At 65.2% G+C, this 108,351-nt stretch carries 96 protein-coding genes; 37 read left to right on the top strand and 59 right to left on the bottom strand.

Going from position 1 to position 108,351, the window contains the following annotated elements:
* Positions 1-276 precede the first annotated feature (276 nt).
* The 7 genes from AC1DT6_RS19580 to AC1DT6_RS19550 form a co-directional block, all read right to left on the bottom strand.
* Entirely contained in the window at positions 277-543 is a 267-nt protein-coding gene (locus AC1DT6_RS19580) for a hypothetical protein (RefSeq protein WP_441634296.1), read from the bottom strand.
* A 97-nt stretch (positions 544-640) separates the two neighbouring features.
* Positions 641-1,087, bottom strand: a complete 447-nt coding sequence (fur, locus tag AC1DT6_RS19575; RefSeq protein ID WP_276286337.1) for a ferric iron uptake transcriptional regulator — start codon at positions 1,085-1,087, stop codon at positions 641-643.
* Between the two features lie 664 nt (positions 1,088-1,751).
* Positions 1,752-3,308 (bottom strand): methyl-accepting chemotaxis protein, encoded by a 1,557-nt coding sequence (locus AC1DT6_RS19570; RefSeq protein ID WP_477114818.1) that lies wholly within the window; start codon positions 3,306-3,308, stop codon positions 1,752-1,754.
* A gap of 219 nt (positions 3,309-3,527) precedes the next feature.
* Positions 3,528-4,346: a c-type cytochrome gene (locus AC1DT6_RS19565; RefSeq protein ID WP_477101792.1), complete on the bottom strand. Its 819-nt coding sequence runs from the start codon at positions 4,344-4,346 to the stop codon at positions 3,528-3,530.
* Positions 4,347-4,494: 148 nt separating this feature from the next.
* Complete coding sequence (locus tag AC1DT6_RS19560; RefSeq protein ID WP_441634241.1) at positions 4,495-4,926, bottom strand: DUF6691 family protein; 432 nt, start codon at positions 4,924-4,926, stop codon at positions 4,495-4,497.
* A 1-nt stretch (position 4,927) separates the two neighbouring features.
* Positions 4,928-5,362 carry a YeeE/YedE family protein gene (locus tag AC1DT6_RS19555; protein ID WP_441634243.1) on the bottom strand — a complete coding sequence of 145 codons (435 nt, stop codon included), beginning with the start codon at positions 5,360-5,362 and terminating at the stop codon, positions 4,928-4,930.
* Positions 5,363-5,370: 8 nt separating this feature from the next.
* On the bottom strand, positions 5,371-5,694 hold the full coding sequence (locus AC1DT6_RS19550; RefSeq protein ID WP_441634245.1) for a metalloregulator ArsR/SmtB family transcription factor: 324 nt from the start codon (positions 5,692-5,694) through the stop codon (positions 5,371-5,373).
* 284 nt (positions 5,695-5,978) lie between these two features.
* Here AC1DT6_RS19550 and AC1DT6_RS19545 point away from each other — a divergent pair, with 284 nt between their 5' ends.
* The 5 genes from AC1DT6_RS19545 to AC1DT6_RS19525 all read left to right on the top strand — a co-directional run bounded on the left by AC1DT6_RS19545 (position 5,979) and on the right by AC1DT6_RS19525 (position 10,881).
* Complete coding sequence (locus tag AC1DT6_RS19545; protein ID WP_045236487.1) at positions 5,979-6,614, top strand: PepSY-associated TM helix domain-containing protein; 636 nt, start codon at positions 5,979-5,981, stop codon at positions 6,612-6,614.
* A 73-nt stretch (positions 6,615-6,687) separates the two neighbouring features.
* Positions 6,688-7,212, top strand: coding sequence for a DUF2271 domain-containing protein (locus AC1DT6_RS19540; protein ID WP_441634248.1), 525 nt, complete (start codon positions 6,688-6,690; stop codon positions 7,210-7,212).
* A 26-nt stretch (positions 7,213-7,238) separates the two neighbouring features.
* Positions 7,239-8,063, top strand: coding sequence for a DUF4198 domain-containing protein (locus tag AC1DT6_RS19535; RefSeq protein WP_441634250.1), 825 nt, complete (start codon positions 7,239-7,241; stop codon positions 8,061-8,063).
* A gap of 122 nt (positions 8,064-8,185) precedes the next feature.
* Positions 8,186-9,193 carry an FAD:protein FMN transferase gene (locus tag AC1DT6_RS19530; RefSeq protein ID WP_441634252.1) on the top strand — a complete coding sequence of 336 codons (1,008 nt, stop codon included), beginning with the start codon at positions 8,186-8,188 and terminating at the stop codon, positions 9,191-9,193.
* A 125-nt stretch (positions 9,194-9,318) separates the two neighbouring features.
* On the top strand, positions 9,319-10,881 hold the full coding sequence (locus tag AC1DT6_RS19525; RefSeq protein ID WP_441634298.1) for a sulfite reductase subunit alpha: 1,563 nt from the start codon (positions 9,319-9,321) through the stop codon (positions 10,879-10,881).
* Positions 10,882-10,917: 36 nt separating this feature from the next.
* On the opposite strand, the gene AC1DT6_RS19520 is transcribed toward AC1DT6_RS19525, so the two are convergent.
* From AC1DT6_RS19520 to AC1DT6_RS19495, 6 genes are all read right to left on the bottom strand, one after another.
* Positions 10,918-13,023, bottom strand: a complete 2,106-nt coding sequence (locus AC1DT6_RS19520) for an acetate--CoA ligase family protein (RefSeq protein WP_477114817.1) — start codon at positions 13,021-13,023, stop codon at positions 10,918-10,920.
* Positions 13,024-13,120: 97 nt separating this feature from the next.
* A complete protein-coding gene (locus tag AC1DT6_RS19515; RefSeq protein WP_441634256.1) occupies positions 13,121-13,480 on the bottom strand; it encodes a Zn-ribbon domain-containing OB-fold protein in 360 nt (119 codons plus the stop codon).
* Positions 13,481-13,628: 148 nt separating this feature from the next.
* Positions 13,629-14,771 (bottom strand): thiolase family protein, encoded by a 1,143-nt coding sequence (locus AC1DT6_RS19510; protein WP_477101794.1) that lies wholly within the window; start codon positions 14,769-14,771, stop codon positions 13,629-13,631.
* Positions 14,772-14,813: 42 nt separating this feature from the next.
* Positions 14,814-16,064, bottom strand: a complete 1,251-nt coding sequence (locus AC1DT6_RS19505) for an ABC transporter substrate-binding protein (protein ID WP_441634260.1) — start codon at positions 16,062-16,064, stop codon at positions 14,814-14,816.
* Between the two features lie 99 nt (positions 16,065-16,163).
* Positions 16,164-17,219, bottom strand: a complete 1,056-nt coding sequence (locus AC1DT6_RS19500; protein ID WP_441634262.1) for a cyclase family protein — start codon at positions 17,217-17,219, stop codon at positions 16,164-16,166.
* A gap of 3 nt (positions 17,220-17,222) precedes the next feature.
* Positions 17,223-18,086, bottom strand: coding sequence for an IclR family transcriptional regulator (locus AC1DT6_RS19495; protein ID WP_441634264.1), 864 nt, complete (start codon positions 18,084-18,086; stop codon positions 17,223-17,225).
* Positions 18,087-18,384: 298 nt separating this feature from the next.
* Here AC1DT6_RS19495 and AC1DT6_RS19490 point away from each other — a divergent pair, with 298 nt between their 5' ends.
* On the top strand, positions 18,385-20,829 hold the full coding sequence (locus AC1DT6_RS19490; RefSeq protein ID WP_477111142.1) for a penicillin acylase family protein: 2,445 nt from the start codon (positions 18,385-18,387) through the stop codon (positions 20,827-20,829).
* A gap of 40 nt (positions 20,830-20,869) precedes the next feature.
* Here the strand turns inward: AC1DT6_RS19490 and AC1DT6_RS19485 are convergent, their stop codons facing one another.
* On the bottom strand, positions 20,870-21,271 hold the full coding sequence (locus tag AC1DT6_RS19485; RefSeq protein ID WP_441634270.1) for a type II toxin-antitoxin system VapC family toxin: 402 nt from the start codon (positions 21,269-21,271) through the stop codon (positions 20,870-20,872).
* Positions 21,271-21,513 (bottom strand): antitoxin, encoded by a 243-nt coding sequence (locus AC1DT6_RS19480; RefSeq protein WP_441634272.1) that lies wholly within the window; start codon positions 21,511-21,513, stop codon positions 21,271-21,273. The genes AC1DT6_RS19485 and AC1DT6_RS19480 overlap by 1 nt, the downstream gene beginning before the upstream one ends.
* Positions 21,514-21,919: 406 nt before the next feature.
* On the opposite strand from AC1DT6_RS19480, the gene AC1DT6_RS19475 reads away from it, so the two are divergent.
* Positions 21,920-22,420, top strand: coding sequence for a GNAT family N-acetyltransferase (locus tag AC1DT6_RS19475; protein WP_441634274.1), 501 nt, complete (start codon positions 21,920-21,922; stop codon positions 22,418-22,420).
* Here the strand turns inward: AC1DT6_RS19475 and trhA are convergent.
* From trhA to AC1DT6_RS19420, 11 genes are all read right to left on the bottom strand, one after another.
* On the bottom strand, positions 22,417-23,034 hold the full coding sequence (gene trhA / locus AC1DT6_RS19470; RefSeq protein ID WP_441634276.1) for a PAQR family membrane homeostasis protein TrhA: 618 nt from the start codon (positions 23,032-23,034) through the stop codon (positions 22,417-22,419). The genes AC1DT6_RS19475 and trhA overlap by 4 nt on opposite strands.
* A 136-nt stretch (positions 23,035-23,170) precedes the next feature.
* Complete coding sequence (icmH, locus tag AC1DT6_RS19465; RefSeq protein WP_441634278.1) at positions 23,171-24,151, bottom strand: type IVB secretion system protein IcmH/DotU; 981 nt, start codon at positions 24,149-24,151, stop codon at positions 23,171-23,173.
* Between the two features lies 1 nt (position 24,152).
* Positions 24,153-24,434 carry a PAAR domain-containing protein gene (locus tag AC1DT6_RS19460; RefSeq protein WP_441634280.1) on the bottom strand — a complete coding sequence of 94 codons (282 nt, stop codon included), beginning with the start codon at positions 24,432-24,434 and terminating at the stop codon, positions 24,153-24,155.
* A gap of 70 nt (positions 24,435-24,504) precedes the next feature.
* Positions 24,505-26,352 (bottom strand): phospholipase effector Tle1 domain-containing protein, encoded by a 1,848-nt coding sequence (locus AC1DT6_RS19455; protein WP_441634282.1) that lies wholly within the window; start codon positions 26,350-26,352, stop codon positions 24,505-24,507.
* 96 nt (positions 26,353-26,448) lie between these two features.
* On the bottom strand, positions 26,449-26,922 hold the full coding sequence (locus AC1DT6_RS19450) for a phospholipase effector Tle1 domain-containing protein (RefSeq protein WP_441634284.1): 474 nt from the start codon (positions 26,920-26,922) through the stop codon (positions 26,449-26,451).
* On the bottom strand, positions 26,919-27,854 hold the full coding sequence (locus AC1DT6_RS19445) for a DUF3304 domain-containing protein (protein ID WP_477114816.1): 936 nt from the start codon (positions 27,852-27,854) through the stop codon (positions 26,919-26,921). The genes AC1DT6_RS19450 and AC1DT6_RS19445 overlap by 4 nt, the downstream gene beginning before the upstream one ends.
* A complete protein-coding gene (locus AC1DT6_RS19440; protein ID WP_441634288.1) occupies positions 27,851-28,795 on the bottom strand; it encodes a DUF3304 domain-containing protein in 945 nt (314 codons plus the stop codon). Before AC1DT6_RS19440 ends, AC1DT6_RS19445 begins: the two co-directional genes overlap by 4 nt.
* Positions 28,792-29,538 carry a DUF3304 domain-containing protein gene (locus tag AC1DT6_RS19435; RefSeq protein ID WP_441634290.1) on the bottom strand — a complete coding sequence of 249 codons (747 nt, stop codon included), beginning with the start codon at positions 29,536-29,538 and terminating at the stop codon, positions 28,792-28,794. The genes AC1DT6_RS19440 and AC1DT6_RS19435 overlap by 4 nt, the downstream gene beginning before the upstream one ends.
* A gap of 73 nt (positions 29,539-29,611) precedes the next feature.
* Entirely contained in the window at positions 29,612-30,076 is a 465-nt protein-coding gene (yiaA, locus tag AC1DT6_RS19430) for an inner membrane protein YiaA (RefSeq protein ID WP_416051639.1), read from the bottom strand.
* Positions 30,077-30,251: 175 nt separating this feature from the next.
* Entirely contained in the window at positions 30,252-31,148 is an 897-nt protein-coding gene (locus tag AC1DT6_RS19425) for a DUF4123 domain-containing protein (protein ID WP_477111143.1), read from the bottom strand.
* Between the two features lie 16 nt (positions 31,149-31,164).
* The gene (locus AC1DT6_RS19420; RefSeq protein ID WP_477111144.1) at positions 31,165-33,648 is read right to left on the bottom strand and encodes a type VI secretion system Vgr family protein; all 2,484 of its coding nucleotides are present in this window, start codon (positions 33,646-33,648) and stop codon (positions 31,165-31,167) included.
* 1,170 nt (positions 33,649-34,818) lie between these two features.
* Between AC1DT6_RS19420 and AC1DT6_RS19415 the strand changes: the two genes are divergently transcribed.
* From AC1DT6_RS19415 to AC1DT6_RS19405, 3 genes are read left to right on the top strand one after another with little or no spacing between them, the layout of a single operon-like run.
* Entirely contained in the window at positions 34,819-35,649 is an 831-nt protein-coding gene (locus AC1DT6_RS19415; RefSeq protein ID WP_441634381.1) for an ABC transporter substrate-binding protein, read from the top strand.
* A gap of 40 nt (positions 35,650-35,689) precedes the next feature.
* Positions 35,690-36,430 (top strand): amino acid ABC transporter permease, encoded by a 741-nt coding sequence (locus tag AC1DT6_RS19410; protein WP_441634379.1) that lies wholly within the window; start codon positions 35,690-35,692, stop codon positions 36,428-36,430.
* Entirely contained in the window at positions 36,423-37,241 is an 819-nt protein-coding gene (locus AC1DT6_RS19405; RefSeq protein ID WP_441634377.1) for an amino acid ABC transporter permease, read from the top strand. The genes AC1DT6_RS19410 and AC1DT6_RS19405 overlap by 8 nt, the downstream gene beginning before the upstream one ends.
* On the opposite strand, the gene AC1DT6_RS19400 is transcribed toward AC1DT6_RS19405, so the two are convergent.
* Together AC1DT6_RS19400 and AC1DT6_RS19395 are read right to left on the bottom strand one after the other, a co-directional pair.
* Positions 37,150-38,820: an amidohydrolase gene (locus AC1DT6_RS19400; protein WP_441634375.1), complete on the bottom strand. Its 1,671-nt coding sequence runs from the start codon at positions 38,818-38,820 to the stop codon at positions 37,150-37,152. The two genes, AC1DT6_RS19405 and AC1DT6_RS19400, sit on opposite strands and share 92 nt — an antisense overlap.
* Before the next feature lie 82 nt (positions 38,821-38,902).
* Positions 38,903-40,435: an amino acid permease gene (locus AC1DT6_RS19395; RefSeq protein WP_441634374.1), complete on the bottom strand. Its 1,533-nt coding sequence runs from the start codon at positions 40,433-40,435 to the stop codon at positions 38,903-38,905.
* Positions 40,436-40,690: 255 nt separating this feature from the next.
* Here AC1DT6_RS19395 and AC1DT6_RS19390 point away from each other — a divergent pair, with 255 nt between their 5' ends.
* The 3 genes from AC1DT6_RS19390 (at position 40,691) to AC1DT6_RS19380 (ending at position 44,114) form a co-directional block, all read left to right on the top strand.
* On the top strand, positions 40,691-41,581 hold the full coding sequence (locus AC1DT6_RS19390; protein ID WP_441634372.1) for a mechanosensitive ion channel family protein: 891 nt from the start codon (positions 40,691-40,693) through the stop codon (positions 41,579-41,581).
* Positions 41,582-41,725: 144 nt separating this feature from the next.
* Entirely contained in the window at positions 41,726-42,811 is a 1,086-nt protein-coding gene (locus tag AC1DT6_RS19385) for a Zn-dependent alcohol dehydrogenase (protein WP_441634370.1), read from the top strand.
* A gap of 955 nt (positions 42,812-43,766) precedes the next feature.
* A complete protein-coding gene (locus AC1DT6_RS19380) occupies positions 43,767-44,114 on the top strand; it encodes a hypothetical protein (RefSeq protein ID WP_441634368.1) in 348 nt (115 codons plus the stop codon).
* A gap of 167 nt (positions 44,115-44,281) precedes the next feature.
* Here the strand turns inward: AC1DT6_RS19380 and AC1DT6_RS19375 are convergent, their stop codons facing one another.
* The 12 genes from AC1DT6_RS19375 to AC1DT6_RS19320 all read right to left on the bottom strand — a co-directional run bounded on the left by AC1DT6_RS19375 (position 44,282) and on the right by AC1DT6_RS19320 (position 60,352).
* Positions 44,282-44,869, bottom strand: a complete 588-nt coding sequence (locus tag AC1DT6_RS19375; protein ID WP_441634366.1) for a DMP19 family protein — start codon at positions 44,867-44,869, stop codon at positions 44,282-44,284.
* Between the two features lie 176 nt (positions 44,870-45,045).
* On the bottom strand, positions 45,046-47,157 hold the full coding sequence (locus tag AC1DT6_RS19370) for a two-partner secretion domain-containing protein (protein WP_477114815.1): 2,112 nt from the start codon (positions 47,155-47,157) through the stop codon (positions 45,046-45,048).
* A 157-nt stretch (positions 47,158-47,314) separates the two neighbouring features.
* Positions 47,315-49,000 carry a ShlB/FhaC/HecB family hemolysin secretion/activation protein gene (locus AC1DT6_RS19365; protein WP_441634362.1) on the bottom strand — a complete coding sequence of 562 codons (1,686 nt, stop codon included), beginning with the start codon at positions 48,998-49,000 and terminating at the stop codon, positions 47,315-47,317.
* A gap of 427 nt (positions 49,001-49,427) precedes the next feature.
* Positions 49,428-49,793 carry a hypothetical protein gene (locus AC1DT6_RS19360; protein ID WP_441634360.1) on the bottom strand — a complete coding sequence of 122 codons (366 nt, stop codon included), beginning with the start codon at positions 49,791-49,793 and terminating at the stop codon, positions 49,428-49,430.
* A gap of 87 nt (positions 49,794-49,880) precedes the next feature.
* On the bottom strand, positions 49,881-50,912 hold the full coding sequence (locus AC1DT6_RS19355; protein WP_441634358.1) for a fimbrial protein: 1,032 nt from the start codon (positions 50,910-50,912) through the stop codon (positions 49,881-49,883).
* An 84-nt stretch (positions 50,913-50,996) separates the two neighbouring features.
* Entirely contained in the window at positions 50,997-52,109 is a 1,113-nt protein-coding gene (locus tag AC1DT6_RS19350) for a fimbrial protein (RefSeq protein WP_441634356.1), read from the bottom strand.
* An 82-nt stretch (positions 52,110-52,191) separates the two neighbouring features.
* Positions 52,192-52,791 (bottom strand): fimbrial protein, encoded by a 600-nt coding sequence (locus AC1DT6_RS19345; protein ID WP_441634354.1) that lies wholly within the window; start codon positions 52,789-52,791, stop codon positions 52,192-52,194.
* Between the two features lie 733 nt (positions 52,792-53,524).
* Positions 53,525-56,140, bottom strand: a complete 2,616-nt coding sequence (locus AC1DT6_RS19340; RefSeq protein WP_477111146.1) for a fimbria/pilus outer membrane usher protein — start codon at positions 56,138-56,140, stop codon at positions 53,525-53,527.
* A 180-nt stretch (positions 56,141-56,320) separates the two neighbouring features.
* Entirely contained in the window at positions 56,321-57,097 is a 777-nt protein-coding gene (locus tag AC1DT6_RS19335; protein ID WP_441634350.1) for a fimbria/pilus periplasmic chaperone, read from the bottom strand.
* Between the two features lie 112 nt (positions 57,098-57,209).
* Positions 57,210-57,761 (bottom strand): fimbrial protein, encoded by a 552-nt coding sequence (locus AC1DT6_RS19330; RefSeq protein ID WP_441634348.1) that lies wholly within the window; start codon positions 57,759-57,761, stop codon positions 57,210-57,212.
* A gap of 229 nt (positions 57,762-57,990) precedes the next feature.
* Positions 57,991-58,641: a response regulator gene (locus AC1DT6_RS19325; RefSeq protein ID WP_441634346.1), complete on the bottom strand. Its 651-nt coding sequence runs from the start codon at positions 58,639-58,641 to the stop codon at positions 57,991-57,993.
* A gap of 523 nt (positions 58,642-59,164) precedes the next feature.
* Positions 59,165-60,352 (bottom strand): EAL domain-containing response regulator, encoded by a 1,188-nt coding sequence (locus AC1DT6_RS19320; protein ID WP_441634344.1) that lies wholly within the window; start codon positions 60,350-60,352, stop codon positions 59,165-59,167.
* A gap of 427 nt (positions 60,353-60,779) precedes the next feature.
* Between AC1DT6_RS19320 and AC1DT6_RS19315 the strand changes: the two genes are divergently transcribed.
* Positions 60,780-61,445 (top strand): response regulator, encoded by a 666-nt coding sequence (locus tag AC1DT6_RS19315; protein WP_441634383.1) that lies wholly within the window; start codon positions 60,780-60,782, stop codon positions 61,443-61,445.
* Between the two features lie 31 nt (positions 61,446-61,476).
* Positions 61,477-64,518, top strand: a complete 3,042-nt coding sequence (locus AC1DT6_RS19310; protein ID WP_441634342.1) for an ATP-binding protein — start codon at positions 61,477-61,479, stop codon at positions 64,516-64,518.
* Positions 64,519-64,699: 181 nt separating this feature from the next.
* Here AC1DT6_RS19310 and AC1DT6_RS19305 read toward each other — a convergent pair whose 3' ends face one another.
* The 3 genes from AC1DT6_RS19305 to AC1DT6_RS19295 all read right to left on the bottom strand — a co-directional run bounded on the left by AC1DT6_RS19305 (position 64,700) and on the right by AC1DT6_RS19295 (position 67,478).
* Entirely contained in the window at positions 64,700-65,272 is a 573-nt protein-coding gene (locus AC1DT6_RS19305; protein ID WP_441634340.1) for a hypothetical protein, read from the bottom strand.
* 92 nt (positions 65,273-65,364) lie between these two features.
* Positions 65,365-66,759, bottom strand: coding sequence for a carotenoid oxygenase family protein (locus AC1DT6_RS19300; protein ID WP_441634338.1), 1,395 nt, complete (start codon positions 66,757-66,759; stop codon positions 65,365-65,367).
* Positions 66,760-66,851: 92 nt separating this feature from the next.
* Complete coding sequence (locus AC1DT6_RS19295; RefSeq protein WP_477101815.1) at positions 66,852-67,478, bottom strand: TetR/AcrR family transcriptional regulator; 627 nt, start codon at positions 67,476-67,478, stop codon at positions 66,852-66,854.
* A gap of 224 nt (positions 67,479-67,702) precedes the next feature.
* Here AC1DT6_RS19295 and AC1DT6_RS19290 point away from each other — a divergent pair, with 224 nt between their 5' ends.
* Positions 67,703-68,632 (top strand): LysR family transcriptional regulator, encoded by a 930-nt coding sequence (locus AC1DT6_RS19290; RefSeq protein WP_045236505.1) that lies wholly within the window; start codon positions 67,703-67,705, stop codon positions 68,630-68,632.
* 52 nt (positions 68,633-68,684) lie between these two features.
* Here the strand turns inward: AC1DT6_RS19290 and AC1DT6_RS19285 are convergent, their stop codons facing one another.
* Together AC1DT6_RS19285 and AC1DT6_RS19280 are read right to left on the bottom strand one after the other, a co-directional pair.
* Positions 68,685-69,194, bottom strand: coding sequence for a DUF6630 family protein (locus AC1DT6_RS19285; RefSeq protein WP_441637367.1), 510 nt, complete (start codon positions 69,192-69,194; stop codon positions 68,685-68,687).
* 85 nt (positions 69,195-69,279) lie between these two features.
* Positions 69,280-69,969, bottom strand: a complete 690-nt coding sequence (locus AC1DT6_RS19280; protein WP_441637365.1) for an ArsR/SmtB family transcription factor — start codon at positions 69,967-69,969, stop codon at positions 69,280-69,282.
* A gap of 91 nt (positions 69,970-70,060) precedes the next feature.
* Between AC1DT6_RS19280 and AC1DT6_RS19275 the strand changes: the two genes are divergently transcribed.
* The 4 genes from AC1DT6_RS19275 (at position 70,061) to AC1DT6_RS19260 (ending at position 73,661) form a co-directional block, all read left to right on the top strand.
* Complete coding sequence (locus AC1DT6_RS19275; protein ID WP_441637363.1) at positions 70,061-71,218, top strand: cytochrome P450 family protein; 1,158 nt, start codon at positions 70,061-70,063, stop codon at positions 71,216-71,218.
* Positions 71,219-71,271: 53 nt separating this feature from the next.
* Positions 71,272-71,646 carry an antibiotic biosynthesis monooxygenase family protein gene (locus tag AC1DT6_RS19270; RefSeq protein WP_441637361.1) on the top strand — a complete coding sequence of 125 codons (375 nt, stop codon included), beginning with the start codon at positions 71,272-71,274 and terminating at the stop codon, positions 71,644-71,646.
* 7 nt (positions 71,647-71,653) lie between these two features.
* A complete protein-coding gene (locus AC1DT6_RS19265; protein ID WP_441637359.1) occupies positions 71,654-72,409 on the top strand; it encodes a sulfite exporter TauE/SafE family protein in 756 nt (251 codons plus the stop codon).
* 142 nt (positions 72,410-72,551) lie between these two features.
* Complete coding sequence (locus AC1DT6_RS19260) at positions 72,552-73,661, top strand: extracellular catalytic domain type 1 short-chain-length polyhydroxyalkanoate depolymerase (RefSeq protein WP_441637357.1); 1,110 nt, start codon at positions 72,552-72,554, stop codon at positions 73,659-73,661.
* Here the strand turns inward: AC1DT6_RS19260 and AC1DT6_RS19255 are convergent.
* Entirely contained in the window at positions 73,658-74,035 is a 378-nt protein-coding gene (locus tag AC1DT6_RS19255) for a 2Fe-2S iron-sulfur cluster-binding protein (RefSeq protein ID WP_441637355.1), read from the bottom strand. The genes AC1DT6_RS19260 and AC1DT6_RS19255 overlap by 4 nt on opposite strands.
* The gene (locus AC1DT6_RS19250) at positions 74,032-74,643 is read right to left on the bottom strand and encodes an IMPACT family protein (protein WP_477101874.1); all 612 of its coding nucleotides are present in this window, start codon (positions 74,641-74,643) and stop codon (positions 74,032-74,034) included. Before AC1DT6_RS19250 ends, AC1DT6_RS19255 begins: the two co-directional genes overlap by 4 nt.
* 322 nt (positions 74,644-74,965) lie before the next feature.
* Between AC1DT6_RS19250 and AC1DT6_RS19245 the strand changes: the two genes are divergently transcribed.
* Complete coding sequence (locus AC1DT6_RS19245) at positions 74,966-76,987, top strand: PhoX family protein (RefSeq protein WP_441637451.1); 2,022 nt, start codon at positions 74,966-74,968, stop codon at positions 76,985-76,987.
* Between the two features lie 277 nt (positions 76,988-77,264).
* A complete protein-coding gene (locus AC1DT6_RS19240) occupies positions 77,265-77,882 on the top strand; it encodes a DUF938 domain-containing protein (RefSeq protein WP_441637449.1) in 618 nt (205 codons plus the stop codon).
* A 411-nt stretch (positions 77,883-78,293) separates the two neighbouring features.
* On the opposite strand, the gene AC1DT6_RS19235 is transcribed toward AC1DT6_RS19240, so the two are convergent.
* From AC1DT6_RS19235 to AC1DT6_RS19220, 4 genes are all read right to left on the bottom strand, one after another.
* Positions 78,294-78,824 (bottom strand): fumarate hydratase, encoded by a 531-nt coding sequence (locus AC1DT6_RS19235; RefSeq protein ID WP_441637447.1) that lies wholly within the window; start codon positions 78,822-78,824, stop codon positions 78,294-78,296.
* Positions 78,825-78,994: 170 nt separating this feature from the next.
* Positions 78,995-79,588 (bottom strand): DUF1439 domain-containing protein, encoded by a 594-nt coding sequence (locus AC1DT6_RS19230; protein WP_441637445.1) that lies wholly within the window; start codon positions 79,586-79,588, stop codon positions 78,995-78,997.
* 120 nt (positions 79,589-79,708) lie between these two features.
* Entirely contained in the window at positions 79,709-79,912 is a 204-nt protein-coding gene (locus AC1DT6_RS19225) for a SlyX family protein (RefSeq protein ID WP_045236516.1), read from the bottom strand.
* 1,300 nt (positions 79,913-81,212) lie between these two features.
* A complete protein-coding gene (locus AC1DT6_RS19220) occupies positions 81,213-82,646 on the bottom strand; it encodes an aminotransferase-like domain-containing protein (protein WP_477101875.1) in 1,434 nt (477 codons plus the stop codon).
* Between the two features lie 308 nt (positions 82,647-82,954).
* Between AC1DT6_RS19220 and AC1DT6_RS19215 the strand changes: the two genes are divergently transcribed.
* The 6 genes from AC1DT6_RS19215 (at position 82,955) to AC1DT6_RS19190 (ending at position 88,431) form a co-directional block, all read left to right on the top strand.
* Positions 82,955-84,601, top strand: coding sequence for a cbb3-type cytochrome c oxidase subunit I (locus tag AC1DT6_RS19215; protein ID WP_441637443.1), 1,647 nt, complete (start codon positions 82,955-82,957; stop codon positions 84,599-84,601).
* 2 nt (positions 84,602-84,603) lie between these two features.
* Positions 84,604-85,344, top strand: a complete 741-nt coding sequence (locus tag AC1DT6_RS19210) for a cbb3-type cytochrome c oxidase subunit II (protein ID WP_441637441.1) — start codon at positions 84,604-84,606, stop codon at positions 85,342-85,344.
* Complete coding sequence (locus tag AC1DT6_RS19205; protein ID WP_441637439.1) at positions 85,341-85,943, top strand: c-type cytochrome; 603 nt, start codon at positions 85,341-85,343, stop codon at positions 85,941-85,943. The genes AC1DT6_RS19210 and AC1DT6_RS19205 overlap by 4 nt, the downstream gene beginning before the upstream one ends.
* Entirely contained in the window at positions 85,940-86,575 is a 636-nt protein-coding gene (locus tag AC1DT6_RS19200) for an SCO family protein (protein ID WP_477111148.1), read from the top strand. Before AC1DT6_RS19205 ends, AC1DT6_RS19200 begins: the two co-directional genes overlap by 4 nt.
* Positions 86,572-87,150: a hypothetical protein gene (locus AC1DT6_RS19195; RefSeq protein ID WP_477114814.1), complete on the top strand. Its 579-nt coding sequence runs from the start codon at positions 86,572-86,574 to the stop codon at positions 87,148-87,150. The genes AC1DT6_RS19200 and AC1DT6_RS19195 overlap by 4 nt, the downstream gene beginning before the upstream one ends.
* A 402-nt stretch (positions 87,151-87,552) precedes the next feature.
* Complete coding sequence (locus AC1DT6_RS19190; RefSeq protein ID WP_441637228.1) at positions 87,553-88,431, top strand: DMT family transporter; 879 nt, start codon at positions 87,553-87,555, stop codon at positions 88,429-88,431.
* A gap of 77 nt (positions 88,432-88,508) precedes the next feature.
* Here AC1DT6_RS19190 and AC1DT6_RS19185 read toward each other — a convergent pair whose 3' ends face one another.
* The 3 genes from AC1DT6_RS19185 to AC1DT6_RS19175 all read right to left on the bottom strand — a co-directional run bounded on the left by AC1DT6_RS19185 (position 88,509) and on the right by AC1DT6_RS19175 (position 91,118).
* A complete protein-coding gene (locus AC1DT6_RS19185; RefSeq protein ID WP_441637226.1) occupies positions 88,509-89,159 on the bottom strand; it encodes an HAD domain-containing protein in 651 nt (216 codons plus the stop codon).
* 222 nt (positions 89,160-89,381) lie between these two features.
* Positions 89,382-90,002 (bottom strand): N-acetyltransferase, encoded by a 621-nt coding sequence (locus AC1DT6_RS19180; RefSeq protein WP_441637224.1) that lies wholly within the window; start codon positions 90,000-90,002, stop codon positions 89,382-89,384.
* A gap of 243 nt (positions 90,003-90,245) precedes the next feature.
* Positions 90,246-91,118, bottom strand: coding sequence for a hypothetical protein (locus tag AC1DT6_RS19175; protein ID WP_441637222.1), 873 nt, complete (start codon positions 91,116-91,118; stop codon positions 90,246-90,248).
* Positions 91,119-91,736: 618 nt separating this feature from the next.
* Between AC1DT6_RS19175 and AC1DT6_RS19170 the strand changes: the two genes are divergently transcribed.
* Complete coding sequence (locus AC1DT6_RS19170) at positions 91,737-92,222, top strand: GFA family protein (protein WP_441637221.1); 486 nt, start codon at positions 91,737-91,739, stop codon at positions 92,220-92,222.
* 23 nt (positions 92,223-92,245) lie between these two features.
* On the opposite strand, the gene AC1DT6_RS19165 is transcribed toward AC1DT6_RS19170, so the two are convergent.
* The gene (locus AC1DT6_RS19165) at positions 92,246-93,010 is read right to left on the bottom strand and encodes a sulfite exporter TauE/SafE family protein (protein ID WP_441637219.1); all 765 of its coding nucleotides are present in this window, start codon (positions 93,008-93,010) and stop codon (positions 92,246-92,248) included.
* A gap of 509 nt (positions 93,011-93,519) precedes the next feature.
* Between AC1DT6_RS19165 and AC1DT6_RS19160 the strand changes: the two genes are divergently transcribed.
* The 3 genes from AC1DT6_RS19160 to AC1DT6_RS19150 all read left to right on the top strand — a co-directional run bounded on the left by AC1DT6_RS19160 (position 93,520) and on the right by AC1DT6_RS19150 (position 99,191).
* Positions 93,520-94,782 carry a TolC family protein gene (locus AC1DT6_RS19160; protein WP_477114820.1) on the top strand — a complete coding sequence of 421 codons (1,263 nt, stop codon included), beginning with the start codon at positions 93,520-93,522 and terminating at the stop codon, positions 94,780-94,782.
* Positions 94,783-94,843: 61 nt separating this feature from the next.
* Positions 94,844-96,055 (top strand): efflux RND transporter periplasmic adaptor subunit, encoded by a 1,212-nt coding sequence (locus tag AC1DT6_RS19155; protein ID WP_441630954.1) that lies wholly within the window; start codon positions 94,844-94,846, stop codon positions 96,053-96,055.
* Between the two features lie 13 nt (positions 96,056-96,068).
* Complete coding sequence (locus AC1DT6_RS19150) at positions 96,069-99,191, top strand: efflux RND transporter permease subunit (RefSeq protein WP_035870375.1); 3,123 nt, start codon at positions 96,069-96,071, stop codon at positions 99,189-99,191.
* Positions 99,192-99,391: 200 nt separating this feature from the next.
* Here the strand turns inward: AC1DT6_RS19150 and AC1DT6_RS19145 are convergent, their stop codons facing one another.
* Genes AC1DT6_RS19145 through AC1DT6_RS19135 form a run of 3 tightly spaced genes read right to left on the bottom strand, consistent with a single transcriptional unit; the run spans position 99,392 to position 101,014 of the window.
* Positions 99,392-100,165: a DNA alkylation repair protein gene (locus tag AC1DT6_RS19145; RefSeq protein ID WP_441630896.1), complete on the bottom strand. Its 774-nt coding sequence runs from the start codon at positions 100,163-100,165 to the stop codon at positions 99,392-99,394.
* Positions 100,162-100,677 carry a MarR family winged helix-turn-helix transcriptional regulator gene (locus AC1DT6_RS19140; RefSeq protein ID WP_441630898.1) on the bottom strand — a complete coding sequence of 172 codons (516 nt, stop codon included), beginning with the start codon at positions 100,675-100,677 and terminating at the stop codon, positions 100,162-100,164. The genes AC1DT6_RS19145 and AC1DT6_RS19140 overlap by 4 nt, the downstream gene beginning before the upstream one ends.
* Positions 100,678-100,705: 28 nt before the next feature.
* Complete coding sequence (locus tag AC1DT6_RS19135) at positions 100,706-101,014, bottom strand: FUSC family protein (RefSeq protein ID WP_441630899.1); 309 nt, start codon at positions 101,012-101,014, stop codon at positions 100,706-100,708.
* Between the two features lies 1 nt (position 101,015).
* Here AC1DT6_RS19135 and AC1DT6_RS19130 point away from each other — a divergent pair, with 1 nt between their 5' ends.
* Positions 101,016-101,489 (top strand): MarR family winged helix-turn-helix transcriptional regulator, encoded by a 474-nt coding sequence (locus AC1DT6_RS19130; RefSeq protein WP_441630901.1) that lies wholly within the window; start codon positions 101,016-101,018, stop codon positions 101,487-101,489.
* A 45-nt stretch (positions 101,490-101,534) separates the two neighbouring features.
* Here AC1DT6_RS19130 and AC1DT6_RS19125 read toward each other — a convergent pair whose 3' ends face one another.
* Positions 101,535-102,320, bottom strand: a complete 786-nt coding sequence (locus AC1DT6_RS19125) for an AraC family transcriptional regulator (RefSeq protein WP_441630903.1) — start codon at positions 102,318-102,320, stop codon at positions 101,535-101,537.
* Between the two features lie 154 nt (positions 102,321-102,474).
* Between AC1DT6_RS19125 and AC1DT6_RS19120 the strand changes: the two genes are divergently transcribed.
* The 4 genes from AC1DT6_RS19120 (at position 102,475) to AC1DT6_RS19105 (ending at position 108,099) form a co-directional block, all read left to right on the top strand.
* Entirely contained in the window at positions 102,475-103,965 is a 1,491-nt protein-coding gene (locus AC1DT6_RS19120) for an SLC13 family permease (RefSeq protein WP_441630905.1), read from the top strand.
* A gap of 535 nt (positions 103,966-104,500) precedes the next feature.
* Entirely contained in the window at positions 104,501-105,493 is a 993-nt protein-coding gene (locus AC1DT6_RS19115; RefSeq protein ID WP_477114819.1) for a DUF535 family protein, read from the top strand.
* Between the two features lie 187 nt (positions 105,494-105,680).
* A complete protein-coding gene (locus AC1DT6_RS19110; protein WP_441630907.1) occupies positions 105,681-106,460 on the top strand; it encodes a GntR family transcriptional regulator in 780 nt (259 codons plus the stop codon).
* Positions 106,461-106,560: 100 nt separating this feature from the next.
* Positions 106,561-108,099, top strand: coding sequence for an acetolactate synthase large subunit (locus tag AC1DT6_RS19105; RefSeq protein WP_441630958.1), 1,539 nt, complete (start codon positions 106,561-106,563; stop codon positions 108,097-108,099).
* Positions 108,100-108,351 lie beyond the last annotated feature (252 nt).

Below are 108,351 nucleotides of genomic sequence, written 5' to 3'. Positions count from 1 at the left end.
CACTATCGACCGGTTCAGCGGCGGCATCATCTGCTCAACCACCCATTCCCGATGCTCGGTTGCATATCGTGTCATCACCTATTCGCACACCGCCCTCCATTTTGCTTCACTAAGGAAACGGAGGCGACAAGTATCCTGACATGGAGGGCAAGACAAAAAAGTAGGTCGCCGCCCCGCAGGGGTGGTGAAACTGCCTTTGACTTTGAGCCTTTGAAGTTGATTTTGACGTCATGCAGCCGAAGTCGAAGTCGAAATCGAAGCCGAACCAAAAAAACATCAAACCAGCCCCAACGCCCCGATCCCCTCAACATTAAACCTCTCCCTGACCATCACCACCACCCGCCGCGCCAGCGGCAAACTCCTGACGGCTTCCTCCTCGCTCCGCCCGGGAAAGTCCACTTCCGCGCTCCAGTTGCACCCGGTATGGTCAGGCCGGTGCAAGCACACCGCGTGCAACTGGCAACCTTGGCATCCAGGCTGCTCCCGCAGGCAGTCGTTAAGCAAGCGTTTGAGTTCGGGCAGTGGTTTGGTCTGGCGATCCATCATGGACTCCGGTTGCTCGCCGGCGCTCACAGCAGACTGGGCGGGGCCGGGCGGGGCCGAGGTTCCGGGGGCGGAAGCAGGGGAACCGATGGCCGTATCAGTTGATCGCCTTGTCGGCCCGGCATCCCGGGCAAAGGCCGTATAGCACCAGCATGTGTTCACGCAGCACAAAGGAATTGGCGGTGGCCACTTCACGCTGGCGGGCTTCGATGGCTTCGTCCCGAAACTCTTCCACGCGCCCGCAGGCTACGCAGATGAGGTGGTCGTGATGACCGCCCTCATTGAGCTCGAATACCGCATGATCGGCTTCGAAGCTGTGGCGTAGCAGGATATTGGCTTGCACGAGTTGGTTAAGCACGCGGTAGATCGTCGACAAGCCTGCATCGACTTCCTGCGCCAGCAGGATGCGGTAGACGTCTTCGGCACTGAGATGCCGGCGCGGGCTGGCGCGGAAGACTTCAAGCACGCGAACGCGCGGTGATGTTGCCTTGAGTCCGGCGCGCTTGAGGTCAATGGGTTCGATACTGTCGGGAGGCATCAGCATACTGCGGCTTCGCGCCCGGAACGGACGCATCTATCGGAAAGGAAGGTGCTCCGGCGCGGCCGCGCCGCCTCGCGCTTTGCGCTGACGTACGCCATTGCGTGCCGTAAGAGTGCGGCGGGCGGCTTCCCGGCAGGAAGGCCACCCGCGGCTGCAAGCCGTGCTGGCACGGCTCGCGGAATAAAAAAATGGCTTGGCTTGTCAGCCGAAGAGGCGATCGGGAAAGCGGGGTCTGGTTGCTTTCCCGATCCTCCGGTGACTGGCTACTGCCAAACGCTCCGCGGTACGGAGCGGTCCCCACAAAAGACGGTGATGGATGCCGCGTTGCGACACCACAAAATTTCGGTTGCCGCGGACTTGCCGCCGGCCTTGCTCGTATCCTTCTTGTCTCGCGCCGGGGAGCGTTTTGCTTGCCCCGCGTCAGACAGTGAACCTATGGTAAATGGGAATTAATCTCATTACAAGGAAAATTTTCATCTTGTTTCGAAAGCAGGCGGGGCGCGGCAGGGTGAGCCCTGGCTGGGCGCGGGAGCCAAAAAATCGTGCACCGGGCAGCGGGAAAGTCCCCGGCGCACGAGAAGCGCGCGATAACGCATGCGCGGCTAGCGGCGCCGGGCTTGCTGGCTCCTGGCGCCGCTATCTACTGCCTTGTGACGGCCCGCGGGCCTCAGGCGCCTGCGAGCCGGAACGCGCCAACTGCGCGGTGCAACGCATCGGCCTGGTCTTCAAGCGAGGCCGCCGCGGCCGCCGCCTGCTCCACCAGCGCGGCGTTCTGCTGCGCCATCTGGTCCATCTGCGTGACAGCCTGGTTGACCTGCTCGATGCCGCCGGTCTGCTCTTCGGTGGCGGCCCGCATTTCGCCCATCAGGTCGGTAACGCGTTTGACGGCTTCCACGATCTCGTCCATGGCCTGGCCCGCGGTTTCCACCAGTGCCGAGCCATCGTCCACCCGCTGCGCGGAGTTGCCGATCAAGGCCTTGATCTCCTTGGCGGCGGTGGCGCTGCGCTGGGCCAGGCTGCGCACCTCGCCGGCCACCACCGCGAAGCCGCGGCCCTGGTCGCCGGCCCGGGCGGCTTCCACCGCGGCGTTGAGCGCGAGGATATTGGTCTGGAACGCGATGCCTTCGATCACGCCGATGATGTCGACGACCTTGCCCGAGGCCGTCTTGATTTCGCCCATGGTGTTGACCACCTTGCTCACGATGGCGCCGCCGCGCACCGCGATCTCCGAGGCGCCCTCGRCCAGCCGGCTGGCCTGGCGCGCGTTATCCGCGCTCTGGCGCACGGTGCCGGTGAGTTGCTCCATGCTGGCCGCGGTCTGCTCCAGCGACGCCGCCTGTTCCTCGCTGCGGCGCGAGAGGTCGGCGTTGCCGGTGGCGATCTCCCTTGCCGCCCCGGCGATGGAATCGGCCGAGCCGCGGATGCTGCCGATCGCGCCGGTCAGCCGGGTTTGCATTTGCTGCATGGCGAACAACACGCTCTGCTGGTCGCCAGGGGCGGTGTGCACTTCGCTGGCCAGGTCGCCTTCCGCGATACGCGCCGCGATGCGCGAAGTCAGCGCAGGCTCTCCGCCAAGCTGTTTCTGCAGGCCGCTGGCAATGCGCAGCACCACCACGGTCATGAGCGTGCCGATCCCCAGCAGCAGGGCGAGGGATTTGAACAGCGCTTGGCGGAATGCCGCATTGATATCGTCCAGGTAGACGCCGGCGATGAAATTCCAGTCCCACGGCTTGAAGTTCGCCACGTAGCTCAGCTTGGGCTGCGGCGCCTCGGCGCCGGGTTTGGCCCACAGGTAGTGCACATAGCCGCGTCCCACGCTCTTGCCGATCGCGGCGATTTCCCGGAACAGGTAGGTCCCGTTCGGATCCTTGGTGTCCTCCATGTTCTTGCCGTTCATTTCGGGCTTGAATGGATGCATCACCACGACCGCGTCGGAGCGCATTAGCGTGAAGTAGCCGTCTTCGCCAAAGCGCATGGCGCGCACGCGCTCCATGGCCTGCTGCCGGGCTTCCTCCATCGGCATCTTGCCGCCGCGCGCCAGCGCCTCGTACGACTGCACGACGGACAGCGCGGTATCCGTGACGTGGGCCAGGTCGAGTTTCCTCTCTTCGAGCCGCAACTCGCGCATCTGCCAGGCATCCCACAGCGTCAGCCCGAGCAGGCAGACCCAGCTCAGGAGCAATGGCAACAGTAATTTCTTCCTCAGGCTCAGGCGTTCCAGCATCTTTTCTCCCCGGTTCTTAGATATGGATTGACTCCACTCCTCCGCGATAACGGCGCACCGGAAGGCAAACTTGACGCTATGGCGCTAGGGGATTTCCTCAGGTGTGGAAAGGGATTCAGGGCGATCGGATGTCTCACGTGCGCGTCGCCGCACAATCCCTTTCACGTCGTGGATATTCGCGCACTTGACCCGGTTGGACGGGCCAATTGCCTGGCGCGTTTAGCGGGCGTCCTTCGGCCGGTCGCCCTTGGGCCAGTCCTTTGCCCTGCCCGCATAATCTGGACGCGGCTGCTGGGTGAAGTAGGCCGCGACATCCACGGCATCCTGCGCCGATAGCGTTCCGCCCTGGCCGAGCGGCATATTGTGTTTGACGAAGGCGGCTGCCGTGTACATGCGTGCCATGCCGGCCCCGACATTGAACGAGTCCTTGCCCCAGACTGGCGGGAAAATGTAGCCGCCTTGCGGGTTCCTGGTACCTTGGCCTTCCGCCCCATGGCAGGAGGCACATTGCGCTGCGTACACCGCCTTGCCATGCACACGGTCCGGCACCAGCGAGGTATCCATTTTTTCGAATCCTCTGCCAGTCACGTTCGTGCCAGTCGGGACGCCGGTGGAGAGCCACTTCATGTAGGACAGGATGGCATTCATCTCAGCCGAGTCGAATGGAAGCGGCTTGCCATTCATCGAGCGCTGGAAGCAGTCGTTAATGCGTTCCTGAAGGGAGTTGACCTTGGCGCTGCGGGACCGGTATTCCGGAAAGACGCCGGTGAGGCCCACCCAGGGCGACGCATAGGCCGTTGTCCCGGCATTGAGGTGACAGCTTGAGCAATTCAGGCCATTGCCGACATTGCGGGGAAGTTGTTTATGGGTGTCCGTCAGCAACACCTTGCCGCGCTTGATGGCATCGCCCATCGGTCCCTTGGGAATCGATGCTTCATCAGGCACGGGCATGGCCACGGTCGCCGGCTGCGAAAGTGCTGGCGCGCTGACTGCCGCCAGCAAGGCCATGGCCGCAATGCCAAGTTTGATGGTGTTCACGAGTGTCTCCTCCGGGAAGGGTGTGCCGACGGGTTTGTGTTTGTATTTTTGTGGATCTGCACTTGGCGTGCTCTCCATCTGTTCATGACTTGCCTAGTGTTGTCATCAACAAGCCCAGGTGGCTCCAGGCTGCAGCGAGCCCCGGGGCCTAAGCCCGTTGCATGTCCGATTTCATTCGCTCAACCACCTCGAAGACGACCATGCCGGCCACCATGGCGACAACAAAGCCCACGGCCTTCGGATAGCCCGCACCCATTGCAACCAGCGCGGGACCCGGGCAGAAGCCCGCCAGGCCCCAGCCGATGCCGAACGCGGTGCTGCCCAGGACAAGCCTCGGCGTTATCCCGGTGCTGGCCGGGAGTTGGACCGGCAGTCCCAGCAACGAGCGCTTGCGGCGCTTGGCAATGAAAAAAGCGAGCGAGCCGAGGACTATCGCTCCGGCCATCACAAAGGCCAGGGAGGGGTCCCAGCGTCCCGCCAGGTCGAGGAAGCCCAGCACCTTGGCCGGATTGGCCATGCCGGAAACCATCAGGCCGATGCCGAAGAGCAGGCCGGCCAGCAATGCAGTGACGGCGCTCATGTCAGCCTCCAATCATGTGTCGTCCCACCAGGACGGTCAGGAAGCCCGCCGCCATGAAGGTCATGGTCGCGACCAGCGAACGCATGGACCCGCGCGAGATACCGCACACGCCATGGCCGCTCGTGCAGCCGCTTGCGTAGCGGGTGCCGATGCCGACCAGGAAGCCGGCGACCAGGATTTCGCCCCAGCTGGCCTGAATGTCGGGAGTCGCCGGCTTGCCAAGCAGGCTGGCGAGGACAGGAGTCCCGACCAACCCGGCGAGGAAGGCCACGCGCCACGCCATGTCATTGCGCGGCGAGCTGAGCAGACCCCCGACGATGCCGCTGATGCCCGCAATCCGGCCGTTGAACAGGACGAGCACGGCAGCAGCCGCGCCGATGATGAGCCCTCCGGCCAGCGATAAGGCAGGCGTGAAATTACCCAGGTCAATCAACATACCGCCTCCTACTTGGTGTTGGCGCAAAACTGCTCATACAGCACAGCCATGACGGCAAGCGCCTCCTGGCTGGCAATGGAATAGAAGATGCTCTTCCCCTCGCGGCGCGTTGTCACCAGACCGCTTTCGCGTAGCACGGCGAGCTGCTGGGAAAGCGTCGGTTGCCGGATGCCGAGCTGTTCTTCCAACTCGCCGACGGACAACTCGCCCCGGGACAACTGGCACATGAGCAGCAGGCGGTCTTGATTGGCGAGCACCTTGAGCAGCGCGCAGGCTTGCGCGGCAGCGGCTTGCATGGTGCCAAGGTCAATGGCGGGATGGTTCTCGCTCATGGTCTGCCATCAATTTCAATGTTGATATTATATTGATAAATATAATGTTTGTGAATAGAGTGTGTGGCGTCCAAACGTGCAGGCGACCACCACACCATCGCAGGCGCCTGTAATGGAACGTAACCACCTGCCATGCGTCACGTCATTGCGGTTTCAAATGAGAACCATTATCCTTTCGCCTATTTGCTTAAGCCGCCACCCGAGACCGGGGAACATGGCGGCTGAGGCAGGCTGACAAGTGTGGCGCCAGGAAAAAACAGGCTGCCGGGCGCCGGAAAATCGACATGACCGAAACATCGCTGGGGGCAGGCCAGCAGCAGCGGGCCTTCTGGCTCAAGCACCTGCATCAGTGGCACTGGATCAGCTCGGCGCTTTGCCTGATCGGCATGCTGCTGTTTGCTGTCACCGGCTTTACGTTGAATCACGCCGGCCAGATAGAGGCTCGCCCGCAAGTGGTCACTCGCACTGCGACCGCGCCGGCCAGCCTGACGGCTGCCTTGCGCCAGGCCCGGCATGCCGACAAGGGTCCGGTGCCCGCGGCGCTCGGCGACTGGCTCACGCGGGAATTCGATATCGACGCAGGCGGCCGCGAGGCCGAGTGGTCGGGCGATGAGATTTACGTCGCGCTGCCCCGGCCGGGTGGCGACGCCTGGGTCAGCCTGGCGCTGGACAGCGGCGAGGTGCAGTACGAGAAGACCACGCGCGGCTGGATCTCCTACCTGAACGACCTGCACAAGGGCCGCAACACCGGCCGCGCCTGGAGTCTGTTCCTGGACGTGTTCGCCGCGGCCTGCCTGATCTTCAGCATCACCGGGCTGTTCCTGCTCAAGCTGCACGCCGGTGGCCGCATGGCAACCTGGCCGCTGGTCGGGCTGGGCCTGGTGGTGCCGCTGCTGCTGGCCCTGCTGTACATCCACTGAGCGGCACCGCCAGCGAGCCGTGCCTCTAACGATCGCTTTCACAGTTTCACAGTTCACAGACGAGGACCCGTTTATGCGCCGATTGCTTACCGTCACCCTTACCGGCATGGCCGCGGTTCCGTTCGCCGGCCCGGCCGTGGCGGCCGAAATGAACGTCAAGGTAGAGATTCCGCGGCTGAACGTGGCGGAGTACCACCGGCCCTACGTCTCGATGTGGATCGAGCGGGCCGACCAGAGCCCGGCCGCCACGCTGGCGGTCTGGTACGACGTCAAGCACAAGGATGGCGAAGGCACCAAGTGGCTCAAGGACATGCGCCAGTGGTGGCGCAAGGCCGGGCGCGATATGCAGATGCCCGCCGATGGCATCTCCGGCGCCACGCGCGCAGCCGGGGAGCACACGCTCACTTTCACCGATGCCAAGGCACCGCTGGGCAAGCTGCCCGCTGGCGACTACCAGCTCGTGGTGGAAGCCGCCCGCGAGGTCGGTGGTCGCGAACTGCTGCGCGTGCCCTTTGCATGGCCGCCGAAGGCCGCCGCCTCGGCCAAGGCAAAAGGCGAGCATGAACTCGGTGGCGTTTCGGTCGACCTGAAGCCCTGAGCCCCCCATTCCCTAGGAGCATGACGATGAAGACTTTCGCCACCAAACTGCCCGTCCGGGCCGCCGTGCTGGCTCTCGCCGCGCTGATGCCGCTGGCCGCTCACGCACACCGCCAGTGGCTGTTGCCGTCGGCCACCGTGCTCTCGGGCAGCGACCCGTGGGTGACGGTCGACGCAGCCGTGTCGAACGACCTGTTCTACTTCGAACACGTCCCGCTGCGCCTGGACAACCTCGCCGTGACCGCGCCGGACGGCGCCGCGGCGAAAGTCGAGAACGCCAGCACGGGCCGCTACCGCAGCACCTTCGACGTGCACCTGACCCAGCCGGGCACCTACAAGGTAGCCATGGTCAGCCACGGCCTGTTCGCCAGCTACAAGGTGGATGGCCAGGCCAAGCGCTGGCGCGGTTCGGCGGAAGCCTTCGCCAGGGAGGTGCCGGCCGGCGCGCAGGACCTGCAGGTGACGCAGGCCGACAGCCGCCTGGAAGCCTTCGTCACGGCGGGCAAGCCGACCGCCAAGGTGCTGCAGACTACGGGCCGCGGGCTGGAACTGGCGCCGGTGACGCACCCGAACGACCTGGTCGCGGGCGATGCCGCCAGCTTCCGCCTGCTGCTCGACGGCAAGCCCGCCGGCAACGTCAAGGTGGCGGTGGTGCCGGGCGGCATCCGCTATCGCGACCAGTTGCAGGAGATGTCGTTCACCACCGACGCCGACGGCAAGTTCAGCGTCAAGTGGCCGGCGCCGGGCATGTACTGGATGGAAGCCGAGGTCCGCGACGACAAGGTCGCGGTCAAGGAAGCCAAGACACGCCGCGCCAGCTACGCGGCCACGGTCGAGGTGCTGCCGCAGTAATCGCTGTCGACAGCAGGCCGCCAGCCGGACCTTCGTCCGGCTGGCGGCGCAAGCCCCGGGCCGCCGGTGCGCTTTTTGTGTTCCCGTAGTTTCGCTTTCATCGTCTTTCCAGGTTCACCCGCATGCAGCGTGTCCTCGTTCCCCTTTCGCTTGGCGCCGCCCCGCCCACGCCCGATGCGGCGGCGCGCGTTTGCCGGCGGCAGGGCGAGACCATGGGCACCACATGGTCGGTAGCATGGGCCGCGCCGCCTGGCGCCATCGGCGAAGACGCGCTCGACGCCGGCATCCGTGCCGTGCTGGCCGGCGTGATCGCGCAGATGAGCAACTGGGACGAAACCTCGGACCTCAGCCGCTTCAACCGCGCCGCGGCGGGCGACTGGCAGGTGCTGCCGGCCGACTGCTTTAACGTGCTGCAAGCCGCGCTGCAAGTCGCGCGCGATAGCGGCGGTGCCTACGATCCCAGCGCGGGGCCGCTGGTGGACCTTTGGGGCTTCGGCCCGGCGCCTCGGCGCAGCGAAGCGCCGGCGCTGGCCGAGATCGAACAGGCGCACGCGCTGTGCGGGTGGCAGCGTATCGCGTTCGACGAGGCCGGCTGCCGCGTGCGGCAGCCGGGCGGCCTCCGGCTGGATTTCTGCGCCATCGCCAAGGGCTTCGGGGTGGACGCCGTGTCGCGCTACCTGACCGGGCAGGGCATCGGCAGCCACCTGGTCGAGATTGGCGGCGAGTTGCGCGGCCGCGGCGTCAAGCCCGACGGGCTGCCGTGGTGGGTGGCGCTGGAAACGCCGCCCGGCGGCGGCGCGGCAGGCCACGAGACGCTGGTCGCGCTGCATGGCCTGTCGGTCGCCACCTCGGGCGACTACCGCCGCTACTTCGACAGCGAAGGGCGCCGCTACGCCCACACGCTGGACCCGCGCACCGGGTATCCGGCCAGCCATGCGCTAGCCTCGGTCACGGTGCTGCACCCGCAATGCATGCTGGCCGATGCGTTCTCCACCGCGCTGACCGTGCTGGGGCCGGAGGCCGGCATGGTGTTCGCGCGCCGCCATGCGCTGGCCGCGCGCTTCCTGATCCGCCATAGCGGTGGCTTCGACGAACGCCTGTCACCGGCTTTCGAGGCCATGCTGTCATGAGTCCGCCGGATACCGCTGCCTCGCTACCGGCCGAAGCGCCCGCCGCGCAGAGCGCGCGCACGCAGAACCACGTCAGCCGCGCCGAGCGGCACATGCGCGCCATCCGCATCGCAACCGCGCTCGGCATGCTGGCAGGCCTCGCCGGTCTGGCCCTCGCCTTCTTCGCGCCGACCCGCGCGGGCATGGCCGCCGGCGTGGTCATCGCCTACGCCGGGTTCTGCGCGGCCGTGATCGCCCGGCATCGCCGCCGGCACGCGCGCGCCGGTCTGCTGGCGCAAGCCAGGGATGGTGCCACGCTGGTGGCCTACGCCAGCCAGAGCGGGTTTGCCGGGCGGCTTGCGCTGCAGACCGCGCAGGCGCTGCAGGATGCCGGCGTGCCCGCGCAGTTGCTGTCCTTCGCCGAGCTGGACGCCGGCCGGCTTGGCAACTGCCGCCAGGCCCTGTTCGTGGTCAGCACCACCGGTGAGGGCGATGCGCCCGACAGCGCGTCGGGCTTCGCGCGCCGGCTGACGGCGGCGGCCGGCCCCGGCGGCCTGCGCGAACTGCGCTACGGCATTCTCGCGCTCGGCGACCGCAGCTATGCCCATTTCTGTGCCTTTGGCCACACGCTGTCGGCATGGCTGCAGCGGCAGCACGCGCAAGCGCTCTTCGACATGGTGGAGGTCGACAACGGCGACGCCGGCGCGCTGCGCCACTGGCAGAACCACCTCAGCGCACTCAGTGGCGGCGCGGAGATCGCCGACTGGGAAAAGCCACGCTACGCCGAATGGCTGCTGCACGAGCGCCGCCTGCTCAACCCGGGCAGCCCCGGCTCGCCGGCCTTCCACCTGGCGCTGGTGCCGCCGGCGGGCGAGGCGCCGTCATGGCAAGCCGGCGACATCGCCGAGATCGGCCCCTGCCACGCGCCGGCCGAAGTGGAACGCATGCTGGCAAGGCTGTCGCTGGACGGCGCCACGCCGGTGCGCTGCGACGGTGTGTCGGCCACGCTGGCGCAAGCGCTGGCCACGCGCATCGTCCTGCCCGAGCCGCATCTTGCCGCACTTGCCGGGGTGACGCCGCAGCGGCTGGTGGATACGTTGCCGCTGCTGCCGCACCGCGAGTATTCGATTGCCTCGATCCCGCAGGACGGGCGGCTGGAACTGCTGGTGCGCCAGCAGCGCCATGACGATGGCCGCCTCGGGCTGGCCTCCGGCTGGCTGACCGCGCATGCGCAGCCGGGCGCCGGCATTGCGCTGCGTATCCGCACCAACCGCGGCTTTCATCCGCCCGCCGACGGCCGTCCGCTGATCCTGATCGGCAATGGCACCGGCCTGGCTGGCCTGCGCGCGCATCTCAAGGCGCGCGCAGCGGCTGGCCATCATCGCAACTGGCTGCTGTTCGGCGAGCGCACCGCGCAGCACGACGCGTTCCACCGCGATGAACTTGCCGCATGGCAGGCCGAAGGGGTCTTGCAGCGGATGGATCTGGTGTTCTCGCGCGACGGCGGTGCCCTGCATTACGTGCAGGACGCGGTGCGCGCGTTGGCCGGCGCAGTGCGGGATTGGGTCGGGGCGGGCGCGGCCATCTACGTTTGCGGCAGCCTGCAGGGCATGGCGGGCGGCGTCAACGAGGCGCTCGCCGAGGTGCTGGGCGAAGAGGCGCTGCTGCAACTGGGGGAGCAAGGGCGCTACCGGCGCGACGTTTACTGAAGGCGGATCGGGCCACGGCAGCGCCATGCCGGCCTGTCAGGCGGTGTCCGCCGTCACCTCCATCAGCGCATCCACCACCACCGCCCCGCCCGCGCTCACCATCACCGGGTTGAGATCGACCGAGCGGATCGCGCCGTTCGCCTCATGCATCAGGTTGCCCACGCGTACCGCGATCCGGCACAGCGCGGCCACGTCCACGGCAGGTTCGCCGCGCACGCCCGCCAGCAGCGGCGCGATGCGCAAGCCGGCCACGGCGCGCTCCACCGCGGCTTCGGTGCAGGGTGCCAGCAGTACCGCCGTGTCGCGCAGCACCTCCACGTATTTGCCCCCGTCGCCCACCAGCACCACCGGCCCGAATACCGGGTCCCAGTGCGCGCCCACCATGCATTCGCGCTGGCCGCGCTCCATGCGCGCCACGACCACGCCTTCGCAAGCCGCGCCGAGCGTTTCCAGGATGCCGGTCTGCGCGAGATAGGCATGCGCCACCGCGTGCTCGTCATTGCAGTTCAGCGCCACCAGGCCATGTTCGCTCTTGTGCGGCACCTGTGGGGAGCTAGCCTTGACGGCCACCGGCCCCTGCAGCGCGCGCCACGCCGCGACGGCCTCGTCCACGCTGTGGCACAGCTGGTGCGCCACCACCGGGAAGCCGGCCGACGCCAGCCGCGCGAGGCTCGCCGCCTCGCTCAGCGTGTGGCCGGCAACACGCGATACGGCCCCCGCAGCCGGCGGCTGGCGCGCCTGCAACAGCGTGTCTTCCGTGGCGATGTCGCGCAGCCGCTGCTGGTGCGTGACCAGTTGCGCGAAGGCCGCCAGCGCCTCGGCCCCGCTCGTGTACACGGGCACGTTGACGGCGCGGAAGGCGGCCGCCACCGGGGCCTGCCATGCCGCGACGGCAATCGGCTTGCCGGCGCTGTCGGCAAAGCTGGCGGCATCGCGGGCGAAGCGCGGCAGGTCGTAGCCCATCCCGGCCACAGGGATATCGAGCAGCAGCAGGTCGGCCGAGGGGTCCGCCGCCACCACGGGGAGCACGTCGCCAAACAGTCCGCTGTTGGTCAGCAGGGCAGCGGTGACGTCGACCGGATTGGCGGTGGACGCGAACCCCGGCAGCCGCGCGCCCAGCGCCGCCTGCGTGGCCTGCGCCAGCGGTGCCAGCGACAGGCCGAGCGGCTCGGCGGCATCGGCGGCCATGACGCAGCTCGCGCCGGAATTGCTCACCACCACCAGCCCCCGCCCGCTGGCCTGCCAGCCGCGCAGGTACAGCGGCGCGCAGCGCACCAGCGCGTGCGCGTCGTCCACGCGCCAGATGCCGTGCCGCGCCAGGAATGCCCCCACCGCGCGGTCCTCGTTGGCGATGGCGCCGGTATGCGATGCCGCCGCGCGCTGCCCCGCGCTGGAGCGGCCTGCCTTGACCGCCACGATGGGCACGCCGCGCCGGCGCGCCRCCGCGGCGGCTTCGGCCAGCACCGCGGGGTCGGTCAGGCCTTCCAGGTAGAGCAGGACCAGCCGCACATCGGGATCGTGCGCCACGGCCAGCGCCAGTTCGCTCACCGTGATGTCGGCCTCGTTGCCGGTGGCGTGCATATGCCGCACGCCGATGCCTTGTCCGCGCAGCAGGCCGTAGACCATGGCGCCGACGCCGCCGCTCTGGCTCAACACGGCCACCGGGCCATCCTGCGGCGGCACTTCGATAAACATGGTGGAGAAGCTGGCAATGGTGCCGGTGCCGAAGTTGGCCAGGCCCTGGCTGTTCGGCCCCACCAGGCGCAGTCCGGCAGCCGCCGCGACGCGCACCATTTCGTCCTGCTGGCGGCGGCCCTCCTCGCCGGCTTCGCCGAAGCCCGAGGCAATCACGATGGCGGCGGCCACACCAAGGCGAGCGCAATCGCGCACCGCGGATACCGCCGCATCGCCGCTCACTACGACGATGGCCAGTTCGGGCACCTCGGGCAGCGCATCGAGCGAGGCAAAGGCCTGCAGTCCCTGGATGGTGTCGCGCTGCGGGTTCACCGGGTAGAGCTTGCCGGCGTAGCCATGCTCGCGCATGTAGTGGATGGGACGGCCGCCGATCTTGTGGATATGGTCGGAAGCGCCGATCACCGCGATCGAGCGCGGTGCCAGCAAGGCTTGCAAGGTCTGGTTCATGATGATGCGATCCAAAAGCTAAGGCCGGGCGGCGCCGGCAGCACGGCGGCAAGCGCGATCGTGCCCGCCAGCAGGGCGGCTACGTCATGCGATGCGGCTACTCGCGCCGGAAGCGCAGCAGCGTGCGTTCGCCGTGGCGCATGAAGGCGGCCCGCACGCGCTCGCCGATGGTCACGCCAGGCTCGGCATGGGCCATGACGCGCGGGCCTTCGTCGAGTGTGGCCAGCACCAGTGTGTAAGGCGCCAGCGCGCGGAATTCTTCAGTAGGGGCGCGTGAGACTTCGGTGACGGAATGGATGGTGGCGCCGCCGCCCGCATCGCGCCAGGCCAGCCGCGTGCTGCCGCAGGCGCGGCACGCGTGGCGCTGCAGCGGCTGCCACGCGCCGCAATCCTCGCACGCCTGGTAACGCACGAGGCCGGCGTCCAGGCCTGCCTGGTAGGGATGGTCTGTGCTCATGACAATGTCCTTGGCGAGTGCACCAAATGCAGCGCTGGTTCGTTCCCCTCTCCCGCTTGCGGGAGAGGGGGCGGGGGAGAGGGCGGGCGTGCGCAAGAGCAAAGATGCTCACTGCCAGCGAGCCAGGCATCAGGCATTGCATGCGCTCTCATCCCGCCTCCAGCACCAGGCTCACATGCGACGAGAGCACGCCCCCGTCCGCGTGAAACAGCGCGCGTTTGCGCGCCGGCACCTGTCGCGCGCCCGCCTTCCCCGCAAGCTGCCGCATGGCTTCCGCCAGATGCATCAGCCCGCCCGCGACGCCCGAATGTCCGAACGCCAGCAAGCCGCCATGCGTGTTGAGCGGCAGCGCGCCATCGCGGCCGAAATCTCCCGCCGCCAGCCGCGCCGGGGACGCACCGCGCCCGGCCACGCCAAGTTCCTCCAGCAGCATCGCCAGCGTGATGGTGAATGAGTCGTAGATCGCCAGGTAATCGATCTGCGCCACCGTGTTGCCGGCTTCCGCCAGCGCGCGCCGCGCGGCATCGGCCGCGCCCGTGGCCAGCACGCTTTCCAGCGCGCACAGGTGCTGGTGGCGATGCGCCTGGCCCGCGCCGGTCACGCGCACCGGGGTGCCGCTGCCCGGCCCGGCGGACACCACCAGCGCCACCGCGCCATCGGAGATCGGGCAGCAGTCCGACAGCCGCAGCGGCGTGGCGATGGGCCTGGCGGCGCGCGCGGCGTCCAGCGTCATGGGCTCGCGCAGGTGGGCGTCGGGATGGCTCGCGGCGTGCTCGCGCATCAGCACCGCGAAGCCGCTGAGCGCGTCGGCGTGCATGCCGGTCTCGGCAAGATAGCGCGAAGCCAGCAAGGCGTAGTACGCCGGCACGGAGGCGCCATTTGGCACTTCCATCTCCGGCTCGCCGACCTGTGCCAGCGTCTGGATCGACTGGTCGCGGCTCTGGCCGGAGAGCCGGTTCTCGCCGGCCACCACCAGCACATGGCGGCAGCGGCCCGCACCCACCAGCTCGCGCGCCAGCATCGCCATGACGCCGCCGGTCGCGCCGCCCGAGGCCACGCCATGCGCGTAAGCGGGATCGAGCGACGCGTACTCGCAAAAGCGCGTGGCCAGCATCAGGTGGGGCAGGGTGGTGGCGTAGCCGCACAGCACGCCGTCGATATCGGTGCGGGCCAGGCCCGCATCGGCCAGCGCGGCGTCGGTGGCGGCCGCCATCAGCGTCAGCGGCGTGCTGCCCTCGATACGGCCAAAGCGCGTATTGCCCGCGCCGCGCAGGTAGGCTGCGTGTTGCATGATGCCTCGCTCAGTGCTTCATGATTTCGACGCTTCAGGATTTCAACGTTTCAGCAGCGGGCACTGGGACTTGGACACCGGCATGAAGGCCTGGTCGCCCGGCACCGTGGCCAGCAGCTTGTAGTAGTCCCACGGGTACTTCGACTCCGCCGGCGTCTTGACCTCGAACAGGTACATGTCGTGGATCATGCGGCCGTCTTCGCGGATGCGGCCGTTCCTGGCGAAGAAATCGTTGATCGGCATGGCCTTCATCTGCTTCATCACCGCTACGGTCTCGTCGGTGCCCGCGGCCTGGATCGCCTTGAGGTAATGCATCACCGATGAGTAAGTCCCGGCCTGGCTCATGTTCGGCATCTTCTTCAGCTTCTCGAAGTACCGGCGCGACCATGCGCGCGTGGCGTCGTTCATGTCCCAGTAGAAGCCTTCGGTGAGCAGCAGCCCGGACGCGGTCTTCAGGCCGATGGCGTGGATGTCGTTGATGTACAGCAGCAGCCCCGCCATGCGCTGGTTGCCGCCCTTGGTCAGGCCGAATTCGCTGGCCGCCTTGATGGCGTTGACGGCGTCGCCGCCGGCGTTGGCCAGGCCCACCACCTGCGCCTTGCTGGACTGCGCTTGCAGCAGGTAGGAGGCGAAATCGCTGGCGCCGATGGGATGGCGCGCCGCGCCCAGCACCTTGCCGCCGGTTTCGTTGATCACCGCCGTGGCCGATTCCTGCAGCGTGTGGCCGAAGGCGTAGTCCGCGGTCAGGAAGAACCAGGTCTTGCCGCCGCGCTGCACCACTGCGCGCGCGGTGGAGTTGGCGAGCGCGTAGGTGTCGTACGCGTAGTGCACCGAGATCGGCGTGCACAGGTCGTTGGTAATGCGCTCGGTACCGGGGCCGGAGAACACCACGATGCGGTTCTTCTGCTTGGCGACTTCCAGCACCGCCAGCGCGGGAGCGGAGGCGGCGACGTCGAGGATGGCGTCGACGTGGCCCGTATCGAACCACTCGCGCGCCTTGCTGGCGGCGATGTCGGCCTTGTTCTGGTGATCGGCCACCACCAGCTCGATCTTCTTGCCCAGCACCTTGCCGCCGAAGTCGTCGATGGCCATCTGCGCGGCGGCGGCGCTGCCGCGCCCGGTGACGTCGGCGTACAGGCCGCTCATGTCGAGGATCAGCCCGATCTTGACCTCGTCATCGGAAATGCCGGCCTTGGCGGCTTGCGCGCTGGCCTGCCCGGCGCCGCACAGCAGCGCGGCCGCAATGGTCAGTGCGCCCAATGGACGGCGCAGCAGCGAATGGCTTCGTTTCATGGTGATCTCCTCCAGCGCGGCCTCTCGGGCCTGCTTCTTTATGGTGCTTCGGCGAAACAGCGGGGAACGGCACGGCGCCGTCGGCGCCGGCTTGTCTAGCTAGACCGTGGCGATCGGCGTGGCAGGCGAGCCCACCGCGCCCGGCAGCCGCAGCGGCGGCGCCGTCAGCATGAAACGCGAGCGCTGGTTGGCGCGCAGCCACTGCGCCAGTTCCTTCATGTACCAAAGCTCGCCCAGCGGCAGGCCGAGCTTGAACAGGCAGTGGTGGTGCAGCGGCAGCAGCGGGTGGTTGGGCTGGTCCGCCGGCGCGGGCCGCGCGGGGTAGCGCTCCACCGCGTAGTTGTCGGCAATCAGCGCGGCGATGCCGGAGTCTGTGATCCAGTTCAGCAGGCGGTCGTCGCGGCCGTCCAGCGCGCAGCAGCTGTGATGCAGCACGGTTTCATCCGGCTCGCGCTGCATCGACAGCACCACTTCGGCAAAGCCGGTACGCAGCAACAGCATGTCGCCCGTCTCCACCTCGATGCGGTCGGCCTCCAGCGCGCGCATCAGGTCGTCGTAGCCGACGTTGCGGAAATCCTGGCCGAAGGCATGGGCCAGGTCGACCAGCACGCCGCGCCCCTGCATGCCCTTTACGGCGAAGTTCTCGATGCCGAGCGCGCGCGCCTCGCTATGGTCGTGGCCGCACGCGTGGGCGGCGAAGTGGTCGTCCTCAGCGTAGTCCACCGGGCCCACGATATGCTCGTTGGCGCGATAGCCGTTGTAGTAGACGCGCTCCGGCCGCCCGTCGCCGTCGGCGTCGAACAGCGCGCCCACGTGGGCCAGGGAGTCCCATTGCGTGGAGTACTGCAGCGACAGCAGCACCTGGTCGTCGCTGATCACGTCGGTGGCGGTGGGGTCCACCTTGGCCAGCGGGAAGTTCACATACGGGATGTCGTCGCGGAACGTGGGGCGCAGCACCGGCGGATGGCGACGCGGGTTGAGCTTGTTGCCGCCGGGATAGTCCAGCGGCAGCGACAGGCAGAACGACAGCCCGGCCTGAATCTCGCGCGCGCCCTTGCGGACCTGCTCGGGGCCGATCAGGTTGACGCGGCCAAGYTGGTCGTCGGGGCCGAAATCGCCCCAGTTGGAACCCTGCGGTCGTTGCTTCCAGCGCATGCTCTATGTCTCCGGTTGTAGGTCGGTAATCGCGGTGGATGTTCGTGGCGTCTTCCGCGCGGGCGATGTCCTTGCCATCGCGCCGCCGCGGCGCCGTGCCGCCGTCGAATTGGGTGCCGGCGGCGTCCAGGCCGCGCAGACGGTCTCGGCCTCGCGCCGCAGCGCGCGTGCCAGCGCGGGCTCGCGCTCGCTGATGCGTTCGTTGAGCGCGGCGATGCTGATGGCGCCGAGCGGATAGCCGTCGGGGTCCGGCAGCGCGATGGCGATCCCGCCCATGCGCTCCACCACCACATCCAGCAGCACCGCATAGCCCCGCGTGCGGGTGGCCTCCACCTCGCGCAGCAGCAGCGCCGCGTTGATGCGCGGGTAGCGCTTGAGCGCGGGCGCGATGCATTGCAAGGTGGCCTCCACCTCGGCATCGGGCAGCGCCGCCAGCAGCGCCAGGCTGCCCGCGCCGACGCCGAGCGGTCGCCGGCTGCCCACGTCCAGATAGTTGGCCCGGATGGGAAAGGTACCGGGGCGCAGTTCCAGGCAGACGGATTCCCAGCCGCTCGGTACCGACAGCATCGCGGTGTCCTCGAAGGCGTGGGCAAGGCGGATCAGCGCGGGCCGCACGCTGGCGCGCGGGTCGATGCGGCGCACGCTGGCCGCGCGTAGCGCCAGCCATTCGGGGCCCAGCGAGAAAGCCTTGGTGTCGGCGTCGCGGGCGATAAAGCCTTCCGCGGCCAGCGTGTCCAGCAGGCGCAGCGCCGAGGCCTTGTCGACGCCCGCGGCGACGGCGAGGTCGGTCAGGCGCGTATTGCGCGCATCCGACAGCGCGCGCAGCAGCCTGCAGGCCTTCTGTAGGGAGGTGGTCGGAACCGTCACGCGCGCGCACTCCGGATAGACAGGTTTCGTTGAATGAAACCGGTTATGGGGTTATAGGCTCCTATTTGCGGTCCGTCATTTTGCAGTGCATCAAAGTTTTGCCGGCTGAAATTCCCTGCAACGCGCGCCGGACGGGCTTTGGCGGCCGCCGGGGACGCCCGCGCCTGGCGCGCTTCCGGCAAAAAAGCGCCGTCCGATCAGGCTGGCCCATGCGTCTTCCGCTATCCTTGGCGCGATTCGCCGTGCCGGCCCCGGCGCGGCTTCGATAATGCGATCCCCAAGTCCCAAAGGAGACATCATGGTTTGCCGAGCCCGCCGCCTTGCCGCCCTGCTCGTCCTGAGCACCGCGGCAACCGCCGCCCAGGCCGCACCGCCCGCCGCTTCCGAGGCCCCCGCCACCGAAACCTTTAAGGTGGCTGGCCTGGAAAAGCCCGCCAGCATCCTGGTCGACCGCTGGGGCGTGCCGCACATCTACGCCAATACGCTGTACGACGCCTTCTATGTGCAGGGCTTCATGGCCGCGCGCGACCGCCTGTGGCAGATCGACCTTTGGCGCAAGCGTGGCCTGGGCGAGATGGCCAGGGACTTCGGGCCGGCCTATGTGGAAGGCGACCGCATGGCGCGCGCCGTGCTGTTCCGCGGCGACATGTACCGCGAATGGCTGGCCTATGGCTCGGACGCCAAGCGCGTGGCCGAGGCCTTCGTGGCGGGGGTGAACGCCTACGTGGCCCAGACGGAGAGCAAGCCGGAACTGCTGCCGCCCGAGTTTCGCCTGCTGAACTACAAGCCGGCGCGCTGGCGCGCCGAAGATATCGTGCGCATCCGCCATCACGGGCTCACGCTCAATGCCATGGGCGAGGTCAATCGCGCGCAGGTCTACTGCCAGGTCAAGCCCGATGCCGCCCGCACCGACTGGGTGCAGCGCGAACTGGATCCACCGGTCCAGCCCAAGCTGCCGGACGGCCTGGATCCCTGCGCGCTGCCCGCGGCCGAACTGCGCCGCGCCTACGAGCTGGCCACCGCCGCGCCGCGCTTCCCGAAGGAATGGTGGCCCTCCGCCCAGGCGGACGGCATCGCGCACGAAGCGCTCTATGCCACGCTCGACGTCAACAGCGACACGGCGCGCAGCCTCGGCTCCAACAACTGGGTCATCGCCGGTTCGCGCACCAGCACCGGCCGCCCGATCCTGGCCAACGACCCGCACCGGGCGCATGGCGCGCCCAGCCTGCGCTATATCAGCCACCTGAACGCGCCGGGGATGTCGGTGATCGGCGCCGGCGAGCCCTTCCTGCCGGGCATTTCGATCGGGCACAACGGCATCATCGGGTTCGGCCTGACGCGCTTCTATATGGATCAGGAAGATCTCTACGTCTACGAGACCAACCCGGCGCAGGCGCACGAATACAAGTATCGCGGCCGCTGGGAACCGATGGAAACGGTGACCGAGGAGATCGCCGTCAAGGGCGAGCCGGTGCCGCGCAAGGTCAGCATCGACTTCACGCGCCATGGCCCGGTGCTGGTTGCCGACGCCAAGGGCAACCGCGCCTACGCGCTGCGCGCGGCGTGGCTGGACCTGGGCATGGCGCCATACTTCGGCTCGATGGACTATATGCGCGCCCAGAACTGGGACCAGTTCCGCGCCGCCATGAACCGCTGGGGCGCGCCCGGCGAGAATCAGGTCTATGCCGACCGTGACGGCAATATCGGCTGGATTCCCGGCGGGCTGACCGTGATCCGGCCCAACTGGGACGGCCTTACGCCGGTACCGGGCGACGGCCGCTACGAGTGGTCGGGCTATCGCAACATGGACGAACTGCCCTGGGCCTACAACCCGGCCGCCGGCTTCGTGGTGACCGCCAACGAGAACAACATCCCGCCGAACCACCCCGCCGCCAGGATGGGCGTGGGCTACGAATGGAGCGACACCGCTCGCGCGCGCCGCCTGAAGAGCCTGGTCGCGGGCAACCCGCACTCGTCGGTGGCCGACAGCATGGCCTGGCAGAACGACACCACCTCGCTGCCGGCGCTGCGCGCGGTGGCGTTGCTGGCCAGTGTGCGCACCGACGATCCGCAGGCGCGGCGCGCCCTGGACCTGCTGCGCGGCTGGGATGGCAACGAGCGCGCCGACAGCGCGCAGGCGGCGCTGTTCGAAGTGTGGTTCAGCAAATACCTGCGTCCGGCCGTAGTGCGCGCGGCGTTATCGGCCGAAGGCGCCAGGCTCGCGGGTTACGGCGACGCCAGCCGCGTGCTGGCGGTACTGGAGAAGCCCGAGCCATGGATGCCGCCGGAGCGCCGCAACGAAGTCATTGTCGCTTCGCTCAAGAGCGCCATGGCGGAGGTGGAGCGCAAGCTCGGACCGGACCCCAAGGCCTGGCAATGGGGCAAGCTGCATACGGCGGTGTTCAGTCATCCGCTGGATCCGATCCTGGACGGCGCGGCACGGCAGCGATATGACGTGAATGCCGGACCGATTGGAGGCTCCGCGTTTACGCCGATGAATACCAGCTACCGGAACAATGACTACCAGCTTACCGCGGGTGCGTCGTTTCGCATGGTGCTGGATGTGGGCAACTGGGATGCTTCGCGGGCGATCAATGCGCCGGGGCAGTCCGGGAATCCGGCCAGCCCGCACTACCGGGATCTTGCGCCGCTATGGGCGAGGGGCGAGTATTTTCCGCTGCTCTATACACGCAAGGCGGTGGAGAAGGAAAGCCGGGAGAGGGTGGAACTGGTGCCGCAGTGAGGGATTGGACGATCGGGGATTGCTTGGCGGTGCTTTCCGTTCAGGCGATCCAGTTCTCGAACCGTAGACCACCGATGCGAGAAAACTCCCCGGTATTGTCCGTCACCAGCACCGCGTCCAATGCCATCGCGTGCGCCGCGATCAGCATGTCATTGGCGCCGATCAATTGGCCTCGGCGCTCCAAGTCGGAGCGCAGTTGACCATAGTGCCGGTCAGCGTCGCTATCAAGCGGCAGAACCCGCAGGCCGCCCAGGGCTTGGTCGACGCGCTGAGCCAATGCTGCGGAGCCCTTCTTGGCCACGCCGAAGCGCAGTTCCGCCGCCACGATGATTGACGTGCACAACGAATCGGGATCGACCACACCGATGCGGGCGGCAGAGGCCCCACGGGTGTTGCGGATAGCATCGGAAATGATGTTAGTGTCGAGCAGATACACTGGCATCACAAGTCCACGGCTTCGGCGGGCAAATTGTCGATGTCCGGCCAGCCTTCCTCCAAGGGTGCCCATTGCGCTAGCAAAGCGCGCAGCGGTGACGTCAGCACGGGTTCGATCACTAGTTTGGTCCCCTCCTTGCGCAAGATGGCCTCGTCTCCCGGCAGTTCGAATTCGCGCGGGATACGGATGGCCTGGTTGCGGCCATTGCGGAATAGCCGGACATGCCGGCTTTCGGTATTGGTAGTCACGATTACTCTCCTGGCATATGCCAAAGCATATGCCGCTTTCAATCGCAACGCAAGCGCCGGCACTGCCCGCGAAAGCAGTCATCGGCAAGGAAGCGGAGTGGAGAAAGAGGCGCTTGAAAGCAGCTATCGATGGGACTTAGTCGCCATGGCATGGCTGTGGGGCGCACCCTATAAAATTCGCCCACCTCTCCGTCGCGCCGTCCGCTGACACCTGGCGATACAGTGCCTCCAGCCGATCCTTCGGTTGAACCAAGTTCAGCTGGTCTAGTTAAATGAAAGGACCTGTCAGCCGACGAGGCGCCCATACGGTCAGGTACACCTTCACGGTTCGCTTCGCATCGCGCCGGGGTGCTTCCGGCCTTTTTGGGCGGGAAATACGGCTACACCGAGTCGATTATTTACCACCATGGATACGTTGATCATTCGCCGGGCCGATATCAAGGACGCTGCCGCAATCAGCGCGCTGGCAACGAGCGTTGCACACTACTTCACCATCAAGGCGTCGGGGGAGGGTGCGGAATCATTCCTTGCCAGCCTCTCGCCAGACTCGATCGCGGGCTATGTCTGCAGTCCGCGCTTCGATTATCAGGTTGCCTTTCGTGGCCAGCAGCTGGCTGGTGTCATTGCCATGCGAGACGGTAGCCACCTCTTCCACCTGTTCGTCGCGCCGCATATGCATCGGACAGGCGTTGCCGCGCAACTCTGGGGGGTGGCCAGCCGTACGGCGATGGCGTCTGGCGGGGTTCGCGAATTCACCGTGAATTCGAGCCCGTTCGCTACGGTTGTGTATGAACGTTTCGGCTTCCGGTCCGCCGGCCCCCGCGCGCAGACAAAGGGCATCGCCTATGTGCCCATGCGCCTGGCCGTGGAGGAGACAGGAAGCACACCCGGACCCGGCAAGCCCTAGCCCACGTACCAGAGGATGCTGACGAACTGGCAGGCGCTGCCGGCCAGCACGAACAGGTGCCAGATGCCGTGAAAATGCCGCACCTTCTCGTCGAACAGGAAGAACACGATGCCGGCCGTATAGAGCACGCCGCCTGCCACCAGCCAGTACAGGCCGGCGGCCGGCAACGCAGCCACCAGCGGGCCGAAGGCGAACAGCACCAGCCAGCCCATCAGGACATAGATCAGCAGCGAGAACACGCGCGTGCGGTGGCCGATCCATAGTTCCTGCGCGATGCCGATGACGGCCAGCCCCCAGTTCACCCCGAACAGCGTCCAGCCCCAGGGCCCGCGCAGCGTGACCAGCGCGAAGGGCGTATAGCTCCCCGCGATCAGAAGGTAGATGGCGCAGTAGTCGAGCCGGCGCAGGATGTCTTTCGGGCGGCCGCGCAGGCTGTGGTAGAGGGTGGAGATGGTGTAGAGGAAGACGAGCGTGGTGCCGTAGACGACCGAGCTGACGACCTTCCACGCGTCATGGTAAAGGGCAGAGGTGGTGATCAGGACGGCGGTGCCGGCGGCGGCCAGGACGGCGCCCGCCAAATGGCTGTAGCCGTTGAAACGTTCTCCACGGTACATGTTGTTCATTCTCCTGTAGTGGTCGCTGGTTGGGGCGATTGCAGGGGGCTTTGTTGCGGTGTGTTATCGGGGTATTTTTGCATGGATTTCGAGGGGGCGTGGCATCCATTCATCACGGGCGCGCCCACACTTTCCATTACCGTACCGGCCCCGCCTCACCGGGCGCGGCGGGCGGCGGCTCGGATTCGGGGTCGGATTCGATTGGGGGGCGCATCTCCCCAATCGCAAGAATCGCCTGTCTGACCTCCTCTGTCCGGACGGATAGCTGGTAGGCAAAGCAGACGTAAATGACCAGCAAGATCAGACTGTAGGTGAGAGCCGCCATCCACACGGGGATATGCCATAACGGCTTCATCTTGCCAGCCGGCTCGCCCCGCCAATGCGGGGATAGTTCTTTTGGCACTGGCGGGCGGCCAGCCTGCACCAGCCTATAGAGGCGTTGGCGGATGTGTTCGTGGTTGCGACGACCATCGCTGTCGACGCGGTAACGCCCCATGAAACCGAGGCTCATGACCTGAAAAATCAGTTCAAGCAGATCGCGATTGCCGTCGGGATCCTTGACAAGCCGGCCAACCAGCTGGAAGACCTTTGTGCCGCCATCCCGGTCTCCATGAAACCGGACGGACAATGCGTTTTGCGACCAGGCGCCCAGGCCCTGTGCCGTGTCGCCACCCCATTTCGTATCGTGAACCGCCTCATCCAGCGCCGTACAGAGGCAATAGCTGGCACCGACGACATGCGCGGGCGGGATATTTGCCTGGAAGCACAACGCCTCGAAGGCCCCTATCTCTTGCTCGAGCTGCGCCCGAAACAAGTCGATCTTGCCACGCTGGCTGAAGCTGATGATGCCCAGTGGAATATTTGCCAAGAAAAGCATGAGTGGGTCAGCGGCCGTCAGCAGCGGATTCCGCGTTTTTTTCATCTCGGCCAACCGCTTCGCCAGTACCTCCTCCGGCACCGGTCCAAGTGTCGGTAGCGGCTCGGTGCCCCCCTCGACCGCGACTGCCGCGGTCGCCTCGGATTTCGTCTTCGCGACAGGCTTCACCCGTGCCCGGGTCTTTTGCCGCGGCACCCTTTGAGAGCGCGAATGATTTTCCGCTTTTGCCGAAGCGCCCATGTCAGCCCCCGACAAAGCTGCCGGTACTGCCGATCAGCGTGCAGCCACATTCGGAGCGGTGCCCATGCAGAGCAATCGGCCGGCCATCCAGCATATGGGAATCGTCACCCTCGATGATCGGATTGACGCCGTGCAGCCGCCCGTCCGGATACCGCATCGGACAGTCGACCAGATCGCCTTTGCGGGCAATCGGCTGACCGTCGATCCTATCGCTTGGCGAGCCGGTGATCACTCGGCCACCATGCGAGGTTTTGTCGCCGACCACGATAATGGATTGGGGCATTGCAGTCTCCTCAAGTGGAAATTGAATGAAATGGAAAGGCATGGAAAGTGAGGGGACGCGGGCAGCGCCATCACAGGCGGGGCCATGGCGGCCCCTTGGGGATCATGTCGTCAAGCAACGACTTCCCACGTGACTTGGTGGCGTCCAGCATGGCATCCGCGGCGCGGCCTGCTGCCTCGGCCGCCGTATCGAGCGCCGCCTTCCTGGCCAACTGGACCGCCGCCTTGCTGACGCCGATCATGGCATCGAAGGTGCTGAGCTTGGTCATGCCGAGGTGCCGCACACGTGTGTTGTCGCCAATATAGAGCGTACGTGCCCAACCATAGCCGCCCAGCGAGTACTCGTGGAAGTGCGGGACTCGGAACCACGCCCGGCTGTCATGGATAAAATCGTCGAACAGGGCAATGGCTGCCCGCTCCTGAACGGCGAAACGATCGACGGCTGCCGGCGAGGTCCATTTGCGCAGGTAGTCGATCATTTCATCGGCGGGCCGGACCAGCACGTCGTCCCCCGCATTGAAGGGCCGCACCGCGGCGGTCGACACCATCAGATCGCGCTGGACCAGCGTGACCACCTCCGAGTCGGGGTTCTTGTCCCGCCGCACGCAGAGCAGGCTGCCCGCGTTGCCGATAGGCCCAGCGAGAACGCGGCCCACGATGCCGCGCAGGGTGCCGAAGACATCGCCAGGCATGGGCGGACGCCTGACAAAATGCGTCTGCACACCCAGTGCCTCACGCTGATCCGGGTGAAGAAAGCCCAACAGCAGCCGAAACTCCTCCGCGGCTTCACGCAGGTCGCGCTGGTCATTGGCAACGATTTCATCCGCGCCCTCGCCGGGACGCGCGTCTTCCGGCTTCTTGCCCGCGATCTTGGCATACAGCTCCTCCTTGCGGCGCTGGATCTCCGCCTTCTTCGCTGCAATGCTGGCTCTCAGCAGGGCGTCTTCCTTCAGCAATGCCTGGCGCTGCGCCGCGGTGCCGCCGCCGCCGATTCCCATCGATGCGGCCCGGCTGCCAAGCTGTCTGGATTGCCGTTCTAGCGCCTCCAGCTCGGCCCGCATCCGTTGCGTCGCCGGGTCATTGGCCTGCTCGGCTTCGATCCTCGACTCGATCTGATGCGGCGTCAGTTTGCCTTCGCGGCTCTCGCAGGCTCTGTAGAACGGCTGAAAACAGACGTACTCACCGGAGCCAATGCGCGCCCGCAGCGTCCGCCACATCAGGTTCTGGCGCAGGCCGAGGTCCATGGCCTCTTCCACGCTCGCCACTTGTGGCAGCCTGTCGCGCCAGGCGTTGAAGGCCTGGATGACGGGAAGGGCGATTGCGAAGTCGTCCACGCGCCCTGGCGGATTCCGAATATCTGTTTCCAGAAGCAAAGGCACCCCCGCCTTGAGTGCCTCGATGTACATATCGTGCAGCGGAATCTTACCGAGCTTGTGCGCATCGCTCACCAGCGACTTGCCCTGGTCTCCGGGAGGATAGCTGCCACCCACGTCCGAGTGCACACCGGGATAGGGCACTTCGAGGAGCCGGTCCGGGCCGGCCGGATAGCTGCGGCCCTTACGGATCGTGTCTAGCGGAAAGCTCATGCGCTGCTCGTGGATCGAGAAGAAGTGCACGCAGCGCCTGACGGACTTCGGGATATTGAGCCGGCCGCTCCCTGCCCAGTCGAAGTGGCCATCGAAGGTATCGAAATCGAGGGCGCTCGCGGTGGAGTCGGGCGGCCCCACCGAGGCCACGGTGTCGAAGAGGCCAAGGAAGTTCACCTGGTAGGGGATCAGCCCGGCGAGCTTGCCATCCTTGGCCCACTCATTGACCAGCTTGCTGACGAAAACGCGCGCCGACGCCGCCCCGCGCGAGAAGCCGAAGACGTTGATCCACACCTTCTTGATCACCTTGTTGCGCTGGCAATCCCTCTCCATGGCGCGCTGCAGGCCGGCCAGGGCGTTCAGCTTTTGCTCAAGCAGTGGAGATGACGGCCTTGCGCCGAACACGGTCGCGGTGACGGTTGGGTTTAACTATTCGCAGATTTTGGCGGCTATTGCATTCCCCATGTAGCCATCATCAATCCCTCCGGAGATGGCCTGATGGACTGCCCGCAGTAAGCGCGTATAGCCCCAGACACAGCGCGTGCCGAAGCCGGTGGCAAATGCCTTGCCAGTTGATGAGTAGGTATGCTCGCCGACCTCCGGGAACGGCGTACCGACTCCGACGATATAGTATTTGAAGTGCCCTTCTGCTGGCTCTTCCTTTGTCACGTTATAGAGGCGCGCCACATTGGTGTGGGCTTTATCCCTTGAATCCCGCCAGGGATTCCTTTCGTCGTCGTTGTTATTGGTGCCGTCGAAAAAGAGATTGACATGGATCGTCTGTTCGCATGCTCCAAGCGGATCGGTCACCTTTGCCTTGCCGAGCGAATATGCATCTTGCCCTTCCGGCAAACGCCCGCTGTCTCGCTCCGGCATCTTGGCCGGCCAGCGCAGAATATTCATCGGTTCTTCTCCTTTTTGGATGTCGGGGGGCATGGCAGGCCTGCGGTGCATGGACCGCCCGGGGCGTAGTTCTTCTCTTGCAATCGCGGCGGACAATTGCGCTCGTCATCGGCGCAGTACGCCAAACGGCTACGAGCGCGCACACCCTTGGTTTCCTCTTCGTCCAGCACGCCATGAGCGATAAAGGGGTCGTCGTCGCCAGGGCGGATATCCGCCCGACGCCCGTTAGTGCTATCACTCACCATCACTTTGACTCGATCGCCGGGCAAGAAGATGGCCCACATGCTGCCGGATAGTTCGCCGTACTCGGGCAACGTGGACGTGGCACGGTAAACGAGGCCTGGCGTCTTGCCGTCCAAGACCTTGTTCACTGTCCATCGAATTGAAACGCTCATGCCGGGACGCCAGACTGCAGGGATGCTGATGCAGCAGTTCTCCGCGCCTCCGCCGGTGCGCTCTCCGGGAGGAGCAGGCATGATGGTAGGGCCACCGCCGCCCGAGCCATCTGGGCCAGTGATGCCAAAGCCATCAATGTAGTATGGCGTGTAGTTGAATCCGCTTACGCCAGCACTAAGCATACGATCARGTGTGGATGCTGCCTCCACTTCTGCATCAGAAAACAACGGCGAAAGCCAAGCCGACAACCGATCAGAGCAGGCGCCCAGCGCCGCCACCAGAGACAGGCTGACGCAGAGTCGCCAGAGCATTCGCGCAACACCGCCGTTGTCGTGCTTGGCGGCATTCCGTCGATGAGTTTGCTTGTCATCGTTGTTATCGGCGCCGTCGAAAAAGAGGTTGACATGGATCGTCTGTTCGCATGCACCTAATGGATCGATCACTTTTGCCTTGCCAAGCGGATGTGTGTCGAGCCCTTCTGGCAATCTCCCGCTGTCTCGTTCCGGTATCTTGGCCGGCCAGCGCAGAATATTCATCGTGTTTTCTCCTTTTCAACTGTCGGAGGGCATGGCAAGCCTGCAGTACATGGACCACCCGGCGCGTAGCTCTTCTCCTGCAGTCGTGGTGGACAATTGCGCTCGTCATCGGCGCAGTACGCCAAGCGACCGCCGGCGCGTACACCCTTGGATTCCTCTTCATCCAGCACGCCATGAGCGACAAAGGGATCGTCGTCGGCAGGACGCACATCGACGCTGTTTCGGCCATTAGCATTCCCATCCGCTACCATGATCTTGACCCGGTCGCCCGGCAAAAAGATGGCCCACATGCCGGCCGTATTCTCTCCGTTGTATTGCGGCACTTCGGTTGTAGCCCGGTAAACCACGCCCGGCGTTTTTCCGTCCTGAACCTTCTCCACGTGCCAGTGGACCGTGACCTGGATGCCGGGACGCCAGATCCTAGGAATGCTGATGCAACAGTTTTCCGCACCGCCGCCGGAGCGCTCTCCCGGCGGAGCCGGCATGATATTGGGTCCGCCGCCGCGCATGCCATCCGGGCCGGTGATGCGGAACCAGCCGATGAAGTCCGGCGTATAGTTGAATCCGCTCACGCTGGCGCCAACCCTGGGGCCTGGCGTGGGCGCTGCCTCCACTTCTGCATCGGAAAACAACGGCGAAAACCAAGCCGACAGCCGATCGGAGCAAGCGCCCAATGCCGCGATCAGGAAAAGGCTGGCGCAGACTCGCCAGAGCATTCGCGCAACACCGCCGTTGTCATGCTTGGCGGCATTCCGTCGATGCGTTTGCTTGTCATCGTTGTTATCGGTGCCGTCGAAAAAGAGGTTGACATGGATCGTCTGTTCGCATGCACCTAATGGATCGATCACCTTTGGCCTACCAAGAGAATAGGCATTGAGCCCTTCCGGAAAACGCCCCCTTTCTTGTTCCGGCATCTTGGCCGGCCAGCGCAGAATATTCATCGTTCTTTCTCCTTTTCAGCTGTCGGGGGACATGGCAGGCCCGCAGTACATGGGCCACCTGGTGCGTAGTTCTTCTCCTGCAGTCGTGGCGGACAGCTGCTCTCGTCGCTAGCGCAATAGGTCGAACGGCCACGGGCGCGCACACGCTTGCTCTCCCCTTCGTCAAGCACACCATGAGCGATAAAGGGATCGTCGTCGGCAGGACGCGCATCGACGCTGTTTCGGCCATTAGCATTCCCATCCGCAACCATGATCTTGACCCGATCATCCGGCAGGAATATTGCCCACATTTCCCCGGAGTTAGCACCATCGTATTGCGGCACTTCGGTCTTGGCGCGATAAACCACGTCCGGTGTTTTTCCGTCATGGATCTTCCCTGCATACCAGTGGACCGTGACCTCAATGCCGGGACGCCAGACCTCAGGAATACTGATGCAGCAGTTTTGCGCACCACCGCCGGAGCGCCCTCCTGGAGGCGCCGGCATGATATTGGGACCGCCTCCGCGCATGCCATCCGGGCCGGTAATGCGGAACCAGCCGATGAAGTGCGGCGTGTAATTGAGCCCGCTCACTCCGGCGCCAAGCATGCGACCAGGCGTGGGCGCTGCCTCCACTTCTGCATCGGAAAACAACGGCGAGAACCAAGCCGACAGCCGATCGGAGCAGGCGCCCAGTGCCGCGACCAGGGAGAGGCTGGCGCAGAGTCGCCAGAGGTGTCGAGCAACACTGGTGTTGTTGTGCATATGGATCCGCAAGGCTGCATAGTTGCGATCGCTGAAGCCGGCGCCTGATCGTGTAAGCCGCCGGCGGGAAGGGCTAGTCGCCCTGGCGCGTCGCGGCGTCGCTTTCCTGGATCTGAACAAACTGGGGCTCGATCACCTGCGGTCGGGCTGCCTGCGTGTCGCGGGTGTTCTTTTGTACCGCGATGGCACCAAACAGCGCGAGCGCGAAGGACATCCCATAGAATCCCTTCTCGCTCAAGGCCAGGGTGGCGTTGAACAGCCCCACGCAAAGCAGCAGCACGGACAGGATCACTGACACCCAGCTCAAGCCGTAGTAGATGCCGGTCACCGGAATGCCTTCCAGCCGGTCGCGCACGCTCTTCTGGACAGAAACCGCGGCGAACAGGCCGTAGACCAGTACCGTAAAGTAGTAGCCACGCTCATTGAGCTGCATGTCGGCGTTGAAGAGTCCCACCAGGAAGGCGAGAAAGCCTGCAAGAAGTGCGGACCACGAAGCGGCGACGAAGGCGAAGGATGGCTGTTGAGATTGCTGGTTCATGAATGGTTGCATTGATAGTTGCGTTGGAGGTGCGTTGGTGGAGCGTTGGTGGTTGATGTTTAGGGGCTGTTTCAAAATGAAGCGAAGCGGTYCTGGCCAGGCGCGCGGCCGCAGACAGTACAAGTGGATCGGCCAAGGCCGCGCAACGACGCCAGAAGCTTTTTGAAATGGCCGCTTAGGTACCGTGTAGCGGTTTGTTAGGCGTGGGCTGGGTCGGGTCTCGGGACGCTTTTTTTCGCTGTTTGGCCAGCAACGACTCCCAGACGGTCGGCCATACGCTGGCAAGACGCTCTCCGAAGGACTGGTCTGGCGTGCTCCGCTCAAATGCGGATCGCACGTCGGGATGGCTATCGAAATCCGCGCCATACAGGTAGCTGTACTGGCAATACAACAGGCGGTCGGCCGGCTCCTCCAGGCCCCATTGGATCGCACGCAGATAGCGTGCCTCGAACGCCTCGAAGCGCGGCAAGTAGGCCCCATCCCCGTTGACGTCACCGTTTTCAATGAGCGCCGCGAGAAGCTGGTCCGCCTCGCAATGCGTGGTGATCAAGTCGACCTGTTCCTGACTAAGCGGGATCTTGACGGGACCCACCACGGTTTGGGTGCCATCCAGCAGGCCGTCGATGCGCTGCCAATCCTCCGCATAGCCGCGGTACTTCCATTGCTGGATCGGTTTCATCAGTTCTTCTGTGATGTCCTTGCCCCAGACCTCCAGCACAAAGGCCAGATTGCGTGGATCGAAATACCGGACCAGGGCGGTCATCCCGTCGCCGATGTCGGCCAGCAGGAAGGATTGCAGGTGTACGGCCAGCTCGCCGATGCCGGCGCGGCTCCATATCAGCGTCAGGCAGGGGGCAAGGTGATCCAGCCTGTCGAGCGTTGACAGCCATTGCGCCTTCGCGTTGTCAATGCGGGCCAGGAATAGCGAGGCGTTTCCCGCGGCTTCCTCGGGTAGGCCGGCGTAGACATTGCGAATATCCGGCGCCCCCTGGAGGGCATCCCGGATAGGAAGGGGATGCTGCGCGCCGTCGACCAGCGCATAGATATGAATCGGGTTGCTCTCTTCGGTCATGATGGGTCTCCATCGGCTAGCGTGGCACCAGCGCTGTGTTTCGTGCGGCAGCTTTCAGCAGGCATTCAATGCAGACCTGCTTTGGCTTGAGGTCGACCGGGATACTGCTCGGCCCGGTCATGTTCTTGCTCGCGGCATGCACGATCCAGGCGCCGTCGGTGCCGTGTTCGATCCGCCCGCCGATCAGCTTGATATAGCTGCCGCCCCCATCGAGCAGCAACTCTTCCTTAGCCTTGATGACGATGCGGTTAGCGGTGGCGGTGATTTCCAGCATGGCCAGCAGGTGGATGGAGTTCTTCAGCGCCTGCACGTCGATGTCGCCGACGGCCGCGACAAAGCGCATGCCGGCTTCGTAGACAAAGACACGCCACGCCTTGCGGATGCTGGCGAGGAACCCGCCGCCCGTGGTCACCGACATGTGCTCGCCGGCGGTGATGGCAACGTGGGTTCCGCTTTGCAGATGTGTCAGCCCTGGCGTGGCCGTGGCAATGCCGACCGGGCTGGTGAGCGCCAGGTGCGGCGCGGTGAATTCCTTGAGTGGCCCGTCGCCCTTGAGCGCCATATGCTGCTGGGCTATGGCCCTGGCCACCGCCTTTTGCTCGCCGTCCTGTGCCCCGGCCGTCTGCGCCGCTTCGGCCAGTTGTTCGGTCTGGCTCTCGGCGTGCTGCAGCGCGTCGACCATGTCACCCATGCTCATGGCATAGTCGCCGCCAGATGATCGCTTGTGGGTCGTCAGCAACATGCCCATGGCACTGCGCAGCGCGCCCCAGGCGTCGGTGCGCAATTCGAAGCCTTCGCCGCGCTTGCCTTTGCGGCCGGTAAAGTCGTGAATGCTGACGTTGTGGCCCAGTGCCAGCTCGGAGGCCTGGTAGTCCGAGCCGATCTGCACCTGCGGCTCGCCGGCCGTGTCGTCGGCCAGCATCTTGTTGTGCCGCCCGCCGCCTTTGCCATTGCCGCCGGTCAACTCCTGACTGCGAAAGCCGGAGATGGCTTGCTGGCCGGGTAGCTCCCACGGTGGCAGATTGAGCCGGTTTGGCACACGGTTGGTGACGATCAGGCAATCCGGGTCACCGTGCAGCCCCTCGACCAGCACCTCCTGTCCAATCCGGGGAACATGGGTGGAGCCGAAGCGATCGCCAGACCAGGCATTGGAGACGCGCACCCAGCAAGAGCTATGCTCGTCGTTGCTGCCGTACATGTCATAGGGCAGTTGGATCTTGATGCGCCCGTACTGGTCGGTGTGAATTTCGTGGCCGCTCGGGCCAACCACCGTTGCGGAAATGGGGCCTTGCGTGCATGGTTTCTTCTGGGTGCGTACCGGGCGGAAGACCTCACTGGTAGGCTGGACCTCGAACTCGACCTCGCAGCGCCATGATTGCCTCTGCCCCGAGGCCTGCGGGACCTCCTCGATCAAAAGCCTGGTCGCGTAGGCGAGGTATTCGCAGTTGGCGTCAAGCATCAGATACTTGGCCAGGGTGAACGTGCATCCCGGCACCACACCGCGCAGGTTGCCCTTGCCGCGGCCACGTAGCCCATGCTGGCGCAACGCTTCCATCCGGATGCGGGCAATGAGCACGCCCTCCTCCCATGGGTCATTGTCGGTGGAGGGCTGGGCATGGTCGCCCGGATACTCATAGATTTCCTGCGTAGAGTGCGCGGTGTCGCGCGGATCTCCGGCGGCTACCGTGAGGTCCGCCCGCGTCTTCACGAAATCGTAATCGTTGCTGCGCCACTTTCCGGCCACCAGACGATCGATGACCTCGAAGTCATAGATATGCTCTTCATCGACGCGGTCCGCTGAGTGGTGCCATCGAATCGTGTGGTAGGCGGGACTGGTGAATTTGCGGAAGGCGCCGTTACCGTCGGTGAGCACGAGACGGTGGTGCCCATCGGAATGCTCGTGAAACCACGAAATCCCCCATTCCTGGGTCAGCCGCTGGAAGTAGTCGAAATCCGTCTCGCCGAACTGCTGCTGGAACACGCGCTTCGGGTACTGCGCTACGTTCAGGCGCATCTCCACTGGAAAGATGTACTTGGACAGTAGTTGGTCCAGGATCTCGACGACGGTGAGGTTCTGATAGATCTTGAAGCCGGCGTTCAGTGTGGCCAGCCACAACCATGGCCGCAGCGTCAGTCGATAGATGAGATGGCGATCGGCCTGGATGGGACCACGCACCTCTGTCACCAGCCCGGTGATTTCACGCTTGCCGGCCCCGACGCCACCATCGAGGCCCATCCCGCTGCCATCGAGTTCGATCTCGACGGTCAGCTCCCGGCCCTCCAGTGCTTTCTTGTCGAGGTCGGCTGCCGGCCCAAAGGATGCGTTGCGCGCATCGGGCGTTCTGAGTTCAAGCTGATACTCGAACAGGCCATTCAGGCCATCGGTGCCAGTGAGGCGCGAGAAGACCAGCACGGGCTCGCCCAGCACCTGCGGCAGGCTTGCTCCTTTTACAGTGACCGTCCGGTTGGAGAGGAATGGCAGGTTGTCGCGAATACCCATGCGGGGTGGCCTCCTGGCAGTAAGGATTGCCGCAAGGTGACCGCGATACAGACAAGACACTCGTTGCGGGGAGAACGCGATCTTATACGCAAAGAGTTTCTCATGATTGTTAACTAATTAAAATAATTGGGTAAATTCAGATTTTTCTTACTATTCCTAGTCATCATTCCTAATTCATAACTCCTGTTCCTATGTGTTACACCGTCTTTCCCGGAGCGTAATAAAATGGCCGCGCCGGTTCTGAGATTTCGAAAAATTACGGTAGATAAATTGTGTATCACAGAGAACAAAAATATTCACATCAAATTAGGACAAGTCCGATTGATCAAGTTTAATCATTGCGGGAAAATGGGGGGCAATTTTTCACATTGTCAATCTTGTTGGGCAATCCGCCCAAGTTAAACCTCAGAAAGCCTTGTAGGCGGCATGTCGATGAAGCTTGTGGCGAGACGGACGTGGCTTAGCGCGATCCGGTCGCCTGCGATGGGTACGTGTTGCAATCAAGTGCAAGGTCTCATTCAGAGCAGCCTTGGCCCAGCGCAAGCCGAGCAGCGCCGCTGACAGGACAGGTTTGAAGGCGGTGATGGCGCAGGAACGGTTGATCCGATGGTTCGGATCAACCGTTCCTGCGCGGCGCCAAGGCAGCAGAGGGCGTGGAGGTAGTCGCTCAGGATTTTGGCACCGAAGTCCTGCTTGGCGGCCATCTGTAAGAGGCCGGACAGGTGTTCGAGTGCCATGCGGTGTTTGAGACGTTTAAACCCTCCTCCAGGTGTCAGCGCCGGTGATAGAGATCGCGAAAGGTGGCAGCCGGATAGCGGTGCATGTCGAGCGGATTGGTGATGAGCACGCGCACCTTACCGGCTGGCGAGATCCGCCGGATCAGCCGGACGGTCTGCGGGGTAGCCGCGGTCGAGCAAGAGCAAGTCGTCGGATCCTCTATTGGCCGCCGCCCTGCTTGCGCAAAAAGCCTGCGCAAGCAGGGCGGCGGCAGCTCAGATCTCCCTGCCTGTCAATAACTTGCGTCGATCAATGGCGGCTTTTGAGGCTTAACTTGGGTGGAGGCCTGCCGATKGGGCTCCCGGGATGGCATAACCATCTGCAAAACCATTCGTTCCCGGCCTGAGTGCCCACCGCTATTGTCTCGCCATCCAACCCTTAGCGAGACTCCCCATGCGTATCCCTTCGCCGCTGTTCAAGGCTGCCTTGACGCTGCTCACCGGCCTCACCGCGCTTGCTTCGAGCCCCGCCATGGCGGACCGCCTCGATGACATCAGGAAGGCCGGCGTGCTCCGCGTGGGCGTGTTCGATGCGAACCCGCCGTTCGGCTTTGTCGAGGCGGGCAGCGCCACGCCGGTGGGCCTCGATGTGGACTACGCCGCCGAGATCGCCAAACGGCTGGGCGTGAAGCCGGAGTTCCGCGCTACCAATCCGGCTAACCGCATTCCGCTGCTGGCTTCGCAGAAGGTGGATATCGTTGCCGCGAACTTCACCATTACGGATGAGCGCCGCCAGCAGATCGGCTTCTCTACCCCGTATTTCGCCAGCGGCCTGCAGTTTATCGCGAAGAAGGGCACGCTCAGGCAGCCGGATGACCTCAGGGCGTGGCGCCTGGGCGTGGATAAGGGCACCACGCAGGAGACCACGCTGCGGCAGAAGTATCCGGACGCGCGCGTGATCGCTTATGACGACTCCCCGCTGGCGCTGACCGCGCTGCGCAGCGGCGCGATCCAGGCATTCGCGCAGGACGGGGCGAAGCTGGGTGCCCTGCTGGCTACGCTGCCGAACAAGGATCAGTTCGAGATTTCTTCGTTCACGCTGACGCGCGAATACATGGGCGTGGGCATTCCCAAGGGCGAGGACCGCCTGACGGCCGAGATCGACCGCATCCTGGCGGACCTGGAGAAGAATGGCACCGCCGCGCGCATCTATGACAAGTGGTTCGGCCCGAAGAGCGCGGCGCCGCTGGCGCGCGATTTCACGATTGGCAGCGCGGTGAAATGAGCGCGTTGCCTCTTGCCGACGGGCAACGCTAGCCGTGGGGATGCAAGCCATCCTGCTGCAGCCGCTGCCTGCCAGGTACGTCGGCTGGATTGCCGCCGGCTTCGGCCTGACGGTAGCGCTGTCTCTCGCGGTGTTCGTGCTCGGCTGCGTGCTTGCCGCATTCTGGCTGGCGCTCGCGCGTAGCCCGCTGGCGCCGCTGCGCGTGGCAGCGCGCGGCGCGGTTGGCTTCCTGCGCCGCACGCCATTGCTGGTGCAGTTGTTCTTCTGGTATTTCGGTGCGGCACAACTGCTCGGCGAGGACGCGATCGGCGTTCTCTACAGCTGGCGGGGCATCCACCTGGGTGGCTTGCACCTGCCCGCGCCTTCGCTCGAAGCGCTCGCCAGCCTGGTTGGCATCGGCCTCTATGCCAGCGCCTTCTATGCGCGTGAGCTGGAGGCGGGGCTGGCCAATGTGCCCGCGGGCCAAAGCGCGGCAGCGCTGGCGCTGGGCTTCACGCCCGCCGCCGCGTTCTGGCGCGTGGTGCTGCCGCAGGCGCTGCGTATTGCCGCGCGCCCGATGGCGGGGCAGTTCTGCCAGACCATCAAGAACACTTCGCTGGCGATGGCGATCGGCTTTGCCGAGATGTCCTACGCCGCGCGGCAGGTGGAGACGGACAGCCTGATGACTTTCCAGGCGTTTGGCCTGGCCACCTTGCTATACATGGCGCTGATTCTGCTGTTGCAGGCGGCCGCGCCGCTGCTGCTGCGGTGGCTGGGATGGACGGAGGCGGCACGTGCCTGATCACGCGATCTCCGGCTGGGCCGTGGTGCTCGGGCAGTTGCCTTACCTGCTCTCGGGCGCCTTTCCGGACGGCCCCTTGGCGGGCGCCGCGCTGACCTTGTGGATGGCGGTGCTGGCCTGCGCCGGTGCCACCGTGCTGGGCATCGGCGTTGCCGTGCTGCTGGACCAGGCGCCAGCGCCGCTGGCGCGCGCGATACGTGCGCTGCTGGCCGGCCTGCGGGCGATCCCCGTGCTGATGCTGATCTTCTGGGCTTACTTCCTGCTGCCGATGCTGGCCGGCGTCCATGTGGGCGAGGTGCAGACCGTGGTGCTGGCGCTCGCACTGATCGGCGCGGCCTACATCGCGCAGGTGATGGAAGCCGGCTTCGCCGCGATCGGGCAGGGCCAGCGCAATGCGGCGCTGGCGCTCGGGATGACGCCGTTGCAGGCGCTGTGGCTGGTGGTGCTGCCGCGCACGCTGCGCGCCATGCTGCCGTCGCTGGGCAATGTCTGGGTGTCGCTGGCCAAGGATACGTCGCTGGCCTATATCGTGGGCGTGGTGGAATTGTCTACCGTGGCGACGCAGGTCAACGGGCGCAGCGTGGGGTATGCGGCGCAGGTGTTTGCCGCGGTGGCGCTGCTTTACTTCTTCATCTGCGTGGGGATTGAAAGCGTGGCGGTGCTGCTGCTTGCCGCCACGCGGAGCCGGCAGCGCCGGCCCCTGTGGCGCTACGTAACGCTTACTGCCTTTCGCCTTGCGCGTACACCCGCTCGCCCGCCACCCACGTCTGCGTCACGCGGGTCTTCCAGATCTCGGCCGGCGCCACCTTGAACAGGTCCTGGTCGACCAGGATGAAGTCGGCCCACTTGCCCGGCTCCAGCGACCCCAGCGTCTTCTCCTGGTGCTCCGCGTAGGCGGCGTCCAGTGTGAAGGCGCGAAAGGCCTGGGTCAGCGTCATGGCCTCTTCCGGATGCCAGCCCTTGATCGGGCGTCCTTCGTGGTCGGTACGCGTCACCGCCGCGTGCAGGCCGTAGAAAGGGTTGGCCGATTCCACCGGGAAGTCCGAGCCGCCGGCGATCACGGTGCCTTGCTTGAGCATGGTCTGCCAGGCGTAGGCGCCCTTGATGCGTTCCTTGCCGATGCGGTCTTCCGCCATGTTCATGTCGCTGGTGGCATGGGTGGGCTGCATCGAGGCGATCAGGTCGAGCTGCTTGAAGCGCGGGATGTCGGGCAGCGCCACCACTTGCGCGTGCTCGATGCGGTTGCGCAGTTCGCGGCCGCCGACTTCCTTGTAGGCGACTTCGATCGCGTCCAGCACCTGGTGGTTGGTGGCGTCGCCGATGGCGTGGACGTTGACTTGGTAGCCGGCCTTGATGGCCATCTTGACGCTGGCCTGCATGGCGGCGTCGCTCATGAACAGCAGGCCGCTGTGCACGTGGTCGTCGGAGTACGGCGCCATCAGCGCGGCGCCTCGGCTGCCCAGCGCGCCATCGCCGTACAGCTTGACCGCGCGCAGGTAGTAGCGGTCGTTGCCGTAGCCGGAGAGCGGGCCCTTGGCGGAGAGCGCCTTGAAGTCGTCGCCGGTGTCGCGGATCATGCCGTAGATGCGCGTGGTCAGCTTGCCCTGGTCGGCGAACTCGCGGTAGATACGGTCTTCCTGCGCGGTCACGCCGGCGTCGCCCGCGCCGGTCAGGCCGAGCGCGTTCATGTGCGCCAGCGCGGCGGCCAGCGCGGCGCGGCGGTCGTCGTCGGAATACGGCGGGATCACGTTGTTGACCAGCGCCATCGCCTTGTCGACCAGCACGCCGGTGGGGTTGCCGCTGGCGTCGCGCTCGATGCGCCCGCCTGCCGGGTCCTTGGTGTCGCGCGTGATGCCGGCGGCCTGCATGGCCTTGGTGTTGAGCCAGGCGGCGTGGCCGTCCACGCGCACCAGGCGCACCGGGCGGTCCGATACGGCGGCGTCCAGCTCAGCCGCCGTGGGGAAGCGGCCCAGCTTCCAGTTGACCTGGTTCCAGCCGTAGCCGAGCAGCCATTTGCGCTGCGGATTCTTGTCGCCGTAGGCGCGGATCATGCCTTGTGCTTCAGCCAGGTCCTTGGTGCCCGACAGCGAGATCTCGGTGGTCTTGAAGCCCAGGCGGAACACGTGGCCGTGGGCGTCGATCAGGCCCGGCAGCAGGGTCTTGCCCTGCCCGTCGATGCGCTTGGCCTGCGGGTATTGCGCGCGCAGCGCGGCGGCGTCGCCGGTGGCCAGCACCTTGCCCTGGTCGAACACCAGGCCGGTGAAGCTGGCGACCTGGTCGTTCTTCAGGGTGTAGCCCTGCACGGACTCGATCAGGGTGGGCGCGGCGTGCGCGGACAGGGCGGTGCCGGCGGCCAGGGCCAGCAGGCTCTTGCGGATCGCGTGTTTCAAATCAACTCTCCTTGTTGTTGTGGTACAGCGCTTTGGTTTTCTTATTTGCTCTCAGGATTGACTGCTTGCTGCGGACTGCTCTTTATTCGCCCGTCGCCGTGGCGGGAAAGGCGGCGCCGCCTGCCTCGCTGCGCGCCGGCGGCAGCGGCGGGAATTTCATGTCGGCATAGCGCACGAAACGCGTCTTGCGCAAGATGCGGTAGCCCAGCCAGATCAGCAGGAAGATGGGGATGCCGACATAGGTGGCGGTCACTGCCACCCAGTCGATCTTGCCGTCCATGAAAGCCTGGTAGTTCTGCCCCAGCGTGACGATCAGGCACAGCGCGAACGCGAAGATCGGGCCGTACGGGAAGAAGGGCGAGCGATAGGGCAGGCGCGACAGGTCCAGGCCCTGCACGACGAAGCCGCGGCGGAAGCGGTAGTGGCTGATGGCAATGCCGAGCCAGGCGATAAAGCCCGTCATGCCCGACAGGTTGAGCAGCCACAGGTAGACCGACTTGCTCTCGAACATCGAGGTCAGGAAGCACAGCGCGCCCACCGCGGTGGTAGCCAGCAGCGCCGCCATCGGCACGCCGTTGCGCGTCAGGCGGGCGAAGAGGCGCGGCGCGCGGCCCTCGGTCGCCAGGTTGTAGAGCATGCGGGTGGAGGCGTACATGCCGGAGTTGCCGGCGGACAGCACCGCCGTCAGGATCACCGCGTTCATCACGCCGGCGGCGAATGCTAGTCCCGCATGGCGGAACACCAGCGTAAACGGGCTTACGCCAACCGTTTCCACATCGCTCTTGAGCAGGCTGGGATCGGTGTAGGGAATCAGGATGCCAATGATCAGGATCGCCAGCACATAGAACAGCAGGATGCGCCAGAACACCTGCCTCACGGCGCGCGGGATGTTCTTGGCGGGATCGGCCGATTCGCCGGCGGCCACGCCGATCAGCTCGGTCCCCTGGAAGGAAAAACCGGCGATCATGGCCACGCCGATCATCGCCGGCAGGCCGCCGACGAAGGGCGCGTCGCCCGCGGTCAGGTTCACCAGTCCCGCCGGCACCCCGCCCGTATCGCCGCGCAGGATGCCGAAGATCATCAGCACGCCAATGACGATAAAGGCGACCACCGTCACCACCTTGACCAGCGCGAACCAGTACTCGGCCTCGCCGAAGCCCCGCACGGAGATGGCGTTGAGCAGGAACATCAATCCGAGAAACAACGCGCTCCACAGCAAGCCGGGCGTGTCGGGGAACCAGTACTGCATCACCAGTTGCGCCGCCGCCAGCTCCACGGCGATGGTCACCGCCCAGTTGTACCAGTAGTTCCAGCCCAGCGCGAAGCCGAATCCTTCATCGACATACAGCGCGCCGTAGGTGGCGAACGAGCCCGACACCGGCATATACGCAGCCAGTTCGCCCAGGCTGGTCATCAGGAAATACACCATGGCCCCGATCAGCACATAGGCCACCAGCGCGCCGCCCGGCCCGGCTTGCGCGATGGTGGCGCCCGAGGCCACGAACAACCCCGTGCCGATCGAGCCGCCGATGGCGATCATGGTGAGATGGCGCGCGCGCAGGGTGCGGCGCAGGGCGGGCGGCGGAGCGTGGGGAGTGGATGGCTGGCGGGTCATAGAGAAGAAAAGGATTGGGGCGCCCGGGCCGGACGCGCCCGCATTCACCGGTGTCGTCCGCATCCGGCCGTGCCCGGCCTGGGCAAACGGGGATACATGGAATACATTCACCGGCCGGTACATTGGGCGGCATCATAAGAGAAAACGCCGCGTGGGGAAAGGCGGCGCGGCGCGTGCGGCCGGTTTTGCGTTCGTTGCACTGCGGCATGGCTAGAATCGAGGGTTTGCATCCTCGCGGTATTCGGACCGAACCTCATGAACCTGCCCTTCAACGACAGCTATCTCCTACACATCGCACTGAGCGCCGGCATCGTGCTGGCCGGCATGCTGGCCGTGAAGTTCATCAACCGCTTCTTCCAGGCCCGCCAGCAAGGGGACAAGGACAATCGCGGCAGCTATCGCACCTGGACCGTGGCCTCGCGCAACGCGGTTGCCGCGGTGGTGTTCCTGCTGCTGCTGGGTATCTGGGTGTCCGAACTCAAGAGCGTGGCGATCTCGCTGACCGCCTTCGCGGTGGCGCTGGTGATCGGTGGCAAGGAACTGGTGATGTGTTTCCTCGGCGCCTTCCTGCGCATGATGGCGCGCCCCTTCCAGCTTGGCGACATCGTGGAAATCGGCCCGCATTCGGGCGAAGTGGTGGACATGGATGCGCTGACCACCACGCTGGTGGAGATCGCCGGCGCGCGCCAGTTCACCGGCTCCACGGTGCAGATTCCCAACAGCATGTTGCTGACCGTGGCCGTGCGCAACCACTCGCAGTCCGGCAAGTACACGCTGGACACGCTGCGCATCCCGCTGCCCGAGAAAAGCGACCCGGACCGTGTCGAGGCCGACCTGATCGCGATCACCGAGCAAGTGTGCGCGCCGTTCCTGGCCGAGGCCCGGCACAGCCTGCAGGAATACGGCGGCTCGCGCTTTCTCGATCTCTCGCAGTTCGAGCCGCGCGTGATGTTCGAAGCCATGGCGGCGGACCGGCTCGATGTGCTGGTGCGGTTCCCGGTGCCGGTGGCCTCGAGGCTGTCGACCGCGCAGCAGATCCTGCGCAAGTACCACCAGCAACGGAACGCGACGCTGGCGTCGGCAATGGTGGCGGCCAGCGCCGAGCCCGCGCCTGCACAGCAGGACAAGGCGGCGCCGCATTCCTGATGCTTAAGCGTTTGGCCAGGGAGGGAACCGTTTTATGGCTTCACTGAACCGCGTTTCGGTTGTATGGTAGCCGTGCCGCCGCCCTTGCCGGGGACGGGAATCGTAGCGAACTGTGTCGAACGATATCGAACAACGAGGAGACCTATGAAAGCCGCTGTCCTGCATCATCCCAAGACCCCGCTTGTGATCGAAGACGTCGCCATCGGCAAGCCGGGGCCGCACGAGGTGCTGCTGCGTACGGCGGCGGTGGGCGTTTGCCATTCGGACCTGCATTTTCTCGACGGCGCCTATCCTTTTCCGATGCCGGTGGTGCTGGGCCATGAAGCCGCCGGGGTGGTGGAGCAGGTGGGCTCGGAAGTGCGCACGGTCAAGCCCGGCGATCATGTGATCACCTGCCTGTCGGCCTATTGCGGCCATTGCGAACACTGCCTGACGGGGCACCTGTCGCTGTGCGTCGAGCCGGACACCAGGCGCCGCGAAGGCGAGGAGCCGCGCCTGCTGGCCAAGGGCGCGCCGATGAACCAGTTCCTGAACCTGTCGGCGTTCGCCGAGCAGATGCTGATCCACGAGCACGCGCTGGTGGCGATCCGCCGCGAGATGCCGCTGGACCGCGCGGCGCTGATCGGCTGCGCCGTGACCACTGGCGTCGGCGCCGTGGTGCACACCGCGCGCGTGAGCCCCGGCGAAACCGTGGCGGTGATCGGCTGCGGCGGCATCGGCCTGGCGACCATCAACGGCGCCGCCATTGCCGGCGCCGGCCGCATCATCGCCATCGACCGCGTGCCCGGCAAGCTGGAGCTGGCCAGAAAATTCGGCGCAACCGATGTGATCAACGCCGCCGACGTGGACGCGGTGGAAGCCGTGCGCGAACTCACGCGCGGCGGCGTGCATCACGCTTTCGAAGCCATCGGCCTGAAGCAGACCGCCGAGCAGGCTTTCTCCATGCTGCGGCGCGGCGGCACCGCCACGGTGATCGGCATGATCGCGCCGGGCGTGAAGATCGAGATCAAGGGCACCGACTTCCTGGCTGAAAAGCGCATCCAGGGCTCGATGATGGGCTCCAACCGCTTCCCGGTGGATATGCCGCGCCTGGTGGATTTCTACCTGTCGGGCAAGCTCAAGCTGGACGAGCTGATCTCGCGCCGCATGCCGCTGGAAAACATCAACGAAGCGTTCGACGAACTGCGCCGGGGTGAACTGGCACGCTCGGTGATCATGTTCGAGCACTGAGCGCCGCAGGCGTGGCCCGGGCGTGCTCCGCCCAGGCCACCGTCGTCCCGTCCGCCACGGCATGCCGGCCGCGCCGCCGCAACGCTCTCCCACATCGCGACCACACACATCACCGCGCTGGTCTGGCCGCTCACCATCAGCCCGGTTGGCGCCGCCACGGCGCGCTGAATATTTTCGCCGAATGCCCCTGCGATTTCGGACTTATCCGATTCCCTGCACGATGAAGTCTCGTTAGACTTCGTCGGTCGGCACGCCCGCGTGTGCCGATCCACCTTTGCATAGTGGGTGACCCCCTCCTGCCCGCGCTCGCACCCCAGGCTGTTCTCCCCTTGACAGCCTGGGCTTTTTTTTGGGGTTTCTCACCAAGCTCCGGGGAAGGCCGCGCGAATCCTCACCGCATGGCAAGGAGACACCATGATGCTCACCGACCGTGGCATCGACCTGCCCGCGATACGCCAGCGACGAAGCGTATCCTCGTCGACGGCACGCATTTTAGTACTCGTCCTATTCTGAACGACCTGCAATTTCGATATCCTGATTGCTTCAGGACACCCTGTCGCCGGCATTTGCACCATTCCGCTGCAGACTATGGCCGTCGTAAGGCCGCGGGATGCAGACGGCAAGCGGCGCAGCGAAAATAGCCTCCATCTTTCAGCCCCAGGGACGATCAAGGTGACATCCGGAGCGAGCAATGCCATCGTGTTGCCCGCCTTGCCGGATCCGGCGGCTAAGGGAAACACCAACCCATGGCATGTCGGCCGCTCGTCGGCGTCGGCGGGGCAACCTCAACATTCCCCTGGCTGCAAAATACGTGAAGACCGAACCGACCATCAAGCCAGCCACGGTTAGCCCGCGCAGCACGATTACGTTCTCGTATCCGTAGCGTCGGCCGGTTTCGGTTCGGTCTGCCCCGCCGCCCCCGCTGACAACGACTTGAAGACATAAGGACTCTCAAATGAAGATGAAGATGAATGCCTCAAGAAAATGGCAATTGTGGCAGCTTGCCTTGAAGGGCAGCGGATACTGCGCGTTGGCCACCGTGTCCCTGGCAAGCCTGCCGCCGCAAAAGCAGGACATTGCCCAGAACATCGCAGCCAGGCTCTTGCCACGCGACCGATACTCCGACGTCAAGGCAGCGCTATTGGTCCATGTCACGCTGGAGTTGGGCGATAAGGTGGGCGATGAGGGCCGCCCGCAAGCCGCCGGCACAGCTGTGGGGCGAGCGCTGCACTACGTTTACGCGCCCTGGAGTCTGCAATTTGCCTATCGCCAGCTCAATCACACCGGCCCGGTACCTTTCTGATCCATCGCCGCGATGTTGATGGGGTGCGAACGCACAAGGTGCAACGAGTGGTGCGCTCATTCATCAGCTCATCGGGTGATAAAGTGCGCGCAAAATAATGGAAAATGCGGGGCGGCAATAGCGCGTATGGCGAACCGGAATGACCGGCCGCTGCCCGGTTATTCACTTCAGTCGCGCGAATACAGTCCATGCCGATGTGCGAACCGCGCACATCGATCGCCAAGCTTATCCGGGTCAGCCCAGAAATCCTTCTCCAGCGCATCAAGTTCCGTTGTGTCGAACGTCTCAAGGTTGGGCAGCAGTTCATTGCGGCGTCTGCGCTCCAGAGGCACAGCCTGTTGCCCAAAGAGCAACTCTTTGGCGCGCAGCAGGAGCGCCGGCGACTGGCTCGCCTCCATCTCCAGGAGGCCATCGAAAGCGCAATCGTAAAGTTCTCCGGCGCTGTTGGAGAAGAACTGATGGAATCCGCCGCCATAAACCTCGCCTATGAGGCAGATCACGGCGAAATATGTTCTCTCACGTGCCACAAGGGACTGAAATCCGCCACCTTCGCCGTGAACACGGCTGACCAGGTCGATCCGGTATTTCCGCTCGGCGCTCTCCTCGTATTGGCGCTCGAGTTGACGGCGCTTCCTGCCGTCGTCAATCTGTTGCCGATAGCCGCCTTTACACGGCATGCACAAGCCGCCGGTTCTCGCTGCGGTGTCTGCAAGAATGAATTCGCTGCAAGCTGTGCAAGGCAGTCGTTCGTTCATGGGAAAGCCTGAAGGTATTGAGTATGTATGCCACGCGGGAATAACCAACCGGCAATGGCGACATAAGGAATCACATAGGAAGGGCTCGCCGCCATTCCAAAGGCGGGCGCCGGGAAGGCGCCCGCCTCGCCTTGGCTCATTCAGGCCGCACAATGCGGCCGGATGTCTTCAGCGCTTCAGTACCAGCCCCTATTCATATTCCAGCCGGTGTACATCGTTTGCCACCAGGGGTTGACTACGGGCGCCTGCACGGCCCAGGTCTGCTGCACGGGCCAGACCTGCTGCATCGGCCAGACCTGCTGCGCCTGCCAGGCCTGCTGCCCGGGCCAGACCTGCACGGGCTTGGCTTGCTGCACGGGCTTGGCCGGCTCAACGGGCTTGGCCTGCTCTACCGGCTTGGTCGGTGCAACGGGCTTGGCCTGCTCCACCGGCTTGGCCGGTTCAACGGGCTTGGCCTGCTCCACCGGCTTGGCCGGTTCAACGGGCTTGACCTGCTCCACCGGCTTGGTCGGCTCAACGGGCTTGGCCTGCTCCACCGGCTTGGTCGGCTCAACGGGCTTGGCCTGCTCTACCGGCTTGGTCGGCTCAAYGGGCTTGGCCTGCTCTACCGGCTTCGCTGGTTCCACGGGCTTGGCCGGCTCCGTGGGCTTGACCTGCGCCACCAGCGGGGCCTGCTCAATGGTCCCGGAGTTGGAATAGATCATCGACTGCACCTTCACCTTGCCTTCCTTGGCGGACAAGCGGTCCACGTTGGCGAACGTGAGGCTGGAGACGTCAACGTTGCCGTGCTCGCTGGACAGCGTGCCTTCGTTCCTGCCGGTCGTTGTATTGACCGAAAGATTCTGGCTCGCGGTGATCTTGCCGGAGTTCGTAAACGTGGTCGCCTTCACCTTGGTGGTGCCGGTCACGCTGGCGAGCGTACCCTTGTTATTGGTGGCTGTGCCATCTACGTTGAGGTTCCCGGTGTTGGAGCGGATCACGCCATCGTTAATCAGGGTTGCCGCCTTTACCGAAAGGTCCCGCTCCGATTCCATCGTGCCGCCAGCGCCATTGCCCATGGTGGAAGTATCGGCCGACAGCGCGCCGCCGGCCTTGATGGTCTTCGTGTTCTGCAACGTGGCCGTGTTCAGCGTGATGTCACCGTCCGACGAGATGGTCCCGTCATTGGACAACACCGCCGACTTGAACTTGACGCCGGATTTGCCGCTGATTGCGCCGGCATTGTTCACGCTGTTCGAGCGGATATCGGTGGCGCCCGCCGCCAGCAGTTGCGCGCCGGCCCGTACGCTGATCTTGTCCTCGGTGGCCTTCTCGGCTACGACGAAGCCAGGCGCGACTTCGGTGCCGACCGTTTCGCCGCCGGCCTTGTCGTCGCTGACCTTCCCACCGCCCTGATCCGCCGTCGTGATGATCAGGCCGGTCTTCTCGATCTTCAGGTCGCCCGTGAGCGCCTGCACCTTGCCGGCGATGTTCACGCCGGCGCCACCTTCGGTGCTGCGCAGCGAAATGGCGTTCGCGTACATGCCGCCGAGCGCGGCCACGTCGATCGCGTGCACGGGCACGTGATCGGTCCCCTTGGTTTGCTCGGCATCGATACGGTCGCCGTCATAGGCGATATCGTTGCGGCCCGCCACGGCGCGGATCAGGTCCTTGGCACGGACCGCCGCGTCGATCTTCATGGAGCGCGACAGCAGGTCGACCTTGTCCACCGTGCTGGCATCGAACCCCCTGCCGGTGATGGCGATGTCGCCGCCGGCCACCGTGAAGCCGGACACGGAGCCGCCGCTGGTGAGCGTCGGCGTGCCCGTGGTCAGCGTGACGCGGGAGGCGTTCAGCACGCTGCCGCCATCGACGGAGATGCCGTTCGGGTTGGCGACGATCAGCGCGGCGCGCTGCCCGGCAATTTCCGTCGTGCCGTTCAGCATGGTGCGGGAGTTGCCGACCACCTCGTTCAGGATGACGCCGGCGGCGCCATTGGCGAGTGCGGCATTGCCCGCGACATTGCCGCCGATCTGCGTGGCGGCGCCGTTGGCGCTGTTGTTGAGCACCAGGCCATTGGCGCCCACGTTGTAGTTCTGGAACTGGTTGTGCGATACGCCGGCGGCGTTCGGCGCGTTGATCTGCACGAGCGGTACGCCGTTGGACGTCGAGCCGATAGCCGGACCGCCGGGCGCAGCGCTGATCTGCGCGGAAGCGACGGAGGCGTGCAGCGCGGGGGCGGCCAGCAACAGAGCGCGCAGCAGGGTGCTGCAGCGGGGCGCGCGGGTAATCATGGATGTCTTTTTCATCGTTTGGACCATGGTAAGTAAGGAGAGACGGCAGCCACCGGCATACGGAGATCCGTGCCGGGTTCGGTGCAGGCATGCCGGGTCAGGGCTTGGGAGATTCAGTGATGGCTGTGGTTGGCTTCCTCCTTCAGGTTGTGGATCAATTTCAATGCGGGATTCAGAGCGTGATGGATATCTGCACGGCCACGGTCGTCCGGGCGGCCTCGAACCCGGCGGGCTTGGCCACCGGCTTGCCGACCGACACGTCGTAGCCGAGCCTGCCGTATGCGCCCCGGACCCCGAGCGCGGCGCCAACGAGTGTTCGCCCGGCCAGTTCGCGCGTCACGCTGCCGCCCACGGCGCCCGTGTCGGCCGCGATATAGGCTTCCTGCCCGGTGCGCCCGATCGCCACCGCGATTTCATTGCGCAGCACCCATCCGCTTTGCCCCACCAGGGTGCGCGAGCCATCGAAGCCGCGCACGGTATACCGGCTGCCGATCGAAAGCATTTCGGTTGCTGGAATCGCATTCGGCGCGGCCTGCGCATTCACGCTGGCGCGATAGCCCAGGCGCTGCCCGCCGAGAGAGAAGGGCGCGTCGACGCTCGCGTTGGCGCTGAGGATGCTGTAGCGGCCGTTCCATTGCGTTCTTCCGCTCACATAGCCGCTGTTGGCCGACCACGCGGGAATGCTCCCGCGCAGGCCGAGCCCGCCAGTGAACGTCATGCGGCTCAAGCGTTGATAGTGGGAGTAGCTGAGGGTGTAGCCGGTGATGTCGCGCGTCTGCACACCGATCGGCCAATCGCTGAGCCAGACATCGTCCGATCGCCGCGACAGCTTGGCGCGCACCGTGCCCTTCATCGTGCCGGTACGGTAAGCCACGCGGCTGGCGCCCACCTCGAACGTGCGCGTGCGGCCCGTGTAGGGCAGGCCGCCGGCATTCGTGGCCACCGTCTGCAGGAAATCGTACTGGTTCGCGCCCAGCCAGAAGGAGCCATATCCATACGGCACCGTCCATTGCAGGCCCATCGAGCGGGAGCCGACGGCATGGTTGCCGAAGTGCGCGTCATTGTTGTAGGTAGCGATGAGCTGGTCGTACAGTCCCAGGGGTGAATCCACCACCAGTACGCCGCCGAGCTGGTTCTTGCCGGTCGCGTCGATGCCGGAGTTGTCGGCGGTGACGATGGCCCGCCAGCGGCGCACCTCGGGCGCATGGTGAATGGCGAGATCGGTCTGGCCAAATTCCTTGCCGGGCGATAGCTCCATCCGTACCGATGCGTCGCCGGCCACGGTGCGGATGTTCTCCAGTGTCTGGTCGAGATCGCGCAGGTTGAGCACATCGCCTTCGGCCATCGGCATCGCCGCCTGGCGGCGGCCCGGGGCGTCGCCGGTTTCGGCGATGCTGCCGATGCGGCCGGGCACGAGTTCGATCACCAGCGTGCCGGTGCGCACGTCTTGCTGGCCAATCAGCACTTGCGTGGTGAGGTAGCCGCGCTCGATAAGCTGGTAGCGCAGATGGTCGCGCAGGCGCGTGATCCCTTCGGATCCGATGCACACGTCCTGCACCTGCACGGCGCGCACGAGCCATGCGAACGCCTCGGCGTTCTTCCATTCAAGGCGCGAGATGCCGAAGCACGGCGACTCGGCGGGAAAGGCGAGTATCGCGTGCGGGGAAGTCTCGCCACCGGACAGGACGGGCGCCGCGGCCGCGGCGCGTGTGAGCGCCTCGTCGACCTGCTGCGCCTGTCGGCGTGTCGCTTCGCTGGTCTCGGCCGCCGCGTGCGGTGTCAGGGACTGTGCGATGCCGGGAGAGATCTGAAGCAGGAGCAGTGCTGCTGCGCCGCCGATCTTACGGAAGGATGTCATGCTGCCAATGCTGCGCGTCCATGTCTGGAACATGGACGCGGATCTGTTGCGGAAATGCCAGCCGCCGATGCCGAAGCCGCTTGGTGGGCCCGGTGGCAGTCGCTGTGTCTTGTGTGTTGTGTCGCTGCTGTCGTAAGCGAAGCAGGAATATTCTGAGTGTCCTAGGAAGAGAACACAATCGGACAAGTTAGAAAATGCGATGCAATGTAGGACGAAGACGAAGACGAGCATTTCGTCGTCGGCGTCTGGCGGGCAGCTCGATGGGGCCGCCGGGAACGACTCCGCCGATCTGATGAAGCCAGGTTGCAGAGGGCCGGGGCACGGCTGCCGGGACGGCCACGCGCGCGATCGCCACCAGTGGCGTCGCCGGAGCGCCATCTGTCGACCGCTGTCGCAATAAACTGTTGAAGCTGCGCAACCAGACGGATCAAGCGGGCCTGCCAGCCGATCCCTGTGCCACGGACTTTCGATAGCCAACGGGATTGGTGTAGTCGACATGGCGATACTTGGGCACTCGCGAACTCCAGGGCGCGTACAGATAGTGCAACGCGCGGCCGACGGCACTGCGTTCAGCTTCGGGGCGTTCTTCATCTCTTAGCTCCAATGTGACATGGACCAAAAGCGCGGTCTTGAGGGCGGAGTAGCGGTCGCGCGGCACGAGGCTGGCCGCTATGCCTTGCGCCATTGCCTGCATTTGTGGCGGCAGGCTTGCCAGGGACGCGGTAGCCAGCGCGCAGTACCCGCTGCCCTTCGATGCGAGCTGCCACAACTGCCATGTGTTCGACGAATGCATCTGAAAGTCCTTAAGTCGTTGTGAAGTTGTTGCGAACCGGAAATCGGAAATCGGGAGGGCGCGGCAGCGTGCCCGCCTGCCGCGCAATTACTGGTAGCTCATCGTGAACGTGGCGTAGCCTTTTGCCTCTCCGGGTGTCACAGTAGAGGCGGTCTGGATGTAGCGCGCCTTGAACGGGATCGTCACCGGGACATTGCCGAACTGCCCGATGAACCACTGGTTCGGATTGTTGCTCTGTGAGGAGTCGGGGCCATAACTGACCAGGCTGTTATCGGTGCCGCGCAGCACCTGAATGCCGACGCCCGTTGCTTTGGAGTCACGCGACAGGGACAGCAGGTTGCTTCGGTTCGACCAGTTGGTGCCGTCCGTCATCGTGAAATACATCCGCGTGGACGTTCCTTGAGTCCCCCCTGAGCACTGCAGCCGAATCTCGAACGGCTGCGCGTCGGTGGTCGTGCCAACGCCCTTGAACGCGCGGATCGGAATCTGGCCGAGCGGCACCGAGATGGACGGCGTCATCACCCTGCATGCGGGGATTTGCGGCCTGATGGGGAGCGAACCGTTGATGAAGACACGCCGGACGACGAAGCCGTGATCGGCCGCGGTAGTCGTGCCGATTTCCCCCGACATTGACCCGGCCACCGTGATCGGGCCGGTCTTGACCAGTTCCACCTTGAACTCCCCGCCTCCCACGAACGTGCTCGCGTTCTTTGGGAAATAGGGCTGTTGCGGCCACCATCCGGGCCATCCTCCTTGGATGCGCACACCGACACCGGGAATACCGGTGGCATAAGTATTAAAGGCCCCTGGAGCCCCTTTTCCCTCGTATTTGACCGTGCCAATCAGGGATGTACAGTTAAGGTCGCCACTGGGCCCGGTTGCCGTCCCCTCTTCGGAAAAAAGAACCGTCCCGTCTGGAACCGTGGGGTCAAACGAGGAGGGCGACCAGGCGGGGAGCCTGACCTCGAGATACTCGACAGGTCCGGCCCTGGTGACGAGCGTGCAGCTCGCCAGTGCCTCCGAAACAGGAAGGGCAAACGCTGCGGTGCAGCCAATTCCAAGTATTGCCCGGCGACACCGCACGGCGCTCTTCTGAACAACGCGTTGCTGTCGTGGCATCTTGATTCTCCTTATGACGTTTTGCTAACGGCCAGCCGGGAGGGCGGCCGGGCATGGCATGAAGTGCGAGGCAATCGGCTGGCGCTACTGGTACGAGAACGTAATCGTGCTGAGCGCACTCACGGTACCCGGCTTGATCGTCTCTTCCGTCTTGATATAGCGCGCTTCGAAGGGCACCTTGATGACACTAGCGGATGTCCCGGATTTACCGACCAGCCACTGATTGGTATTGCCTTTGGCCGATGAATCCGGCCCAAAATTCAATGGACTGGTCGTGCCTTGCTTCATGATTTGAATACCCAAGCCAGATGCCGTCGAATTCTTTGCAAGGCTAAGGACATTGCCGGTATTCGCGGGATTGGTCGCATCCGTCAACGTTGCATAGACACTGAGGTTCGCATCGCATTGGAGTCCCAACGAAAACGGCGTCGATTTGGCGGCAGAGACATCGCCTACCGCTTTCAGGCTATACGTCACCAACTGCGGCATAACGACCGTGTTGGTCGCGCCGGACGTGATCTTGCATGTTCTTGCCGTAACGGCAATGCTCAATGCGGCCATACTTGCCGCCGGCGTATTCGATACGACAGCTCCACCCAGCATGGCGCTGATGGTCAGGATGTTTTTAGCCGGGACACTATAGGTTCCCGTTTCGATAGCACCAGTTACGACGAGAGTCACCCGGTGGTAGTAACCCCAAGCGCCAGAGCCGGGGGGGCCGGGTGGAAGTACAGTTGGCCCAGATCCAATAGGGTCATAAGGCGTGTTGGCATTTTTCGTTTCCAGTGCATAACCTATTCCGGGAATTCCGGTTTCAAATACAGCAGCGCTGCCCCTCTCGCCTTTAAACGTCGCACCCGGAACCACTTTCCCGAGCGGCGTTACGATGATTTCATCGAAATTGCAATCGCTGGTTCTGCTGACACTGTGACCGGCGTATCCGGCAGTCGATGACGGAAACTGAATCCCCGAGGCTACCGAATCTCGAACAGTGCTGAGCGAGGGCGGAAGTTTTGCCTGTGCCTGACTGGTCGGTGTAGAGATCCAACAATCAGCAAACGCTGATTCAGAAAAAAACATGACGCCCAGGATTAGAGCGCGCGAAGTCATTTTAAATAGCATAATAAATCCCTTTGCCAGATGCGCGGTGGATCCACCAAAGTATTCCAATGCCAGCCGAACATCGGAATACGTCATCGGGTGCATGTTTCCATCTCACCGTGCGGGCCGCCTGTGCGGCCGAAAAATCCATCGCATCTCTTTCGAAATCTGGTTTGCACTACTGATACGAGAACGTAATCGTGCTGCGCGCGCTGACCGAGCCAGGCTTGATGACCGGAAGGGTCTTCACATACTTGGCAACCATGGGAATGGTGAAGGTGCTGCCCGAAGCCGACGCGTTGCCGATGAACCATTGGTTGGTGTTTCCCTTTTTCGACGAATCCGGGCCGAACAACAGCGGCGTCGTCTTGCCCGACCGAAACATCTGAATGCCCACGCCGGATGCGGTGGAATTGCTGGCTAACGTCAGCGTATTGCTGGTATTGGTAGGATCGGAGGCATCAGTGACCGTCGCGTACAACCCCAGGTTGGCGTCGCATTTCACCGCGATGGAGAAAGAGGCCGATGCATCCGACACGGCGCCGACCGTTTTCAGGCTATGTACCAGCAAGGTGGGCATCGTGACAGCATTGTTCGCGCCGGAGGTCACAGCGCACGCCCGTGCCGTCACATTGATATTCAGCGGCCCCAACTGTGCGTACAACGGAGGGTCGAAGTCGACTGGGACCCCTTGGGTCGTCGCCCGCAATTGCGCTATCCTTTGCGAAGGAACGCTGTAGGTGCCGGTGACAAGCGAACCGGTCGCGACCAGGTACACTCTGTGAGTGGGATCCGTTTCCGTAATGACGTTTGGAAGGAGTACCGTAGGTCCCGGGCCTACGGGCCTTAAATTAGACAGAGGCGCCCAATTGCCTCGGATCGCCTCCATTGCGTAGCCGATGCCGGGAATTCCCGTTTCATAAACGGGATAGGTGAATTCCCCCTTTCGGAACGTAACGCCGGGGACCAAAATTCCCAGGGGCGTCGACGTTAGCGTATCTACGGTACAACCCTTAAACCAGCCAGTTATTTCCGCTCCCATTGCACTTGACGGCAGCAAAATGCCCGGGACGACAGCATCTCGCGAAGTACTGATGGAACTTGGATAGGAGGGACGGATCAGGTAGCCAGAGGGGTTTGTCCTGCAGGAGGCGGCGTGCGCGGAGTTTGGCAGAAGTGTCGCACCTAGCGTCAGGGTGCCAAGGCATGCCATCAAATACCGACGCAAGATCGGTATATTGATATGGCTATTGATATGTTTATTGATATAGCTGGTAAGATTTTTCATCGCTGTTCCAACGTGATATGTTGTTTGTATTTCGCAATTGGTTTTTTAATTGCTAATTTAATTTTTTCGCGCTGCATCAAATGCAGATGCGGCCCAGCGAGGCCAATTCCACCAATTCATCAGGGTCGATATCGTATGTCTTTGAATATTGATGGATCCCTAAGATCTCGCTGCGCGCGTAGCCCCCACATCGCGCAGCGTCCTGCACATCCAAACCTCTTTCTTAGCGATTCGGCCGGTTCACCGCATAGGACGGCTTTTCTGCTCCGTCCGCGCATGCCGCATCGATGCGCTGCAGCGGCTGCAGCCCCTTCTGCTTCTTCCGCTCCGGCAGCTTGTAGGGGACATGGCACACCGCCGATTTGTCCTTGCCCCATTTGACGGTCAGCTCGCCCTGCGACTCCAGGCCGCGCGCGAAGATCTTGCCCATCTGGCCGACCGAGCCGACCTCTTTCCCTTGCTCGTTGAGCACGGTTGCGCCAAAGGGCAGCGGCGAGCCGTCCGGCCGCCGGGACCGGATCAGGGCGGAACGCCCGGACTCCGTGGCAAATTTCAGCAGCGGGACGGATCCCGCCAGCGGCGCTACGCGCTGGCTGGTCTCCTTGAGCTCGACGTCGGTCGACAAGCCCTTCGGATCCAGCTCGATCATGTTCATATTGAACGGCGTGAGGTACGGCACGATCGCGTAGCCCCGGCTGTCCACCCGCACGCCCGATGCATTGGTCACGCGCGCACCGGCCGCTTCCGGCGCTTCGATGATCGCGAACGTCTCCGACAGCGGCTGCGACAGCGTGATCCCGCCGCTATGCGCGACCATGGCGCCGCGCGCCGACACGGAGGCCTGCTGGTAATCCGCGCCGCCGCTGACACTGGCGCTGAGCTCGGCGACCGGCGCGCGATACATCACGTTGGCGCCGCCATTGGTCGTCGAGCTGCCGTCTCCGGACGAGTGATTGGCGTTCAGGCCGTAGGAGAAATTGTTGTCCAGGCCGGCCGAACCGGAGAGCGACGATTGCAGCTGGGTTCTCCCGTTGCTGTCGTGCACCATGTTGCCCGACACCGTCACGGGGGTCTTGCGGCCCAGCGGAATCGTCACGCCGACGTAGTACTGCGTGCTCATGCCGCCGCTCGGGCTGCGCTGGCGCGTTGCCGAAACGCTGTAGGAAATATTCTTGTAGGCATTGCTGTAGCCCACCGAATAATTCACGTCCGAACCGCTGCGGTTCCAGTACGTTGCCGTGGAGGCGGTCGCGCTGAGGTTACCGCCGCGCTCGCCTAGGCGCTGGTTGAGCGTCAGCGATGCGCGATTGCGCTGCCGCCATACCGTGTCGATCGAGTTGCCGCGTTCGGCCTGCTCGCGTGCGAGCATGGCGTCATTGAGGCCGAAATACCCGGCTGTCGAATAGCGGTAAGCCGCAATCGAAACGTTGGTGCCGGTTTGCACCACGTTCTTCGCATAGCTCACCCGCACACTGGAGCCGTCGAACCGCTTCACGCCCGGAATCAAGGTGCGTGCCTGCGTGATGTCGGCCCCCATTGCGCCGAACGAGGTGTTCAGCACGCCGCCGCCCATCACGGACACGTAGCCTTCGGCCACGGTGATACCGCCATAGCCGGTCAGCAGGTTGGTGAAGCCGCGCTGCCAGGTGGCCTGGGTGAAGAGGGGATTCTTCGAGCTCTGCTGATTGCGCACCGTTCCCGCCACCACGCTGTAGCGGTTGGTGCCGGGACGCAGCGAAAGCGGCACCGCCGCGTACGGCACGGAGAACGAATGCACGACGCCGTCCGCTTCCGTGACGGAAACGTTCAGGTCGCCGCCGTACCCGGTCGGGTAAAGATCGTCGATTTCGAACGCGCCCGGTGCGACCGTGGTTTCGTAGAGCTTGACGCCGTTCTGCGAAATCGTGACCCGCGCGTTGCTCTTGGCCACGCCGCGCACGACCGGCGCGTAGCCGCGCAACGAATCCGGCAGCATCCGGTCGTCCGAGTAGACGCGCACCCCGCGGAACTGGGTGGAATCGAACAGCTCGCCCGAGGTATAGGATTCGCCGATGACGAGCTGCGACGACAGCGACGGCAGACTCCGCTGCACATAGGTTGCAACGTTCTGGTACTTCTGGCGTCCTTTGTCATCCCAGTTGTACGACCCGTCGTGACGGAAATGCCAGGGCCCCAGGTTGATGCCTGTGTTCAGGCCGAGATATCCCTGTGTCTGGGTGTTGCTGCCCTGGTTCTTGGTGCTGTAGACGTTGAGGTTGTAGCCGAGCATCCCGACGGGAACGCCCTGATCCCATTGATCCGGGCTCACGTACCCGCGCGGGTTACGCACGAGCGAAACCTGCGGAATGCTGAGCGTGAGCCGTTGTTCGCTGAAATCGAAACTGGTGCTCGCGTCCGGAATGGCTTGCCCGAGACGAATGCATGCATCGGGCTCGGCGAGCGAGACCTTCACATGGTGAGGCAACTTGCCGAGATTGACACCGGCCTGCTTCAGCAGCGCTTCGTTGAAGCAAGGCTGGGCATCCGCCGTACCGGGCACGGCCTTGAACGGAACGCTCGCGCGCCCCACCCAGTTCTGCTCGACATAGAGGTCGACACTGTACGTGCCCGGCTGGACGACATTGGCGCGCTGGAACTTCGACAGGTCAACGGTGCCGGCGCTGTTGTTGAGAAAGCCGCCCTCGAACTCGACTTGCGCGACCTGCAGCGCCTCCGGAGTTCCGCCGTCCGCGTGCGCGTTGCTCTGCCAGCCGGCCAGGCTGGTCAGCAGCAACGCGCATATTGGCCGCAGCTGCGGCATGTGACCAATATCGGAATTCGGACGCTGAATCGGCGGCATACAAAACACTCCGGGAGGAAAACTTCAGGCGATCATGGATCGGACCACGACATCAGAGCTAGGGTCCGATCTTGCCGCCCGACATGCGTACGTGGCACACGGATGCGCAACGGCTACTTGTGAGAGATTTCTGGTGCCCCAGCAGTGGGGCTGGTGATGACGTGCTGACCGGCCAGGCTACTACCGGAGGTCGGTGACGACGGGCATTTGGGCATTCCTGCTGCCGCCCCAATCGTCGATGCTGCTGAACTCGACTGTCGCTTCCGTGGTGGGCATCGATTCCAGCCCCTTGACCGGGAAGGTCTGCGACGCGCCGGGCAGCACATGGCCCATGCCGGCATCGAGTGTCTTCCCACCCATCTTCAACTGGACGCTGCCGAGGCTGACGACATAAGGGGTTGGGTTGACGGTTTTCAAGACATACTGCTGATCGCTTGCGCCCCTGGTGAGCTGCCATTTGAGCTGGGCGGGGGCTTCCTCGGCTTTGCCGGGCAAGCCGGTCGGCCGGTACATCAGTTTGATCCGTGTGCGAAAGGCGACCTGGAGCAGGTTGCGCTCATCTTCGGCGCTCGGTTTCGGGGGAACGTCCAGTACGTTGAGCCAAAACAGCGTTTCCTTGTCAGTCGCCATCGGCTCGTTGGTATGGATCACACGCAGGGTCTGGCCTTTGCCTGGCTCGACCCGGAACATGGTCGGTGTGAGCGTGAACGGCACATCGATCTTGTCCGGCGTTTCATTTTCATTGCCGTTTCCCTTATCGATCCAGGCCTGAACCAGCGAAGGGAGCTTGCCATCGTTCGTGAGCTTGATGGTCATCTCCCGCTCTTCCGCGGGAAAGATCAGGCGGGTTCCAGACACGACGACCGTGGCATTGGCCGATGTCGCAATCGATGCGGAAACAATCGATGCGGACGCAATCGCCATCGCCGTCAGTAACTTCGGAATGCTGTGTCTCATATGACTGTCCTTTGAGTTATACCTCCTGTCGCAAGCCGCCGACCCGTTCGGGTCGGGCGGCTTGCAAAGCTGGTACGATCAATCCCCGGAAATCAGGGATCCGTCTTCGCGCTTAGGGATACATCAGGGTGTATTGCACGAACGAGTTCGCGGTACCCGCCGTCGACACGCCGGTCGCCGTGTATTCGGCGGCGTAGCTCATCTTCGCGCCACCGCTGGTGGAATCGATGTTCACGACCTGCGAGTTCTGGTCGGCGCTGGCTGCACCCACCTTGATCGGCGCGGACTGATCGTTCAGCAGGCCGATTTCCACGTTGGTAGCGGCGTCGGTACCTTGCAGCTTCAGACGGCCCGTGTCGGCGTTGACGGTCGTGCCGGGTTCGAAGGAAACCGAGACCTTGGTGGGTGCATCCTTGGCGACGCTGCAGCCCGTCAGCGTGAGGACGAACGGCGTACGGCCGGCAGTGGCGCCCGCCTTGGACAGGGTGTTGGTACCCACGCGCGGCAGCGCCACGGTCAGGTCGTTGGTGCCGCCATTGATCTTGCAGGTGGAAGCGATCACGCTGCCGGTGAAGTTGATCGTGCCATCGGCAGCTTGCGCCGAACCGGCTGCGGTCATCAGGCCAGCGGTTGCCAGGGTGATTGCCAGGATTTTCGTTTTCATTTAGGTTTCCTTTCGGAGGTTGCAAAAAATGGTTGCAAATAACGCTTGATATGCGGAGCCAGTCAGCGGTGCTGCGAGTGAATGGCTTTGCATTCAGGCATGGTCGAGACTACGCACTCTGTTATGAGACGTGCCTCGGTACAGAGTGGCTCACAGCCGGTACCGTGGGCGACCCCGTATCAGGGAAGTCAGCCAGAAGATGATGATTGGCTTCTGCGACTACGATTCATCAATGCTGCTGGCCGACACTGCTGTCAATGCCATATCTGATGAGATCGACATTGCTCTTTATTCCGAGCTTTCGCATGGCGCTCATCTTCTGGCAGCTTATTGTCTGCTTGCCCTTCTTGAGCAGGGCTGCGATTTCACCGACGGTCATCCCGGAGATATAGAGGCGCATCACCTCCGATTCGCGGGGAGAAAGCGGTTGCGATTGTTCGATATCGGACTCAAAACAAGATAACGCCGCACGGATCTGCGAAGAAACATATTCGCCGCCAGATGAACTGACAAGAATTGCGGTGATTATCTCTGCTGCATCGTCTTGCCACCCTACAATTGCGGAGACGCCAAGGGACAATACAGACTTGATAATGGCGGGCTGCTTGTAGCTCGTCAGGACGACAATTTTCACATTTGGGTGAAGACGCCGAAGACGAGAGAGGTAAGCCAGCCCATCGCCAGATTCGCTTCCGCGAATCGCGTAATTCGTAATAACAACATCACACTGGATGTCGGATAGTGTATTAAATAGTTCTTGCGACGTTTCACACGAAGCCAAGATGGATATCTTCGAAATTGAATTCAGCGCGCATTTCAGGCCACTCAGCATCAATGGAGTGTCGTCAGCCAGAACAACGCTTATATTAAATTTACGCATATTAACCTTGGCGCCTTTCTGCAGATTAAATAGTCATCCCCTGTAACGGTGTAGGTGGGTGGGCTTGCAATATGTATATGATGTCCGATTTTCGATCCCAAAAATATGGGACAAGTACGAAATTCACGCTACTTAATAGGACGAGTCCTAATTTTAAGAATTGTTCACACTTTGGATCTTGCGGCATCCCAGCCTGGGCAGGCCGCGCAGGCATGCCCGGCGATGCCGGCGCGAGCTCGCGGGAAACAGGAGCGGATCAAGGTCGAAGCGGGAGCATTTGGGGGCTTGGGACACGCCACTTGCCATGTCAATGAGGGTGCGCCGAGCTCGCCTGCTGGGGGGGGCGGCGCATGCCGCAGAGCCTCGTGCCCGGGGGCGGGGAAGGGGGGCAGGGGAGCGCGGTTGCCTATGCGAAAGCGAAGGCGCTGAGAGAGGGGCCACACCATGTTTCGTCGCGAATCACGGCGATCCGCTTCAGGTCAAATTGCAAAGTGGCGCAGGACGACAGGACGGCGGGCGGCCATCAGCCTGCGGAGAAGAAGCGGACTATTGCATCCTGCCGGATCGCGGGCGATATCAGAAAGCCCTGGGCTCTGTGACAGCCGGCCTCCTGGACAATGCGCAGTTCGGCTTCGGTTTCCACGCCTTCGGCGACGACGGTCAGGCCCATTTCGCGTCCAAGCCGCACTACGCTCGAAAGGGCGGCACGAAAGGCATCGATCATGATGGCGTCTTTCACCATGGACCGATCCAGCTTCAGTTCCGTGAAGGGCGTCGCCACCAGTCTGTAGAACGAACTGAAACCGCTGCTGAAATCATCCTGCGCCAGGCCAAAGCCGTGCATGCGCAGTCTGCATGCGCCAGCGTAGTAGTTGCTTTCCTGCGCTTCCATGGTGTCTTCGGTCAACTCGAAACCGATAAGACGCGGGTTGCCGTTGCATGCTTTCACCTGCGCGTGCAATCGATCGGGAAGATCCGGGTCGTCGAGCAGCTTTGTCGTGAGGTTCACGGAGACGGCAATATCGTGGCCGGATGCGCTCCACTGCCTTTGTGCGGCGAGTGTCTGTGCCAGCATGGTTTGCAGCAGGTGGGCCTCAAGCCCTTCACGCTCAATGTCGGGCATGAAGGCGCCGGGCAGCAGCAGCCCGAATTCCGGATGCTCCCAACGCACCAACGCCTCCGCGGCGTGGCCCAGGTTTTCGGCCAGCGCGTATTTTGGCTGGAACCAGGCCTGCATTTCGCCGTTTTCCATCGCGGAGATCAGGGTATCGCGCTGAAAATCCGGGATGTTGCCGGAACGGACGGGATGTGCATGCTTGACACTCCCGATATATGTGTCGAGGGCTGCATTCACGGCATCCTGGGCGAGCGGCTTCGGCAACGTAGCCATCACCGCTATGCCCCGCGATTCGGCGACCTTGCGGGCGCCGACCAGTATCGGCTCCGATGCGGCACTGGTGACCACCAGGGCCGGTGCGAACGGCGACGTAGGCAGGCTCTGGATGATCTGGATGCCGTCGACGCCGGCTACATTGAGGCCGGTGACAATCAGGTCGAAGGCGCACTCGCCCAGGCGCTGCAAGGCTTTGGCTCCGTCAATGTAGCCTTCGACATGATGCCGGCCCTGGCAGGCGAACATTTGCATCGTGGCGGAAAGGTGCTGCGGACTCTCTTCCACGACCAGGATGCGATGACGGCTCGCGCCGCCCATACCGCAAGGCCTGGCGTGGGTGCGTGCGCCACAACCGTGCATTGGGTTGCCATGAACCTGGGCTTGATGAAGCGCGAGGGAATTGAGAGATCCTTTCATACCGACAGGATACGAGGATGGCCGGCATTTCAGAATAGGACGAGTCTGAATTGAGGGGGTGACTAGGTACTTACTTACCGAATGAATGAACGAGCGAAGCGCTAACCTTACCCCTCGTCGCGAGGAAGTGGCCATTGACGGGGATCGGATACCATTGGTATGACCCTATTCGCACATCGGCGGACTAATAGTGATCTATAAGTATCATTTTGTGTTGGATTTAAGCGCTGCCGCTGTGCGGCCTGACAACTGTTGTTTGTGGTGAGCTTGCGCTATTTGCCATTCGCACCCCGGGGGTCTTGTGCAACTTTCTACAAGCGTGGGCTCGATGGATGACTTTCATTTGCGTGTCGTGGTCGCGGACGACCACCCTGTCACGTTGCTTGGCATTGCCCATTCGCTGCAGGGGGTCAGCGGAATCCAGGTGGCGGGGACAGCCTCAAGTTCCACGGAGCTGATTGACGCCCTGAGTCAGCAGCAGTGCGACGTCCTGGTTCTCGACTATGTCATGCCGGATGGCAAGTACGGCGACGGACAGGCACTTATCTCGATGATCCTGCGGCGGTATCCCGAGGTCCGCATCGTGACCATCACCATGGTGGATGATCCCGCGGTGCTGCGTGCCATCCAGAAGCTTGGCGTGACTTGCATCCTGAGCAAATCCGATGCAATGGCGCATATCGTCACCGCTGTGCATGCCGCCCATACCGGTGGGCAGTACTTGTCGCCCACCGTTGTGTCCTTGCTCGAAGATCAGGAGTCCCCGGACGGTACTCGCAAGCTGAGTGTCCGCGAGGCGGAAATCGTGAGATTGTTCCGCGCGGGCTACAAAGTGGGCGAGATCGCCGCCCAACTGCATCGCAGCAAGCAGACCATCAGCGCGCAGAAGGTCGCGGCCATGAAAAAGCTTGGGGTCACGCGCGATGCGGACCTGATCCGTTACGCCGGCAACGAAACGCAGCAGGAGCCGGAAGACGGCCCGGAGCAAGCGTGATGCGAGCGCGCCACGTGATGTCAATTTCGCCATGAAACTGAAACGCCTTGTCAGGCACCGCAGCATGCGCAGCCGCCGCGACTTCAATCCCGAGTTGATGAAGCGGCGTCAGCTTGCCCTGCTGTACGGAGGTGGTGCCGCATTATCGGCTTTTATCCTGCTGTGCTCGGTGTTGGCCGTGTGGATGGCGGCCAGTGACTACAATGCGGCCGCACGCGCCAGCTTTCTGACGCAGGAATCCAGGCTCCTTGTCAGCATGACAGGGGCCGGCGCGGTCCTGAAGCGGGGCACGGGCTATGCAGAAGGCGTGTGGGATAGCCAGGGGCAACCGTCGGCAGCCTTGCGCGAACAGTACCTTTCGCATAACGGTCAACTGTGGATCAGCCAGGATTCGGGCCGCCGCATCTATGCCGTGGCCACCGAGGTCACCGACGTCCGGCCAGCATCGAGCTTCCTGCCACTGCTGGCAATGGTGGAGAAACAGCTCAAGTCCAGTATCGTGCTGACGCGGACTCCCGAGCTTTCCGCGAACACCTATTTCTATTCAGTACAGGGGGATTTCCTGGCTACGCTGCTCCGGTCGGGAAGCGGCTACGCTGTACCGTCGTCACGGCTGCCCGATGCGCTCCGGTTGTTCAGGGAGGCCTGGCCGGACGTCGTCAGCCTCACGCAGGCTGCTGTAGCGCATCCCGAAGCCGCGCCGGCGGACGTGGTCTGGATGGCGCCGCAATTTGATCCGCTATCGGGTGAGCTGATGGTCCGCTTCGCACAGTTCCTGTTCGACAGCGATCGCAGGCCGCTCGGCATCGTCGTTGCCAGCAGGCGTCCGGGCCGGTTCCTGAATGGCCTGCAGAATCCGTTCCATGGGGGCGAGTTCGCCATTCTCGACCGGCGCGGCAAGGTACTGTTGACGCCCGACGGCGATCGGAGCGCCTTCATCAACCGTGTGGCAGCCGCGCATGTCGCTGCGGCGCGGCCGGGCGTGCAACAGACCTTCAGGGATGGCATCTTCAAGGTCAGTGAGCGCATTCCGGGGACGGACTGGACCCTCATTTACGCTTATAGCCCTTACGCAATCCTGGCCGGCCTCAAGTATCGCCTGCTGACGATCGGCGCCCTTGCCGTGGTGGGATGGCTGTTGCTGTGGATCCGCATTGCCATCTATCGCCGCAAGATCCTCATGCCGGCCTACGAGCGCGCAGTGCGCCTGAAGGAGAGCCAGAAGCTCAACCGCGCGCTGATCCATACGGCGCCCGTGGGCCTTAGCCTGCTTGCGCATGGCGATGGCCGCGTGATCGTGGACAACAACGTGATGGCCCGATATGCCGAGCAGGTCAGCGCGCCGCCGCTGAACCAGCGGCTGTGGGAACTCTATCGCCGTGCGTCGGAAGAGCGTCCAAACCGGATCCGGCCGTTGATTGGCCAGGAGTTGACCCTTGGGGCGGACACACAGGCCTTGACGCATCTGCTGGTGAATTTCACCCATGTCAAGTATCGAGGGGAAGCGGCAGTGCTTTGCGCGCTGCTTGACATCAGCGCGCAGAAGAAAACGGAGCAGAAGCTCAGGGAGGCGCGCCAGGCGGCCGACCAGGCCAACAAGGCGAAATCCACGTTCCTTGCCACCATGAGCCACGAGATCCGTACGCCGCTGAATGCGATGATCGGCAGCCTGGAACTGATGGGGCGCTCACCGTTGCCTGCCGGCCAGCGGCGTAGGCTGGAGATTGTCGAGTCTTCGTCCGCTTCGCTGCTTCGCATCATCAATGACGTGCTGGACGTTTCCAAGGTCGAAGCGGGGCAGCTGACCTTCGAATCCATTCCTTTCCGTTGCGACCAGTTGCTGCAAGACGTGCGCGACACGTTCGCGCCGCTGGCGGAGGCCAAGGGCCTGGCGCTGACTTGCGAAATCGCGCCGGGCGCCGCCGGCCACTTCCTCGGCGATCCGACCCGGATCCGGCAAGTGATCGCCAACCTGGTCAGCAACGCGATCAAGTTTACGGAATCAGGCCATGTGGCAATTCGCGCCGGCTTCGTGCAAGACAACGAGGTATCCGAAGTGCAATTCGAGATTGCGGATACCGGTATCGGGATGGATCCGGCCGTTGTACCAACGCTGTTTGCGCTCTATACGCAGGCTGACAGCTCTATCCACAGACGTTACGGAGGTACTGGCCTCGGGCTGCCGCTGTGCCGGCGCATCGTGGAGGCAGTGCAAGGCCATATTTCCGTCGACACCACGCCGGGGCGGGGCACCACGTTCACGGTCAGGTGGCCATTGCAACGGACGGAGGCGCCTTCGCACGGGTCACAGGACGGCGGCGCAACGTCGGCCAAGGCATCGGATGCCGCAAGTGCGGTGGAGTCCGATGCCGGCGAGCCGCCCATCCGGGTGCTTGTCGCGGAAGACCACCCGGCAACCCGTGCCATGCTGGCCGACCAGCTCGAACAGCTCGGCTTTGACGCGACGATTGTCGAACATGGCGCGAAGGCACTGGAGACGCTTGCGCACAGTCAATATGACATCGTGCTGACGGACATCGGCATGCCGGTGATGGATGGCTATGCACTGGCATCTGCCATCCGGCAGCAGTACCCAGGCTTGCCGGTTGTAGCGATGAGCGCGCATAGCATGCCGGAAGACGCGGCTCGCCGTCTGGAAGCGTCCATTTCCACCGTGCTGAACAAGCCTTTGCCGCTCGCGGTGCTGGAGCGTGTCCTGCGGGCGCGTGCCGGTAGAAGCCCTAGAAGAGAACCGGATAGCGACAAGACGCCGGCGGAATTGCCGATCACCCCGCAGGTGTGCGAGGCGATGCATTCCGCTACGCGGGAGGCAACGGCGGCGATTGCGGATGCCTTGCATGCGGGCGACGCCGGCGCAGTCCTCAATGCACTGCACTCGCTGAGCGGTGGCTTCGCACTGGTGGGAAATGCGACCCTGGCAGAACTCTGTAACGGCATGCGGCAAGTGGTTCGCAGCGAGGGACTCGATAGCTTCCAGGTGCTATGGCCAGCATTCCAGCAGGAGATAGAAGACGGGCTGGGCGCCTTGAAAGCCGGAAGTCAGGAAACCTGATGCACAACGCACCGAACGAAGCGGCCAGGATGCGCCAAAGCCGCCCGCGATGACGAAGGCCTTCACGCCCTCTCCCCTCATGGGGAGAGGGTTGGAGTGAGGGGCGGTCTGGCCAGGAGCCACGGGAAGCGAAGCCAACGGTTTTGCCCGGCACGACGGAATCCGAAGCTAGCGCTTGTTCCTACGCCCGTGTCTGCCCCGCCGCGGCGGCCTCCGCCGCGCGCCGTACCGCCGCCGGGTAGCGCACGGTAAAGATCACGGCGCCGGCGAAGGCGGCCACGGTGGCCGCGATGTCGATCCACAACGGGATCGCGCTGACATATTCCGCCGACGCGTCGGCGGCCACCATGATCGCCAGCGCGACGGCCCACGCCAGCGTGATGTGGCGGTTCACCGCCAGGAAGCGCGGCGCATTCCAGTATTCCTGTGGCACGCGCTCGCGCGCATATTGCAGCGTGAACGGGCGTCCGATCGCCAGCGAGATCGCCACGATGGCAAACAGGCCGGCATCCACCGCGAGCCGCACCGTGGCCACTGTCCATTGGGGCGACGCCATGAAGGTATAGAGCAGCAGCAGTGCGAACAAGGCAAGGCTCCCTATTTCCAGCACCTTTAGCGATTCGCCGCGCCGCCACATGCGCAGGCACATGAACAGCGAGACCGCGCAGGCCGAGGCCAGGCCAGCCAGCGGGGATGCCAGCCGCATGGCGATGAAGAAGGCGATGAAGGGGGCAAAGCCGGTCAGCATTCCCATGCTGGTCTCCTTGGTGTCGTGATGCGGCACGATGCGTGTCGTGCCGTCTTGCGTGAATGAACAGTGAGGCAAAGAAGCGCCAAGGCGCCGGCTCAGTCCGCGCCGTGCCAGTTGCCGTGGAAGCCGAATGGCACGCGGTGCGAAAGCTGTACCGTGGCGATCGGGCCGTCGGCCACCGCGCCGGCGTCCAGCACCACCAGGTCGCTGCGCGCCTGCGCGCCGCGGTAGACCGTGGCCAGCAGCCAGCCGTCGCCTTCGGCRCTGTCGGCCGCGCGCGGCACGAACACCGGCTCGGAGATGGCGTCGCCTTGCGGCAGCACATGGACCGCGCGCTTGCCGCTGCGCAGGTCGATGTGCGCCAGGCTGTCATAGCTGCCGCGCGCGCTGCTCTCGTGCTGGCGGAACGCGAAGTAGCCGTGACGGTAGGGCAGCGTGGCGAAGCGCTCATCGAAGCGAGGGAATTCCCCCGGCATGTCGTCCAGGTACTCGCGCGTGAAACTGTCGGACTTCCCGGCCATGTCAAAGGTCCAGCGGCACAGGCGCGCACCTTCGCCATTGGCGCCCGGATTGAACAGGGGCGCGCTCTCGTACTGCATCACGTCGGCGATGATCTTGTTGCCGGCTTCCCAGGCGTTCATGACGTGGAACACATAGCAGGCGGCGCCGCGGAACCAGCGCATCTGCGCGGTGCCGCCGTTGCGCGGCATGATGCCGATGTGCGAACCCTTCTCCGGCTCCCACGCATAGGCCGGCTCGCCGCGCATGGCGCGGTCCATGCTGCCGGTGAGCGGCAGGATGGGAAACAGCACATGGTTCTGCGTCACCATGAAATCGTGGACCATGCTGGGGAACGGCGCTTCGAAGCGTTCGAGGCGCTGCAACTGGCCGTTGCGGTCCACCACGCCGTAGCGCATGCCGGGCGTGAAAGGGCCATCGACGGAATAGGCGAAGAACACCATCTCGCCGGTGACCGGGTCCACCTTGGGGTGCGCGGTCATGGCGCCCTTGAGCTTGCCGCCGTAGTCGACGTCGCCGCGCGTGGCCAGGCTCTCGCTGTCCATTTCGACCGGCGGGTCGGCTTCTTCCAGCGCCAGCAGCCGGCCAGCGTGCCAGAGGATATTGGTGTTGGCCACGCCGTCGTTCTGGCCAAGCACCGAAGGGTCGGTGGTGGCGGGGTTGCCCCAGCTGCCGAACAGCGCATGACCGGCAGCCTGCTCGCGCTGGAATTTGTTGGTGCGCACCCAGCGGTTGCGGTAGCGCGCGCGGCCATTCTCGATGTGGAAGGCGTGCACCATGCCATCGCCGATAAACCAGTGGTACTGCGCGTCGCGCGGCGCGTATTGCGGGTTCGGGCCGTTGCGGTAGAGCGTGCCGCGCAGCGCGCGCGGCAGCTCGCCCAGCACCGGCAGATCGGGCGCGTCGCACTCCATCAGGATGGGGGCGAAGTTGCCGCTGAGATAGGGGGATGACGGGAACGGCTGGCTCATCTCGTGCTCCTTGTTGTCTGCTGCGGGGTTGGCTCCAGCGTAGCCGGGGGGCCGGGTTCGTTGCTGGCTTCGTTACTTGTTGCGTTATTCGCTTATTCGTTTTCGACGCCGGTTTCGGGGATGGGCGCGCGCATGCCTTGCGCCAGCAGCCGCATCATCTCGGCATGGATGGCCCGGAAACCGGGCCCGCCGGGCAGCTTGCCGGCCAGGTGCAGCATCACCAGGCCGTGGATCGAGGCCCAGATCACATAGCTCAGCACCTGCGGGTCGCCGTGGATCAGGCCGCGCTCCACCATGGTCTCCAGGTGCGCGCTCATGGTGCGGTGCGCGCGGGAGCCGGCGCGTTCCAGCTCGGGATAGCGGTCGCCGCCCGGCTGCGTCATGTCGAACATGAGCCGGTAGGCGTTGGGCTCGGCAAAGGCAAAGGCGAGGTAGGCCTCGCCCACCGCGCGCGCCCGCTCGCGCGGCTCGCCGACGCTGGCGCCGGCGGCTTCCAGCGCGGCGGCGAAGCGGTCGAACGCCGCCGTGCGCACGGCCGCCAGGATGTCTTCCTTGTCCTTGAAGTAGCGGTAGGGCGTCATCGGGCTGCAGCCCATTTCCTCGGCGAGCTGGCGCATGCTCACGCTGGCTACGCCGCCTTCGGCAAAGCGGCGTTCGGCCACCGCGCACAGGCGCGCCTTGAAGGTTTCGATTTCATCCTGGGTAAGGTTCTTTGCCATTTGTCAGTTGTGCTGCGATGGATGTCGTATGCCTTTTGAGGCATATCGTCAGATGGTCTGGCGATGATGTTTTACAGTGTATATTTACGATGTAAATTGTCAAGGAAAGCTTTTGCAGGAGACATCGGCGCACCATTGTTCGCCATATGGGACAATCGCCCGCATTGACGCGCACGACCGATGGCGCGCGTAAGGCGGCCCAAGGCGGCAAAAGGGATTGGCGCATGAAGACGATCGAATGGAAGGACTGGGAGATTTTTTGCCGGGTGGTGGAAGGCGCGAGCTTTACCAAAGGGGCCGACCTGGCCGATGTGCCGAAGTCGTCGGCCAGCGCGGCGGTGTCCCGGCTTGAGGTGCAACTCGGTGTGCGGCTGTTCGAGCGCACCACGCGCCGCGTGCGGGTGACCGAACGGGGCCAGCAACTCTACGACCGGGTCGCCCCGCTCTTTAACGAACTGCGCGAAATCAGCGCCGAGGCGGTGTCCGTTAGCGAGCAGGTCAGCGGCACCCTGCGCATTTCCACTCCGTACGAGGTTGGCTCGCTGCATCTGTCGCCCAGCCTCACGCGGCTGCTGCGGCTGCATCCCGAGTTGCGCGTCGAGGTGGATGTGAGCTGGGAGCAGCCCGACCTGGTCGAGCGGGGCTACGACCTGGTGTTCGTGATGACCCACACCGGCTTGCTCGACAGCTCCTTCGCCAGCAAACGCGTGGTGCTGATCGATCGCGGATTCTTTGCCTCGCCGGCGCTGATACGCGCGCGCGGATTGCCGCGCACGCCGCAGGATCTGGCGAGCTGGCCGACGCTGGGCAATGCCGACGACCGGCGCTGGGAGTTCCTGCGCGATGGCGTGGAGGTGGCGAGCCTGGCGGTGGAGCCGCGCATGCGCACGCAGAACGCGGAGATCCGGCTCAAGGCCGCCCTGGACGGGCTGGGCGTGGCGCGGCTGTCGCCGCGCTATGTGCAGGACGAACTGGACCAGGGGCGGCTGGTGCGGGTGTTGCCTGCTTATTCGTCTGCGCCGCTCAAGGTCTATGTGCTGATGCCTGCGCGCAAGCTGATGCCGGCCAGCGTGAGGGTGTTTCTCGATGTGCTGGAGGAGACGTTGGGGCCTGGGGGCGCGGAAATTGTCGACACAGAGCCCAACTTCAACTGACTAACAGGGAACGTCCCCGGCCCGGAGGAGGCGGACCCGCATCCGCTCGCTCTCAATACGGCTGGTCGCCGGGCCTGATCTCCAGCCCCAGTGTTTCGCCCAGGCCGATCATCTCCTCATCGTCCTCGCCGCGCGCCAGCCAGCCGGCATAGGCGTCGCTCTCGGTGTCCCAGTTCCATAGCGTGATGCCGGCCACGCGCAATTGCTCGTGCGCCAGTTCCATCAGCTCGGGCACGCTGGTTTTTTCCAGGAACGCCTCGTCTTCGGGATCTTCCACGCCCCAGTCGAGTTCGATGTCGAGGCGGTCGCAAAGCTCGTCCATGCAGCTGATGAAAGACGGCGCGTCTTTCCAGTCCACATAGAAGCCGGACTCCCAGTCGATGACGTCCTTGAGGACCCACAGCAGCTCCTGGCCCTCGACCGCATCCGCGTCGTCCGAGCTGGCCAGTGCCTCGTCGAACAGCGTCTGCTGCTTCTCGATCATGACGGGATCGTCGAAGTTGATCAGCTCGATCAGGCGCCAGAGCGCGCGGTGCGTTTCGTCATCCAGTTCATCGCTCATCGCATCAGCCCTCCATGGGTGCGGCGCCATGACGTTCCGGCGCATTTGAAAACGGGGATTCCAACCGGGCAAGCGCGCCAGCCGCTCAAGTGGCGATGCGCAAGATCTCGCGTTGCCCGCGCGGCGTCACGCGCAGCGCGCGCGAGGTGGACGTGTGCTCTATCCATTTGCGGGCCATCAGGCTTTCGAGCAGCGCCGCGCCGAGCGCGCCGCCCAGGTGCGGCTTGCGTTCGCTCCAGTCGGGACAGGTGCAGGCGAACTGCCGCCGCTTGCGCCGCGCGACGTCGAGATCCACGCCGAGTTGCGCCATGCCTTGCGTGCCGCTCTCGGTCAGGTCGACGGCCGTGCCGGCCACCACGATCCAGTTGGCGTGCGACATGCGCTCGAACAGTGCAACCGCAAGCTCTCCCGCGAGATGGTCATAGCAGGTGCGGGCCTGGCGCAGCGCCGCCGGCGCGGTGCGCGAGGCGGGTACCGCGCGCACGCGCGGCGGCTGGCTCGCCAGCGACGCACTGGCCAGCGCCTCGATGGCAACGCCGATCTCGGGCGTGGCAAGCCGGTAGTAGCGATTGCGCCCGCGCGTCTGCACCGCGAGCAGCCCCCCTTCGCTGAGCCGCGCAAGGTGGCCGCTGGTGGACGATGCCGACAAACCGGCGATGACAGCAAGCTCGCCAGCCGGGCGCGCGCTGCCGTCCATCAGCGCCCACAACATGGCGGCCCGTCCGGGGTCGGCAAGCAGGCCGGCCATCTGGCTGATGCTGGGCGCGTATTCCATAGTTCATCTCGCGGTGAAACAACGATCGCAGTATAGACGCATACTCACCAATATCAACCGCGTTCCCACACCGATGCCCATGCCGATCCCGATGCCGTCAGATCCGCTTGCCGCCGTCACCCATGCCGACCCGGCGCCCTACTACCGCGGCCTCGCCGCGCGCCGGCCTTTCTATCGCGACGAGGCGCTCGGACTGTGGGTTGCCGCCGGCGCTGCCGAGGTCGCGGCGGTGCTGGCGCATCCCGCCAGCCGCGTGAGGCCGCCCGCGCAGCCAGTGCCTCCCGGGCTGGCCGGCAGCCCTGCCGGCGCGCTGTTTGGCGGCTTGATCCGCATGAACGATGGCGCGTGGAACGCGCCGCTCAAGGGCGTGCTGCTCAAACGCATGGCGGCCCTGGAACTGGGCGGCATGCGGCAGCGCGTGTCGGCGCTGGCGCAGGGTCTGCCCTTCGACCTGACGCAGCCTGGTGCTGCGGTCAATCACTGGATGTTCTCTCTGCCGGTGCTGGCCGTGGCCGATGCGCTCGGCCTGGCCGTAGCAGGCCAGCCCGGTGTGGCGATGCAGGCCGCTGCGCAGGTGACGGCATTCGCGCGGGCCATGTCGCCGTTGGCAACCGCGCAGGAGATTGCCGCCGGGAGCGAGGCGGCCACCTGGCTGCAGGCGTGGATGCGCGAGAGCTTATCGGCGGGCGCGCCGGCCTCCGCGCCAGGCCGGCCGCTGGATGCGCTGCAACGCGAAGCCCTTGCCGCCGGCGTGGCGAAAGCGGTGATCGCCACCAATGCGATTGGCCTGCTGATACAAGCGTGCGAGGCCACCGCCGGACTGGTCGGCAACATGCTGGTGCGGCTTGGCAGGGAGATGGCGCAAGGCCGGCGCCCGGACGAATCCGGCGCGTTGCGCGATGTCGCCGCGCTGGTGCTGCGCGAAGATCCGCCGGTGCAGAACACACGGCGCTTCCTGGCCACCGATGCACGCCTGTGCGGCGCGGACCTGAAGGCCGGCGATGGGGTGCTGCTGGTGCTGGCGGCCGCTTCGTTCGACGAGCGCATGCCGGGCGAGTGCGCGGACAAGGCCTCTCGGCCGTGGACCTTCGGTGCCGGCCGTCATGCGTGTCCCGGCGATGCGCTGGCCGCCTCGGTGGCACAGGCGGTGGTTGCCGCGCTGCTGGCACGCGGCGCGGATCCCGCTGCGCTGGTGCGGGCATTCCGCTACCGGCCCTCGCTCAATACGCGCATTCCGCATTTCCTCTGAGTGCCTGAACGGCCAGGCACCTGAAACACCGCAATCACAAAAGGACAATCACCATGATCGCAGTCATCTTCGAAGTCGAACCCGCCGAGGGGCGGATGGAGACGTATCTGAGCCTCGCGGCACAGTTGCGGCCCACGCTGGAAGCCATCGACGGCTTTATCTCGGTGGAACGCTTCCAGAGCCTGACCAACCCGGGCAAGCTGCTGTCGCTCTCGTTCTTCCGTGACGAGGCCGCGGTCATGGCCTGGCGCAACACGATGGAGCACCGCCACGCGCAGTCGGCCGGGCGCGGCGGCGTGTTCGCGGGCTATCGCCTGCGGGTGGCGCACGTGCTGCGCGACTATGGCCTGAACGAGCGCGAGCAGGCGCCGGCGGATAGCCGCGCGGTGCACCAGCCCATCGCGGCGCCTGCGTCGCGGGCGGAGTGAGCGGGCCATGGACTCGACGTTCCTGAGCGCGCAGATGGCGCTGATCGGCTTTACCTTCCTGCTCGCCGGGCTGGTCAAGGGCGTGGTGGGGCTGGGCCTGCCGACCGTGGCGATGGGGCTGCTCGGCCTGGCGATGCCACCCGCGCAGGCTGCGGCGCTGCTGGTCGCGCCATCCATGGTGACCAATGTGGTGCAACTCTACAGCGGCCCGCGGCTGGGCCAGCTGATGCGACGGATGTGGCCCATGCTGGCGGCCATCTGCGTGGGCACATGGCTGGCGGCGGCGCTGCTGCCGGCCAGCCTGATGGCGCATGCCACGTCCTGGCTGGGCGTGGCGCTGGTGCTGTACGCGGTGCTGGGCCTGGCCGCCTTCCACCCGAAAGTGCCGGCTGCCGCCGAACCCTGGCTGGGACCGCTGGCCGGCGTGATCACCGGTGTCATCACCGCCGTCACGGGCGTGTTCGTGATTCCGGCGGTGCCCTACATCCAGGGCCTGGACCTGGACAGGGAGACGCTGGTGCAGGCACTGGGTTTGTCGTTCACGGTGTCCACCATCGCGCTTGCGGTGAGCCTGGCGATGAATGGCGCGTTGCTGCATACGCCCGTCCTGGGCGCTTCGGTGCTGGCGCTGTTGCCCGCGCTGGGCGGCATGTTCGTCGGCCAATGGCTGCGCCATCGCATCAGCCCGGCGCGGTTTCGCAAGGTGTTCTTTTGCGGGCTGCTGCTGCTCGGCGCCGAACTGGCGCTGCGTGGGGTCTTCTAGGCTTGCTGAAGGCGAGGGAAAGCCTGACAGAACTTCCCGCTGCACGGCATACTGGTGGTGCGCTGCAGCGAAACGCTGCGCGTCCATGCCAGCCATGCGCCCTGACGGCGCATTCCATCACCCCGCGCAGGAGATGCCGCCGATGACGCGTCGCAAGAGCAGTGGCAGCAAACTCTGGAGCACCCTCGGCAAGATCGCCGCCCGCAACATGCGGCGCGCGCAGCGCACGGTCACGAAGTCCGCAATCAAAACGGCGGTGAGGCAGGGCGAGGCCATGAGCAAGGCCACGCAACGCGTGTTGAGCGGTGTCGTGTCCCCGGTGCCGGCGCCGGCAGGCCGTGGCGGGGGGCGCTGGGAAGAAGGAAGCTGGGGGCTGGGGCCGCTCGTGCAGCGCCGTTACCGGCTGTTTATTCCGCCAGGGGTGAGCGCTTCGCGTCCGGCGCCTATGCTGGTGCTGCTGCATGGTTGCGGCCAGGACACGGCCAGCTTTGCCACATGTACCCGCGCCGCGGTGGTGGCGCGCAGCGCGGGCTGCGTGGTCCTGATGCCCGAGCAATCCTCCCACGCGAACGCGCAGCGGTGCTGGAACTGGTTCGGCGCTTCCGCGCGCGTGGCGGCCGAGGCGAGCCTGCTGATGGCCATCGTCGAGCATGTGTGCCAGCAGCGCCCGATTCGCCGCGACCGCGTGTTCGCGCTTGGCCTGTCGGCCGGCGGCGCCATGGCGCAGATACTGGGGCTGCGCTATCCGGACCGCTTCGCCGCGGTGGGTTCGCATTCCGGCGCGGTGCCGCTGAGCGCGTCCAACGCCGCGCAGGCGGCGCGCGTCATGCAAGGCAAGGGCCACCCCGACGTGGCGGCCGCGCGGCTGCTGCTGGCGGGGCGCCGCCCGCCGCCCTTGCTGCTGGTGCACGGGGATGCCGATCACGTGGTGCACTTCGACAACGCGCTGGCTTCGGCCGCGTTGTGGCAGCAGTTGTTGCCGCAAGCACCCGTGCTGGCCGCACCACGCCGGGGGCAGCGCGGGCAGCGGCGGCCCTTCAGCGTCTACGCATGGTCGAGCGAGCGGCAGCCCTATGTCCGCCTGGTGCGGATCGAAGGGCTCGGGCATGCGTGGAGCGGCGGCCCGTCCAGCCAGGCCTTTGCCGATCCTTCCGGCCCGGATGCGCTGCGCATCGCGTGGCAGTTCTTCATGCAGTGCCTCGCTGCGCGGGCCGTGCCGGCGCGAAGGCGCAAGTTGGTCAGTGTGGCTTAAGCGCGGGAAGCGTCCGGCAGGCGCGCCAGCGGCGCCTCTATCACCACATCGCTCTCGGGATACGCCACGCAGGGCAGGATATAGCCCTCGTCGCGTTCGTCGAAGCTCACGCCCGGCCACTCGATGCGATAGGCAATCCGCCCTGCGGACAGCCGGCACAGGCAGGTGCGGCAGGTGCCATTGCGGCAGGAACTGGGGAGTTGCACGCCGGCGAGCAGCGCGGCTTCCAGCAGCGTCTGCGTGGGCAAGGCGGGAAAGCTGCTGCCCAGTGGTTCGACGCGCGCGGCAAAGGCCGGCGAAGGTGGCGAGGGGGGCGTGGCGGCATCGGCCGCGCCGCCGGAACCCGAACCGGGCGCGTGTGGGCCGTTGTTCATGGCTGCGCCTCGCCATCGTCCGCGCCGGGAAAGCGGGCGCGGCCATGCGTGGCGTCGCGCAGCGCGGCCCGCGCCGCGTCCAGCGCGCTGGCCGGCAGGCGGATCGTCAGCCGGGCGGCGGCGCCATGCTCGCCATGCGCCAGCACGTGGCCCTCCTGCTCGATCCAGCGGCGCACGCGCGCCTCGTCGGCGTAGTCCACCTCCGCAACCAGTTCGGCATAGGCGATGCGCTCGATGCGCTGCGCATCCTTCAGCGCCGCGGCGATGGCATCCGTATAGGCCCGCACCAGCCCGCCCGCGCCCAGCTTGATGCCGCCGTAGTAGCGCACCACGGCCGCCAGCACGCCTTCCAGTTCATGGTGGCGCAATACCTCCAGCATGGGCCGGCCGGCTGTGCCGGAAGGCTCGCCATCGTCCGACATGCCGGACTGGCCGCCTGCCAGCAAGGCCCAGCAGACATGGGTGGCGGTGGCGTGCGCTTCGCGCAGGCGCTGTAGTTCGGCCATGGCCGCTGCGCGGTCCTGCACGGGCATCGCGTAGCCGATGAAACGGCTTTTGCGGATTTCCAGGTCCGCCTGGACGGGAGAAGCGAGGGTGTAAGTCGGCACGGGTGGGGCCGCGTCACGGCGGGCCATAAGCGGCGCCGGCGGGCTGAGAGCTAAGGGAATCAGCTCCTGGCAGGGAGCGTGCGCCAGTGTACAACAGCGGCCGCGGCCGTCCGGGATGCGCGGATTGCCCTGATTACGCTGGTTAGGCTGATTTCGCGGGCGGTCCCTGGATGTCTGCGATTTAAGACACTTTCAACAAGTTGTAACAAATCATTCATAGGATGCGAATCGGCCTGAACGCCGCGCGGCTCCCCACAAGCGCGCGGCAAGGCGGCGCAGCGCGCGCCGCCCAATCACTCACATAACGAAACGGGAAAGAAGAATGCTCGACAAACCGGACGCATCCCGCCGCAAGGCGCTTAAATTCCTGGCCGGCGCACCCATGCTGCCGCTGGGCCTTGGCGCTTCCGCCTTCCTGGTTGGTTGCGGCGGAGACGGCGACGCGGTAGCCGCGCCGGTGCCGGCGCCGGCACCGGCACCCGGCACACCCGCCGCCGCCACCTTCACCACCGCCGAGTTCACCGGCATGGCGGCCCCCACGCTGGCCAACCCGGCAGCGATGGCGACCACCACGGTGGGTTCGAGCCTGAAGGTATCGTTCAGCGATGGCAGCAGCCAGACCTTCAAGCTGGCCTACCAGCCCTTCTTCGTCACCGGCGACATGGTCCCGGACGGCCAGGGCGGCACCATCCTGGCGGGCGGCTATGTCGACATCAACAACCAGCCCATCATCGACACGTCGGTGGCCGGCAAGGAACGCCAGTTCTTCTCGGACTCGCCGGATGGCACCTCGCTGCTCAAGATCGACGGCGCCAAGGTGGCCGGCGTGAAGGGCAACACCGTATTCGCCGTCGTGCAGTTCGAATACACCACGCGCGACCAGCTCGGCACCGACACCTACGGCCGCCTGCCGTCGCCGATCGCCGTGCTCACGCTGGATCAGGACCCGGCCACCGGCAAGCTGGCGCTGGTCAAGTACCACAACGTCGACACCTCGGGCGTCAACGGCCTGTGGATCACCTGCGGCGCCAGCCTGTCGCCGTGGAACACCCACCTGTCCAGCGAAGAGTACGAGCCGGAAACGTTCCCCAATGCGGCGGATGTTCCGACCTACACCGACCAGACGGATCAGTACACGAAGTTCGCCAAGAACCTGTACGGCAATGCGAACATCGCGTTCAACCCCTATCTGTATGGCCATCTGCCCGAAGTGACTGTCAATCCCGACGGCACCGGTTCCATCAGGAAGCACTATTGCCTGGGCCGCATCTCGCACGAACTCGTGCAGGTGATGCCCGACAACCGCACCGTGCTGATGGGTGACGACGCCACCAACAGCGGGCTGTTCATGTTCGTGGCCGACAAGGAGAAGGACCTCTCCGCCGGCACGCTGTACGTTGCCAAGATCGGTGCAGGCTTCTCCATCGATCCGGCGGCTTCCGGCGCGGACCTGTCCTGGGTCAAGCTCGGCCATGCCACCAGCGCAGAAGTCGAGGCGATGGCCAAGTCAAACCGCCCGGTCGACGTCATGGACGTCAAGTGGGCCGATCCCAGCGATTCGGCATACACCAAGATCTTCTCCGGCGGCAAGGCGCAATGGGTCAAGATCCTGCAGGGCAAGGACAAGGCCGCCGCCTTCCTGGAAACCCACCGCTACGCCTACCTGAAGGGCGGCAGCATGGGCTTCACCAAGATGGAAGGCACCACCGTCAATATCAAGGACAAGGTGGCCTACTCCGCGCTGCAGAACATCCAGGACTCGATGGTCACGAACAACGCCAAGGGCTGGAATGCGCAAAGCGGCATCTCGCTGCCCGCCGCGCTCAAGGCTGGCGGCGTGATGCAGCACAACCTCGCCGGCGGCCAGAAGGACCTGGACGGCGCCGCGATCAACAGCGAATGGGTGCCGGTGCATACCAAGGCCCTGATCGTCGGCAAGGACATCGGCGCGGATGCGCTGGGCAACACCGGCGACCCCGAGACGATCGCCAATCCGGACAACCTCAAGTTCTCGGAGAAGCTGCGCACCCTGTTTATCGGCGAAGACAGCGGCCAGCACGTCAACAACTTCCTGTGGGCCTACAACGTCGACACCAAGAAGCTGTCGCGCTTGCTGTCGGTGCCGTCGGGTGGCGAATCGACCGGCCTGCATGCGGTCGACGAGCTCAACGGCTGGACCTACATCATGAGCAACTTCCAGCACGCCGGCGACTGGAGCAGCCTGCATAACACCGTGAAGGCCGCGCTGGATCCGCTGGTCCGTGCCAACTACAAGGACCGCTTTGGCGCGGCAGTCGGCTACCTGACAGCCGATGTCACCAGCGTCAAGACGAGCAAGGCCTGAGTGCGGACTGGACCACGCGGAGGTTGAAGCCGGTGCGCAAGCAACGGTAATCCTGGCCGCGGGACGGTCCAGGCCCGCGTGGCTGAACGCCCCCGATGACAACGTCGTCGGGGGCGTTTTGCTTTGTGCCCCCTGGGTTTGGCGGCGTGAGCAACCGGACAGGCCGAAGGCGGCCCCGGTGGCGGGGGGTGGGGCATGCCTGCTACGCTTGCGGCAGCACATTGGCGGTGGCTCGATGTTCCGCGCCCTATTCCGTCCCCATAACAGGAGAAACGACATGCCGAACCAAGATGGCCAACTTGACGCACGCCGGATCGCGCCGGCCACCGACCGCAATCGCGACGCCATCCTGGCCGTGTTGCGCTGGGTATTGCCGCAGAGCGGCCTGGTGCTGGAAGTCGCCAGCGGTACCGGCCAGCACGCGGCGTATTTTTCCGCCGCGCTGCCGGACCTGACTTGGCAACCGAGCGATCCCGACGCGGCGGCGTGCGCGTCGATCGAAGGCTGGGCCGCGCATGCCGGCGTGGCCAACGTGCTTGCGCCGCTGGTGCTGGACGTGCGCCAGCCATCCTGGGGCATCGAAGCGGCACAGGCGGTGGTCTGCATCAATATGATCCACATCGCGCCGTGGGCGGCGGCCCAGGCGCTGTTCACCGGCGCCGGGCGCCTGTTGCCGGCCGGCGGCGTGCTTTACCTGTACGGCCCCTACCGGCGCAACGGCGAACACACCGCGCCGAGCAATGCCGCGTTCGATGCGCAGTTGCGCAATGCCGACCCGGAATGGGGCGTGCGCAATATGGAGGACGTGGCGGTGCTGGGCCAGGCCGAGGGTTTCCGCATGGATGAGCCAATCCCGATGCCAGCCAATAACTTCAGCCTGGTATTCCGAAAATAGGAAACTGCCGGCCGAATGCTGGCGGATCGCGGCCCGATTTGCCTGGATGGATGCTGGCTAATGCCGGGGGCAGGTAATCGCGGAAAGGGCGATTTGGGTTTTCCGGCCGGGTGTCCGCTTAACTCTTGGCTGACGCATCGGCTGAAGTATTGGCTCAAGTATTGGCTTGAGATCTGGCAGAAATGATGCCGGGAATGCGGGGGGGCCGGGGCGCGTGTTCACGCGATCGTGCCGAATTGGCCGATCGGTCAGGACTGCTGGAAAGACGGGGAATTTCGAAAGGAGATGTCCGGCTGGCCCTGCCAGGCGCCAGCCGGTTCGCACAAAAGTGGTGCGCGAAAGGGGGTCGAAGCATGGCGCGGATTGCCGCGCGCATGTCCGGGCCGCCCGCCGCGCTGGCCCTCGCGCGATTTACTTCGCGGCGACAGGCGCTTCTGCCTCGACCTTGACGGCCACGGCCTTCTTCGGTGCTGCCGGCTTCTTGGCGGCGCTCTTCGCGACGGCCTTCCTGGGAGCCTTCGGAGCTGCTGCCTTGGGAGCGGCGGCCGGCTTGGCGGCCTTCGGAGCTGCTGCCTTCGGTGCAGCGGCCTTCTTGGCGGCGGCCGGCTTGGCTGCAGCCTTCTTTGCCACGGCGGCCTTCACCACCGGCTTCTTGGCAGCGGGCTTGGCCTTTGCCTTTTGTGCTGCCAGCTTTTCCTTGGCGGCCTGGCGCTCTGCCAGCACGGCTTGCTTGGCGGCTTCGGCAGCCACCTTGATTTCGCGCTTGGCGGCTTCGATCGCCTTCTTCGCGTCAGCGCGCAGCTTCAGCAGGCCCTTCTTTGCAGCTGCCAGTTCGCGAGCCAGCACGCTGGCCTTCTTTGCCGGTGCTGCTGCCTTCTTGGCGGCTGCCGGCTTGGTCTTTGCTGCTGCGCTGGTTTGTGCGACTTTCTTAGCTACGGCCATTGTATTTACCCGTTAGTTGTAGGAGCGCGGAGTATAACCGGTCGCGCGGCATTACTCGCGCGCCGTGATATTAATCGGTGTGGTTCCTGGCTGAATGCGTGCGCGGATACAACATTTCCTGCACGGCAATGGCAGGGGCAATCGATGCGAATACGCAATACGTATTGCGTTTAACGCGTATTGACCTGAACCTTGATGCCATCGGGCAGCACAGTAATGGCGCCTGGTTCCACATCTTTGCCGGCGATGCGCAATTGCTCCGGCGTGAAGGTGTAAAGCGGGTAATCGCGTAGCAACTGCTGCGCCACCACGGCGCCGATCGCGTTCAGTTGCTCCCCATATTGCGCCGGCATGCCGTTTACCTGGACCCGCTCGACGGATGGATTGTCGAGCAGCACGGCGCGTTTTGCCGGATCGTATTTGAGTGCGCTGCTGAGCGAAAGCGTGCCGTTGATCGGCGGTGCCGGCAGCAAGGTATTGCCGAGTTGCGCGTCCATCTGGGTGGTCACGCGATTATTGGCGCCGTCGAATACCAGGCGCGGATGCGTCAGTTGCACGTCGATTACCTGGCCATAACGCAGCGTTGCGGGAAAGCGTTTTTCCACGGCAGCCTGCAATTCCTCGCGGGTGAATGTGTATTCGCCGGTCCAGACGTTATAGCCGGCCCAGGCGGTGGCGGCGCCAAGCATGGTGAGTGCTGTGACGGCTTTCAAGGTCCTGGCGCGGATGGACCGTGCGGGCAGGAGCCGGGTGCGGGGTTGCATGGTCGGCATGCTGCGGTGCCTCCAGGTTGGCGTTTTGCGCGTTACCCGGTCTGACCGCGGTGGTGATGGCTTTGTTCAATCGAGGCGGATTTTGTTGTTGCGGAGTGCCGCCATGCGTTCTCAATAATGCGGCGGGATTTCGTGCTGTGGGCCGCCTTCGGCGCCGCCGGTGCCGCTGGAGCGCATTTGCTGGTAGAGCGCCTGCAACTGCTCTTGCAGCAGGTCGATCTGGCGTTGTTGCCGTGCTACGGCGAGGTTGAGGCTGTCGAGGAGGTCGTCCTGGAAGGCAACCTTGATTTCGAGTTCGGTCAGGCGGGAATCCATTTTTGTGTTTTCCTGGGGGGTGGGGAATTGTAAGGCTTAATGGTTGGGTGGCTTTTTGATGGGGGTTGATGGTGTGAGTGGGCGGTGTCGGCTGTTGGACTCAAGGGCTTGGTGAGGTTTCTTTGCTGGTGGTGTTATTTGATCGGTGTTGGTTTTTGCACCCAACAGCCATACGACATCCCCCCTGCGGGGGGCTGCCGGTCACTTTTCTTTGCGTTCGGCAAAGAAAACTAACGAAAAGAAAGCCGACCCTGCCGGGGGCAGAGCAATCAGGCTGTTCGGCGGTAGTGATTGCGTCGAACGGGCAGCGGCTTCGGCTGGCATGTCCTACCGGCTTCAATGGCAGCACTACCGCATGCCCCAGCGGTTTCGTGGTGCGGCCCCCGATGGCGGGCGCAGCGCCCATTCGACCATCTGCCGTTCGCGGTGCAACGGGCCACGATTCTTCGGGACTTACTGGTTCCGTGGTTTTGTCTCCGACGGCAAGCGCGGCGATTGTTCGGTCCCTGCCGTTCGCAGGGTTGGGCGCCGCGCAACTTCGCAATAATGGGTTTCGTGGTGGGCGCGGTGGCCTGCATTCAGTCGCCTGCGGCCTCGCTCACGAATTGGCAGCTGAACCGCACAACATCATCGCTACACCCTACCGCGTTCGCCCGGGGCCACTGCGCCCACCACGAAACGAAGATGGCCGATTTCCAGCCGCGGCTTGCGCCGGTACGGCAGGGTGTCAAATGGCAGGGTATCTGCCGTCGGAGACAAAACCACGAGACCAGCAAGGTATGAAATGCAGCGGCCCCTTGCACCGCGAACGGCAGATGGCCGAATGGGCGCCGCGCCCGCCATCAGGGGCCGCACCACGAAACCGGTGCCATCCGCAGTGGCGCGGCCCTTCAAGCCGGTAGGGCACGCCAGCCGAAGCCGCTGCCCGTACGACGCAATCACTACCGCCGAACAGCCTGATTGCTCTGCCCCCGGCAGGGTCGGCTTTCTTTTCGTTAGTTTTCTTTGCCGAACGCAAAGAAAAGTGACCGGCAGCCCCCCGCAGGGGGGATGTCGTATGGCTGTTGGGTGCAAAGACCAACGCCGATCAAGCAACACCGCCAGCGCAGAAATCCAATCGTCCACCAACCCGCACCGGCAGCCCCCCGCAGGGGGGATGTCGTATGGCTGTTGGGTGCAAAAACCAACACCGATCAAGCAACACCACCAGCGCAGAAATCCAATCGTCCACCAACCCGCACCGCCACCAAAAAAAAACCACAACCGAGCGCAAGACGACGCCACCCCATGCATCAAACTCCTACTCCATCGTCAACCTGGCCAACCTCCCCAACGTAGCCAGCGCAGCGTCACTCCGCTCATCAAAATCATGCCCGCAATTAATCCGCAAGCAATGCCGAAACCCCCCATGCGCGGAGAAAATCGGCCCGGGCGCAATACTGATCCCATGGGAAAGCGCGAAACGATGCAATGCAAGGCTATCGGTCCCCACCGGCATTTCAATCCACAGGAAATACCCGCCAGCGGGCCGCGTAGCCCGGGTACCCGCCGGAAAATGCCGCGCGATGGCCTGCGCGAACGCGTCCTGCCGCTGCGCCAGCGCCTGCCGCAACTGACGCAGGTGACGGTCATACCCGCCCTTTTCCAGATAATTGAGAATGGCCGCCTGCGTCGGCGCGGCCACCGTCAACGTGCTGGTGAGCTTGGCCCGTGCCACCTCGCGCGCGAAGCGTCCCGGCGCGGCCCAGCCGATCCGGTATCCCGGCGCCAGGCACTTGGAAAATGAGCCGCAATGCATCACCAGGCCCTGCGTGTCGAACGCCTTCGCCGGCGTCGGCCGCTTGTTGCCGAAGTACAGTTCGCCGTACACATCGTCCTCGATCAGCGGCACCTCGAAGCGCGCCAGCAGCTTCACCAGTTCGCGCTTCTTGGCGTCGGGCATCAGGCTGCCCAGCGGGTTCTGGAAATTGGTCATCAGCCAGCATGCGCTCGGGCGATGGCGCTCCAGCGCGCGGGCGAGGGCGTCGAGTTCGATGCCTTCGCGCGGATGCGTGGGCACTTCGATGGCGCGCAGTCCGTGGCGCTCCAGCGCCTGCAGCGCACCATAGAAGGTGGGCGACTCGATGATGACCGCGTCGCCCGGCCGCGTGACTGCCGCCAGGCAGAGGTTCAGCGCTTCCAGCGCGCCGTTGGTGATGACGATCTCATCGGTGTGCACGGTGAGCCCGTCGATCAGGTAGCGCAGCGCGATCTGGCGGCGCAGGCCGGCATTGCCCGGCGTCATGTCGTCCACCGAGCTCCACGGGTCCAGGTGCTGGATCACCCCGGACATCGACTTGGCCAGGCGTTCCAGCGGGAACAGCAGCGGGCTCGGGAACGCGGAGCCCAGCGGCACCAGGTCGCGCTGCTTGGCCGACGCCAGCACGTCGAAGACCAGGTCGCTCACATTCAGCTCGGTCGAGCCTTCTCCCGGCTGCGATGCCACCTCGGGCTCCGGCGGCAGCACGCGGGTGGTGCTCGCCACGAAGTACCCCGAGCGCTGGCGCGCGACGATCAGGCCGCGCGCCTCTAGCAGGTAATACGCCTGGAACACCGTGGAGGGACTCAGGCAGCGGCTGGCGCTGGCCTGCCGCACCGAAGGCAGGCGGTCGCCGGGCCGCAGCGTGCCGGCCTGGATGGATTGCGCGATGTCGTCGGCCAGCAATTCATAGAGCGTGCCGATGGGCGGTTCCATCTGGGGCTGGCGGGAGGTGGGTGGTTTGCTGCGCGGCATCGGCGGTTCGGGAATTCGCTGTTTGGCACATGGCCGGATTCTGATGACTGTACCGTATCAGCAAAGGGCACGGTGCAGTGGCGATGCCGCGCCGGCAACGAATCAGCCGGGATATGTGCACTGCGGCAACTTGTCGCGTGCCAATCCCCCTGATCCGGTCGATTCGTGTTGATCTGCTTCTGTTCGGTCCTGTCTTGTCTGCTTAGCATTCAGCGCTGTCCGTTGACTGCGGCGGCCGTGGCGCCGTCGTGGGGAGTGCAAGGAAAAACATGGATCCCACGAGTCTGTTGTTAGCTACCTTCCTGCTGTCCGTAGGTGGGCTGTTTGCCTTTATCTGGTCGCTGCGCAAGGGCCTGTTCGATCTCGAGTCGGCTGGTGCGCGCACCATCTTCGCGTCTGGCGAAATCGGCCATCCGGAAGAGCCGTCGAGCGATGCCGCGCAGCAGCAGGCGCTGTGGACCGGCGCTGCGTCCAACCGGCAGACCGCATCCGTCGCCGCGGCGGCCCGAGCCGATCTAGAAGCCGAACTGGCCGCGCGCCATGAGGCCGATCGCTCCAGTTCCCTGCCGGCCCTGCTGATGCTGAGCTGTGCCGTGGTCTGGCTGGTGGTGGCTTCCGCCGCCGGGCTGCTCAGTTCGCTCAAGCTGCACATGCCCGACCTGCTGACCGGGCAGGCCTGGCTGACCTTTGGCCGCCTGCGCACACTGCACCTGAACGCGGTGGCCTACGGCTGGGCGCCGATGGGGCTGCTCGGGCTGACGCTGTGGATGCTGCCCAGGCTGTTGCGCACGCCGCTGCTGGGCGGGCGCTTCGCCATGATCGGCGCGCTGGTCTGGAATGCCGGGCTGGTGGCGGGGCTGGGTGCCATTGCCGTGGGCATCAATGCCGGCATGGAATGGCTGGAGATCCCATGGCAGGTGGGCCTGCTGTTCGCACTGGGCGGGATGCTGATCGGCTTGCCGCTGGCGTTCATGCTGCAGAAGCGCCGGGTGCACCATCTGTACGTGTCGGTCTGGTATATCGGCGCGGCGCTGTTCTGGTTTCCGGTGCTGTATGTGGTTGCCAAGATCCCCGGCGTGCACTTCGGCGTGGAGCAGGCCACGATGAACTGGTGGTTCGGCCACAACGTGCTGGGGCTGTTCTATACGCCGCTGTCGCTTGCCGCCGTGTATTACTTCCTGCCCAAGGTGATCGGGCGCCCGGTGCGCTCGTACAACCTGTCGCTGCTGGGCTTCTGGACGCTGGCGTTCTTCTACGGCCAGGTCGGCGCGCACCACCTGATCGGCGGGCCGATTCCCCCGTGGCTGATCACGCTGTCGATCGTGCAGAGCGTGATGATGATCATCCCGGTGACTGCGTTCTCGGTGAACCAGCACCTGACGCTCAAGGGGCATTTTGGCGCGCTGCGCCACTCGGCCACGCTGCGCTTCATCGTGTTCGGCGCCATCATGTACACGCTGGCATCGGTGCAGGGCTCGTTCGAGGCGCTGCGCTCGCTCAACGCGGTGACGCACTTCACGCACTTCACGGTAGCGCACGCGCACCTTGGCATGTACGGCTTCGTGTCGATGGTAATCTTCGGCGGCATCTACTTTGCCCTGCCGCGCATGGTCGATGCGCCGTGGCCCCGGCCGGCGCTGATCTCGCTGCATTTCTGGCTGGTGGTGGCGGGCTTCCTCACCTACCTCATCACGCTGAGCATCGGCGGCGTACTGCAGGGCCTGGCGTTGCTGGACCCGGCGCGCCCCTTCATGGACTCGGTGGCGGTCACGCTGCCCTGGCTGCAGGGACGCTCGCTCGGCGGCGCGCTGATGACGCTGGGGCACCTTGTCTTTGCCTTCCACTTTGCCTTGATGGTCTTGCGTCCTTCCGCGCTTGCGCAGACCGATCGCATGGTTTCCCAAGCGGCTGCCTGAACATGGAAAACGAACTCAAACTTGTGGGCGGGGCCATGGTCACGCTCTCGCTCGCCACCTCGGCCATGATCGTGGTGCCCTTCCTGCAACTCAAGGATGTGCCCGCGCCCGCTGCGCTGGCGCCCTATACCAGCGAGCAGTTGCGCGGCCGCGAGGTCTATCTCGCCAACGGCTGCATTGCCTGCCACACCCAGCAGCCCAGTTCCACCGGCGCCGGGCGCGCCGACGGGCAGCGCGGCTGGGGCCGCCCATCGGTGGCGGCCGACTATCACTACGACAGCCCGCCCTTGCTCGGCACCATGCGCACCGGCCCGGACCTGTTCAATATCGGCGTGCGCCAGCCCAGCGCCGACTGGCACCTCGGCCATCTTTACCAGCCGCGCGCCTACGTGGCGGACAGCATCATGCCGGGTTATCCGTTCCTGTTCGAGCTGAAGCCGGAAGGCGCGGTGAGCAAGAGCGACAAGGTTGTCGCGCTGCCCGGCGGCACGGTGCCGCCCGGCAAGGTGGTGGTGGCCACGCCCCAGGCGCTGGACCTGGTGGCCTACCTGATCGGCATGCGCCACACGTACCCTGTGGTGGACCAGTCCGCCGCGGCCGCCGTTCCCGCGCAAGCACCCGGCAGCGCCACGCTTGCCGCCCTTCCGGTCGCACCGTCCATCCCGCGCGGTGCGGCCGCTTCCACCCAATCCACTTCCAGCTCGCCGGCACCTTCCGCCGCCGGCGTGGCTCCGCTCCGATGAAACCACCCGCCCACAAGACAGAGAACGCCGATCCGCACGAGCAGCACAATCCGGTGCCCAAGGTAGTGCTGGCACTGGTGTGCGGCCTGCTGGTCTGGGCCGTCAGCTACATCGCCATCGAGCGGGCCGACGGCAGCGCCGCGCTGGGCGACCGGCGCGACGTCGCCGCGCTGGCGGCGCCGGCAGGGCAGGGCACCGTGGCCGACGGCAAGCAGTTGTTCGCGGCCAATTGCCAGGCTTGCCACCAGGCCAGCGGGCAAGGCATTCCCGGCGTGTTCCCGCCGCTGGCCGGCTCGCCCTGGGTCACGGGCGAGCCGGACCAGCTCGCGCAGATCCTGCTGCACGGCATGACCGGCCCGCTGGACGTGCTCGGTACCACCTATAACGGCGCCATGCCCGCCTTCGGCGAACAGTTCTCCGACGCGGAGATCGCGGCGCTGGCCACGCATATCCGCGGCCAGTGGGGCAACGGCGCCGCGCCGGTGGAGGCCGCGCAGGTAGCGGCGGCGCGCGCCGCTTCCACCGCGCAAAAGGAGCCCTGGCACGGCGGCGAGGCGCTGCAGGCATTCATCCGGGCGGGAGGTGCCGCCAAGCCATGACGCGCGCGTGGGGCAAGACGCTGCTGATGGTGGCGCTGGTGCTGGCGGCGGCCGGCGCGGCGGTGTTCGCCACCACGCGCGGCTTGCGCACGGTCAGCGCCGATGGCGCGCGCCGCCTTGATCTTGCCCGCGCACCGCGCGAACTGCCGGCGCTGGTGCTGCTCGACCAGGCCGGCGCGCGCCACGCATTCGGCGGCGCGGCGGCGGCCAAGGGCGGTGCTCCGCTCACGCTGGTGACCTTCGTCTATACGCAGTGCACGGCGGTTTGCCGCACCAGTGCTTCGGGGCAGGCGTGGCTGCAGCAGCAATTGCGCGAGCGCCGCTTGCAGGACAGCGTGCGCCTGCTGACGCTGAGCTTCGACCCGGTGCATGACCAGCCCGCTGTGCTGCGCGCCTATGCACGCACCCTGCGTGCAGATCCGGCGCTCTGGACCTTTGCCACGGTGGCCGAACCTGCGCGCCTGCGCAGCCTGCTCGACGCCTTCGGCATCGTCGTGCTGCCCGATGGCCTGGGCGGCTACTCGCACAATGCCGCGCTGTTCCTGGTCGACGGGGACGGCCGGCTGGCTGCCGCCTACGATGTGGAGCGGCCGGACCTGGCGCTGGCCGACGTACTGCGGAGCTGGCTGTGAAGGCGCCGGCGCGCGGCTGGCTACCCTGCCTGCCCGGCGTGCTGCTGGCGCTGGCCGCGTTGTTCCGGCCGTGGCTTGAGGCCACCATGGCCAGGCATATGGGGCTGGAATTGCCCTTGCTCGCGCTGCTGGGCTGGTGGGCCGCGCGCTGCGCCGGCCGGCGGCTGGCGGATTGGCTGGCTCCATGGAATGCCGCCGGCCTGCCGGGCCTGCTGGCAGCGTGGTGCATCGCCAGCTACTGGATGCTGCCGGTGGCGCTTGACGAGGCCACGCTGTCGGCCCCGGCTGGCATGGCCAAGGTCGCGRGCATGGTGCTCGCGGGTTTGCTGGCGCGCGCTTCCTGGCAGGCTGCCGGCCCCGTGCTGCAGGGCTTCTTTGTCATCAACGGCGTGTGGATGATGCTGACTGCCGGCTTGCTGTACCAGGAGGCGGATGCGCAACTATGCAGCACCTACCTGATCGACGAGCAACTGGTTGCGGGCCGGGCGCTGGTGCTGTGGGCGCTGGCCTTGCTGGCGGTGTGGCTGTTCGCGATCGCCAGCCGGCTGGCGGTGGATCCCGAGCCAGCCGCATAGCCCGGCAACCGGCAACCGGCAAGCAGGCGGCGTTGTCTTGCGCTTTGGCATGGTGTAATGTTGCGGCATCCTTCGGCCTGCGGGCCAGGTATCCCATCTTCAACGGACCATCATGATCCACGCCGCGCACAACGCTTTTGCCGCCATCGCCACCCTTCCGGGTGCGGTCCGGCCGTGTGCCGCCGCTTTCGCTCCTCCTGTCACCTCGCCGCCGCGCGCGGGGGCTGGCCTTGCGCCGCCGCCCGTTGCCGTGCTGGGCTGATCCGCAGCCCTGTCTTTTCCGGCTTTTTCCGGTCTTATCCTGCTCCGGCCTTTTCCCTGACTGGCGCCAGGGCGCAATTCGCGCCTGCGTGACGCCGGGGCGCGCCGGAGCCGATCGATTTCCCGTGACAGGTGAATTTCATGGCTTTGAACAAAACCGCCCTGAGCGCGTATGGCTCGACCACGCTCTTCGTGCTGTTATGGAGCAGCGGCGCGATCTTCGCGCGCCTGGGGCTTGAATATGCTTCCGCTTTTGCCCTGCTGGTCGCGCGCTTCGCGCTCGCGCTGGCCGTTCTTCTGGTACTCGCGGCATGGCGCCGCCGCTGGTTGCCCGCGGCGGGCACGCGGCTGCAAGTGATAGCGGCGGGGCTGCTGCTGACCGGTGCGTACTCGATCTGCTACCTGCTGGCGCTGGCGCGCGGCATTACGCCTGGCGTGCTGGCAACGGTGCTGGGCGTGCAGCCGATCCTGACCCTGCTGCTGGTGGAGCGGCGCTTTTCAGCGCGCCGCCTGGCCGGCCTTGCCGTGGCGCTGGGCGGACTGGTGCTGGTGGTCTGGCAGGGCATCGGCATGGCGCGTTTTTCGGCGCCGGGCATGGGCTTCGCGCTGGCGGCACTGGCCTGCATGACGATCGGCGCCATCCTGCAGAAGACCATCCGGCAGGCGCCGCTCGACGTGCTGCCCTTGCAGTACTGCGCGGGGTTGGCGCTGTGCCTGTTGTTCGTGCCGTTCCAGCCGATGGACGTGATGCCGGCGGCCGGCTTTGTGTTGTCGCTCGCGTGGCTGGCGCTGGTGATTTCGGTAGGCGCCACGCTGCTGCTCTACAAGCTGATCCAGGCGGGCAGCCTGGTCAACGTCACCAGCCTGTTCTACCTGGTGCCGGCCGTGACCGCGCTGATGGATTACCTGTTCCTGGGTAATCGCCTTGCCGCGTTGAGCATGGGGGGCATGGTGGCGATCGTGCTCGGGCTGGTGCTGGTGTTCAGCGAACAAGCCGGCGAACAAGCGCGCGCCCGGTAACGAAACCGGCCCCGGCCGCAAACGCGCCTGAAGGCGCGCAGCGGGCCGGGGCCGGCTTTGCGAAGCGGGGCAGCGTATCAGGCGTGCGCCAGCATCGTCTCCGGGCGTTGCGTTGGCAAGACCAGCTCGGGCACGGCCTGGAACAGCGGTGCGGCGACGGTGCCCACCTCGAAACGCGCGGGCGCTTCGCGGGCCAGGCGGCGCAGCCGTTGCAGCCGGGCTTCCAGGCCAGCGTCGGGCTGTGTGTCGAGGCAGAGGGTGGACGGGCACGCCACACCGAGGATATCGAGCGCCTGCCTGAAGTTGGCGGGCGTCAGTCCCTCGGCGGGGTTCACCGCTACCGCGTGGGGACGCAGGTGCGCGTATTGCTCGCCTTGCATCGATGCGGTGTCGCAGGTCAGGATGGCGAAGGCCGGCGGTGCCGGGCGGTGCGCAAAGTAAGCCGCGATGCGCGCGGCGTGGCCGCCGGGCACATCGGGCGTCATGCCCTCGACCTGGAGATCCAGTTGCTGCAGGATGGCGGCGGGAACGCCGCGGCGCCATGCCTCGGAGATCACCACGCGGGCACCGGCCAGGCCGAACAGCCGCCGCACAAAACCGAGGGCGACGGGATCGAAGAAGCGGACGTCGCGCAGGGTACCCGTATCGGGGATTCCGCCCAGCCGAGCCTCGGAGCGGCTCGAATAGAGGACACCGGGGACGTCGAGCATGATGAGGCGTTCTGACATGATTTCCTTTGGTTGCAGCGCCTGGTTGGCACGTTTGAAGATTACGACGCAACCACGGAAATCTGGAGAGGCACGGAATGCCTAAGTTGCAACATATCTGTAACTTGAGATGCGACTTGGTAAAAATCAGCGATTCGCCCGACCGATATGTTTCGGCAAGAAACAACTTGGCGGGGCGATCCACTTCCGGCAGCCGGTTTTCACGAAGCCGCACACCTTGCGCTACAGCATGCCGGTGGCCGCGGACAGCCGCTCGACGCTCCAGCCCTTGCCCAGCAGGATCATGCGCGTGTGCAGGTCGTCGTGAACCTGGCTGCTGACCGTGCGCCCGAGATAGGTCAGGGTCTTGCAGCGCAAATCCACATAGCCCAGCTCATAGTGCCGGGACAGCGCGTGCCACAGCGCGTTGGCGCCGGGCGACTGCCGCGCGCCGCTCATCAGGCAGAGGCCCGCATCGAGTCCCCACCGGTAGATTGCGGTGGCCAGCCCGCGCCGCTGGTAGGCCGTCTCGTATTTGGAGTGCGGTGCGCGCAGGTGGGGATCGGCGCTCCGGCCTACCTCGATCAGCCGGTTGAAGACGGTGTAGCCGGCCAGCCGCTTGCGTGCGACGTCTTCCACATAGACGTAGTACTCGCCGTCGGCCTCGCGATAGCGGATCACGAGTCCGGGCGAGTCCGTGGCGACCTCCGGGATATCGTGCAGGCGGTCGCCCGGCCGGTGGAGGCGGCCGTAGATGGAGCCGAACTCCTGGTTGAGCTCGGCGGGACGGTGGCTGACATCGATGCGCAGTTCCAGCTTGCGCGCGAGCCACGGGAAGGTCATGACTGGGGCCATGATGGCCATGGCAATCTCCTCGCTGCCATGCGCCCCGGGCGGGGTGCATGGGGGTTCATCATCGGTCCAGGTAGCGCAGGCGCTAAACGGGCATGTGCTGGAAGCCCCGTGCCAGGGCAAACACCACGACCATGAAGAAGACCAGGATCAGCAAGACTTTGTAGAACATCGCTTTACCTCCGGAGAAAGGATCAAGGAAGGGATTCAGGCGGGACGCCGCGTCACGCAGGGCCGTGCGCGCGCGGCGGCATCTCAGCGCATGGCGGGTTCCTCCCACCAGCCGCTCACCAGACCCTCGGGCTTCGCCGCGGCAAGCACCTTCGCGCTCGCCGGCCAGGCATCGACCCTCACATCCAGTCCGGCGTACACGCCATAGCCCGCGCCCGCGCGGATTTCGTCCCGCGCCTGCAGGCCCTCGCCGGCCTTGATGGCGCATTCGGCGAGGATGGCCTCTTGCGCCTTGATGCCCCAGCCCGCTTCGAGATGCATCCCGGAGCGGATCGAGGCGCCGCACTCGATGCCGTGGCCGGCGCGAATGGTGTGGCGCGCATCGAGCGTGCCGCCGGCGCGAATGCTCTTGCCGCAATGGATGGCGGCCTGCGCAATCAGGTCGTGGCCAACCAGCGCGCAGCCGGACAGCGAGATCTTGCCGCCGCAAAGCACATCCCAGCCCGCCTTCAGGTTGCCGCCGCCAGTGATGGCGTCGAGCACGTCGATGCCCCATGCGGCCTTGATATCGCCGGCGGTTTCCAGCACGCCGCCGCAATGGATGCCACCCGCGGCCACGATGTCCGCGCCGGCCACGATGGCGCGGCCCGCGCGGATGCCGCCGCCGGCCTGGATGGCACCGCCTGCCCTGACCGTGGTCTCCACGTCGATGCCGCCGCGCACCAGCAGCGAGCCGGCAAAGACCACGGCCTCTGCGTCGATGGCATCCACGGCCAGTACGGCATCGGTGGGGCCGAACTGCGTCAGCAGCCAGCAGGCGTCGTCGACGCGGCCGGCTTCGACGAGGGCGTCGAGCAGGCGCTGGTAGTCGCTGCCGTCCTGGCGGTTACGGACGAACCAGCGGTAGCCATCGGCGCAGGGGCGCTTGGCTTTGACAAAATTCTTCGTGAGCTCCATGGCGATATGGGCGTGCGTGATGAATGCCGCGGACGTGCCGCGGCAGTGGAATGGCGTGCAAGGCCATGACGGGGCAACGGCTTTGCCGGTGCCCCGTGCTCAATCAGAGATTGATGAGAAGGTAGACGGCGACGACGGTGCCTATCGCACAAAGGGTCTTGTGATAGATCGAAGACGAAGACATTGGCTTTCTCCCAGGTTGCACGTTGGACAAGGGGCACGATGGCGCCCTCAGGCAAAGTGCCGTGCGGGGAAAGTCAGGACCGGGCTGGTGAGTCCTGGTTTCCCCGCACGGCCAAGAGAAGCACGGCGGCGAAACCATGGAAGTAGGCCGCGGCCGTTGTGGCGCGGCACGAGCGCACGCCGCCCCGTGCCGAGCACGCACGCAGGGCCGCGGCATGCATGGCATGCCGGCGGATTGCGTTGAGGTGCGGGACGAGGAGCATGTGGTCTCGGATGAAGGGTAGGAAATTCTGCCAGGAGCGCTGTGTGTTTACAGGCAGCAACATCTCTTATGCCATATCGGGACGGCCTTGTCCAGCCAGCCGCCCTGCGCATCGCTTCCGGACCGGCGCCTGCCGCCTAGAATGAATGCTCCCCGAACTCACGGGAGATCTCATGCATCTCGAAGGTTCCTGTCATTGCGGCGCGGTCAGCTTCAGCCTGGAGTCGGACTCGCCCTATCCCTTCATGCACTGTCACTGTTCGATCTGCCGCAAGACGGCTGGCAGCGGCGGCTATGCCATCAATCTGGGCGGCGACGCGAGCACCCTGAAGGTTCGCGGCAAGAAGCATATCGGTATCTATCACGCCGTGATACGCGAGCCGGGCCAGCGTGCGCGGCGCTCGCAGGCGGGGCGGCATTTTTGCCTGAAATGCGGCAGCGCACTATGGCTGTGGGATCCGCGCTGGCCGGAACTTGTGCATCCGCACGCGTCGGCGATCGACACGCCGCTGCCCAGGCCGCCGGAGGTGGTGGAAGCCGCGCTGGACTATGCCGCGCCCTGGGTTGATGTGCCCAAGGGGAGGGGCCATGTGCATTGCGGTACCTGGCCTGCCGAGTCGCTGGCGGAGTGGCACCGGCGCAAGGGGTTGCAAGGCTAGACGGGCGCTTGACCGGGCGGCTGTCAGCCGCGCGCCAGCATGATTGCGGCGGTGGCGATCAGGCACACGGCGAACAGCGCGCGCAGCCGCCGTTCCGGCATGCGGTGGGCCAGCGCCACGCCCCACGAGATGGTCAGCATGCCGCCGAGGGAGAGCGGCATGCCGCTGGCCCAGTCGACATGGCCGGCGTGGGCGTAGGTGGCCAGTGCCACCACCGCGCCGGGCGTGACCAGCGCCAGCGCAAGGCCTTGCGCCGCCGCCTGCCGGTAGCCGAACAGTCCCACCAGGGCAGGTGCGGCCACCACGCCGCCGCCGACACTGAAGAACCCGGAAAATGCGCCGCCCACCGCGCCGAGCGCCGGAATCCAGCGCGGTGACAGGCGGCTTTGCTGCACCGTGGCAGCGCGCCCCGGCAGCAGGCGCCACAGGAAATAAAGCGCCAGCCCGATCATGAAGCAGGCAAAGATGCGGCGCAGCAGCACGGCATCGATGGCGGTGGCGAGGCGCGCGGAGGCATAAGTGGCCACGACCGCCGACAGCCCGAGTACGGCCGCCGTGCGCAGGGCGATGTCCGCGCGCCGGCGGTATTGCCAGAAGCCGATCACCACATTGGGCGCGATCATGACCAGCGCGGTGCCCTGCGCCAGTTGCTGGTCCATGCCGTAGAGCAGCCCCAGCGCAGGAATGGCGATCAGGCCGCCGCCGATGCCGAATAGCCCGCCGACGGCGCCCAGCAAGCCACCGAGGCCAAAGATCAGTGCGGAAGACAGCAGGGAATGGTCAGGCATGAGGATGGAAAGCTGGGGGGGCGCAAAGAGCGTGCACTGCATGGGGGCGTGATAACGTCCGCCGGGCCGCCGGAACAGGGAAAAGAGCAGCGGAAAGCGCGCAATGATACGTGGGTTTGGCGAGCGTCGGCGGTGTGGCTGGATTTGTGCTCTATACGACGGCTTTGTCAGGGTTTTCCCTCGAAATTGCCATGTTCCGGTGCTTTCGTCAGTTTTATTTGCTTCCGTGAAAGCCGTTTGTAATGCAGTTCAGTTTGAATGCGCTCGGAAGATCTTTTGCCACCGCCGGATACCGGCAAGAACGCGGCCGGTTCCACGGAGATACGTGAATATTCGCTATCTCGGTGCACCGATCGGCGGGCATGGTCGTTTACCGCACACTAAAGTCGAACCGAGCCAGATTGATCGTGTCTTTTTCCATTCCTCGTTTCCTGCTGATCAGCCTCTTCAGTGCCGCAGCGGGCGCTGCCATGGCCGGCTCGGATGTGCCGCAAAGTGCGCCCCTGCCAATGGATGGCCCCTGCGTTGCGCCGCCGTCCAAGGCAGCGCTGACCATTGCCCAGGTGCGCCTGGATGCGATGCGCTGCAACCGCGACATCATCGCGGCGCGGCGCGGCGAGGAGGCCAGCCAGGCCGATATCCAGATTGCCTCGCAGCGGCCGAACCCGGTGCTCAGCCTGGGTGTGGCCAATATCAACCCCCACCTCGGCGTCGGCGCGGGCAGCCCGCGCAGCAAGACGGTCGATTCGACCCTGCGCGTGGACCAGACCATCGAGACGGCCAACAAGGGCGGATTGCGCGCGGATACCGCGCGCGCCAACAACCGCGCTGCCGGCGAAGTGCTGCAGGCCGTGATCACCCAGCAAACCAGCGCTGTCGAGCAGGCATTCTATGAAGCGCTGGYGAGCCAGGAACGCGTCGCCGTACTCACCGAGACCCTGGCCCTCTATGGCCGCACCCAGCAAGCCAATGAGTCGCGGCTGAAGGCGGGCGACGTCTCGCGCGCGGATGTCAGCAAGCTGCAGCTTGATGTGATGCGCGCCCAGACCGACATGCGCAGCGCCATGGCCGACCATGCGAGCGACAAGGCTGCGCTGGCGCAGGCGATCGGCGTGCCCGGCACGCTGGCCAGCAACCGCCTGGTGGCCGATTGGCCTGCCCTCGATGTGCCGGTGCCGGAACCCGATGCCGATACCGTGCAGCGCCGCCCCGACGTGACCGCGGCCGAGGCCCGCCTGGCCGCCGCCGCCAGCGCGCGCGATCTGGCCCGCGCCGGCCGCGTGCCCGACGTTACCGTTGGCGCGCAGGCTGAGCACTACCCCACCTCGCCCTCCAACCAGACCGGCAGCGGTAACAGCTTCGGCGTGTTCGTGTCGATCCCGCTCTACGTGCGCCACAGCTTTGGCGGTGAAGCCCGCCGCGCGGAGGTGGATTACTACGCCGCGCTGGACGATCGCAACCGCGTGCTGCTCGAAGCGCAGAACGAACTGGAGCGCTCGCGAAACCAGCTCGAAGCCGCGCGCCTGTCGCTCAAGCAGATGATGGAAGGCGTGGTCCCGACCGCGGAAAGCGTTGCCGGCAGTGCCGAGTTCGCTTACTCCAAGGGCGCCAGCAGCGTGCTCGACCTGCTCGATTCGCGCCGGGCGCTGCGCCAGACGCGCCTGGATGCCGTCACCGCCCAAGGCGAATTCGCCAAATCCCTGGCGGCTTATCGCGCCGCCCTGCAGTCCTCACCCAATTCCCAGGTTCGTACCGATGTGCCGCGTCCTTAATTCCGTGTCTGTTCCGATGTCCGCTTCGATGTCCGCCTCGATGACCGCTACGCCTGCCTCGATGTCCCCCGCCCGTGCCACGGCCCGCCACGGCGTTGCCGCGCGGCTGGCCGCGTTTTCGCTGGTTGCCCTGGCACTGGCCGCCTGCGGCAAGCAGGAAGCCCCGCCCCCCAACGACGAGCCCAAGGTCAGCGGCAATACGATTGAATTCCCCGCCACGGTCAGGACGCTGCCCGGCATTACGGGCCAGGCCGTCAAGAGCGGCGGCGAGCGCATGCTGAGCCTGCCCGGCCGCCTGGTGTGGAACGAGGACCGCACCGTGCGCGTGACGACGCCGTTTGCCGGCCGCGTGACCGAGGTACTGGTGCAGCCGGGAAGCAATGTGAAGGCCGGGCAGTCGCTGGCCACGCTGACTTCGACCGACTTCGGCATCGCCCAGGCCGATGCCCGCAAGGCCGCCGCCGATTCCGCCTACGCCGGCAAGGCGCTGGCGCGCCAGCGCGAGTTGTACAACGCCGGCATCGTGGCGCAGAAGGAACTGGAGCAGACCCAGGCCGACGCCGCCCGTGCCAGCGCTGACCTGCAGCGCACCCAGGCCGCGCTGCGCCAGTACGGCGCCGCTGCGCAGGGCGAGGGCGCGAGCAACCGCTTTGCCTTGCGCACGCCCATCGATGGCCTGCTGGTCGAGCGCAATATCAATGTCGGCATGGAACTGCGTCCCGACCAGCAGCCCACCGCGCCGCTGTTCCTGGTGACCGATCCCAGCGAGCTGTGGGCGCAGGTCGATGCCGCCGAGTCCGACCTGGCGCTGTTCAAGCCCGGCGTGACCGTGCAGCTCGTCTCCAGCGCTTACCCCGGCGAGACCTTCGCCGGCAAGGTGATCAAGGTGGCCGACTACGTCGACCCCGCCGCGCGCAGCATCAAGGTGCGACTGTCAGTGCCCAACCAGGACCGCCGCCTGAAGGCCGAGATGTTCGTCACCGCCAAGCTGCAGGCTGCCTCGTTCCAGGGCATCAGCGTGCCGTCGAAGGCCGTGTTCCTGGCCGACAACCGCAGCTACGTGTTCGTGCGCACCGCGCAGAACCATTTCGAGCGCCGTCTCGTCAAGCTGGGCGTGTCGTTGCCCGGCATCACCGAAGTGGTCGAAGGCCTCAAGGATGGCGACATGGTGGTGATCGAAGGCAACCTGTACCTGCAGGACATCTTGCGCGACGCCACCGCGGTCAACGCGGCCCGCGCCAGCGAAGCCAGCAGCGCCAGCGCGAAGCAGTGAGGAAGACCGCCACATGATTTCGCGTATCGTCCATTTCGCGCTGCACCAGAAGCTGTTCGTCTGGCTCGGCCTTGCCATCTTCATCGGGGGTGGCCTGGCGGCCTTCAAGAACCTGCCGATCGAAGCCTTCCCGGATGTCTCCGACATCCAGGTCAACGTCATCACGCTGTACCCGGGCCGTGCCGCCGAGGAAGTCGAACGCCAGGTCACGATCCCGATCGAAACCGCGCTGGCCGGCACGCCGAATTCCGTGCGGGTGTTTTCGCACACCCAGTTCGGCCTGTCCTTCCTGATGGTCACCTTCAACGACAAGGCCACCGACGTGGTGGCCCGCCAGCAGGTGATCGAGCGCCTGCGCGGGGTCGACCTGCCAGACGGCGTGCAGCCCGACCTGGCGCCGCTGTCCACCGCCATCGGCGAAATCTTCCGTTTCCGCCTGACCGGCAAGGGCTACACCGCGCAGGAACTGCGCACGCTGCAGGACTGGGTGGTGGAGAAAAATCTGCGCCAGGTTCCCGGCGTGGCGGATCTGGTCACCATTGGCGGCACCATCAAGCAGTACGAGGTGAACCCCAACCTGGCGAGGATGCGCGACGCGAAGATCTCGCTGTCGCAGCTCTTCACCGCCCTGCAGCGCGCCAACTCCAACGCCGGCGGCGGCGCCGTCGCGCACGGCCGACAGCAGTACCTGCTGCGCTCGCTGGGCAGCTTCTACACCTCGGCCGATATTGCCAACGTGGTGGTGTCGGAAGTGAACGGCACGCCGATCCTGGTCAAGGACATCGCCGATGTGCGCATCGGCTCCGCGCCGCCCCAGGGCCTGATGGGCCAGGACGACGAAGATGACATCGTCTCGGGCATCGTGGTGATGCGCAAGGGCGAGAACCCCTCGCTGGTGCTGGAAGCGCTCAAAAAGAAGATCGACCTGCTCGACAGCACGATCCTGCCCAAGGGCGTGAAGATCGTGCCCTACTACGACCGCTCCACGCTGATCGACAAGACCTTGCACACCGTGTTCGGCAACCTGGTCGAAGGCGCGCTGCTGGTGATGGCGGTGCTGTACCTGTTCCTGGCCAATGTGCGCGCCGCGGCCATCGTGGCAATCGTGATCCCGCTGGCGATGCTGTCCACCTTCATCGGCCTGACCTGGGTGGGCATCCCGGCCAACCTGCTTTCGCTCGGCGCGATGGACTTCGGTATCATCGTCGACGGCGCGGTGATCGTGGTGGAGAACATCTTCAAGCGGCTGGGCGAGTTGAAGGAAGCGCAGATCAAGGACAGCCGCGCGCGCCTGCACGCGATCCTGCAAGCCACCACCGAAGTGGGCCGCCCGACAGTGTTCTCGATGATCATCATCATCGCCGCGCACATCCCGATCTTTACCCTGCAGCGCCACGAGGGCAAGATCTTCGCGCCCATGGCCTACACCGTCACGGGGGCGCTGGTCGGCTCGCTGATCATCTCGCTGACGCTGGTGCCGCTGCTGTGCCACCTGCTGCTCACGAAGAACATCGCCCACGAAGACAACTTCATGGTGCGCCACAGCAAGCGTCTCTACGAGCCGATGCTGGCCTGGGCGCTGGACCACAAGCGCACCGTGGTGGGCGTTGCCCTGGGTTTGCTGGTGGCTACCGTCGGCGTGGGCAAGTTCCTCGGCAGCGAGTTCCTGCCCGAGTTGGACGAAGGCTCGATGTGGGTCAGCTTCGACCTGCCGGCTTCGGTTTCGACCAACGAAGCGCGCGAACAGGCCAAGCGGTTGCGCGGCGTCATTCGCCAGACGCCCGAGGTGAATACCACCATCTCCAAGGTGGGCCGCCCCGACGATGGCACCGATCCCAAGCTGATCAACACCGTTGAAATCCTGGTCGACCTGAAGAACGACAAGCAATGGCGCGCGGGCTACGACAAGCGCAAGATCATCAACGAGATCAACCACAATCTGCGCCAGCTGCCCGGCATCGAGCCCAATTTCTCGCAGCCGGTGCGCGACAACATTCTTGAGAGCATCTCCCAGATCAAGGGCCAGATCGTGATCAAGGTGCAGAGCGACAGCCTGCAGCAGAACAAGCGCGTGGCCGACCAGATCCTCGCCAATGTGCAGTCGGTCAAGGGTGTGATGCGCGCCTTTATCGACCGTGACGGCGAGCTGCCGCAGTACGTGCTGGACTTCGACCGCGCCCAGGCCGCGCGCTACGGCATCAACGTGGCCGACGTGCAGGACCTGATGGAAACCGCGCTGGCCGGCAAGGCAGCCACCGAGCTGTGGGAAGGCGAGAAGCACTTCAGCGTGGCGGTGCGCCTCAAGCCGAACGAGCGCGAGCTGCCCAACCTGCCGAATATCTTCATGCAGACCGCCGACGGCGCGCAGGTGCCGCTGTCGCAGCTGGTGCACTTCCGTGCCGCTTCCGGCGCGATGAACATCAGCCGCGAGAACGGCCAGCGCACCACCTCCATCGGCATCTTCATCCACGACCGCGACATGGGCAGCGTGGTGAAGGACATGCAGGCGCTGGTGGCCAAGAACGTCAAGGCCGACGACGTCAAGATCAGCTGGTCCGGCGAGTTCGAAAACCAGGAACGCGCCATGGCGCGCCTGTCGATCGTGGTGCCGCTGTCGGTGCTGGTGATCTTCCTGCTGCTGTTCAACGCCTTCAAGTCGTTCAAGAGCGCCACGCTGATCATCTCGAACATCCCGTTCGCGCTGATCGGCGGCGTGTTCGCACTGTTCCTCACCGGCATTCCGCTGTCGGTGTCGGCGGCGATCGGCTTTATCGCGCTGTTCGGCCAGGCCGTGCTCAACGGCGTGGTGATGGTGACCTACTTCAACCAGTTGCGCGACGAAGGCATGCCGGTGCGCCAGGCCGTGCTGACCGGTTCGATGGACCGCCTGCGCACGGTGCTGATGACCGCGTTGCTGGCCATGCTGGGCTTGTTCCCGATGGCCATCTCGCGCGCCATCGGCTCGGAAACCCAGCGCCCGCTCGCCATCGTCATCATTGGCGGGCTGATCACTGCCACCATGCTGACGCTGATCGTGCTGCCCACGCTGTATGAGTGGATGGTGGGACGCACCTGGCCGGATGAAGAAAACGGCAACGGGAGCGATAACCGGCTTTCGGATTCGATGCCGGCCTGATCGACGGGCGGCTCCGGCCGCCCGCGGCCTCGAAAAACCCGTCACCCTGGTGGCGGGTTTTTTTTATCGGCTTTCGCTCGGCCGATGCTGCCCGCGAGACGCTCCGCAAGCCGCTCGCGTGGTGAAGGCGTTCAATGGCCAGCCGGGCTGGTGTTGGCGCGGAGCGTTCAATCAGATGGCGGGACAGGCGCTTGCTGCCATTACAGGTTGCGCATCGCGCGGCTGCAAATGCGGCGGGTGGCGGCCGCCGGTTCGCCTTGCTGCCAGTGCAGGCACAGTGCGCGGACCCAGTCTGGACTATCCTTGGCAGCGTCGTTGAGCCAGTTGGCCACCGAGTCCTGTACATAGGCCGAGGTGTCGGCCTTCAACGGTTCCAGGAGCGGCAGGGCTTGCGCCGGATTCTTCTTCAGCGCGGCGATGTGCGCGCACCACACGCCGCGCGGGCGCAACGCTTCGCTGGCAAAACGGCGCAGCCTTTCCGACGGTGCGGCGGTCCAGGCGGCCAGCAGGGCGATGCTGGCATCGAGGTCAGCGGCGAGATGCGGCCGCATGGCCATCCAGGCCCATTCGCGCACGCCGAAATGCGGGTCGTCGGCCAGCGGCCGGATGGCCGCGAGCCGCTGGCTCAAGTCCGGTCCCGGCTGCATGCCGGCCATGAAGCAGGCCCAGCCGCGCACGGTGTCCGATGGATGCGCCTGGCAGCGTGCGATGCCCACGGGGCCAAGCTCTTCGAACAAAACGGTGCCGATGCTGGCCATGCGCTTGAGGATGCCAAGCTGGCAGGCGGCTTCGGCCTGCCGGATGGCGGGTGGCGAGAGCTCTGGAAGCACGGCTCGCAACAGCGTGGCCTGATTCAACGCCAGGCCTTCGGCCAGCGTGGCGCTTTGCAGTTCGCCACGCTCCAGCGCGGCCAGGATGTCGGGTGGAATGTCCGCCGCCCGGCTGGCGCCCTTGCGTGTTGTCGGTTGCGTCATGCAGGATCCCCCGGCATGGCGCTGCGGCTGGCAATGCCCGCGGAGACCTTGTTCAGCAGCCCGGCGAGCAGCTTGCGCTCCTGTGCGGACAAGTCGCCAAACAGGCTGGCGATCCAGCGGCCGTGTTCGTCGAACACGTTCCTGGCGACTTGCTTGCCCCTGGGGGTCAGCCGGATGGTCAGCGCGCGCCTGTCCATGCTGTCGGCGTGGCGTTCGATCAGCGCCTCGCGCTCCAGCCCATCGAGCAGGCCGGTGATGGTGGCGCGAGTCACGCCAGCCTGCCCGGCGAGCACGTTGGGCGCCAGTCCGTCCTTGGCCGCGTCCAGCAAGAACAACAGCACGAAACGGCCTTCGGACAGCCCATGCGGTGCCAGCAGCGCCGCGCAGTCGCGGTCGATCGCGGACGCCAGCGACAGTGCCTGGAAGCACAGCCGGATGCTGTCCAGATCGGGTAGTTGGCGTCGTCTGGCTGCGTCCAGCAGGGCCAGGTATTTCTGTTCGAGCGTATTCATAGTGGCGCCATATTATTATGGCGCCTAACTAAGTGACAAGTGCGCTTGCCTTGGCTGCCATCCGGTCGACCAGCAGCACAATGCCGGCGCCGATCACCGTGGCCGCCACGCGGTCCGTCAGCATTCCGCCATCGGCGGGCCGGCTTGCCCCCATGATCATGACCATCAGCGGGGTCATCGCGGCCGAATAGACGAGGTAGTTGCGCAGCCGCAGCAACGGCCGGATGCCCGCCAGCCATCCAGCGTTGAAAGCGACGACCCGGGAAGGGAGCTGATGGCCCAGCAGCAGGGCCGCGCCGATCACGCCGAGGATGGTTCCGGCCACGCGCTGCGTCATCTTGACGGAGAAAAACCAGCAAGTTGGCCTGATCGTGCGCGGCGTCCTGGCGCTCGGCCGCCGGTTGCGCGCGGAGCGCCCGGACGGATCGGCAAGCCTCGCGGCAATCAGCCTGCTGCGTACGCTGAAACGGACGGGCTCGGTCCCCGTGTCGCGCCTGGCCGCTGAAGAGCGCCTTGCGCCCCAGTCCCTCACCCGGCTGATCGCCGAGCTGGAACAGGCGGGCTGGATCCAGCGCGAGAGGAATGAAGCCGACCGGAGGGAAATCCTGATCTCGCTGACGCCCAAGGGCGGCGATGTGCTGGCCAACGATATGCACGCCCGCACCGTGTGGCTGGAGGAGGCCCTGGCCGCCGCGCTGGATGACGGCGAGCGTGATGCACTGGGCAAGGCGGCGCACGCCATGCTCAAGCTGGCCGCGCACGATGCCACGGTGCCAGCCCCGGATGCGGGGGAGGAGCGGGGCGGTTCCTGAGCGGCCGGGCAGCCAGCGAGGTGCTCAGGGTGGCTTCGCCGCGTGCTACTCGCCGGACCTGCGCGCCATGAAGTCCCGGGGCGCCTTGCCCAGCGCGCGCCGGAACATGGTGGAGAACGCACCGGCATTGGCATAGCCGGTCTCGGATGCCACATGCGCCAGCGGCTTGCCCCGGCTCATCAGGTCGACGGCGTGCGCAAGCCGCAGCTGCTGGCGCCACGCGGCAAAGCTGGTGCGCAGCTCGGTGCGGAACAGGCGCGCCAGGGTACGTTCGCTGGCGCCCGTCAGTTCTGCCCATTGCGCCAGGCTCAATGCCGAACCGGGCTGCTCCATCAGGGCGTCGCACAGTGCCTTGAGGCGGCGGTCGGTCGGCAGCGCGAGCCCCGGCCAGAGGGTGGGGGCGGCACGCAGTTCCTCGATCAGCAGGGCGGCGCTCAGATGGCGCCGCCGCTCGGACAGGCTGGCGGCTTCGGTCAGGGCCATCATCAGGTGGCGCATCAGTGGCGACACTTCCAGGACTGAGCACGTGGCGAGCGACAGCGGCGACGCCGCCGGCAGCACATAGCAGGCGTGGAGCGCGGCCTCGCCCAGCGTGACCACTTCATGTTCCACGTCCGGCGGTATCCATACCGCGCGCATGGTCGGCACCACCCAGGTGGTCCCCGCCGCGGTCACGCGCATGCTGCCGCGCAGGGGACAGGAGACCTGCCCCCACGAATGCCGGTGGCGGCGAATGATCGCGTTGGGTGGTGGCAGGCGCAGGTGCACGATGACCGGCTGCCCGGCGGTGGGCTCTGTCAGCGGGACAGGCTGGTAGGTGGTGCGTGGCATCCGGTGTTGCTCCTTGTCGCCGCCGATGTCCGCATTGGCCGCGCTTCGCGGCGGTGGCTGAAATTCGTAAGAAATTGCCCGAGAAGTGTAACTCAGCCACTTCGTGCCGCCCTACGATGACGCTCATCGCATCGGCACCACGGAGTTCCTTAGCATGAGCAATAGCAGCCGGCCTGGCTTGTCGCCCCCCGCCACTCTTCCCGCCAGTCTCGCCGGGCAGGCGGCTTCCGCGCCAAAGGCGGGCGCCGGTACCGCGCCGGCCGGCAAGCTATCGGACAGCGTGCGCGCCGCCACGGTCATTGCCCTGTGCGTGGCGGCGGTGTGGCTGGCGGGACGCGCCACCGGCGCACCCGACGCGCTCGTGCTGGCGGCCGCGCTGGTGCTGTCGACGGTGTGCTGCTGGGCGCTTGGCGTGTTGCCGGAGCCGGCCACCACCCTGCTGTTCTTCCTGTGCGCCATCCTGCTGCATGTGGCGCCGGCTTCCGTCGTGTTCTCGGGCTTCGCCTCCACCGCGTGGTGGCTGATGTTCGGCGGCGCCGTAACCGGGGTGGCCTTGCGCCAGACCGGGCTGGCGCAGCGGCTGGCGGCTATTATTTTCCGCGGCCGGGTGGGCAGCTACCGGCAGGTGATCGGCACCGTGGCGCTGAGCGCGGTGGGGCTGGCATTCCTGATGCCATCGACCACCGGGCGTGTCCTGCTTCTGATGCCGATCGTGCTGGCGCTGGCTGACCGGCTCGGCTTCGCGCCGGGCTCCAACGGCCGCATCGGCATGGTGCTGACCGTGGCGGCGGCCAGCTATATGCCGCCCACCACCATCCTGCCGGCCAATATCCCGAATAGCGTGCTGCTCGGCGCGGCGAGTTCGCTGTATGGCGTCAACCTAAGCTACGGCAGCTACCTGTTGCTGCATTTTCCCATCCTTGGCGTGCTGAAGACCTTCATGCTGGTCTGGCTGGTATGCCGGATGTTTCCGGAGCACGGGCCGATCGCGGCACTGCCCCACCAGGAAGCGGGCGCGCCGAGCCGCCAGGAAAAGCTGCTGGCGGCGATCCTGGCGCTGGCCGTGGCGGGGTTTGCCACGGATACCCTGCACGGCATCTCGCCTGCCTGGATCTCGCTGGCTGCATGCATCGTCTGCCTGCTGCCTGGCGTGGGCCTGGTGTCCTCGCGCATGCTGGCCGAGCAGGTGCATCTCACGCCCCTCATCTATGTAGCAGGCTTCCTTGGCCTGGGCGCCGTGGTGGAGTCGACCGGGCTGGGGACGGCCATCAGCGCGGCGCTGCTGCGCTGGCTGCCGCTCTCGCCGGGACATACCGCTGCCAACGTGGCCGCGCTGGGCGCGGTCGGGGCGAGCCTGGGCCTGATGACGACGCTGCCCGGCTTGCCGGCGGTGCTGACGCCGCTGGCCAGGCAACTGGCGCAGGCCACGGGTTTGTCGCTCGAAGCAGTGCTGATGCTGCAGGTACCGGTGTTTTCGACGGTGTTTTTCCCCTACCAGTCGCCGCCCATCGTGATTGCGATGCAGCTCGGCGGGGTAGGGCTGCGCGAGGGCACCCGGCTGTGCCTGGCACTGGCCGCGCTGACCTTGCTGGTGCTGTTGCCGCTGGACTATTTCTGGTGGCGGGTGCTGGGCTACCTGCCGTGAGCGCCGCCAGCAAGCTTGTGCCCTCTGAGACATGATTCCGCCCTTCGACATCTGGTTAACCCGGATCGCCGGGCAAGCCGGGATTCGGGCCTTTGCCCACGGGGGCCGGCCGCGCGTCGGCCTGTCCGTAGCCGCTCGCTCGTAATTCGCCGCGGAACGCCGGCCGGTGCGCCGAACGCCCGACCTATGCCATTCCCCAGGGCATGGCCGGCCGGCGTCGGCTGGTTTTTTTTGCTCTCTGCCGGTAATGACTTGTGTTCATGTCAACCGGAAGTATTACTATTCGTTACGAAGTATTACGAGGCGATACGTTTACCCGGAGGCTCTGCCAGGCCGCCGGCCATGCCTCGTGATCCGGGCCCGGCAGGGCCGCAGCTTGCCGCCTGGCAAGCGCGGACGTGTCGATCGCAAGGGCAGCGCACCACAAGACCGGGCACCGGCTTTGCTGCATTGGGTAACAGGAGAGCGTCAAGTCGTGCAAGGACCAATCTCGAGCCTTCAATGGCTATCGGGGCTTAGTGCCAAGGGATTCTTTCTGGATCTCGGACCTTTTTTCTATTTTCGTTATCTGGGGGCTCTCGCTGCGCTGTCGGCTTTCTGCCACCCGCCGGGCGGCAGAAAGTGGTGGCTCAGGCGTATCAAGCTGATTGGAAGCTCGGCATTCCGCCATAAGGCGGTACGCAGCTGGCTACAAGCGGTGAGTTCCTGCGCGCTGATGCAGCGCGTCGCCCTCGCCAGGCCCGCACTGCTGGAGCGTCCATATCGTCCGCTCGGCGCATATGGGCTGCGTTTCCGCGAGCGCATGCGTATCGTGCTGGAGCACTACCGGATTTTGAATACGCTGGTGCCATTGGCGCTTAACGAGCGGATCTACCTGGGCGGCGGCCTCGAATGCCCGGTGGGCGAAGGGCGGTACGCACTGCACCTGGCCGACTCCGGGCCCAATCCCAAGGAAGGCGAACTGGCTTTCTACTGGCGCGATACGGCCACTGGCGTCTGCCTGAGCCAGCTTAGTTTCTATCTGGTGCAAGGCAAGACCGGGCCGGAGATCTTCGTGGGCGGGCTGCAAGGGCCCATGGGCGAAAACAGCCGCGACCTGATCCGCGAAGCGACCAAGGCCTGCGAAGGCCTGCGTCCCAAGGATGTGGTGATGGAGGCACTGCTCGCCTTTGCCGCCGCGCTGGACGTGCAACGCATCGTGGGCGTTTGCAGGAACAACCATGTGGGGCGCCAGCGCCATACCCCACGCGAGATCCTCTGCGACTACGAAGGGTTCTGGATGGAGTCGGGCGGCGAGCCGCTGGCCTGCGGCAATGTCGCGATGCCGGTCAGCCAGCCGCGCCGCGATGTGATGGAGCTGCCGTCCAAGAAGCGCTCGGCCTACAGGCGCAAGCTGGCACAGGTCGAGTCCATCCAGGCGACGGTGCGCGACTGGCTCGCGGCGCCCGGCGCGGTACCGGCCATGACGCCGGCGCCGGTCCTGACGCAAGTCATTGCGCCGGCAGGCCCCGAGGCGCTCGCGGCGTAAAAGAGGGGGGCGACAGGCCCGCCGGGGATGCAAACCAGAAAAATGCAGGCAGCGCGGGATTTCGTCCCGCGCTTTTTTTTCGTCCGTCTTGCAGTAAACCCCAGTAGTCTAGGTTTATAGACCTTATTAAAGTAGGTCGCTTCCATATAGCGGCGGCGCGCTGGCGCCATGCCCGCCGTCACCGCAGATGCCGAACCCAGCTTTCACCGCCTTGCCTGTCAACAGCGATCTCCTTTCCCGCAGCCGTCAGCCGGTCTACCTGCAGCTTGCCACTATCTTCCGCCGCCATATCGAAAGCGGCGAATGGCGCCAGGGCGCGCGCATTCCGTCGCTTGAACAACTCTGCCGCGAGTTTGGCGTGGCGCGCATGACCATGCACCACGCACTCTCGCTGCTGGACGAGGAAGGCCTTCTGACCCGCGAGCGCGGGCGTGGCACCTTCGTCAAGGCAAGCTGCCGTGAGCGCCGCGCGCTGAAGCTGCCAGTCAGCTGGGACCAGGTGGTTGCGGTTGGCGAGCAGCTCGATACCGAAGCGCTGTCGGAATCCGTCGGCACCGTGCCGTTGCCGGAAGACCTCGGCATGCCCTGCCGCGCGGCGCGTGCGCCGGGCTATCACTTCCTGCGCCGGCTGCACCGGATCGAGCAGCGCCCCTTTGCGCTGGGCGAGGTTTTCATCGAAGCCAGCGTGTTCGCGCGTAACCCCGAAGCCTTCCGCCACGGCCCATCGGTGCCGGTGCTCGACCGCTTCCCGCAACTGAAGGTCACAGCCGCCAGGCAGCGCCTGTCAATCATCGCGGCGGGCGCGGAATCGGCCGCCCGGCTGGCCTTGCCGGTTGGCGCGCCGGTGGCCGAGCTGCGGCGCTACGCCTGCGTCGACAGCGTGATCGTCTACTACGCGCGCATCGAATTCCCGAGCGAGTTCGTGTGCCTGGATTTCGACCTGCTTGCGCCGGGCGCGCAATGCTGATGCCAACTCAATTACCTGCCAACTGGAAATCAACAAGATGCAGACTACCGACCGCAACCAAGGGAACCATGCCCGCCAGGCAGACAACGGGCAGGGCGAGATGAACGGCGCCGAGAGCCTGGTCAGGACGCTGCTGGCCTGCGGCGTGGACACCTGCTTTGCCAATCCAGGCACCAGCGAGATGCATTTCGTCGCCGCGCTCGACCGGATTCCCGGCATGCGTTGTGTGCTGGGCCTGTTCGAAGGCGTGGTGACGGGCGCGGCCGACGGCTACGCCCGCATGGCGGACAAGCCGGCCGCCACGCTGCTGCATTGCGGCCCGGGCCTGGCCAATGGCCTGGCCAACCTGCACAACGCGCGCCGCGCGCAGACGCCGGTGATCAATATCGTTGGCGACCAGGCCACCTACCATCGCCCGCTCGACGCGCCGCTGACCGCCGACACCGAAGGCTGGGCGCGTCCCGTCTCGGTCTGGACCCGTACTGCCACGCATGCCGCTTCGGTAGGTGCGGATGCCGCCACTGCGGTACAGGCCGCATGCGCCGCGCCGGGCGGGGTGGCCAGCCTGATCCTGCCGTCCGACGTCTGCTGGGATGCCGGCGGCAAGGTGGCCGCGCCGCTGGCGCCGATTCCCCTGCCCAAGGTCTCCCCGGATGCCATCGGGCAAGCCGCGCGCGTGTTGCGCTCGGGCCAGCCCACGCTGATCGTGCTGGCCGGCACCGCGCTGCGCGAAGCCGCGCTGGCCGACGCGCACCGCATTGCCGCCGCCACCGACGCCCGCCTGATCACGCCGATGTCCAACGCGCGCGTGACGCGCGGCCGCGGCCGCTTCAATGTGGACCGGGTGCCGTACTCCGGCGACGCATCGCTCGCCAAGCTGGCCGGCATCCGCAATGTGATCCTGGTAGGCGCGCCGCCGCCGGTTACCTTCTTCGCTTACCCGGGCAAGTCGCCGCGGCCCTACCCGGAAGATGCGGAAATCCATGTGCTGGCGCGTCCGGAACAAGACCTGGCGGAAGCGCTCGCGCGCCTTGCCGACGAACTGGGTGCGCCGGCGGTTTCGCTGCCGGCCTCCGTGTCCTCGCACGAGATCGCCAAGGGCGCGGTGACTTCCGAAGCCGTGGCGCAGACATTGACTGCGTTGTTGCCCGAGCAAGCCATCGTGGTGGAAGAGAGCGTCAGCTTTGGGCGTGCTTTCTATCCGGGCACCGTGCATGCCGCGCCCCATGACTGGTTGCAGCTCACCGGCGGTGCGATCGGCGATGGCCTGCCGTTGGCCACCGGTGCCGCGGTGGCGGCGCCCGGACGCCGGGTGGTTGCGTTGCAGGCTGACGGTTCCGGCATGTATACGCTGCAATCGCTGTGGACCATGGCGCGCGAGAAGCTCGACGTTACCGTGGTGATCCTGGCTAACCGGAAGTATGCGATTTTGCTGGGGGAGCTGGCCGGGGTCGGGGCTAGTCCGGGGAAGACTGCGCTCGATATGCTGGATATCGGGAATCCGGATCTGAACTGGGTGCAGTTGGCTAATGGGATGGGGGTGGAGGCTGCGCGGGCTGAGGATATGGGGCGGTTTGCGGAGTTGTTTAGTATGGCGAATGCGCGGTCGGGGCCGTTTTTGATTGAGTTGGTGATTTGAGGGTTTGAAATTCAAATTCAACTGATTAAGTTCAAAGGCTTAAAGGCTTAAARGCTTAAAGTCAAAGGCAGTTTCACCTCCCCTTCGGGGAGGCGACCTACTTTYTTGTCTTGCCAAGAAAGTAGGCAAAGAAGCGCGCCGGATGGGGCGACCCCCCCCTCGTCGGCAGACAAAAAGAGCGGCCGGGACCCAAACTCGCATCGCCTTAAGGCGATACTCAAACATGGGTCCCTCTTTTCCGCTCTTTTTGCC

It is taken from the genome of Cupriavidus sp. 01L45 (assembly GCF_056399885.1).
Note: the sequence above shows the minus strand (reverse complement) of the source record. Positions and strands in the feature narration are given on the sequence as shown.

What these genes read in the sequence shown, in the direction of transcription:
- AC1DT6_RS19580 (WP_441634296.1), bottom strand. Translation starts at nt 543, where the DNA reads ATGGATCGCCAGACCAAACCACTGCCCGAACTCAAACGCTTGCTTAAC.
- fur (WP_276286337.1), bottom strand. Translation starts at nt 1,087, where the DNA reads ATGCTGATGCCTCCCGACAGTATCGAACCCATTGACCTCAAGCGCGCC.
- AC1DT6_RS19560 (WP_441634241.1), bottom strand. Translation starts at nt 4,926, where the DNA reads ATGAGCGCCGTCACTGCATTGCTGGCCGGCCTGCTCTTCGGCATCGGC.
- AC1DT6_RS19555 (WP_441634243.1), bottom strand. Translation starts at nt 5,362, where the DNA reads ATGTTGATTGACCTGGGTAATTTCACGCCTGCCTTATCGCTGGCCGGA.
- AC1DT6_RS19550 (WP_441634245.1), bottom strand. Translation starts at nt 5,694, where the DNA reads ATGAGCGAGAACCATCCCGCCATTGACCTTGGCACCATGCAAGCCGCT.
- AC1DT6_RS19545 (WP_045236487.1), top strand. Translation starts at nt 5,979, where the DNA reads ATGACCGAAACATCGCTGGGGGCAGGCCAGCAGCAGCGGGCCTTCTGG.
- AC1DT6_RS19540 (WP_441634248.1), top strand. Translation starts at nt 6,688, where the DNA reads ATGCGCCGATTGCTTACCGTCACCCTTACCGGCATGGCCGCGGTTCCG.
- AC1DT6_RS19535 (WP_441634250.1), top strand. Translation starts at nt 7,239, where the DNA reads ATGAAGACTTTCGCCACCAAACTGCCCGTCCGGGCCGCCGTGCTGGCT.
- AC1DT6_RS19530 (WP_441634252.1), top strand. Translation starts at nt 8,186, where the DNA reads ATGCAGCGTGTCCTCGTTCCCCTTTCGCTTGGCGCCGCCCCGCCCACG.
- AC1DT6_RS19525 (WP_441634298.1), top strand. Translation starts at nt 9,319, where the DNA reads ATGCTGGCAGGCCTCGCCGGTCTGGCCCTCGCCTTCTTCGCGCCGACC.
- AC1DT6_RS19515 (WP_441634256.1), bottom strand. Translation starts at nt 13,480, where the DNA reads ATGAGCACAGACCATCCCTACCAGGCAGGCCTGGACGCCGGCCTCGTG.
- AC1DT6_RS19510 (WP_477101794.1), bottom strand. Translation starts at nt 14,771, where the DNA reads ATGCAACACGCAGCCTACCTGCGCGGCGCGGGCAATACGCGCTTTGGC.
- AC1DT6_RS19505 (WP_441634260.1), bottom strand. Translation starts at nt 16,064, where the DNA reads ATGAAACGAAGCCATTCGCTGCTGCGCCGTCCATTGGGCGCACTGACC.
- AC1DT6_RS19490 (WP_477111142.1), top strand. Translation starts at nt 18,385, where the DNA reads ATGGTTTGCCGAGCCCGCCGCCTTGCCGCCCTGCTCGTCCTGAGCACC.
- AC1DT6_RS19485 (WP_441634270.1), bottom strand. Translation starts at nt 21,271, where the DNA reads ATGCCAGTGTATCTGCTCGACACTAACATCATTTCCGATGCTATCCGC.
- AC1DT6_RS19475 (WP_441634274.1), top strand. Translation starts at nt 21,920, where the DNA reads ATGGATACGTTGATCATTCGCCGGGCCGATATCAAGGACGCTGCCGCA.
- trhA (WP_441634276.1), bottom strand. Translation starts at nt 23,034, where the DNA reads ATGTACCGTGGAGAACGTTTCAACGGCTACAGCCATTTGGCGGGCGCC.
- icmH (WP_441634278.1), bottom strand. Translation starts at nt 24,151, where the DNA reads ATGGGCGCTTCGGCAAAAGCGGAAAATCATTCGCGCTCTCAAAGGGTG.
- AC1DT6_RS19460 (WP_441634280.1), bottom strand. Translation starts at nt 24,434, where the DNA reads ATGCCCCAATCCATTATCGTGGTCGGCGACAAAACCTCGCATGGTGGC.
- AC1DT6_RS19455 (WP_441634282.1), bottom strand. Translation starts at nt 26,352, where the DNA reads ATGGAGAGGGATTGCCAGCGCAACAAGGTGATCAAGAAGGTGTGGATC.
- AC1DT6_RS19450 (WP_441634284.1), bottom strand. Translation starts at nt 26,922, where the DNA reads ATGAATATTCTGCGCTGGCCGGCCAAGATGCCGGAGCGAGACAGCGGG.
- AC1DT6_RS19440 (WP_441634288.1), bottom strand. Translation starts at nt 28,795, where the DNA reads ATGAATATTCTGCGCTGGCCGGCCAAGATGCCGGAACAAGAAAGGGGG.
- AC1DT6_RS19435 (WP_441634290.1), bottom strand. Translation starts at nt 29,538, where the DNA reads ATGCACAACAACACCAGTGTTGCTCGACACCTCTGGCGACTCTGCGCC.
- yiaA (WP_416051639.1), bottom strand. Translation starts at nt 30,076, where the DNA reads ATGAACCAGCAATCTCAACAGCCATCCTTCGCCTTCGTCGCCGCTTCG.
- AC1DT6_RS19425 (WP_477111143.1), bottom strand. Translation starts at nt 31,148, where the DNA reads ATGACCGAAGAGAGCAACCCGATTCATATCTATGCGCTGGTCGACGGC.
- AC1DT6_RS19420 (WP_477111144.1), bottom strand. Translation starts at nt 33,648, where the DNA reads ATGGGTATTCGCGACAACCTGCCATTCCTCTCCAACCGGACGGTCACT.
- AC1DT6_RS19415 (WP_441634381.1), top strand. Translation starts at nt 34,819, where the DNA reads ATGCGTATCCCTTCGCCGCTGTTCAAGGCTGCCTTGACGCTGCTCACC.
- AC1DT6_RS19410 (WP_441634379.1), top strand. Translation starts at nt 35,690, where the DNA reads ATGCAAGCCATCCTGCTGCAGCCGCTGCCTGCCAGGTACGTCGGCTGG.
- AC1DT6_RS19395 (WP_441634374.1), bottom strand. Translation starts at nt 40,435, where the DNA reads ATGACCCGCCAGCCATCCACTCCCCACGCTCCGCCGCCCGCCCTGCGC.
- AC1DT6_RS19390 (WP_441634372.1), top strand. Translation starts at nt 40,691, where the DNA reads ATGAACCTGCCCTTCAACGACAGCTATCTCCTACACATCGCACTGAGC.
- AC1DT6_RS19385 (WP_441634370.1), top strand. Translation starts at nt 41,726, where the DNA reads ATGAAAGCCGCTGTCCTGCATCATCCCAAGACCCCGCTTGTGATCGAA.
- AC1DT6_RS19380 (WP_441634368.1), top strand. Translation starts at nt 43,767, where the DNA reads ATGAAGATGAAGATGAATGCCTCAAGAAAATGGCAATTGTGGCAGCTT.
- AC1DT6_RS19375 (WP_441634366.1), bottom strand. Translation starts at nt 44,869, where the DNA reads ATGAACGAACGACTGCCTTGCACAGCTTGCAGCGAATTCATTCTTGCA.
- AC1DT6_RS19365 (WP_441634362.1), bottom strand. Translation starts at nt 49,000, where the DNA reads ATGACATCCTTCCGTAAGATCGGCGGCGCAGCAGCACTGCTCCTGCTT.
- AC1DT6_RS19360 (WP_441634360.1), bottom strand. Translation starts at nt 49,793, where the DNA reads ATGCATTCGTCGAACACATGGCAGTTGTGGCAGCTCGCATCGAAGGGC.
- AC1DT6_RS19355 (WP_441634358.1), bottom strand. Translation starts at nt 50,912, where the DNA reads ATGCCACGACAGCAACGCGTTGTTCAGAAGAGCGCCGTGCGGTGTCGC.
- AC1DT6_RS19350 (WP_441634356.1), bottom strand. Translation starts at nt 52,109, where the DNA reads ATGACGTATTCCGATGTTCGGCTGGCATTGGAATACTTTGGTGGATCC.
- AC1DT6_RS19340 (WP_477111146.1), bottom strand. Translation starts at nt 56,140, where the DNA reads ATGCCGCCGATTCAGCGTCCGAATTCCGATATTGGTCACATGCCGCAG.
- AC1DT6_RS19335 (WP_441634350.1), bottom strand. Translation starts at nt 57,097, where the DNA reads ATGAGACACAGCATTCCGAAGTTACTGACGGCGATGGCGATTGCGTCC.
- AC1DT6_RS19330 (WP_441634348.1), bottom strand. Translation starts at nt 57,761, where the DNA reads ATGAAAACGAAAATCCTGGCAATCACCCTGGCAACCGCTGGCCTGATG.
- AC1DT6_RS19325 (WP_441634346.1), bottom strand. Translation starts at nt 58,641, where the DNA reads ATGCGTAAATTTAATATAAGCGTTGTTCTGGCTGACGACACTCCATTG.
- AC1DT6_RS19320 (WP_441634344.1), bottom strand. Translation starts at nt 60,352, where the DNA reads ATGGGCGGCGCGAGCCGTCATCGCATCCTGGTCGTGGAAGAGAGTCCG.
- AC1DT6_RS19315 (WP_441634383.1), top strand. Translation starts at nt 60,780, where the DNA reads ATGGATGACTTTCATTTGCGTGTCGTGGTCGCGGACGACCACCCTGTC.
- AC1DT6_RS19310 (WP_441634342.1), top strand. Translation starts at nt 61,477, where the DNA reads ATGAAACTGAAACGCCTTGTCAGGCACCGCAGCATGCGCAGCCGCCGC.
- AC1DT6_RS19305 (WP_441634340.1), bottom strand. Translation starts at nt 65,272, where the DNA reads ATGGGAATGCTGACCGGCTTTGCCCCCTTCATCGCCTTCTTCATCGCC.
- AC1DT6_RS19295 (WP_477101815.1), bottom strand. Translation starts at nt 67,478, where the DNA reads ATGGCAAAGAACCTTACCCAGGATGAAATCGAAACCTTCAAGGCGCGC.
- AC1DT6_RS19290 (WP_045236505.1), top strand. Translation starts at nt 67,703, where the DNA reads ATGAAGACGATCGAATGGAAGGACTGGGAGATTTTTTGCCGGGTGGTG.
- AC1DT6_RS19285 (WP_441637367.1), bottom strand. Translation starts at nt 69,194, where the DNA reads ATGAGCGATGAACTGGATGACGAAACGCACCGCGCGCTCTGGCGCCTG.
- AC1DT6_RS19280 (WP_441637365.1), bottom strand. Translation starts at nt 69,969, where the DNA reads ATGGAATACGCGCCCAGCATCAGCCAGATGGCCGGCCTGCTTGCCGAC.
- AC1DT6_RS19275 (WP_441637363.1), top strand. Translation starts at nt 70,061, where the DNA reads ATGCCGTCAGATCCGCTTGCCGCCGTCACCCATGCCGACCCGGCGCCC.
- AC1DT6_RS19270 (WP_441637361.1), top strand. Translation starts at nt 71,272, where the DNA reads ATGATCGCAGTCATCTTCGAAGTCGAACCCGCCGAGGGGCGGATGGAG.
- AC1DT6_RS19265 (WP_441637359.1), top strand. Translation starts at nt 71,654, where the DNA reads ATGGACTCGACGTTCCTGAGCGCGCAGATGGCGCTGATCGGCTTTACC.
- AC1DT6_RS19260 (WP_441637357.1), top strand. Translation starts at nt 72,552, where the DNA reads ATGACGCGTCGCAAGAGCAGTGGCAGCAAACTCTGGAGCACCCTCGGC.
- AC1DT6_RS19255 (WP_441637355.1), bottom strand. Translation starts at nt 74,035, where the DNA reads ATGAACAACGGCCCACACGCGCCCGGTTCGGGTTCCGGCGGCGCGGCC.
- AC1DT6_RS19245 (WP_441637451.1), top strand. Translation starts at nt 74,966, where the DNA reads ATGCTCGACAAACCGGACGCATCCCGCCGCAAGGCGCTTAAATTCCTG.
- AC1DT6_RS19240 (WP_441637449.1), top strand. Translation starts at nt 77,265, where the DNA reads ATGCCGAACCAAGATGGCCAACTTGACGCACGCCGGATCGCGCCGGCC.
- AC1DT6_RS19235 (WP_441637447.1), bottom strand. Translation starts at nt 78,824, where the DNA reads ATGGCCGTAGCTAAGAAAGTCGCACAAACCAGCGCAGCAGCAAAGACC.
- AC1DT6_RS19230 (WP_441637445.1), bottom strand. Translation starts at nt 79,588, where the DNA reads ATGCAACCCCGCACCCGGCTCCTGCCCGCACGGTCCATCCGCGCCAGG.
- AC1DT6_RS19225 (WP_045236516.1), bottom strand. Translation starts at nt 79,912, where the DNA reads ATGGATTCCCGCCTGACCGAACTCGAAATCAAGGTTGCCTTCCAGGAC.
- AC1DT6_RS19220 (WP_477101875.1), bottom strand. Translation starts at nt 82,646, where the DNA reads ATGGAACCGCCCATCGGCACGCTCTATGAATTGCTGGCCGACGACATC.
- AC1DT6_RS19215 (WP_441637443.1), top strand. Translation starts at nt 82,955, where the DNA reads ATGGATCCCACGAGTCTGTTGTTAGCTACCTTCCTGCTGTCCGTAGGT.
- AC1DT6_RS19210 (WP_441637441.1), top strand. Translation starts at nt 84,604, where the DNA reads ATGGAAAACGAACTCAAACTTGTGGGCGGGGCCATGGTCACGCTCTCG.
- AC1DT6_RS19205 (WP_441637439.1), top strand. Translation starts at nt 85,341, where the DNA reads ATGAAACCACCCGCCCACAAGACAGAGAACGCCGATCCGCACGAGCAG.
- AC1DT6_RS19200 (WP_477111148.1), top strand. Translation starts at nt 85,940, where the DNA reads ATGACGCGCGCGTGGGGCAAGACGCTGCTGATGGTGGCGCTGGTGCTG.
- AC1DT6_RS19190 (WP_441637228.1), top strand. Translation starts at nt 87,553, where the DNA reads ATGGCTTTGAACAAAACCGCCCTGAGCGCGTATGGCTCGACCACGCTC.
- AC1DT6_RS19185 (WP_441637226.1), bottom strand. Translation starts at nt 89,159, where the DNA reads ATGTCAGAACGCCTCATCATGCTCGACGTCCCCGGTGTCCTCTATTCG.
- AC1DT6_RS19180 (WP_441637224.1), bottom strand. Translation starts at nt 90,002, where the DNA reads ATGGCCATCATGGCCCCAGTCATGACCTTCCCGTGGCTCGCGCGCAAG.
- AC1DT6_RS19175 (WP_441637222.1), bottom strand. Translation starts at nt 91,118, where the DNA reads ATGGAGCTCACGAAGAATTTTGTCAAAGCCAAGCGCCCCTGCGCCGAT.
- AC1DT6_RS19170 (WP_441637221.1), top strand. Translation starts at nt 91,737, where the DNA reads ATGCATCTCGAAGGTTCCTGTCATTGCGGCGCGGTCAGCTTCAGCCTG.
- AC1DT6_RS19165 (WP_441637219.1), bottom strand. Translation starts at nt 93,010, where the DNA reads ATGCCTGACCATTCCCTGCTGTCTTCCGCACTGATCTTTGGCCTCGGT.
- AC1DT6_RS19155 (WP_441630954.1), top strand. Translation starts at nt 94,844, where the DNA reads ATGTCCCCCGCCCGTGCCACGGCCCGCCACGGCGTTGCCGCGCGGCTG.
- AC1DT6_RS19150 (WP_035870375.1), top strand. Translation starts at nt 96,069, where the DNA reads ATGATTTCGCGTATCGTCCATTTCGCGCTGCACCAGAAGCTGTTCGTC.
- AC1DT6_RS19145 (WP_441630896.1), bottom strand. Translation starts at nt 100,165, where the DNA reads ATGACGCAACCGACAACACGCAAGGGCGCCAGCCGGGCGGCGGACATT.
- AC1DT6_RS19140 (WP_441630898.1), bottom strand. Translation starts at nt 100,677, where the DNA reads ATGAATACGCTCGAACAGAAATACCTGGCCCTGCTGGACGCAGCCAGA.
- AC1DT6_RS19135 (WP_441630899.1), bottom strand. Translation starts at nt 101,014, where the DNA reads ATGACGCAGCGCGTGGCCGGAACCATCCTCGGCGTGATCGGCGCGGCC.
- AC1DT6_RS19125 (WP_441630903.1), bottom strand. Translation starts at nt 102,320, where the DNA reads ATGCCACGCACCACCTACCAGCCTGTCCCGCTGACAGAGCCCACCGCC.
- AC1DT6_RS19120 (WP_441630905.1), top strand. Translation starts at nt 102,475, where the DNA reads ATGAGCAATAGCAGCCGGCCTGGCTTGTCGCCCCCCGCCACTCTTCCC.
- AC1DT6_RS19110 (WP_441630907.1), top strand. Translation starts at nt 105,681, where the DNA reads ATGCCGAACCCAGCTTTCACCGCCTTGCCTGTCAACAGCGATCTCCTT.
- AC1DT6_RS19105 (WP_441630958.1), top strand. Translation starts at nt 106,561, where the DNA reads ATGAACGGCGCCGAGAGCCTGGTCAGGACGCTGCTGGCCTGCGGCGTG.